We start from the raw sequence: 115,343 nt of genomic DNA, 5'->3' as shown, positions 1-115,343 counted from the left end.
GCGCCTGAAAGAAGCCACCAACCGCCCTTCGGTCGTGATCGCGCTGGACGGCGAGATCGGCAAGGGATCGGGCCGCTCTGTGCCGGGTATAGACCTTGGCGCGGCCATTCACCGTTTGGTGCGCGAAGGGCTGCTGATCGGCGGCGGTGGGCACAAGATGGCAGCCGGTCTGACCGTAGCCCGCGACGGGCTGGAAGCCGCGATGCAGCGCCTAGGCGATCTGCTGGCCCAACAGGGCGCTGGCGCCCAAGGGCCACGCAGTCTGCGGTTGGATGGCACGCTTATGCCCGGCGCGATTACCCCCGAACTGATTGCACAGCTTGACGCGGCCGGCCCTTTCGGGGCCAGCGCCCCTGCCCCACGCTTTGCCCTTGCTGATATGCGGATAGAGGATATCCGCCGCATGGGCGACACGCATCTGCGCTTTCGCTGCAACGGCGGCGATGGCAACCGCTTGGACGTGATCTGCTTCGGGGCCTTCGACAGCGATCTGGGACCGATGATTGCGGCCCATCAAGGGCGCAGATTGCATCTTGCCGGGCAGATCGAAATCAATTTCTGGGGCGGCCGCCAGACCCCGCAACTGCGATTGGACGACGCGGCGATACCGCATGACACGGCGTGAAAAAATTCCTGTCACAAACCATCATTTTTCACGCAATACCCTCTTGCGCAGCCCAAACGCTTTGACTAAACACCGCCTCACCACAGAGTGGCCCGTTCGTCTATCGGTTAGGACGCCAGGTTTTCAACCTGGAAAGAGGGGTTCGATTCCCCTACGGGCTGCCACTTTTTCCCATTAACAACGAAATATCAAACCCTTATGGGTGGTGTTTGTGTCGTCTTTGGGGATGACAGGAAAACCGTCGTGGTTCAGGCCGTTTTCATTGGATGGTTGGCGCTGGTTGACGATCTATCAGGCTAATCGTGCGCACCTTGCTTGGGCCCGATCTTGAACTATCGGATTACCCGCCATTTTTTGGGCGTGGTGGCCCTCCCTGACTTGTAAAGGCAAAACGCGCGCTGTCCTTCGGCTACTTGGCATCAGTGCCACAACGAGAAAACCCCGCCCCTAGTGGGACGGGGCGCTGCCGGTGTCATGTGTCATCCGTCAGTTTCTTGTCTTCGCGCATCTCGAACCACATAGCGTTCAGGACGGCGAACATAGCGGCCAAGGGCAGGCCCAGTATCCATGCGAAATACCACATTGTCGGTTCCTTTCAGTAAGCGTTCTTATTGGCGATCATCTCGTCTTCGTCGACCTTGCCCCACAGCACTTTATAGACCCATGCCGTGTACATCAGGATCAGCGGCATGAAGATGACCGTGCAGACCAGCATTATGAACAGCGTCAGGTGCGACGAGGACGCGTCCCAGACCGTCAGCGACGATTTCGGGTCGATGGATGACGGCATGATGAAGGGGAACATTGTCAGCCCGACCGAGGAAATGACCCCGGTAATCCCCAGTTTCGACCACAGAAGGGCCGACACCTCGCCGCCACGGGCCAGCCCACGCACGGCCAAGGCCATGCCAATGAACCCCATGACCGGTGCGATCATTGCCCATGGCCGCACGTTATAAGCATTCAGCCATGACCCTTCGCGCACCACTTCTGACATCAGCGGGTTCGAGGGACCATCGGTCACGACCTGCCCGACCATCTGAAAGCCGGTGATGCCAAAGGCCAGCCAAAGCCCGGCCAGCGCGTAGCCCGCAATCGCCACGACCCCGGCCCAAAAGCCGATGCGACGGGCGCGCGCCAAGATATCGGGGGATTCGACCTTCACGGCCAGCCAAGTTGCGCCATGCGCAACCAGCATGGACAGCGACACCACACCAGCCAGCAGCGCGAACGGGTGCAGAAGCTGAAAGAACGTCCCTTCATATAGCGAGAAAAGGTTCTCGGTCAGCCGGAAGGGCGCGCCCAGCAACACATTGCCCACGGCCACGCCGAACAGCAGCGCAGGCACCGCGCCGCCAATGAACAGCGCCCAGTCCCAACCGCTGCGCCACCGCGCCGAGGGCCGCTTGGAGCGATACTTGAACCCGACAGGTCGCAGGATCAGCGCGGCCAGAACCACGAACATCGCCAAGTAAAAGCCAGAGAAGCTGACCGCATAAAGCGGCGGCCATGCGGCGAAAATCGCGCCGCCACCCAGAATGAACCACACTTGGTTGCCTTCCCAGACCGGGCCGACGGTGTTGATGACCACGCGGCGCTCTGTGTCGGTTTTCGCCACAAAAGGCAGCAAAGCGCCCACGCCCATGTCGAACCCGTCGGTCAGCGCAAAGCCGATCAGCAGCACGCCCAGCAGCAGCCACCAGATCAGGCGCAGGGTTTCGTAGTCGATAAGTTGGTGAAGGATCATCTGAGTTACTCCGCAGGCGTGCCAAGGGGCACATTGCCGTCATGGGTGCGCAGCCGGTGGGCATGGCGCGCCATGGCGATTTCGGTTTCTTCTACGTCCTGCTCTGGCCCTTTGCGGATATATTTCAGCATCAGGGACATTTCGATCACCAGCAGGATCGTGTAGAACACCATGAAGCCGGCAAGCGTCAGCGCGACAGAGGTCATCGACAGGTTGCTGACCGACATGGCCGTGGGCAAAATGCCATCCACAGTCCAAGGCTGGCGGCCGAACTCGGCCACGAACCAGCCCATTTCAGCAGCGATCCACGGCGTTGGGATGGCAAACACTGCCCCCCAAAGCGCCCAGCGCGGATAGTCGCGGCGGCCGAAATTGCTGCGGATGAAGAAGAACAACATCACCCCGATGAACGCGAAACCAAGCGCGACCATGATGCGGAACGCCCAAAACAGCGGCCAGACAGTCGGCACGGTGTCATCCGCGGCTTGCAGGATTTGCGCTTCGGTCGCGTTGCGCGGATCGTCGATGTATTTCAGCAGCAAAAAGGCATAGCCAAGGTCCGCGCCATGCGTCTCGAACGTGTCGAGCACGGGTTGCGCGGTCGCGTCGCGGTCTTCGCGAATGGTCATCAGCGCGTCATAGGCAACAATGCCAGAGCGAATACGATCCTGCGCTTCAAGAACCAGATCGTTGATGCCCGGAATTTCCTTGGTCAGTGACCGCGTGGCGATCAGGCCCATCGCATAGGGAATTTCGATCGAATAATGGTTTTCGCGCGCTTCCTGATCGGGCAGGCCGACAAGGGTGAAGGACGCAGGCGCTTCATGGGTTTCCCACATGCCTTCCATCGCGGCCAGTTTCATGCGCTGGGTATGCGTGGCGCTGTAGCCGGATTCGTCGCCCAGCAGCACGACCGAAAACGCAGCGGCCAGACCGAAGCTGGAGGCCACGGCAATTGACCGGCGCGCCAGTTCAACATGACGGCCCTTCAGCAGGTACCACGCCGACACGCCCAGCACGAAGACAGATGCGGTCACATAGCCCGCGCTGACAGTATGCACGAATTTCGCCTGCGCGACCTCGTTGAACAGAACGGCGAAAAAGTCCGTCATTTCCATGCGCATGGTCATGGGGTTGAATTCGGCGCCCACGGGGTTTTGCATCCAGCCATTGGCGATCAAAATCCACAGCGCCGAGAAGTTCGAGCCGAGTGCCACCAGCCAGCCCACAACAAGGTGTTGCACCTTGCTGAGTTTATCCCAACCGAAGAACCACAGGCCCACGAAAGTCGCTTCCAGGAAAAACGCCATCAGCCCTTCAATGGCCAAGGGCGCGCCAAACACGTCGCCCACGTAATGGCTGTAATAGCTCCAGTTCATGCCGAACTGGAATTCCATGGTGATGCCGGTGGCAACGCCAAGGACAAAGTTGATCCCGAATAGCGTGCCCCAGAACTTGGTCATCTGCCGCCAGATCACGCGCCCGGTCATAACATAGACCGTTTCCATGATCGCAATCAGCAGCGACAGACCAAGCGTGAGCGGCACGAACAGGAAGTGATACATGGCCGTCATCGCAAATTGCAGGCGCGACAGCTCGACAATCCCGAATTCCATATCTTTTGCTCCACTAAATCAGGGGAATCCCCCCGGTCATGCGCAGAGCAATGCGTCTTTAACCATGCTGTGACATTGATCCATGTCAATAAGTCGTAATCTTGTTACCAGTTATCCCAGCGCAATGATGCGGTCTGCTGTCGCAGCCTCGCGCGGGTGGTGGCTGGCCAGAACGATCATGGCGTCCGGCAGATAGGCGCGCAGCCCGGCCAGAACCATCTTGGCGGTGGCATCGTCCAGACCTTCGGTCGGCTCGTCCAGCAACAGCAATGCAGGGCGGCGCAGCAGCGCGCGGGCCAGTGTCAAGCGCCTCGCCTCGCCTCCTGACAGCCCTTCACCCCTTGGGCCAAGCATCATACCCAAACCCCCGCGCCCCCGGATCAGGCGGCCAAGGGCAACCGCGTCCAGCACGGCCCACAGGTCTGCATCCGTTGCGCCGGGTTGTGCAAGACGCAGCGCATCGCCCACAGTGCCTGCCATCAGCGCGCTGCGCTGGGGCAGATAGGTGACGGCCTCGCGCAGCGGGTGTTCGCCCCATTCCGACACCGGCAGCGCACCAAGGCGGAGTGTTCCATCCAGAACCGGCACCAGCCCGGCAATCGCCTGCAACACCGTAGACTTGCCGCAACCGCTTGGCCCGGTCAGTGCAAGGGTATCGCCGGGACGGGCCGAAAAGGACAGCCGCCGGACAATGGCATGCGCCGTGCCCGGACGCGCGATCGTGACATCTTGGGCGATCAGCGCATCGGGGCTGGCCGATTGGCCTGACGCAACCACCGGCGAGAGCATGACGCCGCGGCGCACCCGGCGCGCGGCCTCTGTCATGCGGCCCAGATCAGCAATTGCCCGGCGCAAGGGCGCAACCGTTTCCGCCAGCCCCAGCATAGTGAAAAAGCCCAGCGCCGCGATGGCCGGCGCAATCACCCCGTGGGTGACAAAGAGCGCCCCGATCCATAGCGCACCGCCCGCCATTAGCGTGGCCAGCACCGCTTGCGCAGCACCGGCGCGGCGCTCGACCCGGTCAAGCGCGCAGCGCAGCGCCGCTTGGCGCGCTTCGGCGGCTTGTGCGAAATCGGCCTGCGCGCGCAAGCGGCCATAGGCGGTCAACGTGTCGCGGCTGCGGACCATGTCGATCATGCGCGCGCGCAGGGCCTGTGTCGCGGCCTCTGCCTGTCGCGACAGTGGCACGGCCCGGCGGCTGGCTGTGACCAGTATCAACACGCTACCGACCAGCCACCCTGTAAGGGAAAACAACGCCACCGGCAGGCCGACCAGCCACCATAGCAGCCCAAAGGCAAGCATATGCGTGGCAAGCGCAGCAACAAACGGCAGCACCAACCGCAAAGAAACACCATCCAGCGCGTCGATATCCGCCGTAAGCCGCGCCAAGGCCTGCGGCCCGCGCAAGTGACCAAGCTGCGTGAACGGGGCCGCAAGCACCCGGCGCAAGACGCGCAGCCGCAGGCTTTCGAGCGCGCGCAAGGTGGCGTCATGGCTCAGCATCCGCTCACCATAGCGCGCGGCTGTGCGCCCAAGCGCAAGGAAGCGGATCGCGGCAGAGGGGCGGAACACGTCGAACACGGCCCCCATACCGATCAGACCGGCAGCGGACGCAGCGGTGATGAACCAGCCCGACACCCCAAGCAATGCCGCCCCCATCGCAAGGACCGCAAAGCTAAGCACCGCACCGCGCAGAAGCGCTTTGCGTTGGTCTTGCAGAACAATCCGAAAGATGAACCAAAGCGCGCTCATACGGCCGCCCCCAGCGTAATGATACGGTCCATGCACCGGGCCAGCCGCATGTCATGCGTCGCCACGATCAGCGTGGCGCCGCGTGCGGATTCTGACAGCAAGGCTTGGGCGATCAGATCCGCGGTTGCCGCATCCAGATCGGCGGTTGGTTCGTCAGCCAAAATGACATCCGGTTGGGAAAAGACCGCGCGCGCCAGCAAGACGCGGCGCGCTTCACCGCCCGACAGCCCCGCGCCGGTTTCCCCAAGGCGCGTGTTCAACCCTTGTGGCAGCGCCGCCAAGACGGGCTCTAGGGCGGCCTCTTGCACAGCGCGCGGCATGTCACCGGCCTCTGGGCGGCCCATGTCGATATTGCGGCGCAGGCTGGCATTCAGAAAATGTGGGGTTTGCGGCATCCAGCCAAGGCGACTGCGCCACGCATCCGCGGTGGTATCGTCCAGCTTGTGCCCTGCGACCGTGACATCTGCGCCGGGCAGGTGCTGCAACCCGGCCAGCAGGCGCAATGCTGTGGTCTTGCCTGCGCCACTGGGGCCGACAAGGGCAACCGCTTCGCCGGGCCGAATATCAATCTGCGGCAAGCACCCACCACCGGGCAATGCCAGCGCGCCCATGTGCAGGCTTGCTGCGCCACGCAGCGGGTCTGCCACCTGCCCTGCCCCCAATCGCAGGTCCTGCGTGGCCTGCCGCCAGTGTTCCACCTCGTCTGCCACGGCATCGGCGGCGGCCTTGTCATGCCACGCGCTGGCAAGATCGCGCAGTGGTTGGAAGAATTCGGGCGCCAATAGAAGCAAGAAAATACCGGCAGCCGGTGAAAGCTGCGCCCCCCATGACCCGAAAGTCACAACATCCAGCAAGGAAAACCCGACGAATACCGCGACCAGCGCCACCCCAAGGGCAGAGAACAGCTCCAGCACGGTCGATGACATGAAGGCCACGGCAAGAACCGCCATGGTCCGGCGGCGCAGATCATCGGCCTTTGCGGCAAAGCCGGTCTGCACGGGTAATGTGGCCCCCAAGGCCCGGATATCGGGCAAGGCTGACAGACGTTCCACCAGCAAATCATTCATATCGCCGATTTCTGTCAATTGGCGCGCGCTGGCCTCTTTCGCGGCCCAGCCGACCAATGCCATGAAGACCGGGATGAGCGGTCCGGCAACCAAAAGCACCAGCCCAACCGCCCAAGCCTGCCAGAACGACAACAGCAAGATTACTGGTGGCACCAGCAGAACCCGCATCCGGGCAGGCTGATAGCGGGTGATATATGGGATCAGCAAGTCCAGCTTGGTGCTGACCAAAGCACCCACCGCCCCCGGCCCGCCGAAGGCGCCTGTGCGCGCGCGGGTGGTTTCGGTGTGGATAATCTCGGTGCGCAATCGGCTGACAAGGCCGCGTGCGGCTGTTTGCAACAGCCCGTCTGCCTGTGCCCCAATCCAGGCGCGCAGCAAGCCCAGCGCCACGAACCCGGCCAATGCAGCGAAAGGTGCGGATGCGTCAGGCTGCAACAGGCCCGACAGGAACCATGCCACGCAAGCCGCCTGCATAGGCCAGATCAGGGCGGAGGCGGCAGATAGCCAACTCGCTCGCAGGACAATTGGGCGAACGCTGTGTTCGAGCCGCCCCAATGCGGTTTCGGCTGCGGGTTTCGATTTGCGCATAATGGCCCTCTTGAAGTGGTATCAAACATTCCAGTTATGCCATTTTGCCCCAGAGGGATTTGACCCAGATCATATCGGTTGCGCCAAATTGCAGGCGCCTATCCGGCCAAACGATCACACCTGTCTGCCGCGCTTTGCACCATGCGCCACGGTGAAGGGCCGCGAATGAAATGTCCGCGCATTTCATTCGCGCCTCAGGCGATGGCACGCCGCAGGCTACAAACTCTTCAGTTCCCACCCAAACGCGGCAACGAGTACGAGCGCACAAGACTATGCCCCGTCTGATTTATTTAAGATCATGCATCTTAACAGAAATTTTGGCGGATGGGGTGTCCGTTCAACCTGAAATTTTCTTCATAAATATCATTTACCTTTGCAAAAAATCTATGCCCTAGTTGTGCAGCGTGATGTGCAGCAAATGGAGACCGCCGTGAATGCCCAGATGGAACTGATCGCCACCAACGACAAAGGCCCGCTTACCATGTCGTCGCGGGAAATCGCCAAGCTCTGCGAAAAGTGAACCGCCCCGGGTTTACCGGAGGTTTTTTTGTTCAAAATTTACGCGACTTTTTCAAGGTTGTTCATGCTTGCATAGAATTGCTCCTCTACTTCTTGGGGCGGTTTGTGGCCAATTGCGCTGTGCAACCTTTCGGTATTGTACCAGCTCACCCATTGCAGGGTTTCCCACTCGACCTGGCTCATTGATTTCCACGGGCCAAGAAAGTTGATCACCTCAGTCTTGAACAGGCCAATTGTGCTTTCGGCGAGAGCATTGTCATAGCTGTCACCGACGCTTCCAACCGAGGTATCGATGCCCGCGTCCGCCAACCTTTCGGTATACCGGATGGATAAATATTGGCTGCCCCGATCCGAGTGGTGGATAAGGCCATCGCTTTCCGCAGGACATCTTTGGCAGACCGCCTGGTTCAATGCATCGAGGACGAAGCTTGTTGTCATAGAGGTGGACACTCGCCAACCTACGATTTTGCGGGCGAAGACATCGATGATAAAAGCAACATAGACCATGCCCCGCCAAGTCGATACGTAGGTAAAGTCGGACACCCAGAGCTGATTGGGGAATGCCGCTTTGAACTGCCGGTTGACCTTGTCATCTGGGCACGGCTGGGCGGGGTCAGGGATCGTCGTCTTCTTCTTGCCGCGGGTAACCCCATGTAATCCTGAGATTTGCATCAAGCGCTCGACTGTGCAGCGGGCGATGTCTTGCTTGTCGCGGCGAAGCTGATGCCAAACCTTGCGTGCCCCGTAACGCCCTCTGCTTTTCTTGTGGACCTGCTTTATCTTAACCAAATCGTGGGCATCCTGCTTGGCCCGGTTGCAGGCCAAGTCAGGATTGCGGGCAATCGCGGCACGCGCATAGAAGGTAGATGGGGCAATCTGCAGTACACGGCAGATCGGCTCGACCCCGAACACCTCTCGGTGATCTGCGATGAAAGCGGTCATTTGCGAAATGGGCGGTCGAGCTCCGCCTGGGCAAAATATGCCGACGCCTTCTTCAAAATCTCATTTGCTTGGCGCAGTTCGCGGTTCTCTCGTTCGAGTTCCTTGATGCGTGCCTTCTCTTCGCTGCTGGGACCAGAGCGCTCACCAGCATCCCGGGCCGCCTGCACGTGCCACGCTCGTAAAGTGTCTGGCGAACAGCCAAGCTTTGGCGCAATCACACAATATGCCGCGTTATCGCTGCTGTAATCAGGCCGCTGATCGCGGAAAAGCCGAACCGCACGTTCGCGGAATTCGGCGGTGTATCTCGGGGTTTGCTTCTTCTTGTCCATGGGGGCCATCTTCTGAGAGTTTTACCCTCCGGTAAACCCGGGGCGGTTCACGCCCGAGATCAGGAACTTTCTAAAAGCCAAGGACATTCGCTACGCCAAATCCAAGCGCAGAAGGGCAAAGTGATGTTTCACCAGAAAACAACACAGGTGGCCAAGGGTAAATGGAAAGGCATCCTCATGGCCCTTGGGATGCCAGATCATTTCTTGAGTTGCAAACATGGCCCCTGCCCTTTGTGCGGTGGAACCAATCGGTTCCGTTGGGACAATCAGGATGGCCGTGGCACCTATATCTGTAATCAATGCGGGGCCGGTGATGGTATGACGCTCGCCTGCGCATTCACTGACAAGCCGTTTGCAGAAGTCGCTCCTCACATCGACCGCATCCTGGGAAATGTGAAACCCGATACCCAATCACAGCCTGATGTAACCCCTGAAAAAATCCAAAACGCGCTCAGAGCGCTTTACAAGCAAAGCCAGCCCGTAAGACAAGGTGACGTCGTTGATCGATATTTGGCAGCGCGCAATTTAGACGAACTCATCTACCCTAAAGCCCTGCGCTATGCCGAAAATCTGCGCGACGGCGAGGGTGGTGTTCACCCTTGCATGATCGCGCTAGTAGGACGCTATGGCGAACGGAAGTTTGACACGATTCATCGCACGTTTCTCAAACGGGATGGTTCTGGAAAGGCAGAGATTGAGTCACCCCGCAAGCTTATGCCCGGCACAGTGCCCGAGGGCGCCAGCGTCATGCTATCGGATTGGACCGAAAGTGGCCCGCTAGGCATCGCCGAGGGCATCGAAACCGCAATGGCCGCATCCGCGATCTTCGACATGCCCGTCTGGGCCGCGCTCAACAGTTCGATGATGAAGAAATGGCTACCACCTCCGGGCTGCGCAGAGATCGTGATCTATGGCGACAATGACACCAACTTCACGGGACAGGCCGCTGCGTATCAACTTGCAAACCGCTTGGCCGTGAAAGGCTACCCGGTCGGACCTATCCAGTTTCCAAGCCGCCCCGGTGATGATTGGGCAGACGAATACCTGCGCAATTCAATAAGCCGCTAGGCCACCAAACCGATGCAAAAACACCCGCCGAGATGGAACAGAGCAACTAATGTTGTGGAGCGCCCGATGAAAAAACTGACCAACCGACAGAAACGCTTCGTGCATGAATAGGTCGTGTCTCGGAGTTGGTGGAAATTCGAGGGCGGCGTAATCTCCGGGTGAACTGACACCCACCCAACCGGCGGCTGCAACCGCCAGGGAGATCACGCCATGAACCAGATTACCGACACTGCGAGCTTTGCGCTACTGGCCCATGAGGCCGGGTTTGACCCGATCGAGGATCGGTTGCGGGCGAACGTCCGTGCGACCATCGAAGCCGTGTTCGAGGAGGAGCTTGCCAGCTTCCTCGGCCGTCTTCGCTATGACCTGGGCGATGGAGGCACGAAAGGGTATCGCCACGGGCACCGAGAACGGCAACTCACCGGCACCTTCGGGACTGAGACGGTCATCGTGCCTCGCGCCCGCGTTGCAGATGAGACAGGCAAGGTAACGGAGTGGCGGTCGAAAGCGCTGCCCCGATACCAGCGGCTGACGAAGAAGGCCGAGGCCCTCATCGCAGCGGTCTATCTCGCAGGTACGAACACCCGGCGCGTCAAGCGAGCGCTGTTCGGGCTGTTCGAGGGTGCCGTCAGCAAGGACGTGGTCAGCCGTGCCTGGCGCAAGGTGAAGGTCGACTGGGACGCCTGGTCCGCGCGTAACTTGGCCGACGAGGATATCGTCCGGCTGATCCTCGATGGCACCGTGATCAAGACCCGGCTGGACCGGAAAGCCACGAACATCTCGGTGCTGGCCGCAATCGGGGTGCGCCGCGATGGTCAGAAGGTGCTGCTTTCCATCAGGAATATGGGCGGGGAGAGCAAGGCCGCATGGCGGCAGTTCCTCGATGACCTCGATGCACGGGGCTTGAAGCGGCCCGAATTCGTGATCGTCGACGGCGCCCCGGGACTGGAGGCCACCCTCGTGGCGCTGTGGGGCGAGGACCTGCCGATCCAGCGCTGCACGGTTCACAAGCATCGCAACCTCCTGGCCCATGCCCCGAAGCACCTCCACGACGAGTTGACCGAGGACTACCGCGACATGATCTATGCCGACACCGCGGCCGAGATTGAGACGCGCCGAAAGGCCTTCCTGCGCAAATGGCGGCTAAAGTGCCGTGCGGTCGCTGACAGTCTGGAGGAAGCCGGAGATCGGCTCTTCACCTTCACCCGCCTCGACCCGTCACAATGGAAATCGGCCCGGACCACCAACGCCATCGAGCGCCTGAACGGGGAATTCCGCCGCCGCATCAAGACCCAGACCGTGCTGCCCTGCGCAGAGACCGTGCCCATGCTGCTCTGGGCGCTGCTCGCCTCCGGCCAGATCCAGATGCGCAAGGTCGATGGCTGGGAAACCTTGTCTCAGCCCCTCGAACCCATGCCTCTTGACCTCGCCGCCTGAGAAACCGAAAGATCACATGCCCGGAGATGGCCGCCAGGAAATTTCCACAGCATTCGCGACACGACCCATGAATACTTACTCGACCTCAATGCGACACAGGCTGCCACCCGCGCAGGATACAGCAAACGTACGGCTCAAGCGCAATCGTCTCGCCTGTTATCAAATGTGATGATCAAAGCCGAAATCGCGCGCCTGCGCAGGGAAGCGGAGATCCGCACCAAGGTAGATTTGGATCGGATCCTCGAAGAATACGCGCGTTTTGCATTTGCTGGTTTGTCAAAGTTCATCCGCATCGATCAACAAGGTCAACCGATCCTCGACCTGTCGCGTTGCGGGCCTGAAGAACTCGACCTTCTTGCCGAGCTGCGAGTCGATGGCGATGGCCGAATTCGACGGATCAAAATTAAGCAGCTGGATAAGCTGAAAGCTCTTGAAGCGCTAGGGAAGCATCTCGGGCTTGGTGAAAATGCAGGAAACGCACCACCGCTGCTGCCCGCTCTGGCGGAACACCGCCCGGCACCCGCAGCACCAGATCGTCCCCGATCTCGATCGTGATGACGCCGCTGGTCCGGGGGGATTACCCTATCGCCGTGCTTTGATCCCGAACTTTTGTGCTTCTAAAACGGCTTGAACTTTCGAATTCACTCCCAGTTTTTGGAACAGAGCCCGACTATATGAATGGATCGTTGATAGCTGAAGACCCATTTCATGAGCACATTTTGCGTAACTGAGCCCTTGGGAAATGCGCTCAAGTAACTCGATCTCTCTCTTGGAGAGCTTTTCACTAGGATCATGTGTCGACTGCTTGATCCCAACAATGTCGTTTATGATGTCTCCGATAATTGCAGGGCTGATCGGGCTTCTACCGCCAAGTATGTGTTCAATATTGATGGCCAATTCTGCCGAAGTCGCATCCTTCGAAACATATCCATTTGCGCCTGCGCGCAACGCGCTGACCAAGGATTTTCTGGAGATATGTGTAGTTACCACTAGGATCGGCGTCATGGGAAAGTGCGCACGAATTTTTTCAATCACTACGCTTCCACTGGTGTCTGGTAAACCAAGGTCAACTAGCGCAACGTCAAGATCCCCCGAAAAGTTCGAGATGAAATGAGTCGCGTCATACCCGCGGCTAAACGTTTGAACTCTCCAGAGGCTTCTTATCTGATCAAGCGCGTTTTGAAGACATTGTTGGAACTCATATTCGTCTTCGACAATCAACGCGCAGCGTGGTTTTGGGTTTTCAACAGCCATCAGCTTGTAGACCCCTCTAGATATTCCTTCGTCGACACCTTCCAGATAGCGTGTCCACACGCGGGACAACAATCACGTAGCATTCAATTACGCAGAAATTTCCAGAGGATTTTAGATATATTGCAACCACTCTATTGCTACGCCAGAATGTCAACCGCGGAGTAAAATTGGGCTGTTGATTGTCACTGAGAACTGACCCGGTTTTGTCACCGAGGTTTGCCCCACCCAGCGGTTATGTTTTGTGTAAGCGCAATGCCGATCCCCTCCTGCCATATCTTGCTTGATTCAGCCATTCTGTGCGCATGCGCGTGACGGAGGGTGTGGATTTTGGAAATAGACGGCAAAATGGGCGTCCATTTGGACGGCTCGAAAGGCGTTGGAATTTCGCGGCAGGAAGTGATCGAGGGTCCAAGTGGTCGGCGGCGGCGCACGAAGGCGGAGCGGGCGCGGATCGCGGCGGAGAGCATGATGCCGGGTGTGATGGTAAACCCGGGGCGGTTCAGTCTCAAAAGACAGCGCACTCCACGAACGCCACTCAGCCCATGTAATATGGTAAGACAACACTTATGACCAATCCTCTGCAACTCCGCCAATTCGACCCCGAGTTCCTGGCCAATTTCCAGAAAGGGCTGGCCGATTTCTTGGGCCTCGACGGCACCGATGCCTTGCCCCCGATCTTCAAACTGCCCGTGGCCGTAGCGCTGACCGACGATGCGACCCAGCAACTCTGCCAACGCCACGGCATCGCAGTCCACGATGAGCGCGCCAAGCATGTGGCAGCAGCCATCGAGCGCTACAAGCGCCGGGTGCAGTACCATTACGCCATGCTCAAGGGCGAGGCAAAATACGACCTCGACATGCAACGCGCCGGTGAAATCACGGACCGCGAGCGCGACGACTGGCAGCGGCGCTTTGATCACCTCAAGCATCAGCAGAAGATCGGCAACCGCAAGGCGCAGATGACCGCCGTCCAGCGGCAGTTCTCGCGGGTGTGAGGCTCTGCGCACATAAGGCACATCAAACATGCGCATGATTGACGCGCACCACAACATGCGTTACGATTTAGTGATTTGGAGGCCCAACATGAATGCTCAGCCGAAAAAAGCGACCAATCTTACCCTCGACGCATCTCTGATCGAAGAGGCCCGCACGCTGGACGTGAACCTGTCCCGTGCGGCGGAAGAGGGGCTCCGAGTGGCTGTTCGCCAAGCGCGTGCAGACCGCTGGCGCGCCGAAAATGCAGAGGCTCTTGCCTCTTCGAATGCTTGGGTTGAACAGCACGGGCTGCCACTTGCGCGGTACCGAGCATTCTAATGGCGCAATACGACGTTTTCCAGAACCCGGACGGTTCTGGGTATCTCCTAGATGTTCAAAGCGATCTGCTTGGCGAGCTGTCAACCAGATTGGTCATCCCTCTGTTACCTGCGTCTCAAGCGCCAAAACCAGCGACACGCCTCAATCCAATTATGCGTATCGGTGACGAGCCGCATATCATGGTGACGCAATTCATGGCTGCCGTTCCCGAAAGGCTTCTGACGTCGCATGTAACAAGAGCGGCCGCGATGCGCGATGATATTACGGCAGCCATCGATATGCTCACTCATGGGTTTTAGCAAAAGGCGGCCCTACACGTTACCACATAACGCTTTCCGCAACCCCAGCTCAATTCAGCACCCGCCCCTGCCCGAGGTTCTCGCTGACATCACCGGCGTCCTGCACCCAGTCGGGGAAGGCCTTCAGCGGCCAATCGGCCTTGCGGTAGTGATCGGCGAGCCCATCGAGCACAGCGCGGGCGTTGCGGTGGGACATGTAAAACCGCGCCGTCACCCTAGAATCGTCGCTGAAACTCACCATCACGCCGCCGGGCCGTGGCCCAAGCTGGATCATTGTGCAGAGCCATCGTGCCTGTCCGGGAGCGTTCCGAACTTTGGGGGCTTGGGAAGATGCGCCGCCCCCTCTTTCGGCTGAGGCCTCAGCGCGTGCCAAGCGAAGTCGCTGCTGCGCCATGCCGTGCAGCGTCGCGGCCACTGCTGGCGGCGGCAGTTTGGGAGGAGATGCCGGCGATCGCTCTTGCCCATTCTCTGCCAAGAATCCTTCCTTCTCGACCAACCCTGCGGCCAGTTCGCGGTCCAAATCCTGCGCCAGGGCCGCCACCAGCTTGTTGGTCAAGCGTTGCGTGAGCCAGATACCTTCGATGCTGCCAGCCTTGTCAGTGGCGTCAATCCGCAGGCGGTCCTCCATCGCATCAAAGCGCAGCGTGAAGGTCTCGATCACAAACAAGCGGCGCGTTGCCTTGCGCGCCGCGACGGTCGTGCCACTTGTGGCAGGCTCATGTGCCATTGGCATGCCCCCGCTTCACATGCGTCACACCATGCAAAGCGTGAAACGGCCTGCCGATATTGTACGTGACGCCCAAAGCACTCACCCCTGCTCCAGATGCAGCGTGATCGATGTGCCGCTGCTGTCGCTTGCAATGTCAAGCTGCCAGCCCCGCTGTTCAGCCCTTGCGCGCATGTTGTTCAGGCCCCGTCCAGTAGACGCCTGCGCCAGATCGAAGCCTTTGCCGTCGTCACTCACCTCGATAATCGACCTGCCTTTCTCAACGCGAACGGCTGTCGAGATGACGCTGGCACCTGCGTGGCGCAGGGCATTTGAGACCGCCTCCTGTACGATACGTGCGGCTTGCAACATATCTCGGGGTGGCAGATGAATGTCACCCGCCGCCTCGATATCCCACTCCAAGGTAATGGGCAGAGATCGGGTCCGCGCGTCTAACCGCTCCGATAATGCCGACAACACACTCCACAGATTTTCTCCCTCGGCATCGAGACTGTCGATGAGAAGCCGCAAGTCAGCCAGACAATCATCGATGATTTCAACGGCCTGCTCGACAGGAACGGCGCCACGGCGCAGACGCAGCTTACCTATGGCCAATTGGTTGCCAAACCCGTCATGAATATCTTTCAAGAACGCTTCACGCTCTGCGGCACGAGCTTTCGCGCTCGCGATTTGTACAAGGTCCCGGTTTGCCCGACGCAAAGCCTGTTCGCTAACCTTCTGGCTGGTGATGTCCTGGATCACCCCCTCCCAGATCCATGTCCCGTCCTCCTTCTGCCTCGGGATGGATTCCGCGACGACCCAGCGGAGCTGCCCTTTGACAAGTAAGCGTGTTTCTTCCCTGAACGGCAGTCGGCGGACAAAGGCATGCGCATTTTTCTGGACAAAGTCATCGTAATCATCAGGGTGCACACAAGCGAAGGCCCGAAGGGGATCGGCGCGCACTTCTGCTTCCTCAAGCCCGGTAATCTCCAAGAACCTTCGGCTCATGAAGCCCAAATATGCCAGATCATCACCCGGCTTCAGAACCATCGTGTAGGTGCCGACCCGAATATTTTCGGTGATTTCATAGGCGGTGCGCTCAAGCGCGAGCTGCGTATCGTAAAGCTCACCGCGCAGCTCTCGGTTTTCCGCGGCCGAACGCCCACGCTCTTCCATCTCGGCGGTGACGTCAAAAATCACACCCGATAGCGCCGTGGGCACACCGGCTTCATCTCTCTCACTGATCCCGGCATGCACACGCAGCCAGACCCAGGAGCCGTCTTCGAGCTGACGACGATAAAGAAGCGTGTAATGATCCACCTCACCGCGCTCCAATGCCTGCACCTGCGCACGCACTTTGGAGGCATCGTCAGGATGCACCTTTGCGAGCCAATCATCGCTCGGCAGGTTGGTCTCGCCGTTATCATGTTTGGCAAACCGGGCCCACCGGCTGCCAAATTGTGACTGCCCACTGTGCATGTCGCGGCGCCAGGTATAGGCTTGGGCCGCGTCTAGAACGCTCTCAAAGCGATCCTGCGGCGCCTTTACGTCGGTCAGGTCCTGCAAAACACCCATCCAGATCCTCTTGAGATCGCCGCTTGGCGGCGGAGAAAGATCAAGCCGGACGGATTTGACCTCACGCGCGACCACCAGCCGCCCCTCCCAAGTCACAGGCTGCAGCTGGAACGCTGCGTTTCTGAGAAGATCGGCAAAAAACGCGCGGTCCTCTGGATGGACAACACTGGGAAACAGCCTCGACAACGCCGGCATGTTGTCTGAATGCGTCTGCAGAATATCCAGCAATGCCTGGCTGGCGTGCACAAAATCCATGCCGCCCAGCCTGTCTATACGACAGCTGAACATCCCAACCGGAACCTGAATGGGGGCGCTTTCACAAAACCTCATCTTTTCAGACTACCCTATTTTAGTCCCTCAGCGCCAATTCCTGCACACGCGCGATCGGCTGCCAGATATATTCAAGCACGGTCCGCTTGCCTGACAGCACATCGACAGTGGCGGTCATACCAGGGATGAAGGTGACGGCCTCACCTGTCTCCAAGATCAACTCGCCCTCGATGGCCACATCGACAAGGTAGTGGCTCATTCCACCGTTCTGTTCATCAACCACCGCGTCTGGACTGATCCGGATCACCCGCCCATCGACGGTGCCGTATTTGGCCGAGTCATAGGCAGACAGACGGATGCGCACCGCATCATCCACGCGAATACGCGAAATATCCTGCGGCGCGATTTTCGCCTCGATCACCAGCGCCTCGCCGGTCGGCACCAATTCGAGGATCACATCACCCGTGTTCACAAAGCCTCCCGGCGTCCGGAAGTTCAGCTGATTGACGATCCCTTCCATCGGCGCGCGGATCACAGTACGGCTGACACGTTGTTCCAGCCGAGGTAAAGATTCCGCCAATTCGCTTTGTTCGGCGACCACGGTGTTCAGCTCATCCATGGCGCGCAGGCGATAGTTGGCGCGCGCGTTTTCGATCTCGGTTTCCAGTTCCACCATGCCCGAGCGGGCTTGATCGATGCTGACAGCCGCCCGGTCACGTTCGCCGCGGGCCTGTTCCAACTGGCGCTGCAACTCCAAAAGCCGGGTTGCCGGCGCGATATTATCCCGCACCAGCGGCTCGACCACGGCAATCTCTTCTTCCAGAAAGCCCGCCGTGCGCTCTGCCGTGCCCACGGTGGTTTCTGCCGAGCGCAGATCTTGAATGCGCTGCTGAAGGCGCTGTTCCAGCACCGCCAATTGCCCGGCCAGTTCTGCACGACGGGCCGCGAACAGGCTCTGCTCGGTCAAGGCCACCATGGGCGAGCGGGCATTGAGTTCGGCGAGGACGATAAATTCCGTGCCATCAATCTCGGCCCTCAGGCGCAGCTCCTTGATGTCTAGGCCCGCAAGGCGTTGTGCGACACGGTTCAATTCGCTGCTTGCATCCACAGGATCGATCTCGAAAAGCACCTCACCTTCGGCTACTGTGCTGTTCTCGGACACGAAGCGGCGCAGGATCACGCCGCCCTCTGACGCTTGCACCATCTGGTTCTGGACGGACGAGACAATCCGCCCTTCCCCGCGTGTCACGTTATCCAACTCAGCCCAAGACGCCCAGATCAGAGCCAGCCCAAGAAGCGTGGCAATCGTGATCATGATCAACGAGCCGCCAAGCCCTTCCCGGCCCGCCATGTCGCGCGACAGGCGCTTGAAATCCACATCAGCCATGATCGTCCCCTTACCGAGCCTGTGCCCGGAGCTTGTCCGGGGTTGTGTCCGCCACAACCGTGCCCTGATCCATGACCAGCACCCGGTCAGCGAGTTCCAAGAGCGTATTGCGGTGGGTGACCATGATCAGCGTCCTGTCCCCGGCCCAGTCCTTCAGGCGCCCGATCACCGCCTTTTCGGTGGCCGTGTCCATTGAGCTGGTCGGCTCATCGAGGATCAGCAGGTTCGGGTTGTGCAGAAGCGCGCGCGCGAGGTTGATCGATTGGCGCTGCCCGCCCGACAGCCCCTCGCCGCGTTCTCTGAGCTCCAAATCATAGCCCTGCGGGTGGCTTGCCACGAAATCATCCACGCCCGAGACCTTGGCGATGTTCAGAATATGGGCGTCATCATATTCGTAAAAGCCCATCTGCAAGTTCTCCTTGACCGAGCCCGAGAAGAGCCAAGTCTCCTGCAGCATGACCCCGATGTTGCGGCGCACGTCGGATTTGTCGATCTGGCGCAGATCTACCCCGTCGATCAACACCGCGCCCTCGCTGGGCTCGATCAGCCCCGAGATCAGCCGCGACATAGTGGATTTGCCCGATCCCATCCGGCCCAGGATTGCCACCTTTTGGCCGGCCGGTATCTTGAGCGAGAGATTGTTCAAAATCGGGCTGTTGGCACCGGGGAAGGTGTAGCTCACACCCTTGAGCTCGACGTTTCCCGCCAAATGTGGGCGGCTGAGACGCGCGCGCACATCCTCAACCTCACCCTCGGCCGGGTTCATCACCGCCGAGAGCGAGCGATAGGCCTCACGCGCGCCATTGGCCCGCGACATGGCCGAGGCCAGTTGCGACAGCGGCGCCAGTGTCCGCCCACCAAGGATCACGGCTGCGATCATCGCCCCCATGGTGATGGTGCCATCCTGAATAAGAAACACACCGTAGAAGATCGTGGCGATCTGCGCGAGTTGCTGCACAGACGCCGCCGAGTTGATCGCGAAGTTCGACAACATCCGGCTTTTGAGGCCCAGATCGGATTGCGCGTCCGATGCCTCCTCAAACCGGCGGCGCATCAGGCGGCCCGAGCCCGTGGCTTGCACCGTCTCAAGCCCGTTGAGGGTTTCCACCAGCACCGATTGCTTGGACATGTTGCTTTGCATCGAGCCTTGGGTGATGCGGGCAAGGAAGGGTTGAATGCCAAGGCCTGCGGCCAAAACAAGCGGCACCGCGATCAGCGGCACCAAGGCCAGCGGCCCTGCAATCAGCGAGATCACCCAGATGAAAAAGAAGATAAAGGGCAGATCCACGATGGCGATCAAAGTGGCCGAGGTGAAAAACTCGCGCAGCGTGTCGAACTCGCGCACGATCGTGGCCATGGCCCCGGATTTTTGCCGCCGACTGTCGAGCTTCATCGACAGGATCTTATCGAAGATCAGCCTCGACATGCGCGCATCGGCCCGCTTGCCAGCCTTGTCGACAAATTGCGCGCGCAGCGTCTTGATGATGAAGTCAAAGCCAAGTGCGATCAGCACGCCGATGGTCAGCGCGATGAGCGACTCGATGGCCTCATTTGGCACCACGCGGTCATAAACGACCATGATGAAAAGCGAGGTCGAGAGGCCAAGGAAATTCGTCAGCGCGGCGGCAAGGATAACCTGTCCATAAAGCCCCCTGCCCTGCGCCAGCGAGCCCCAGAACCAGTCATTCTTGCCCTTGGGTTTGGAGGCCGAATGAACCTTGCGGGCTAAGATGAAGAAAGGTTGAAGATGCTCCGACAACTCTGCCGCCGGCAGCTCCTCCACGAGGGGCTCCTCCTCACCCTGAAAGTGTAGAACCTTGGCGATACCGTCTTCGGTGATCTCTGCAATCACCACTGCGGCGCCGTTTTGAGCAAAAGCGATGGCTGGGCAATGACCAGCCTCCAGCGTGCTCACAGGCATCTCACCATAATTTGCTTCAAAGCCCACATGACGCAGCGCCGATACAGCCGACGTGGGATCGAACGTCTCACTCGTCAGTTCTGGCAGATCCCGGACTGCGCCCGCAGAAAACGCGATGCCGCTCAGCGACAAGATATGCTGTACAGCAAGGATCAGCGGGGTCTCGGTGTCAATGCCGGGCTCTGCATCGGGGTTGGCCGCATCATCGGTCTTAACGTCCAGATCAGTGCCATCGTCTTCATGCCCCTGCTCCGCGGCCTCACCCGTGCCTGAGACCAGCACCTCCTGGTCTACATTCCGCTCGCGCGGGCGGGTCTCCGCGTGCACGTCTTCGCCAGCGGGCTGATCAGCGCTCTGCGGGTCCAATCTATCGTCTGCTCCGATGCGCCCTAATATGAGCACATCTTTCTTGTCATCTGCCGCCATAATCCGGGGCGTCCTTTCTTATTGATCTTGGCTGGCCAGAGTGCGCGCCTCACGCTCCTCTGCCGGCTGTTCTGTCGGCAGGCCGATCCGGCGGCCCAGCTCGCCCGTGCGCGCCGCAATGGTCAGCAAAAGCATCTGCCGCTCTGCCCGCATCGCGATCTGGCGATCCTGGGCGCGGTAATTCTCGACCTCCGCCTCGACCAGCTGGCGCAGGGTCGATTGGCCGGTGGTGATCTGGGACCGGGATGTTTCGGCCTCCGATGCACTCAGACGGATCTGTTCAGCCACCAGTGGCATTGAACGCTCGATCCCGGACAGTCGCGTCACGGCGGCTGCAAGCTCCGCTTCCAGTGCGGCCTGCTCTTGGCGCAGCTGGTCTTCCACAGCCGCCCGGCGTGCAATCGCCGCCTCCAGCTGGTGCACCCTACGTCGGCCATCAAAAAAGCTATAGTCAAAGCCCAACCCAAAATTGCCACTGGCCGGGTCTTCGGTGTCCATCGGCGTACGCAGACCCGTCTGCAGGCGGATACGCGGTCGGAACGCGGCTTCTGCCTCTTCAACCCCATGACGCGCGGCAATCAAACCCGCCGCACGCGCCTCAAGACTCGGGGCGTTTTGCCAAGCGTCCGCCTCAGCACGCGCCACCGCTGGCGTGACAATCTCGGCGGGTCGGCTCAACCGCCCCGGTGGTTGCCGGAAATGCTGACGAAAGCGCACCTGTGCATCCGCCAGATCGGCTTGCAGCCGGGTTTCCTCAAGCTGGACATCCACAATCTGACGGCGTGCACTATCCAATGCTGCACGATCGACAAACCCATCGGCCGCCATACGCTCCATCTGACCGACCATGCTCTCCATCTCCGACGTGCGGAAACGCAAAAGTTGGACGCGCTCGTCAAATTGCCAGACATCAATCCAGGCCCGCGCCACTTCCAAGGCCAGCGCATTGGCCTGTGACATCCGCTCGGCCCGCGCGCCAAGCGCCTCAGCTGTCGCGCGGTTGATCGCGGCCGTGCTTTCACCCCCATCATAGAGCAGCTGGCTGAGGCTGATCCCGCCAGACAAGCCGGTGACCTCATCCCCCTCCGAGTCAAACTCCTGAAGACCGCCCAGATTGGCATCTGCACTTAGCTGCGGCTTGCGCACGCTTTCGGCAACGCCCACCTGGCTTAATGCTTCGCGTTCTTGCGCAAAGGCCGCACGGTAGCCCGCATTTGTCTCAACTGCACGGGCCACGGCGGATGCAAACCCTTCTGAGAGTGCAACAGGCGCTCCCGCCTCAGCTGAGGCGACCGCAAGCTCGGCCGAGAGCGCCGCAGACATTTCTGTCACGGCCATCGGCGTGCCGGTGCAGCCCGCCAGCGTCAGCGCCAGCCCTGAAGCCGTCACAGCCAGTCGCCAGCGCTGTCCCAGTCGCGGGGAATGTTCTGTTTTGCACGCGAGAGCCGCGCGCGCTGTCATTGTCTCTGTCCTGCTCATAGCTCGGCGTCTCCCAAGTCTTCTGCAATCGCCGCCAAGATGTCGGCGGCCTGTTCTATTTTTTCCGGTTGGCGTGGGGCGGCGATCCCCGGCGCCACGATGGCCTTTGCCAGCGCCTTGAAGCGCTCCGCATGGTGCAAACTGTCGAGATGCGCATGAAGCCAACGCAGGCTACCGCTGCGATAGAGCTCCAACACCAGCGCCTCGTCCAGCGCTTCAAAAAGCCCCGCATCTATTGCGTAAAGTCCGGTTAGCGCGCGCTCGGGATGCGGCGTCTCGATCCCCGGCACCTCCCAGGGGGTGAGTACCTCGGCCGTCTCCAGCCGTTCCAGAACACGATGCGCGGCTCCAATACCGGTCTGTACCGTCTTCAAGAACGTCTGCGTCTGCTGAAGCCAGGGTGCCAGGTCGCCGTCCTTGTAAAACGGCTGCGCACCTTCGGCGGCAAGCGGTTCCAGCTGGTAACCCTCCCACAGAGCTAGCTCCCCTGCCCCGGTCAGTTTGAACGGATAGACCCTGAGCAGCGCCGGCACAAAGCTCGCGCGCCACTTGCCCTCGCGCGAGACAAAGACATTCACCCCCTCGATCGGGCCCATCACCGCGACCGCCTGCCAGCGATCCTCCGCCTTGCGAAACACCACCGGAAGCATCTGGGCCACGCGCGCAAACTCGGCCGTGGCCAGGGGCACAAGCGTCACATCGCCCGCAAAGCCAAATCCCGCCGCAGGACGCCATCCAAGATAAGAATGGGTTGTTGGCGAGATCACGGCCATAGCTCAAACGGCCTCCGCGATCTTTATTGCGATATACTCAAACCGGTTCTTCGCACGCTTTTTAAGGCTCAGGGTGACCAATCCTTTTTCATAAGCCTTACGTGCAGCCACGCGATGCGCTCCGGCACAATGCTCTCCAATGTGATAGATGATCCGCTCGCCCACGGCGCAATTCAGCAAGGCGTCATCAAAAGCCCCTCCGCGCTCACCCGATACATCGATGATGTCGCGTAGACCGGCTTTTTCCTTCGGACGTGCAAGACCATCCGACACAGCCGAAATCCGTCTGGCAGACGCGGTTTTGGCTTCTTCGCCCATTACGCTCCCCATCTCGCGCGCCCCGCGGTTAGGGTAATTGAGAGAGCTTGTAACTTGCCGCTCAAAGCTTTTTGAATCATGATCCGCTCCTCCATGATTGACTTGATCGGGTTTTTGAAAAGCAACGGGCGCCACCGTGGTTCCGGCGACGCCCGTTTATGTGCGTGCAGCACCCAGACGCCTGGTTGGTGCCCAGGGCTGCCGAAACAGCCCCGAACCATCGATCAAACCGGCTGAGAAGGTTGCAGGATCTCGAATTGCTCCGAAGTTGCGTCCCAAATCGCGAAGTTCTCTGCTGTGAATTCCCCATCACGGGTGTTTACGACCGCGAGGAGATTGAGCTCCAGCTCATCCACCGTAGCATCATCGCTCGACGCCTGCTGGTGTGCCCAGATGGCCGTGACGCTATCGTCGTCAGACGCCGTCACTGCGAAGAGGGTCGAGTTGATAACACCGCTGTCCGTCGTACCCCCAGAGGCCGCATTGAACTCAAAAACGGCTGCCAGCAAGCCTGCGACATCAGCTGCAGACTTGATCTCAGATGCATTGAGAGTGCTCTCTCCCGACCCAACAAGGCCGAATTCAGTTTCACTCAGATCGAACGCAATCTGTGTGTCACCAGCTTCCAGCAACTCCAGTGTGCCATCATTTCCCCAGGTGCTTAGCGCGAGTTCACCCTCAGCCGCGATGAAGTCGTTTGCGATCTGGAAGTTGTTCACCACATCCGGTTCTGCATTGCCACCTGCAACGGAAGTCACCGTTGCATCGTCACTGAACGGGGCGAACGGATCCTTGTCATCGGTGATTTCGAAGTCATCGCCGTTGTCAGCATCATCCGCCAACTCAGTAGCAGACTCTCCCGAAACACCGCCGTCAGCATCGTCATCACTCAGGCTGATTGCCGTCTCGCCATAGGCACGGGCTGTATCAGTAACCGTTGTGTTGTCGCTGAAGGTCAGATCAAGCGCCAGCTCCAGATAGTCGCCACTTGCGCCCGTGGTCGTGATGATGATCTCGCCGTCTTGAGTTATCTCGACCGTATCCACGAAGCTTGCGGACACCACGCCGTCGACCAATTCAGTCAGGTCTGTTTGCGTCCCGAATGTAATTGTCTCCGTTTCTGTGCCGTTACTGACGCTAACAGTACCAGCAGTTACTTCACTAGAACCAAGTATGCCGGATGGAAGGGCATAAACAAACCGTTCCGGCATGGTCGTGCTGCCCTCCAGATTGTCGGTATAAGTGCCGTCATCCGTAATCACACCCGCCGCGCCACCGAAGAGGTCGGCGTCACCTTCATTGGTGTCGGCGTCGTTCTCGCGCGGCGACCCGCTCTCGGCATCATAGCCGTCTTCGGGGTTGGTATAGGTCTGAGTTACACCCTCGCCATTAAAGTCTCCATTCCCATCAATCTCCCCTATCTGAGCGTCGTCACCGTAGAGGTCTTTATCGCCGGTATTGGTATTACCAACCGTATTGTCCTGCGGAGACGCATCAAGCGCATCATAGCCATCGGTCGGGTTGGTATAGGTTTGCTTCACGCCCAGGCCAGTCGGATCACCTTGGTCGTCCTCCCCTATCAAAGCGTCATCGCCGTAGAAATTCGCATCCCCGCCGGTTGACGAATACTGCAGGTCCGTAACGCTGTCATCGGGGTTCTCGTAATCCTGTTTGATCCCGAAACCACCGGTCAACGGGCTATCACCAGCATAGTCAGGTTCGTCATCAGGGTTGTCGCGCGTCACACCCACAGTTTTGGTTTCTTTACCCTCTGTAAGCGTGTCGTTGATGTCGATACGGCCGTCGAGGTCATCGATAGCACCGTCGTAATCTGACCCATCAACCGTAAAGTCGTAGTCATCAACATCGGTCACACCGGTCCCTTCACCGGACGTCCCATCAACGTTATCGGTGAAGGTCAAAACCCCTTCGTCGCGCCCAACCTGATCGGTTTGGATAGTCACATCGGTTGACGAATGAGTGCTTTCGCTCACATAAACGATCTCACCTGCATTCAGCGTTTCGACGAAGCCAACGGCGATCGCCTGATCCGCGCCGCCAGCGCCTGTGGGCGCTGTGACCGTCAAACCCAAGCGTCCGTCATCGACCGTTCCCAGAGTACCGGAGCCGTTACGAGCGGACTCCAGTTCTATGCGGTTTCCGGCCACGGCGACACTCATCAGATCAGTATCTGTACCCGATGTTGCATCACCGAGATTGTGCGATGCCTCGATTGCGTCGGCCAGCGCCGCAACAATAGCTTCCGAACGATCGCCGGAGACACTCGACAGATCGAAGTATGTGCCACTGTAACCGCTTGTGTCATCCGTGAACGCAGCATCACTCCACAGCTTCAGCTGCGTCTCGACACCATCTATGGTCAGGCTGATCACCGTCCCAGCAGGTACTGAGGAGGCCGAGTCGAGCGTGTTGGTGAATGCAACTTCAACCTGCTGAGCCGAACCCGCGGCGGCGTCTTCGGTTTCATAGGTATAGCCGCCCAGGTTCATCTCATCCGGCCCATCATTGGCACCCGTCAGGGTCAGCTCGTTGTCACCCGAGTCAGCGTTGAATTCAACTGAACCCACCACCGACGCAATTGCCTGTACTGGCGCCTGAATGACCGAGATCGACAGGTCTGACGCAGATACTTCCAGAGATGCGCTACTGCCGTCGGCAGAGGTCACAATTTCGAGGCCGGCATCGGTTAGCGCGGCGCTGGCATCAGACCCAAGGGCGTTGTTGATCGCCGCAATATAATCAGTGACCGTTCCCGGCGATGTCGTCGGATCTGGCGCGGTGTAGGAACCCGTGATCGGCGTGCCGTCAACCACAATGCTGAAATCATATTGCCCCTCTGCCAAGCTTGCGTCCGGATCGACCCCCTGGAATTCAGACAGAGTGATGGATGCGCCCGTGGCAGCTTCAAAAGCCACCTCATCTACCCCAAAGACCGGATCTTCAACTGCCTGACCAACGCGGAAGTTGAACGAAGACGCATCCTCAACCAAAACCGCGTTATCAAAGTCGATCTGGACCTGAGCGCCGGTCGCGACACTTGTCGCCACCAGTGCTCCGTCAGTCCCATCCCAGGCAAAGCTTACTCTACCCTCAAACGGTGAACCGGTCGCGTTCAGCGCCGTTACGACTGCGTCAATATCGCCCGAGAAACCGGACTGCGCTGTTGCCGTTATCGGCTGAAGCCCGTTTGCATCACCGATATCTAGGCCTAGTGTGATGGAGTAGCCTTCGAATGTCGGTATATGCGCGTTGCTGAACGCAATGGCCAGTTCGGCAGGCGTTGCAGCTTCAAAGGCAACTTCCGCCGTCCCCTGATCACTGGCCGCAGCGTTGGCGATGATCGTTTCGGCAAAGTCCGTCCCTTTCAGACCGAGCGTTAAATCGCCACCGAGGCTCGCGGTTGTGGAAATCGCGGAGATAACGACGTCCCCATCCACCAAAGCCGCCTGCACATGCTGGCTGAGTGTGGCATCACTGTTCAGATAATCCACGAAATCCTGAACCGTGCCGCCCTGCCCGGGCTTTTCTGCCAAGGCAGGCGTAAAGGCAATCGCAAGCTCGGTATCAGTGCCGCCCTCGGTTACCGTGAGCGTACCAGTGATCGTGTCAGATGCGAGCAGCGTATCAGCGGCCAACCCGTCTACGCCACCGTCGAAGATAAGACCCTGCGGACCTTCGGTAGTGATGTAGCTGCCGATGTCTGCGCTGACGTCAAAGGTAGAAATCGCAGAGGAACTGGAGGAGTTTTCAACAAAGGTATTGTCATCCTTAAGTTTTACCACGTGTGATGTGCCACCTGTATCCGCCGCCGATACAAGCAACAATTCTCCAGAAGTAACGCTGCTTCCAGCCGAAACTTTCACGCCTTCGGCAGTCTCCACAATCAGGCGGCCGTCTTCAAAGAGAATTTCACCAAGTTCACCAACTGCCGAGTTATTAAGAGTTTCATATTCTCCCAGCCAGGAATTAAGCATCGATATCACATCTTCCAGGCTAGACGCAGCCATCACAATGGTAGGCTCGGTGTCTTCAGTCGCCTCGAACAGATTATTATTATTATCAGATATCCGAAGTACCGTTTCCCCTGAACTTGACAAGGAAAACTGTGCCGAGATTCCGAGCGACGTGCCGTCTTTGTCAAAGGTAAGGCCAAGGGTGAAGACTACGGTTGCATCCGAAAGCTCAAGAACATCCTCGACGACCGTTGACAGCGCCGGGTCAATATCGATGCGCAATACATCGCCGTCAGCGGGTGTTGCGGTCAATTCATCAAATTGACCCAACTCCAAAGATGCGGAGTTCCCATCGGTGATTTCAAGCAGATTGCCGCTTATGACTTGAGGGATGGTGAATTCATGCAGCTGCAAATCGCGTGCGTCAGACGCCTCGATTGTAGCAACAACGAACTTTTCGGCCGCCGCATCAAAGGAAATTGTGCCCAGATCACCGGACGACTTACCACCGTCCGTGGTGTTATTCGCGTTCCCTGTCGTTCCGTTTTCCCACTCTGTCAGGCGCGCGTTGAGCTCTTGAGCCAACTCGGCGAAAGACACGGGCCGATCAACCTCATAATCGAGCCGGAAGTTGAATATAGAGGCTGTACCGTCGTTAGCCGAGAAATCAACATCCACGACCACAGTACTACCCGCTGCAACCATATTGGTGAGATCTACATCATCGCCAAGCGGGATCTCCGCAGACGCAAGGTTTGGAACACGATCTCCAGTGGCCGTCGGGTAGTCTAGGTAATTAAAGAAAGGGTGTGCTCCACCTACCGAGCCGAGGATGACGTCGTCGTTCGAGTCCAAACCATAGAAAGCAGTTCGATCAGATGCGACGCTATCCGAAAACTTGTATTCGACGAAACGGTCATTTGACGTCGAAATATTCGGCGCCTTGGGGGACAAACTTTTTGCGTCTTCAACCTCGATCCTAATAAATTTTTGATAGCCAAACCCAACTGGGCTCGAAATACTTACCAAGTTTTCAACACCAAGTGCCTGCTCAGTCGCATCAACCCAATCAGAAACAAACTCAACAGCACTTGTGTAATCCCATTCAGAACTGGGCAGCGCAGTCGGTGTTGTTATTCCTGAAAAGTCTACGGTTTCCACTGAACCATTTTTATAGACTGTGATCGTCTCTTGAACATTGGCTCCGCTTGGGTCCCCTTTTACAAAGAATTCATAGACAACATTGTTATTATCTGTGACGGAAAAGGCGACTTGAAAATCACCTATGCTGTCGAAACCGATATCGTCACCAGCCTGAATGCCGGTGGTGGTAGAAGCACCGTTTACAGCAGTCAAAGAGATGTCACTCATCGCAGCAGTCGTGAACGATTGCACAGAAAGCGTAACGCCCTGGCCTTCAGCCTCCGTTTCAAGTGTAAAGTTAGATGTTATGTAATCTCCGTTGGAGTCCGTCGCGACTCTAACACCATAAGGCGACAAAAGAGCGTCCAACTGCACCGGCCAATCTGGGTTGACTGTACCGTAATCAACATCACCAGTAAACATAAACGTTTCTTCGATGACAGTTGTCGTTCCGGTGTATGTATCCTCGACTTGAATTTTTATAAAGTAATTCAAACCAGCGGAAATGCTATTGCTCCACGTAAAGGAAGATGTATCGGTAAGGTTGAGAACCGCAGGATCGGCACTGGCCCCTTCAGACAGCGCCTGATCGGCAAGGCTTATTGCTACCGGTTCGCCTGCAACTTCTACAATAGTCCCATCTGCCTGATAGAAATTCGCCAGCGCAAAATCCTTCACCGTTATGCTGGCGTCACTCCCGCTCGCGGTTGACGTGACCACGATTTCGTTGCGCGCTGCATCATAGGTGATGGTGCCCAATGTCGGGTCCGACAGGCCATTGTTGAGCGCGTCAACCAGTTCCGCCACCGTGGCGCGGCCATCACCGCCAAAACCGGTCGCATCAGACCAGTTCAAAACAACAGTTGCATCATCGGTCCCGTCCGAAATCACGATCTCGGCCAGTACGGTGGACAGCGTGTTCGTGCCGTCATTCGCCAGAATGGTGCCGGCGGTGACGTCATCGGGCAGTGCTATGCGCACCTGCGCCGGCACATCGCCACCTGCTGCCGCAACGTCAATGGTGTCATATACACCATCACGCGCGTCAATCACCGCCTGCGCCAGGTTGCGCACGCTTTCCGCTTCGGTATTGCCGGCATCAGCATAGACCTTGGTGCCGTCGATATCGACCCAAAGCTGGGGCTGGTCTTCAACCTCGGCAATGGCAAGCGGAACAGCGCCATCGGTCAGTTGCAACGTGCTGATCTGAGCCTGCGCCTCAACACCCGTGAACACCTCGGTGATATCGATTTCGCCAAAGCCATCTTCGGCAGCTTTCGCCGTGAAGATCAGCGAGGCAGACACGCCGTCGGTTCCAATATCAGCCGGGAAGTCCAGCTCCACCGTGCCTTCAAGCTTGTCGCTGAGTGCCGTTGTCGCAGCGATCTTCTGTTCGACCGCTGCCTTCAGCGCATTGAGCGTCGCGACGGCATCACGCGCAACCATGGCCACCTCGACAGGCTCACCATTGATGGTCAGTCCGATCTTTCCGCCATCGTAATAGTGGTCGTTCAGCGCACTGAACATCGCACTGGCCTGCTGGGCTGTTGATTGTTCCGTGATGGTGGCCGCGCTGATCAAGAATTGTTCCTCGACCTTGTCAGCTGAGGTCAGTGTCAAGACCCCCGTGGAGGTATCCAGCGACGCAAGCTGAAGGACATCGCTCCAAGCTGTCTCATTCGCAATCTTGGAATTTATTTCGTCAACAAGGGCATTCAGCGTTGCGTCTGCATCGCCAGCGGACATCGTGAGTGTCACAGACAGATCAGAGCCTGTATCGTTGCTGTCGGAGGGCGTTGGATCAATGGTAAGGCTGACCTCCCCCCCGGTGTAGTAGTCGTTATTATCCGTGCTGAACTCTGCCGTCGCAATCTGCTCGCGGCCTTGGTAGTCAAGCGTGACATTCGACACTTTGAACACTTCGGGCGCGGCCACAGCGGATTCGAGTGTGATGGTCATCCCATCGCGAGAAACTGAACCGATCACGCCCTCCAAACCACCCGAGGCCATCTCGGCCTCGATCGCGTCCACCAGCGCCTGAGCGGTAGGTTCACGCGGATCGGCGGGGGGTATCACATCTGGCTCGTTCATTTTCTTTCCATCTTCCGTAAAGAAATATGAGCCAAGTGCGTCGGGTCCCTCCAAAACAAGTGTGCCATTAGTATAGGCCGCACTTGTTACAAACCAGTCAACCAGCTCAACGTCAGGCGCAAATACAACCTTCATTTGATCGTTGGTGGTAACTTCGGTTGAAACCACCTCTGCCAAACTCTCAATCCAGTCCGCCAGATCTTGGGTCGTAGCTGAATTTGTTGGGAGATCTTGCAAATCACTTACAGTATCGAAGTCCACCAAGACCTTCGCGTTATCTGTCAGATATTTTACAAAGTCTGTCTCATCATAAGAAATACCATCAATAGTCAACGAAATAACAAACGCTGACGTACTATTAAAACCAATCCCAGCGCTGGCATCTTCAAGCGGACTGGGCGTTCTACCCGCTTTGAACAACAGGGTTAACCCCTCAACCACCATCGGTGCTTCGATGTTCACGACAGTCCCATCATCGGCCTTTTCAATGGCGAGATAAACCTTGCCACCGTCATAATAGGCTTCCGCCCCGCGGCTTGTTGGGGAAAGATCGTAGCTCGCGCCATCCGCATAGGTCATGCTGTGGGTTGGGCTGTCCAGCAGGCTGATCGTCGAGATCTGTTTGATCCCCTCATAATCCAGCGTGACATCAGAGATTGCGAAGGTTTCCTCACCGGCTTCCTTAGCCGTCAAGGTGATTTCGCCGGTTGCGCTATCGAAAGTTGCAGATTCGATCAGGCCATCCAGACTACCGCTCGACGCCTGAGCGTTGATTTCATCGACGAGTGCCTGCCTCGTCATAGCAGCAAAATCCGTCTGTGGGGTGGCGGTGGGATAATAGTATGCAAAGAAATTGTTGTTAGCGCTGTCTTCTGCCTCAACAAAAATCTTAGCAACCCCCTCATCATACGCCTGAGAGGACAGCTGGATTTTTATCTTTCCGTCCGTCTCGTTAAAACTGGCGCTATCGATATATGGGTCTTGCGTAATACGTGACAAGAATTGATCTACGGTCTCATTGGCTTGCGTAACAAACAGAGAGCCAACTTCATTACTGGTCGAACCATCCGAATAGACCATACCATTAGACTTCAGAAGGATGAACGCAAAGAAGTTTCCAGTGGTTTCGAGTTGGGTTGGACTATCCGTGAACACATGACTGCTTGTCAGGCCTGTTGTGCCAACCTCGACGCTCAGCGTGGGGGACGCCACCATATCCACGGAAACCAGCGTATCAGCGTCACTCTCAAGATCAGTGATCGTAAGATGCGCCTTACCACCCTCGTAAAAGATCTCCGCCCCGCGGGTAATAGTATCACCATCGGTGTTGGCATCGTAGACGTTATCGGCATCCGCTTCGAGCTTGAACGTCGCCTTTTGCTGTACGCCCTGATAATCAAGCGTGACATCTGAAATTGCGAAGGTTTCCTTGCCCGCCTGGGCGGCTGTCAGTGTGATTTCGCCGGAGGCGCTGTCGTAAGACGCGCTTTCGATTAGGCCATGCAAGCTTCCTCCGCTCGCAGCCTCGGCATTGATCTCCTCGACCAAAGCTCGCGATGTCGCAACACTGGCATCCACAGAAGCGGTACTTCTGTCAAATGCAATCTGCCCACCACCAGTAAAGCTGAACGTCGGATTGCCGACTAAGTTCGTGGTGGATATCTCGATACCTGGAGCCGCCTCAATTCTAATCTTGCCAGCATCAGCGCCATCAGCCACGATCTCAGCTGACTTAATTCTTGGATCGCTTTCCAGTTCCGCAAGAATTTGCACAACGTTCTTTCCCGAAGTGAAGACCGAGACATTACCACCACCCACAAAGCTTACACTGAATGGACTGTTGCTGAAGGTGTCGGTGGCCAAAACTGCGCCAGTTGTTTTGCTGTAGTAAAATACGGTTGAGATACTCTCGCTCATATCCACAGAAACCAGCGTATCAGACCCACTTACAAGATCAGCGATTTTAAGATAAACCTTGCCGCCTTCAAAATACACATCAGCCGCGCGCGTCGGAGTATCCGCCGTGCCGACACCGTTTACATGAATATCAAAGCTGTATTCCGAATACTGTGTCGCTGTATCCAGAGAGAAAGTCGCTTCCTGCTTGGTGCCCGCATAATCCATCGACGCCGTCACGTTCAGCGGGTCAGGTTCCTCGGTGTTGGCGGTGATGATTAAGTCGGGAGACGTTACCGTGAACATATAGTCCAGACGATTCTGCCCTAGTCCAGTTAATGCGTCCCCCGAATATGCTATGGAGTCGCCTGTCGCAACAACCTCAATGGCCTGTGAATCAGCGTTATAGCTTGCCGTGAAACTAAGCTCCGGACGGCCGTGGCCAAGGCTCCAGGACGTTGGATCCGTGAACTCATTCAAAGCTGCAACAAAATCCCCTACTGAGGCGAATTTGAAGTAATCTGTCCCATCAACGCGAACCAATTCTGGCCGGATCGAAGTAGCGAGACCGTTAACAAATGTTTCAGTTAAAGACCATGAAAAGAGGCCTGGTTGCGAAGTTGTATCGAGAGTCCCATCGCCATTGCTTTGATAAGCACTACCGCTTATTTTAAATTCCTGGAATGGAACAAATTTTACGAAGAACTCTTCGGTCGCATCAACGCCTGTCAAATCAAAGCTGACAGTATCTGTTGATTGAACAACAGAAACGACGGTCTCCTTCTCATCAGACGTCACCACCTTAACGCTTTCGACGATTGGAAGTTGAGCATCCTCCCCAAGAGTCACTGTTGCATTTGCAACATCTAGGACAGAATTACCACCAACCTGGAAATCGAATTGGTCAACTTCGATTGATATACTGGACCCAGCCTCATCAGCCTCGATGATGAGCGTCTGAAGACCTGTGTCAAAAGACATCGTCGCTTTGCCATCGAACTTCGTATTGAAACTATCAATCAGCGAGGCAAGGGTGACCCCATTCTCAAGCTGAGGATCACCATCCCCGTCAGTACCAATATTGGGGACTACGCTCGGATCCGAATAGTTCTCACCTGTCCAATTGGCTGTGATATCAGCACCAGGTGTTATACCGGTAGCACCATCGGTAACCAACTTGTAACTGCCAGATGAATCTGAACGGATAATCATACCCGTCACGCTTCCATCGGTCCAAACGCCTTGGAAGTGGTTGAAACTATTGGGATAAATTCCTGACACGTTGCTGGTGTCTGAGACATTATCTAGGTCAACCATGTCATTTTGAAGTGGAAAATCTTTAAAATACTCACCGTACCCCACTGTTCCGTTGAAACGCAATTCATCAAAACTCTGCGAGTTTATAGCTCTAACTGTGCCCGTTACTGTTTTGTCAATCAGCGGTGATCCTGAATCAGAAATCCATGCCGATCCATTCCAAGAAATGTTGGTAACATGGGTAAAATCAAAGGTGATTGGCCCAGTAAGGGTCGATTGGTTTGGCTCCCACAGCTCACCGTCAACCAGAATTTTCAACTTCGTCGAAGAACCGTCAAATGCTGTGGTTTCTGACAAAGTCCCACCAAGTGCCGCAGTATCAACACCAATGGAGGAAGTCGCCGAAATCGGCAGCTGTGCTGCCTGAACTGCCATTTGCAAATTTGTAACCGATGCCACTGCATCCCCAGCCACCATGTCGGCTTCAATGGTTTCACCAGCAACCACTACACTCAAGGTACCGCCTGCATAGTAATCAGCATCATCAGCGCTGAACGAAACCGTCGTTTCCTGCTGGGTCCCGTTCTGATCGAGTGTCGCTGCGTCGACAGTGAAATTTGCATTTGTCTCGCCACCAACATCCGCGCCCACAAGTGTGATCGATGAGCCACTCACCTGTACCAAGGACAACAAGCCGTCAGTGACTGTTCCGCCCGCGCCATATGTGGTTTCGATTACATCCTTCAGAGCGTCCAGAGACGCTGCAACATCAACGCTTCCATCCGAGTCATACTGAACCTGCGCAACGAGCGGGGTGTCACCATTGATCTGAACGCTCATTTCGCGCACAAATTCGGTCGTATTGGTTCCGTTCGTGGCCGTCGGCCAATCCGATGAATTCGGGAAGGTGATGGAGACCTGTTTGGCAAGGCCAGGGTTGACGATTGCTGGATTGGTGCCGTCGCCGGCTTCCACATTCAACGTCCCCGTTCCAACGAGACGGATTGTACCCGAAGCCGGATCGACCGAGCCACCTTCGATAGGCGCACTCTGCGCCGTCAGTTCGTCAACAAGCCCTTGAAGGGCATCCTGAACGCTATCGCCCGGGTAGGCCGTGACGGTGTAAGAATAGGCGGTGCCGTTGATCGTAAGGCTGAGCACCGTGCCTTCGCGGTAATCCTGTTCATCATCTGAGAAGGTGACAGAAACAACCGGAATGCTTTGGCCTTCATAAATGGACTGATAGATAACCGTATCGCTCGAGCCATCTTTCCAGGTCAGGTTGATCGTATCACTACCAAGACCACCGATGATGTGTGTATCGACATCCGCGCTGTCGATAGTGTCGTTGCCTTCATCACCATCCACACGGATCGTTTGCTCCTGCCCGGCAAAGGCGAACATTTGGATATGGTTGTCCAACTCGTTACCTTGGATCTCGTCCGGCGCGACAACCGCATTGATTTGAGCCTGCAGATCCTCAATCAGTGCATAAAGCCCCGAAGCTGCGACCGCATTGCCTTGCCCATCAACCGAAGCAGGTGAACCAACCTCATTTTCGAGCGCATCCAGTTCAGGATTGCCACCCGCATTGAGCGACGAAATCGCCGCCTTCAGACCAGCAATCGAGTTTTGGGTCGGCTCATTGCTCGTATTCCCAGGAGCGTCCGTGTCATCAAGGATCAGAGCAAGGCTCGTATATTCACCGCTGCTCGCAAAACCCTGAATCTGTGCCTCAAACGACGAGATCGCGCCGGACACATAAGTTTTAACCGCCTGAGACGTCGTTGTTTCAAGAGCCGTGAGACGGGTCACAAAATCCGTGGCATCCGCCCCCGACCCTGCCAATTCATCAAGGCCAGCAAGCGCTTGAAGCTTGCTCACTGCGTCGCTCAGATCCTTGATCGATGCAAAATCATCGTTGCCAATGATCAAATTGCCCGTTGAACCGTCGCGTGCGTAGCCAGACAGGCTATCTTCAAGCGCTTCAACCGCGCTATCAATCGAAGTTTCGATCAGCGCATAAAGGCCCGTGGCTGTTCCGTTGTTGTCCTCAGCCTTGAGCCCGACCTCGTCCTCAAGCGCATCGAGGTCAGGATTGCCACCCGCATTGATCGATGCAATCGCCGCCTTCAGACCAGCAATCGAGTTCAGAGACGGCTCGCCATCTTGGGTCGAGGCGCTGTCATCCAGAATCGCCGCCAGGCTCGTATAATCAGTGCTGCTCGCAAAACCCTGTATCTGCTCCTTCAGCGTCGTGATCGCGCCGGACACATAAGTTTCAACCGCCTGAGACGTCGTTGTTTCAAGAGCCGTGAGACGGGTCACAAAATCAACAGCATTCGCCCCCGAACCCAATTCATCAAGGCCCGCGAGATCTTGCAGCTTGTTCACTGCTTCGCTCAGATCCTTGATTGTCGCAAAATCATCGCTAGCAATGATCAAATCGCCCGACGTCGCATCACGCGTATAGCCTGACAGGCTAACCTCAAGCGCTTCAATCGCGCTATCAATCGAAGTCTCAATCAGTGCATAAAGCCCCGAAGCTGCGACCGCATTGCCTTGCCCATCAACCGAAGCAGGTGAACCAACCTCATTTTCGAGCGCATCCAGTTCAGGATTTCCACCCGCATTGAGCGACGAAATCGCCGCCTTCAGACCAGCAATCGAGTTTTGGGTCGGCTCATTGCTCGTATTCCCAGGAGCGTCCGTGTCATCAAGGATCAGAGCAAGGCTCGTATATTCACCGCTGCTCGCAAAACCCTGAATCTGTGCCTCAAACGACGAGATCGCGCCGGACACATAAGTTTCAACCGCCTGAGACGTCGTTGTTTCAAGAGCCGTGAGACGGGTCACAAAATCCGTGGCATCCGCCCCCGACCCTGCCAATTCATCAAGGCCAGCAAGCGCTTGAAGCTTGCTCACTGCGTCGCTCAGATCCTTGATCGATGCAAAATCATCGTTGCCAATGATCAAATTGCCCGTTGAACCGTCGCGTGCGTAGCCAGACAGGCTATCTTCAAGCGCTTCAACCGCGCTATCAATCGAAGTTTCGATCAGCGCATAAAGGCCCGTGGCTGTTCCGTTGTTGTCCTCAGCCTTGAGCCCGACCTCGTCCTCAAGCGCATCGAGGTCAGGATTGCCACCCGCATTGATCGATGCAATCGCCGCCTTCAGACCAGCAATCGAGTTCAGAGACGGCTCGCCATCTTGGGTCGAGGCGCTGTCATCCAGAATCGCCGCCAGGCTCGTATAATCAGTGCTGCTCGCAAAACCCTGTATCTGCTCCTTCAGCGTCGTGATCGCGCCGGACACATAAGTTTCAACCGCCTGAGACGTCGTTGTTTCAAGAGCCGTGAGACGGGTCACAAAATTCGTGGCATTCGCGCCCGACACTGCCAATTCATCAAGGCCAGCGAGATCTTGCAGCTTGTTCACTGCTTCGCTCAGATCCTTGATTGTCGCAAAATCATCGTTGCCAATGATCAAATTGCCCGTTGAACCGTCGCGTGCGTAGCCAGACAGGCTATCTTCAAGCGCCTCAATCGCGCTATCAATCGAAGTCTCAATCAGTGCATAAAGCCCCGAAGCTGCGACCGCATTGCCTTGCCCATCAACCGAAGCAGGTGAACCAACCTCATTTTCGAGCGCATCCAGTTCAGGATTGCCACCCGCATTGAGCGACGAAATCGCCGCCTTCAGACCCGCTATCGAGTTTTGGGTCGGCTCATTGCTCGTATTCCCAGGAGCGTCCGTGTCATCAAGGATCAGAGCAAGGCTCGTATATTCACCGCTGCTCGCAAAACCCTGAATCTGTGCCTCAAACGACGAGATCGCGCCGGACACATAAGTTTCAACCGCCTGAGACGTCGTTGTTTCAAGAGCCGTGAGACGGGTCACAAAATCAACAGCATTCGCCCCCGAACCCAATTCATCAAGGCCCGCGAGATCTTGCAGCTTGTTCACTGCTTCGCTCAGATCCTTGATTGTCGCAAAATCATCGCTAGCAATGATCAAATCGCCCGACGTCGCATCACGCGTATAGCCTGACAGGCTAACCTCAAGCGCTTCAATCGCGCTATCAATCGAAGTCTCAATCAGTGCATAAAGCCCCGAAGCTGCGACCGCATTGCCTTGCCCATCAACCGAAGCAGGTGAACCAACCTCATTTTCGAGCGCATCCAGTTCAGGATTTCCACCCGCATTGAGCGACGAAATCGCCGCCTTCAGACCAGCAATCGAGTTTTGGGTCGGCTCATTGCTCGTATTCCCAGGAGCGTCCGTGTCATCAAGGATCAGAGCAAGGCTCGTATATTCACCGCTGCTCGCAAAACCCTGGATCCGCTGTTCGAAGAGCGCGATAGCCTGATCGACAAACCGGCTGACGGTCAGCTCGATGTCTTGCGGCGACACTTCGATAGATTGGGTAGCTCCAGATTCCTGCAAGATGAACGACTTCGGACCGGTAGCAGGATCTTGCAACTGCACTTGACCAAGCAGATGCGAAACCGCCAAATAACCTTCCAGCAGATCACCGTCAGTCGGCCCCATACTTACGACAAGGTCTCCCACGCCGGCAAAGGAGGTCTCAGCCTCCAAGGCTTTAACGAACTGGTCATAGGTGATGATCAGAGTGGAGTTGATCTCAACGGTTTTACCGATACGGGCGAGGGTCGCACCTGTCAGATCGACCGTGCCGTCGCTAACGATGATGTCACCAAAGTTCAAATCGATCGTACCAGTTATCGCGACCTTCTGCTCAACACCCGCGCGCTCGTCGCCGTCCATGTCAAAGATGAGGTTGCCGGTGATATCGATGTCGAGCGCGAAAGATCCATGATCTGTCGTAGTGGAGGAAGCTGTACCCACAAGCGCCCACACATTCCCTGTCCCAGCAACCTGTATCTGCGCAAGGTCTTCGATGGTGACAACGAGTGTGACTCCACCGGCAAGATCAATCGTGGTGAGCCCGGTAACATCCACAGGCGCGCTTTCCTCGACATATTCCAGGAGCTTGCCTGCAACATCCTCAGGATCAGCGGTAACCGAGGTGATTTCTGCATCATCTCGATCAAAAAACGCAAATGCACCGCTAACTGTCGTTGCGCCGGAAACAACGGGCGTTACGCCAAAACTGTTAGAATTTTCGTCACTCTCGTCACCATCACCTGAACCATCGCCGTTGCCGACGCTTCCGCCCGAACCACCACCACAAGCCGCCAGCGCCGCCGCCATGAACCCGAAGGTGCCGACGCGTTTAGCAGCCTGAGCGTTCTTGCTGTTCCAAGCCTCGATCAGCTTTTTGAGCGCTTCATCTTTCCGAGCAGGGTTGGAGCGATCTGCTGCGATCTTTGCGGTGAACTCGATATCTTTTGCCATGGTCTACGTCCTTCTTTACGCCGCTGCGCAGCGGCGCTGCTCGGTCATTATGGTGGTTGCGGATGCGGCACCTTGTGGGCTGCGCTTGTGTGGAGTGGCCGCCAATACGACCAAAGCGGAGCGCGCCATGGGCGCCTCTGCGGAAAACTTTTCGGAATGTGACAGTGACGAGATCGTGCGACTTCGTCGCTTTTCAGGCCTGTTGGCCACTTCTGCCAGTGATGCTGAAAATGATGCAGGGCGGAAACAGCATGCAGACACGCCTGTCAGGGACGCTGACAGTGACACCGCGCCACTCGCGCGCGCGAAAAACCAGTCGCAAGCGCCCAAAATGAAGCTTCTGTCATGAAACATGACAGTGACGTTCACTTCGCTCGCTCTCTTTTCTCGTTTTTTATCAATGCTTTGCCGCATTTTTTCCTGCTCTCTTACCGTCACTTTCAGCCTCATCCCCACCCGAAAAGTAGAAAATGACCAAAACTCAAACATTCTCGGCACTACTTAACTGGAACGACAGGTGCATAGAATAACCAAGTTCTATGGTCCAAAGATAACGACTACCTTATTTATTGGGTTTGTCTGGGCTTTGCCGATGTAACCGCACAGTGGCTCTGATGATGTGACCGCCACCCGACGGCGTCTTTGTGCCAAGGTGGGTCTGCGATGATCCACAAAGGAGGACGGTCATGTCGGAGATTATCACGGTCGGGCTCGATCTGGCGAAGAATGTGTTTCAGGCGCATGGCGCTGACGTCTCGGGGCGAGCAGTTCTGCGCAAGAAGCTGAGACGGGATCAGGTGCTGGAGTTTTTTGGACAGCTCCCGGCCTGCGTTGTGGCGATGGAAGCCTCCGGCGGCGCTCATTTTTGGGGGCGTGAGATTGGCAAGCTGGGCCATGACGTTCGGCTAATCCCACCCGCCTACGTCAAGCCTTTCGTGAAGCGGCAGAAGAATGATGCGGCCGATGCCGAAGCGATTTGCGAGGCGGCGTTGCGGCCGACGATGCGCTTTGTTCCGGTGAAGAGCGAACAGACCCAGGGCGCGGCCATGGTGTTTCGCGTGCGCGAGCTTCTGATCCGGCAGAGGACGCAGGCCATAAATTCGCTTCGCGGTCATCTGGCCGAGTTCGGGGAGATTGTGCCGCAGGGGGCAGCGAATGCATCGAAGCTGATTGCACTCGTCAAAGATCCGGAATGCACTCTACCGGCTGATGCCCTCCCTACCCTGAAGGTTCTGGCCTCGACGCTGACGCAGTTGGAGGAAGAGATCACCAAGCTTGATGCCGAGATCGCCCGTCGCGCCAAGGAGAACGACGTGGCGCGGCGACTGATGACGGTGCCCGGCATCGGCCCGCTGATCGCGACGGCCATAGCGACCCTTGCGCCGCCGCCCGAGACTTTCCGTAAGGCTCGAGACTTTGCGGCATGGCTCGGGCTCACGCCCCGGCAGCATTCGACCGGTGGCAAGCAGCGGCTCGGAGCAACGACGAAGATGGGCGAGCGTTCCCTTCGTCGCCTACTGATCATCGGCGCCAACAGTGTCATCATCAAACGTTGGACCTGTCGCGGTTTGGTGCCGCTCCTTTGATAGCGTAATGTGCAGCAAAGGAGATGACTCATGGGCACAGGAAGAACGGACGAATTTCGTAAAGATGCGGTGCGAATTGCACTGACAAGCGGGCTTTCGCGACAGCAAGTTGCGGATGATTTGGGCGTTGGCAAATCGACGCTGAACAAGTGGGTGACGGCGCATCGAGATACGGACGTGGTCTCGTCTGAGGATCGCGAGCTTGCTAATGAGAACGAACGGCTTCGGCGCGAGAACCGCATCCTCAAGGAGGAGAGGGATATATTAAAAAAAGGTCGTCATTGATTGCGCCATTGGTTCGAGCAACAATGGCGACCAGTTCTTCGCGAGCCAAAAGCCGTGAGGTTCAGGTTCGTTGAAGAACAGCGCGGGGCTTTCCCGGTCGATCGGCTGTGTCGGGTGATGAATGTCAGCCCCCGCGGATTGCGGGCGTTCCGCAGCCGTCCGGCCAGCCGCAGGCAGCGCATGGATATGGTGGTTCTGGCGCATATCAAGGAGCAGTCGCGCCTGAGCCTGGGCAGCTATGGCCGCCCACGAATGACCGAAGAACTGAAGGAGGTCGGTGTCGATGTCGGGCACCGGCGCGTCGGTCGCGTTCGACAGGAAAACGATCCCCCGGATCGTTTTCAGAACCTGTCTCACTGCGCGAAAACGGGATTACCGTTGAAAGAACGCGCAAGTTCAAGGGTAAGGAGGATCAGGAAACGATCCAGTGGATCGTTTCCCCGACGTCCAGACAGCGATCATACGTTCAACATCGCCCCGAACCTGCTGGATCGCGACTTCAAAGCAGATCAGCCGAACCAGAACCGTAGGTCCGCGCAGCGAAATGGGCTGGCGACATCAGCTACATCTGGACCCGTGAGGGTTGGCTGTATCTGGCGGTGATCCTCGATCTGCATTCCCGGCGTGTCATTGGTTGGGCAGTCAGCAATCGCATGAAGCGTGACCTGGCGATCCGGGCCCTGAAAATGGCCATCGCCTTCCGAGCGCCACCCAAAGGCTGCATTCATCACACAGACAGGGGCAGCCAATACTGTTCGCGTTCGCCATTGGGCTCGAACCAATGGCGCCTTCAATGGCTCACTACCAGAAGATCCTGCGCGAACACGGGTTCAAGGTGTCGATGAGTGGGAAAGGGAATTGCTACGACAACGCCGCAGTCGAAACCTTCTTCAAGACCATCAAGGCCGAACTGATCTGGCGGCGCACTTGGGAAACGCGTCGACAGGCCGAAACCGCCATCTTTCAATACATCAACGGCTTCTATAACCCTCGACGCCGACATTCAGCATTGGGCTGGAAAAGCCCGGTCGCTTTTGAACGGAAGGTGGCTTAAACGAGAACCTGGAGCGGCACAAATACGCGACAGGTCCACCCTTAGATACCATCAATTGATGCCGCTTTCAGCACTCGTCGTCGCCCAACAAAACAACAGAGATCTTTGTTGTGTTTTAGCGGCCTTAAAATTTAACGTAGGCACAAGGTTATCGGAGTAAACTGGTCACGCAACATTTCAAGCGTAGCTCCCTGGCCATAGCGCTCTCGAGACAACCTATGGCCAAGGCAATCTCGTCTTATTCTATCATCAATACCCGCCGACAGCATTCGGTCCTCCCATGAATGCCTTAGCGAATACATGCTGTGATCTGGACTTTCCAAGAGGCCATGAGCGCGCAGGTATTTGTTCACCGTAGCCGAAAGTGCCGCGCTATCCCGGTAGCGGGGAAACCCGTCAGGGAATTGCTTGAACGCCTCAAGGCTGACGCCGAGAAGCGGGATCTTCCGGCGCGCATATTGGCTCTTGAGCTGACGGCCAACAGGCTCGATGCTGATGTGAGGCACGGCATGGTCCAGCCTGATCTGGGCCGCCGTAAGCGAAGCGCCTTCGCTGGGCCGGTAGCCCGTATTCACCATGCCTAAAAGGATCGCACGGGCCTCTGCGTTCAGCCCGTCGAGCGCGCCGGGCGCCAATAGCTTGTCCTTGATCCAATCCACCGAGAAGGCCGGGCGGGTTTTCTTCTCGCATTCCTTGATCGACAGATCGGATAGCGGAAGATCAAGCCCCAGCCGCTTCATCTTGTTCACGGTGCGCAGCACATTGGCGATGTGAATGATGTCCTTGTTCGCGCTATTTGCGGTCAGCCCTTCATTCCTTATGCGATCCATCCACCATTCGCGGAAATCCAGCATGTCATCGGCAGTGAGGTTCTGGATCTCGACATCGCCAATCACGTCGATCAGGTTCTTGATCGCCTTGATCCTTGGGTTGCGCCAGCGCCGGATCTGGTCTTCGCTTTTCCCAACGGTGCGATCATCGGCCAGCTTCCAGAATTCTTTGAGAGATTCCGATAGCGTCAACTTGGGCTTGGGCACCGCGCCCAGAAGCGCGTCGGCCTCCCGGTCGTCTATCGTGCCATCCTTGCGCACCACGGCGCGCACGCGGGCATAGAATTCATCATCTGGCAGCTTCAACACCTTGCTGGATGGCAGGTAACGGTAGCCCCTGATCCCCGCCAGATGCTTTGCCGCGACGAGGCGCTGTTCGTGATCCTCGGTGTCGCCGTTTAGCTTGGCTTCCCATGCTTCCAGCATTTCTTCCCAGACTGCGCCGGCCTTGCGCTTGGCCACGTCTTCAAGGTCGGTATGCAGGCTGATCCAGACGTATTCGCGCGGCTCGATGTCAGCGAACCGGCGCGGGACGCGCTTTCGGAAGTGAAGGGTGCCATTGCGATTCACGAATTTCATGGCCGGATTGTGCCCCGAAAAGCGCGGCCGCCGCAAGAGGCTAAATGTGCAGCATTTTGGGTCGAATTGTGCAGCAAGGATCGCCCGCGTCGCCCGATCGGATCTGTTTTAGCCTTATTTTATTGGTGTTTGGTCTAAAAATCTGGCGGATGGGGTGGGATTCGAACCCACGGTAGGCTTTCACCTACGCTGGTTTTCAAGACCAGAGCCTTAAACCACTCGGCCACCCATCCGTTCGCGCGGTGCTAGCGCGACTATGCGGGCGGTGCAAGATCTGTTGCGCGGGTTTTGGCTGGACAATTGGTTTCTGCGCGGTCATCTGTGCACATGTGAAGCATACCCCAGAGGAAACCGCCCATGCCGACCGCGCCAACCCTTGGAAACTGGATCGGGCTTTATGCCCTTGGTCTTATCTGGGGGGCCTCTTTTCTGGGCGTGGCGCTGGCGCTTGATGGCTTTGGTCCGGTCAGCATTGCTGCCGGGCGGATCGCGTTGGGGGCGCTGACGCTGGGCGCGGTGGCGCTGATCGCGCGCATCCCGCTGCCGCGTGATCCGGTCATCTGGGCCTTTACCGCCGCCATGGCCGTGCTGTCGAACGCCCTGCCCTTTTTCCTGCTCAGCTGGTCGCAACAACATGTCTCGTCAGGCTTTGCGGGCATCACAATGGCCGCGATCCCGCTATTCGTGATCGGGCTGGCGCATGTCTTTGTGCCGGGCGAGCGGCTGACCCGCGCCAAGGCTGCGGGCTTTGCCATCGGGCTTTTGGGCGTGGCCGAGCTGATTGGGCCGGGGGTGCTGCGCACCACCGGCTCTGCACTGGAAAGCGTGGCGAAGCTGGGCTGTCTGGCAGCGTCCCTCAGCTATGCTGTGGGCGCGATCGTGACGCGGCGTTGCCCCTCGGTGCACCCGGTGGCATTTGGGGTCATGGCGCTTGGCATTGCAAGCTGTGTCATGGTCCCGCTGGCTTTGGTCACCGAAGGGGTGCCGACCGCACCGTCCCAACAGGCCATGGGCGCACTCATATACCTAGGCCTGCTGCCCACCGGGTTGGCAACGCTTATTCTGGTGGGTATCATCCGCAGCGCAGGCCCAAGTTTCTTGTCGCAGGTCAATTATCATGTGCCGGTCTGGTCGGTCATCCTTGGCGTGGTCGTGCTGTCCGAGGAACTGCCGGGCCGATTTATACTTGCGCTGGCCATCATCATCGGCGGGCTGATGTATAGCCGCCGCAAACCGGTTCAGCCTGTGCCCGCCGCATGATACCTTGCTGCTATGTGCGGACGTTTTGCCCTGACCTTGCCCGATGACGCGGTCGCGCGCCTGTTCGACGCGCGGCTATCCAATGACAGCGCCACCGCACACGGCCAGAATATTTGCCCGACGCAGCCGGTCCTGACCATCCTTAGCAGCAAGGGCCAGCGCCATGCCGGGCCAATGCGCTGGGGCTTTCTGCCGCATTGGTACAAATCCGAAACCGATGGGCCGCTGTTGATAAATGCGCGCGCCGAGACGATTGCCACGAAACCCGCCTTCGCACAGGCGGTGCGGGCGCGGCGGTGCATCATCCCGGCAAGCGGGTTTTATGAATGGACCAAAGACGCCGATGGCGCGCGGCTGCCGTGGTATATCCGCCCGGAGCAGGGCGATCTGCTGGCCTTTGCAGGCGTCTGGCAGGTCTGGGTTCAGGGCGATACGCGCCACGCCACCTGCGCCATCGTGACCTGTGCCGCCAATGCCGCGCTGGCCCATATCCATCACCGAATGCCGGTGATCCTTGCGGCGCAAGACTGGCCGAAATGGCTGGGCGAAGATGGGCCGGGCGCGGCCCCGCTGATGCAGCCCGCCCCCGAGGACAGCTTGCGGTTTCACCGGGTTGGGGTTGCCATCAATTCCAACCGGGCCAGCGGTGATACGCTTATTGACCCGCTGGAGGGGTGAATCTTCTCTGGCCTTGGCGACCGTTTTCCACCTATCCTTGCGCAAACGCACCTGCACTGGAGATATGCCATGCGCGCCCTGTTCCTGACCCTACCCGCCGCCCTTGCCCTGACCGCCTGCATAGAATCCGATATGGATCTTACCGTCTTGGGCGAGGATGAGGCCCGCGTCACCGGCTATATTCAGATGCAGCGCCAGATGTTCGAAATGGCAGGGCAAGACCCATCGTTCTGCGATGAAGAGGGCGGCACCTTCACCCTGACCGACACCCATGCGCGCTGTGACATCGACAAAACCGGCACATTCGCGGAAATCATGGATGATGGCGGCGCGGATGCCCCGCAAGACATGCAGGCCGAGCTTGTCCATCTGGACAGCAACCGCGTGCGTGCGCTGATGCCTTTTGCGGCCATGTCCGGCCAGATGGATGATATGGCATCGGACCCGCAGGCCATGGCCATGGCGCAGCAGATGATGGCGGGGCTGTCGGTCAGCTTTTCCGTGACCGGGGCCAATATTGAAAGCACCACTGGCACGCTGTCGGAAGATGGCAAGACCGCGACCGTCACGCTGACACTGGACGATCTGCTTGCCCCGGAAACGCCGCTTCAAGACTTTGAGACCATCGTCACCTATTAAGCGGCCCGCGCCCCGGCTGCTGGCCGGGGCGTGCCCTTACACCCCGGCCGTGCGCAGATATCCCACAAGGGCTTGGGTTGACCCGTCCTTGCCCGACGCGTCGGCACCTTCCAGCACCGGGCCAAGCGCGGTCGCCAATTCCTTGCCCAGTTCGACCCCCCATTGGTCGAACGAATTGATGCCCAGAATCACCCCTTCCACGAACACCCGGTGTTCATAGAGCGCCACAATCTGACCCAGCGTGAAGGGCGTCAGCTTGGGGTATAGCAACATGGTCGAGGGGCGGTTGCCCGGAAACACCCGGTGGCGGGCCTGTCGGTCCAGTTCGGCCCCTGTCAGCCCCTTGGCAGCCATGATCGCGCGCGCTTCGTCAAGCGAACGGCCTTTCATCAACGCCTCTGCCTGTGCCAAGCAATTCGCGGCCAACAAGCGGTGCTGATGCGCCAAATCAGGTTCATGCCCTTGGGCGGCCAGCAGAAATTCACAGGGCACGACCCGCGTGCCTTGGTGGATCAACTGGTAAAAGGCGTGCTGGCCATTGGTGCCCGGCTCCCCCCAGACCACGGGGCCGGACTGGCGGCCAAGGTCTTCGCCATCCATGCCCACGCGCTTGCCGTTGCTCTCCATCTCCAACTGTTGCAGATAGGCGGGCAGCCGCGACAGGCGTTGGTCATAGGGCAGCACCGCGCGGGTGGCATGGCCGCATAGCTGGTTGTGCCAGATGCCCACCAGCGCGAGCATGACCGGCATGTTCTGCGCAAAGGGCGCTTCCACGAAATGCGCGTCCATCGCGCGCGCGCCGGCCAGAAAACGCTCGAACCGGACCGCACCAATCGCGATCATCAGGCCCAGCCCGATCGGCCCCCACATGGAATACCGCCCACCGACCCAATCGGCAAAGCCGAACACGCGTTCAGGGGCGATACCGAAAGCGGCGGTCTTGTCGGCGGCGGTGGACACGGCGGCGAATTGGGCCGCAGGATCGGCCACTTTCTGGGCCATCCACTTGCGCGCGGTTTCGGCATTGGTCATCGTCTCGATGGTGGTGAAGGTCTTGGAGGCCACGATCACCAAGGTCGTGGCCGGGTCCAGCCGCTCCAGCGTGTCGCCGATATGCGCGCCATCCACATTGGACACATAGTGCAGCCGCGGCCCGTCATGGAACGGCTCTAGCGCCAGTGTCGCCATGGCCGGGCCAAGGTCGGACCCGCCAATCCCGATATTGACCACATCGGTAATCCGCCCGCCCTGCCCCGTAAATGCGCCAGAGCGCACGGCTTCGGCAAAGGCATAGGCGCGGGCGCGGGTCTCGCGCAGCGCGGGCATGACATCGACACCGTCCAGCTCGATCACGGCGGCATCATCGGCGCGCTGCGCGATATGCAGCACGGCGCGGCCCTCGGTCTCGTTGATCTTCTCGCCCGCGAACATCGCGTCGCGCTTGGCAGCCACGCCCTGCGCCTGTGCCAGCGCGATCAGCATGTCGCGGCATGTGGCGTCAATATTGGTCTTGGAATAATCCAGCAGCATCTCGCCCGCTCGAATGCTGAAATCGGCTGCGCGGTTCGCGTCCTCGGCGAACAGCTCCAGCATATGCCGTGTGTCGGTGGCGCGCTGGTGCTTGGCCAAATCGTTCCATGTGCTCATTGTCTTTGTCCCTCGATTCGCGTCATCTTGCCCCGAATACTCAAAAAAGAAGGGGGCAATGCCCCCTCTTTCCTAGCTTATCACTCTGCCCAATGCACCTGCGCATGATCCAACAGTGCCGCAATCGGGGCCTGATCGGGCGGCAGTTTGCGCGCGCGCTCTAGGGCCGCGCGCTTCTCCGGGCCGGTTATCAGCACATGCACCCGCAAAGCCGCTTGCAGCACCGGCAGGGTCAGGGTGATGCGCGGCTCGCCCGCCGCATCCGCGCGCAGCGCCATCAGTGACGGCGCATCAGCGGCCATGGCTTGCGCCAGCTTGTCGGCGCCGGGAAACAGGCTTGCCGTGTGCATATCCGCACCCATCCCCAGCAGCAGCACCGAAATGGGCAAATGCGGCTGAATACCGTCTGACAGCGCGTCCAGCGCATCTTCGGGGCGAGGCGCACGGGCATAAAGCGGCACGAGCTTTGCGTCAGCCGCGCGGCCCGTCAGCAGGCGTTTGCGCAGCAGCGCGGTGTTCGACCGCGGATTGTCCTCTGGCACCCAGCGTTCGTCATTCAGCATGACCGACACGCGCGACCAGTCCAGATCGGCCCCCGACAGCGTGTCGAACACAGGTCCGGGCGTGGTTCCGCCGGGCACGGACAGCGTGGCACGGTCCGCCGCGCGCAGGGTTTCGCCCAGTTCTGAAGCGATGCGCTGCGCCACGCGCAGCATCATCATGTCGCGGTCGGGGTATTCGTGAAATTCCATTACCTGATCTCCCGCCAGCGGCGTCCGTCGCGATGCATCAGCATCATCGACCCTTCCGGCCCGGCCGATCCCGGCTCGTAGGGTTCGGGCACATCGCCGCGCTCTTCAATCATATCTATCACCGGATCGACCCAACCCCAGGCCGCTTCCACCTCGTCCCCGCGCATGAACAGCGTCTGGTTGCCACGGATCACATCCATGATAAGGCGCTCATAGGCGTCGGGAATGTCCAGATCGTCGCCCAGCGCTTCGGCAAAGCTCATATCAAGGGCGACATCTTTCAGCCGCATCCCGCCCGGACCCGGTTCCTTGATCATAACGCGCAAATCCATGCCTTCGTCGGGTTGCAGACGGATGACCAGCATATTCGCGCGCCACTGGTTGGATTCGCCGAAAATGGAATGCGGCGGTTCCTTGAAGGTCACGGCAATTTCGGATGCGCGGGCGCGCAGGCGCTTGCCCGTGCGCAGATAAAAGGGCGTGCCCTTCCAGCGCCAATTCGACACATGCAGCTTCATCGCTACGAAGCTTTCGGTGCGGCTGTCGGGATTGCCGGCTTCGGTCAGGTAGTCGTCACCACCTTTCCCCCGATATTGCCCGCGCACGATTTCGCTGGGCGCCACCGGGTCCAGCGCGCGAATGACCTTAAGCTTCTCGTCGCGCATGGCGTCGGGTTCAAAGCAATTCGGCGGCTCCATCGCGATCAGGCACAAAAGCTGCATCATGTGGTTTTGCACCATGTCGCGGATCGCGCCAGAGGTGTCATAATATTCGCCGCGCCCGCCCACGCCCACGGTTTCTGCCACCGTGATCTGCACATGGTCGATATATTGCGCCTTCCACAAGGGTTCGAACAGGATATTGGCAAAACGCACCGCCATCAGGTTCTGCACGGTTTCCTTGCCCAGATAATGGTCGATCCGGTAAATCTGGTCTTCCTGAAAATAGCTGGCAAGCGACGCGTTCAGCGCGCGCGCGGTTTCCAGATCCTTGCCAAAAGGCTTTTCAACCACGATCCGGCTGTCACGATCGGCAATCCCTCGCTCTTTCAGGCGTTTGGCGATATCGCCGAACAAGGCCGGTGCGACCGAGAAATAGAACGCCCGCACTTTGCCAGCCCGCATCAGCGCGGCCAATTCGGGCCAGCCGGTATCGCCGCGTGCATCTATGGTGACATAGGCCAGCATATCCAGAAAACTGGCCACAATATCTGGCAGCACTTCCTCCGCCGGCAAGAATTCTTCGAGCGTGCTGCGCACAAGGTCGCGAAAACTGTCCGCATCCAACTCGCTGCGCGCCGCACCCACAATGGTGCACCCTTCGGGAATTTGCCCTTCTTTCCAGCGCCGATAGAGGCCCGGCAGGATTTTGCGCCGGGCCAGATCACCCGTCGCCCCGAAAATGACCAGGTCGAAACACTCAACCGGAATGACGCGTGCGACCATCTCACAACCTCCGCGATGTTAGCGCTAGCAACGCTTTACCCGTTCAGGGCAGGGCCTGTCCAGTGCCAGCATCGGCGTGCAAAGGGTTATGCGTCAAGCTCGGTGTCCCAATACAGGTAGTCCAGCCAGCTTTCATGCAGGTGGTTCGGCGGAAACCTGCGCCCCAGATTGCGCAAATGTTCCGCATCTGGCTGGCGCGGGGATTGGCGCAGCTTCATCCCGCATTCGCGCAAGGTCTTGGACCCTTTGCGCAGATTGCACGGCGCACAAGCCGCAACAACGTTTTCCCAGCTTGTCACGCCCCCCAGCTTGCGCGGCAATACATGGTCAAAGGTCAGGTCATGGCGCGAGCCGCAATACTGGCACGCGAACTCATCGCGCAAAAACAAGTTGAACCGGGTAAAGGCCACGCGCTTGCGCGGCTTGACATATTCGCGCAGCACCACCACCGAGGGCACCTGAATCTCCATCCGCTGGCTGCGCACGACCTCGTCATAATGCGCCAAAATATCGACCCGGTCCAGAAACACGGCCTTGATGGCATCTTGCCACGGCCAAAGCGACAACGGGTAATACGACAAAGGCCGGTAATCCGCGTTCAAGACAAGCGCCGGAAACTGCTTCAACGCCACCGGCTCGCGCACAAAATCAGTCCTGAAATCACCATCCATGGTGCCACCCTTCCTCTGGCGGCCCCCAAGGGCTTGGCGCGCCCCCGTGGGGCAAGTGTCATGGTGCCGGGGCACCATGGCGTGAGAACACTATATCTAGGGCAAACAATCTGACAAGCGATTAGCGCGCACCAGATGTCGCAGTTTCCCGGTTAGCCCAGAAAAACGACAACCCCATGACAGGACAGATGAAGGACAGGATTTCCCCTTACCTGCGTTTGCGGATGGTCTCTCCGGGGTCAAGGATGGGGTCCAGTTCGATGCGTTGCGATCCGATCAGCCCATCGGTCGGCTTGCCCGCAACAATTTGCGCCGCGCGCAGCCCGATCTCGCGGCGGTTGGCATCTGTCGTGGCCAGTTTCAGGCGCAGACCGTCCAGCAGTTCCAGCCCGTTGAACCCGGCCAAACCCAAGCGGCCGGGCACGTCCAGCCCCTGATCCAGACAGTAAAGCAGCCCCCCTGCCCCGATCATATCATTGGAATAATACAGAAAATCCAGATCTGGGCTACGCTGTAACATGGCTTGGGTCATCTCGCGCCCCTTGGCCAATGACGAGCCGCCGGCGTAATCCTCTGTATCGGCCAGCGACAGACCCGCCTCCGCCAAGGCCTCGGTAAACCCTTCCAGACGTTTGCGCGCGCGGAAATCATCGGGCACCTTGGTGCCCAGAAACCCGATTCGCCGATACCCGGCCTGCAAGATGGCCTGCGCCATTTCACGCCCGGCACGGCGATGCGAAATGCCCACAACGGAATCAATCGCCTCGCCGTCGATATCCATGATCTCGACAATCGGGATGCCCGCATTGGCCAGCATGGCGCGCGCCGCATCGGTATGTTCCAACCCCGCCACGATCACGCCCGAAGGCCGCCATGACAGCATCTCATAGATCACGTTCTCCTCGCGGTCCGCCAGATAATCCGTCGCGCCGAACACCGGTTGCAACCCGGTGTCTTCCAGCCCCGCCGAAATGCCGCGCAGAACTTCGGGAAACACCATATTGGCCAGCGACGGGATGATAACGCCCACAAGATTCACCCGCTGCGACGCCAGCGCCCCTGCGATCTTGTTGGGCACATAGCCCAGCGCCTTGGCCGCGGCCAAAACCTTGTCGCGCGTGGCGGGCGAAACATCGTCACGGTTGCGCAAGACGCGGCTGACGGTCATTTCACTGACGCCACTGGCCTCGGACACATCGCGCAGAGTCAGGGGGCGGGCGGTTTGAGGGGGCAGATATGGGGGCAAGCGCGTGTTCCTATACAGATCGACCGATACATATGTTAGCGGCCCTCATCCCGCGCGCCAAGACACCACTTGCACCTATGCGCCCGGCTTGGCACAAGCATTCGCGCGGCCCCGTGGCTCAACTGGATAGAGCAGCCCCCTCCTAAGGGGCAGGTTGCAGGTTCGAATCCTGCCGGGGTCACCAAAAAGCCCAATAAAATATGGCTTTTTGTCAGCGGCTTGCAAAGGCGGCTGCAGAAACGCCCGTTTGATTTCCCGGGAAATCGGGCGCTGCAGACAGGATTTCTGTACAAAACCTGTACAAGTTGAGGCCGGTTTAGAGCCTCGCGGGGCGCGGCTATGAGCTGGCGTGTTGCGAACGAATGCGCCGAACGCCGCTTCGGCAGCGCCGCGCGCAAGCAGATCATCATGTTCCTGGCCGACAAGGCGAGCGATGATGGCTCGGGCATCTGGTGCTCCAAAGGCACGATCCAACGGCACACCGAGCTGGGCGAAAGCACCGTGAAGCGAACGATCAGCGATTTCCTGAAAGAGGGCATCCTGATCGAGACCGGACGCCGCCCCTGCAAGAACGGTTTCACCGTGATCTATCGCATCGTTCTGGCCCGCGTGATGACGCTGGATTCCTCCGCAGAACCCGATGACGGGACGGGGGTCACATTGGACCCCGTCCAGCCTGAACCCCGTACCCCGTCCACAGTGGACGGGGTACGGGGTCCACGGTGGACCCCAAACCACCCTAAAACCATCCATAAACCACCTACGCGCAAGCGCGCGGAGGCGGCGGTTGAGGATGAAAGGTTCGAGAAGATCTGGGCTGCCTATCCGAAGGACCGGCAGCGCGGGAAGGCTGCGTGCCTGGCTCAGATCGCGGAGGCCGTGAGGGAAGGGATCGATCCCGACGACCTGCTGCACGCCGTGCAGGCCTACGCCACCGAGAGCGCAGGGTTCACCCGGTCAAAGGTCTGTTTCTCAGACAACTGGTTCGCTGACCGCCGATGGCGGCGATTCCTGGAGGCGATGACCGAGGAACGGCAGGCGCAGACTGCCCTCGCAGCCGACCACCACGCACGGCTCGCCGCATGGGTCCGCGACCGCAATCCGATGTGCAAACACATCACCGCCCCCCAAGTGACGGCGCTGTTGGCGTCAGGGCTGGTCAGCGACGGCCAGCTGCGTGCAGCGGGACTGGCGGCATGAGGGGCACGTTCTGCGTGAGACGCATCACGCATCGCGTCCCGTGCTCCGCGCTTTCTGGACTGCGCATCGCGTCGCGCGTTCCCTGCGCCGCGCCTTCTGCATCGCGCCCTTTGCGCCGCGTCAGGTGTACCCTGCTGCGCGCAACGCGTTTCCCGCTTTGTGCAGCCCTCGCCCCAGCCCGCTCAGCAAAACCACTGAAACGGACTCCAAGCACCTGACCCGCCTCCGCTGACGCTGGGAGACGGGGAGCTTGGAGGAAGTTGGCAAGAAATAGGAACGTAAACTTCACATGCGCCACCATCGCAAACTGACCGACGACGAACGCCACCAGATCATCGAGGCCCGCGCTGGCGGCACGCCCGTAAAGGCGCTTGCCCGCCAATACGGAGTCTCGCGCCGGACGATCTACAACACGTTGAACAAGGCCCAACGCGCGCGCCAAGGCCGCACCCAAACGATCAGCTTACGCGTCAGTAGACGCGAACTGGCTGACCTCCACGCCGCTCTGGAGAGGCGCGGCATCACCGATCACCCCGCCGCTCTGCGCCGTCTGATGGGGGCCGCTGACATCCTGCTGCGCCCGGCCGATCCGGTCGTGCTCAATCACCTGCAAGCCTGGGGCGCGCAGGTCGCCACCGAGGGCGCTGCAGTCAACCATATCGCCCGCAAGCTGAATGAGGCCAAACTGCGCGGCCGCCCGATCCCGTTTACCGACGATGACATGACCACGATCCGCACCTTCGCCGGGGGGCTGGTCGAATTCGCCGAGGAGTTTCGCATATTGTGGGAAGAGCAGCTTGCAGCGATGACGCGCGAGGTCGACAAGGCGCTGGAGGGGTTAGCCAGAAAGGCACCGGGGCCCTAAAACAGGTCCCGCATCTGCGCCGCCCGCTGCATCGCATCGCTTGCGATCGGCTCGCTGACCGCCGCCGGGACCTGATCGCCCACCGCCAGAAGCGTCCGCTCCAGCGCGGGGCCCAGCCGATCTGTCATGTCCTGCAACAGCTCCAGGGCGCGGCCCTTGGGCAGACCCGCCGCGCGGCCCTCGGCCTCGAAGTGGCGGGGCACGATCTCGTCGATGCCGTAATGGCCGTCGATCGACATGGCGAGGCGGTAGCGCTTGCGCTGCAAGCGTCCGGCGCGGACGACCGGGGCGACGCTCAGGATGTCATAGAGGGGCGCGAGCGTGAACCGCGCCCGACGCCCCAGACGCAGGCTGAAGTTCTTGGCATGCCCGTCCGAGGCCCCGATCAGGAAGAAGAAGATCTGCGCCCGGAAGAACGTCTCCCGGTCTTCGATGGGCGTGTCGGATTCCCGCAAAAGCTCCATGATCTGCGCAATGCCGGGGCCGCCCAGCCGCTGGTATTTCATGGCAGAAGGATAGCCCAGCGACTGGCAGATATCCTCTTGCGGCAGGCGTTTCAGGGTGTCGCCGTGCCAGACGCGGTCGAACCGCTCGACGGACAGAACGACCTGCCCGGGCAATGTGAGCTTTTCGACATGCGCGACGGGCAGGCCGATTTCGCGCGCCAAGGTCATGCAGAACAGCTCGTTCTCGACGCTGTCGCTCAGGTCGATCTGCTCAGGGCCGGGAATGATGCCCATGGGCGTCTTGAAGATATGGCTGGTCGGCGTGATGCCGCGCGGCTTGGCCCATTGGCCATTAATACGCAAATAAGCCGTCTTTTCCTGCGCGCCTGCGATGGAAATCCGGAAATCCTCGTCTTCACTCAAGGCGAGCGGCGCGGCGGCGAGATTCTTCAGGTCGGCGACCATCTCTTCTTCCGAAATTATGCGATACTGCATGTCCTGTTCGGATGGGGCCTCGTCCACCGGCAGAAATTGCAGCGCACCGACACAGTCGCGCCCCAGCACAGACAACAGAGAGAACACATCCTTGCCCTGCGCCCCGACGCGCGCGGCGATGTTCTCGCGCAGCTCGCCTTCGGCATCGGGTAAGAGGTTGTCGAAGGCGGCAATAACCGGATCGCCCTGCCATTTGAGCTTGGTAAGCGGCAGGGCGCTGGCAACCGGAAAAGCGGCCTCGGACGCCAGCCAGTCAGGATCGTAGGAGAAGGCGATGGCACCATCCGTTGCGCGGGTCAGCGTTCCCACCCTCGCCCTTTCGTACCAGACTGCTGTCTTGCTTTGGCGTGTGCGGCGACCAGCACGAGCGATCCTTGCCATTTTAGTCCTGCCGCTGGCCAGCTATACGATCCGTCGCGGACAGTTCCGCGCCCAAGGCCTCCAAGAGGCGCAGGTAGACATCGAGGCTGACGGATACGACACCGTTCTCTATATCCGATATGGTGGACTGCGCCGTCCCTGTAATCTCGCCTAGTTGCTTCTGGCTGATCTGGCGGTCAGACCGGCGGGCACGCAGAACGGCCCCAGCTTGGCGCAGGCTTCGAATGGGGTATGCGAGAGTATCGGTCATATTTATTGATAGCTTACCGGCGATACTTTGTAAATATTGCCTTTGGGCTATATATTCACAATATCGTAGAGAAGCTATCAAGCTGGCTATCGGCTAGCCCCACTTGCTGCACACGATAGATCTGCCAGGCATCTCACTCCCATGGAAAGCACGGAGCTTTCTCGGACAATACCGAAAGGGCTGCGCAAACAACCGACATTCCAAGATATGGCGGAACGGCATCACCTATCCACTTCGCGAGAGCTTTCCTTGGCGGACCTTCCCCATTGTCGGTGAACCCATAGCCATCCGGAAAGCACTGAATGCGGGCAGCTTCGTGCGGCGTGATAAGACGACGCCTGGTCGGATGAATGAAACGGCCCTGACCAGGCGTCCCAATTCCCGTAGTGATCGTAGGCGCAGGTTTGACCGGGTGCATCCGTCCGTAGACCGAGGTATAGGTGGTTCCGTCTTTATGGCAGTCTGGGCGCTCACTATTCGGCAGATCGTATAGCTCTTCATCAAACAAATAATCTATACGTCGGGCATTCTCGGCCCCCTGGACAGGAGGGGCTTCGAAAACACTGTTTCCAACTTTGTCTGCAAGGTCTCCGATAGCCCATAGGACATCTTTCGGCGGCTGCCTATCCATCAGTAAGTCTGTTTTCTTCCCAGAACTACCGTTCAAAGTTCGCTCAAGGATTTCTTGATCGCCATCGAGAACGGCAACCATGAAGTAACGGGCTCGCGTTTGCCAGCCCCCCAGTTCATCCATTCTGACGACTCTATCAGCGACCGCATAACCCTCGGAACGGAGAAGACGCCGTGCCAAATCCACTACATCACTATGCGAGCGAAGAACTCCCGGCACATTCTCAATGACTACAACCTGAGCGCCCAACGCGACTGCAATTGCGGCGGTTGCCACGAAAAGATCATTCCGAGGATCATCCCGCCGCGTATGATTGTTGAGGTTCGAGTGGCCCTGGCATGGGGGGCCGGCAATAAGGAGGTCGGTCGTTCCGACTTCCGCAGCTAGAGCGTTGTGCAAGAGCTCCGGAGGATAGTCGAAAACGGGGTCTGCATCCACACGATCAACCGAGTAGTCGACGATGGTCGCGAGTGAGTCCGAGATCTTCGCCCGCACGGGCAGCGAGCGAGCATATACATCCATCGCAGGAGCATCCGCATCTGCGATAGCCTGGAATACTGCCCGCCGTCCGAAGCAAGAAGCCGCTAGTGCGGCGCCTAACCCAAAGCCACCAGAACCACAAAATAAGTCAACGACTTGCAATGGCACCTTTGAAGGATCGTCCCAACGATGGGAGCCCTTTAAGAATCCTTGCCACCACTCCGAACGAGCCTCGTCGGCTCCGGAAGTGCGGCAGTCAGGTGCCACGTTCACATTCATTCCACCACTTTCGCGACGACTTCTAGGTCAGCCTTTGACCCAAGCCTTTCTAGCCGACGTTCTTGCCCACACCCGCTCGACGAAGGCTTTACTTTGGTCTTGATCGAGTACCTCAACGGACACGTTGGCACAAGCCTTGGCAAGGTCTTTTGCCAGCTGCCGGATCTCTGGAATGGTCAGCTTGGGTTTGTTCCGATCAGGCACTGGAAACTGAAAATCGAGAAAAGCACGCAACAAAGGACGATGCTGTGCATACAGGACTCTTAGAAGATGGCTCCGCCAAAACTCGACTGAACCGGCTCGCGCATACTCGTAACTCTCTGCAACCGTTTCGGAAACCTCGACCAATCTTCCCATTTCGGCCCTGATCCAAAGTCTGAAGAACAGCACCTCTTTTGCGTTCTGCCCCACGAAGTTATTTCTGCCGGGTAGATAGTTTCTAGCCTCCTGCTGAGCCTCGTTATCCGGATCAGGGTTATCCTGATCATTACTCTTGAACGGATATCGCGCCTCGATCAATTCGCGGCCGACTGAACAGGCAATCCAGTACCAGAATTCCGGATCGCGTAGCGCTTCATGATCCGGAAGTGCCTCGTGCACGAGCACCGTACCTTTGGCCTCAAAAGCCTTTTCTCCTTCATCCGTTAACAAGGTTTGCAGTCGATGAACAACAGAGGCAATTTCGTTGTCCCAATCGAAATCATCACCAAGCGGTCTGAACTCGAGCTTAGGTAGCTCAATAGGCGCGACGCGGGCCCCAGCTTCTCCACATGCGTCCTGCCACTTCTTGAACCAGGATTTCGCGGCGTCTTCGCGTACAATGGGGTATGGCATCAGACTTTCTCCAAATCCCTGACAAGGCCACGGCTATCATGAACGGTCGCACGTAACCTTGTGGGGTCGTCGATCAATTTTTTGAGTTCTCGCAACGACAACGCCCTGCTTGAACTCAGGTTCTTGGCGATGTTCTCCAATGGGCTTCCAGAAACGATTTCAGTTGCTTCAGCAATGCCGTTGTCGGGCGACGAGAGAACGGCGCACACGATTTCGGCATACAGCAGTGCCGTCACAGCCGGGTGAGTCTTGCCGCTTGTGAACTTCCCATGAAGCTTCTCGCTTATATAGGCGGTCGCACATGCGCTTCCCTCCTCGTAGACGACATTCAAATCGTCGACATCCACCCAAACCATCGTCCCGGCAGGTAGAGCGCGTTCCTTGATCATCGTCTCCGTCAGGATTTCTATTCTGAAGGCAGCCTGACGGCGATCAAGGCCAATCGTAAACGTACCCCGCGAGACCCAGCTGCCGATTTGCTCAGGCCAGCCAGCGCCAAGATCCAGCTCATCACGAAGGCAAATAGATACGCCCAGTTCGAACAGGCCCGTGAGTTTGGCGTCGCCTAGCAATCGCTCTGGGATCTCGATAGTCTCGGGCGCTTCATCGCCAAGTGGGTAACGCTCGACCAGCTCTCTTCGGAGCATCTGTGGTGTCCGAAGCGTAATCACCAAATCGAAAGCTGATCGGCGCGCGCCGAAAACAACATCCAGACGGCTTTCCGAGAGCTTGGGATACAGTCTTGGCGATATCTCGGCCATCTGCATCTCATCAATGATCAATCGTCGGGTTGGTACCGGCGTATCTCCAACCTTGAGTACAAGCTCCATTTCGTCCAAAAGTGTTTCGGCTGCTTCTGCGCCGAAATAGGGCCTCAGAGTGCGGGGCTGCGATCTTACCCACGCGTTCATGGCTGCACCTCCCTGTCGAGGGGCGTGACCTTCGGAACGAACTCCACGGTCCAGTCGGATTCGTAGACTGCACTTTCAACCGTAAGTTCGACCTTCTCGCCCGGCGAAAGCGAAAGGCTCCATTCCCCGTCGCCCGTAAGGCTTGCCGCTGCACCATCGAATGTCGCGGTGACGGCGACCGGATCAATGTGATGACCGCCCTCGTCGACCGAACTGAGCCGGAAGGACAAGGCGACCGGCAAGTCACCTTCGTGGTCCTCCTTCAATTGCAGAAGGACCTTGCCGACCATTTTCAATCCTCCGGATGCTTGGACGATGCTGACATCCGGCCGCAACGAGACCGGTGTTTCGCCTTTACCTCCACCTATAGGTTCGCGCTTGCCGGTGGGACCGAACAATTTCGCCAACTCGCGCTCAAGCTGCAGGAATTTATTGCCACTCGACTTTTCCGGAGGGCGGGCAGTCTTCTGGAACATCCGCAATTCATGCCAGATCCTGCTATGGATCGCCTGCACGATCTCTCGCTCGTTCTTGGCCGGGTCCAACCGGTCCGCATTGACATCCCACCGATCATGTTCGGGCGGCTCCGATCGGCGCAGGATATCGTCGATCCCGTCATCGGCCAAGAAAACACCAACAACGGGCGGGTTACTGACTTGCCGCTTGCCGTAGTACTGCACGACCATTCCGGGAGAACGTACCAAGGCGATCCTATCGCGCAGGTCTTCCCGATCAGACTGCTCGTCAACCTCTTCCGGGGAGGTCATCACAAATAAACCGAGTTGACCGATTGATCTCTCTTCAATCCTATTAAATACCTTTCTTCGAGATTTTCCGGTTTGTTCTGGCGACTTTCCTAGGGCTACGTCCAATGCGTCGATAAACGGGCGCAACTCTGGGTCCATAAGTGGCCTGGCATGTAACCGCTGACCAGTTTCATCGACGAGTGTCACACGGAAATTGTCACGGCGGATCTTTGGCCACCAAGATCGCTCCACACCACGCCTGATGTTTTCCATAGATAGCGGGCAGTCTACGATCGCGATCGTTGTGCCCATGTCGTCCGCATCGCGGACCAGATCCAGTTCGTCAGCTAGACGATCCGCTTCAAGCCCGGTGAAAGCATCGTAGCGGATCGCATGAGCGAGCTCGACCGGTTGGCCATAGAAGCCGCGTCCGCTGGTTCGTTTGCCGTTAAACTCATGCGCCTGATGGTATGAGCAACCCATCAATAGGGACAGAGGCTCGCCCTGAGGGTCCAGCGTCCGGGAATAAACGAAAACGACAGCGATACGCGACGAAGCGCTGTAGACGGCCTTGCCGAAACCATATGAACCGCCCGAGGCGCCGCCCTCGGCGATCTTCTGGCTGCCGCCGATCTCCATCAGCAGCTTTCGCATCTTCGAACTGGGCGATGTGGGGTCTCCGGACAAGCCTGTCGTTCCGGAATCGACGACCTGCAGAACACGAAGCTTTTCGGGCCTCTCGGCCAAGGCGTTCGCCTGGTGGAGGCCGAGTACGCCAACGCGTTTGGCAAGTGCACTCAACCCTGCAGCGTTCCAGAAGCGATCAAGATCGGCCTCCTCATAGACCTTTATCTGCAAAGAGACCTGCGCGGTTTCACCCGGACGTGCTGCATCGACGCTGTTTTGCAGCGCCTCGCGCGCCAGTCGCCCCGCGGCGTCAAGTCCGCTTCCGTTGAAAATCGATTTGAAAACTTCGCCGCCCGCTCCTCCGTTGACCGGCTCGTCTTCATAATGCCAATTTGATTCCTGCACGCGCCGGTACCCTTCCTACTGCTTTGTTCTTAAATTCATTTAGCAATCAGAGCTTGAAGCTTCCGCCGACTCTGCTCCGGGGGGTAGTGAAGCGCTGCTCCACTTCATTGACGGAGTCTCGCAGCGCCTTGAGGACCTTGCGAACCTCACCTTCGTCCCATTCATACAGCGACCGGTTTGAGAGGTTGCCGATGCGCGCGATCGCTTCGATAGCTTTGTTGGTTCGGCTTTCGGCCAATTGCCGAAACTTGTCGTGCTTGGGTTCATCCATAATCGGCTCTCCTTGGAACGACTGCCGGGCAATCTGGCGCGGCAGGACGGTTGACAGGTAGCCGACCAAGACAAAAATCGCAACAGTATTCGACGAATATTGTTGCGAATGTAGTAATATCTACTTCTCTGATGCGGCAAAATAACTGAATACTGTCCACATTTCAGCACAAAAAATGGTATTGAGGAGCACCGATCTGGATCTCGCGTCGCTTCAAACGTTGGCCTTATACGGAAAAGTATGGCAGAGGAAAGTATGGCAGACACAGTGACAAACCAAGTCAGATCACGGATCATGTCCCGTGTTCGCAACAAGGACACGAAAGCCGAAGTGGCGCTACGTAAAGCGCTTCATGCGATGGGCTTCCGGTACCGGCTGAACCGGCGTGGGCTGCCTGGGACCCCTGACTTGGTTTTTCCCCGGCTCGGTGCAATCCTGTTCGTGCATGGGTGCTTCTGGCACCGGCACTCGGGCTGCCGCCGAGCGACGACACCTTCCAGCAATGTTGAATTCTGGGCAGAGAAGTTCACGCGCAACGTCACGCGCGATGCCCGGAACATCGCTGACTTGCGGGCGCTCGGTTGGCGCGTAGGGGTGGTTTGGGAGTGCGAGGTTCTAGGCGACTCACCTGATCGGCTCCTTCCGCGCATCGCGACTTTCTTGCGCGGTGACGACCAGGAATTGCAGTCGGCCAAAGCACATGATCCGGTAGCGGGCCGACGATAGTCTTCGGCTGTCTCCTTTACGAACACTATTCACGGCCAAAACTAGCGAGTGGAGCAAATAGAACTGTGCATGTGAAGCGCTCAGGATTTGCGCGCCTTAATCGCATTGCACCCGCCCCTTCATCTGCCAGCGTTGACAACCTCCGCAGCACACCTGGTCAAATCCCTGATTTCTGTCGAAGATGCGAGACCAGATAACATGGAGCACCATATTGACCGACTACTACAACCACCACGCCATCACCTTCATCGCAGCTACGCGCGATGTCGACATGTCGGACGCGCAGGGTCGGTTTCTGGCGGCAGTCCCATCACTACCAGACGGGCCGGCACGCATCCTAGATGCAGGATCGGGGTCAGGCCGTGATGCGCTGACTTACCGGATCTTGGGCTTTGACGTCTCGGCCTTCGATGCCTCGCCGGTCATGGTTGCTGCCACGCAGGCGCATGCGGCTGTGCCGACCCGGTTGAGGCGGTTCGAGGAATTCGTCTGGGAGCATCCGTTTGAGGGCATATGGGCCTGTGCGTCCCTGCTGCATGTGTCCGAGGTCGACCTGCCCAAGGCCATCGACCGACTTGCCGCCCATCTGGTGCCGGGCGGCGCACTTTACCTGTCCTTCAAGCGCGGCACCGGCGAGCGGGTGAAGGACGGACGCCGGTTTACCGACATGACGCCTGAAAGTCTGTCAGCAATCCTGGACGGATGCGGCGCGTTCAACGAACCTGACCTCTGGGAAAGCCGCGATTGTCGCCCGGATCGGACGTCGGAGGTGTGGGTAAATGCAGTGGTGAATAAGACGTGACCGGCGGATCGAGTGTTCCTGCTGAGGGGTCAAGCAACCCTGCCTGCTCTGTATGCGATGCCGCCGCCAGCGCCATCGTAGAATGTGACGCCCATGTTATCCTGATCCGCCACGGCGCAGGCCTTGCTCTCACGCCCCGCCGTCATGTGGCCCGCTGGGGGGAGCTTTCCGCCGGAGAGCAAGCGGCCCTTGCCGCTAGGATCGGACCCGCGCAAGCCCTCCTCGAGACCGAGGGGACGAACGCGCTGGTGACGCTGGTCGAGACTGGCGGCCATGTCCACCTGCGCCTTGATCCGCCATTGGCGGCACCCGGTCCCTTGCCGGGCATGCCCCATGATCGCCCGCTGATCTCGGGCGGTGAAGATGCGCTGCACGCCCATCTGCGCCCCCTGATCGACCGGGCGCGCGCCGTCGATCTGTCGGTATCCTTCCTGATGACCTCCGGCGTGCGGCTGGTCCTGCCGCATCTGCGCGATCTGCTGGACCGTGGCGGCGAGCTGCGGCTCTTGACCGGCGACTATCTGGGCGTGACGGAACCGGCGGCGCTGCGGCTGATTTCCGACCTTGAGGGCGCGCGCAGGCTGCATGTGTTCCAGGCCGCACAGATCCCGTTTCACCCCAAGGCCTGGATGTTCACATTTGCGGGCGACGGCGGGGCGCTGATCGTCGGGTCGTCGAACTTGTCCCGGTCGGCGCTGACAGACGGCATCGAATGGAACCTGCGTCATGTCGATCCGGTCGATCCTGCCCCGCTTCTGGCCGCCCGCGAGGCCTTCGAGGCGCTGCTCGCCCGGCCCGAGGTCACAGAGCTGACGCCCGCCTGGATCGACGCTTACGAGGCACGTCGCATCGCACCCCTGCCCACGGCCAGCGGCGCACCGATAGAAGCCCCGGAAACCGCCCCCACCCCGCACGAGGTTCAGGCCGAGGCGCTGGCAGCCCTGCGCGCGACCCGGGCGAAGGGTTATGGTGCTGGGCTGGTGGTTTTGGCCACGGGCCTTGGCAAGACATTCCTCGCGGCTTTCGACAGCGCGGATGCGGCCCGCATCCTGTTCGTCGCGCATCGCGAGGAAATCCTGACCCAAGCCATGGCCGCCTTCCGCGCTGTCCGGCCTCGCGCCCGGCTTGGGCGCTACTCAGGTGAGGAAAAGGACGCCGAGGCTGACATCGTCTTCGCCTCTGTCCAGACTCTCGCGCGAAATGCGCATCTGACCCGGTTCGATCCGCGGGCCTTTGATTACATCGTCGTCGACGAATTCCACCACGCCGCCGCCGCCACCTATCGGCGGATCATCGACCATTTCCAGCCCGGCTTCCTGCTGGGTCTGACCGCCACGCCCGACCGCAGCGATGGTGGTGATCTGCTGGGCCTTTGCGAAGAAAACCTCGTCTACGAATGCGATCTCTGGTCCGGGATCGACCGGGGGCTGCTGGCCCCCTTCCACTATTTCGGCGTGCCCGATCCGGTCGAGTATTCCCAGATCCCCTGGCGCAGCGGGCGGTTCGACGAGGCCGCGCTGACCGAAGCCGTCGCAACCCAGGCCCGCGCCGAAAACGCGCTCGAGCAGCTTGCCAAGCGCGGCGGTAAAAAGACCATCGGCTTCTGCGTGTCCCGCCGCCATGCCGATTTCATGGCCGATTTCGCGCAAGCGCGCGGCCTGCGCGCCGTCGCGGTCCATTCGGGCGACACCTCCGCCCCTCGGGCCAGCGCGCTGAAGGCGCTAGAGGATGGCGACCTCGACATCGTCTTCGCCGTCGACATGTTCAACGAAGGTGTCGATGTGCCGTCGATCGACACCGTGCTGATGCTGCGCCCGACCGAGAGCCCGGTGATCTGGCTGCAGCAACTGGGCCGTGGATTGCGCCGCTCGGCAGAAAAAACGCATCTGGCCGTCATCGACTATATCGGCAACCACCGGATTTTCCTGACCAAGTTCCGCACGCTTCTCAAGCTGGGCGCAGGTGACGGCGCGCTGCGGTTGGCGCTGGAGCAGCTGACCGACAAGCTGATCCAGTTCCCTGTGGGCTGCGAGGTGACCTATGACCTGCAGGCGCTCGACATACTGCGGTCCCTGATCCGCCAGCCGCGCGACGGCGAGGAACTGGCCGCCTTCTACCGCGATTTCCGCGAGCGCCACGGCACAAGGCCCACCGCGTCGGAGGTGCAGCACGCGGGCTTCAACCCCGGCCGCACGGGGCATGCGGGCTGGCTGGGGTTCGTGGCCGACATGGGTGATCTTTCGGAGGCGCAGCGCAGCGCCTGGACTGCGCATCGCGCGCTTCTGGACGAGATCGAGACGACGCGCATGACCCGCAGCTACAAGATGCTGGTCTTGCGCGCGATGATCGAAGCAGGAGCCTTCCCAGGCCGGATCGCGCTGACCGATCTGGTGGAGCGCGTTGCCCGTCTCGCCCGGCGCAACCCGCAGATAAAGATGGACCTGAGCGTCGACCCTGACGATGCGCCCCGTCTGCGCACGCTTCTGATGCAGCAACCGCTCAAGATCCTGGCCGAGACGGACTGGTTCCAGTTGGGGCCGGGCACGTTCGAGACCACGTTTGCCGAGGGCGAGACCGCGGCCCTCACCGCGCTCGCCTCGGAACTCGTGGACTGGCGGCTCCTGCGATATCTCCAGGCGCGGGATGTGACCTATGACATGCCCGAGGGCACCGGTCTGGCGGAAGCCGCCGAAGGTGCTGCCCCCGCTCCAATAGCCCCAGCCAAGGGTCTTACCCTCTGGCACGAATACCAGCGCGACCAGATCGCGCCGCATTTCGGGGCAGTGTTCAACACGGGGTCTTGGAACGCCGGTATCGTGGTCCTAAAGGGCGTGCGGGCGATGATCCTTCTGGTAACGATGGACAAAGGTAGCATGTCAGTCGGCAGCCACTACGCCGACCAATTCGCGAGTCCCACGCGCTTTGTCTGGCAAACCCAGACCAGCACACGCCGCGACGACATGCGCGGTCGCATCATCTCGGGCGCAGAACCTGGCTGGACGGTTCACCTGTTCCTTCGAAAATCGAAACTGCGCGATGGGCGCGCAGCCCCGTTCCGCTATGCTGGACCGGTGCAATTCGTGGGCTGGGAGGGGGATGCGCCGATAACGGTGCAGTGGGATATTGTTGAGCCAGTGCCGCAACAATTGCGGGAACTGTATGGAGTGACAGAATGATGGCGGGCAGTCACTACGGGCGGGAAGCTGCCGTTCGCTATGGCACTAACTAATGACCGCTATGGGAACGTTGGTTCACGCTGCGCTGTTGGCATAGGTGGGTTGCGCAGAACTATGCCGACCGGAAAACTGGGCGACAGCTTGCTTTACCCAATCACGCCAGAGCTGCAACGTTACGGACCCGTAAAGGCTGATTGGGCAAAGAAATTTTCAATGCTCCACAATCAGTTTTGTGACTGTATTCCCGATTTCCTCACGGATGGGGGCGGCTTCGATTATCTCTTTCTCATGCCTGGCAACATTCAGTTGCTAGGCGGAAAATGGATCAACGAAAGGACAAGAAAATGGCAAGCCCACGCCCTACGAACGGCCCGTCAACAACCGGAAATAAATCTGGTTCTGGCCGGGGAAACAACCCGCCTAAGGGGAAATAAGCAGCCTGTAGCCAGCCGTGCGCAGTATCCCCAAAGGCTGCTGCAAAAGGCTCGGTCACGATAACAATTGAAAGAAATGATTGGGATGGTGGTTGCACCGCCATCCCGTTATCGAGGTGCAAAGTGTATTATTCAAAAGATAAAGAGTTGAATCAGGTGATTGCAGAGGAAGTGAAGTCAGGGGCGCGGTTTGTCTCGGGAAAGAAGCATGCCAAGCTTTTCTTGGCCGGTGGTGGATTGTTGGTATTCTCCCGAACGCCGAGTGATCGACGGGCGTTTCGGAACGTGAAGGCTGAACTATCCAGGATACATCGCCAACAGGCCAAGGTGTGACCGTGTCCGACACTCAGCGGATTGCTCAACTTCCGACTTCACACTCAGCACTCCTCTACGCTGTATCATTGTTTTGCGCGCCCGAATGGCAACACTCAGAACGCCGCCGCTACGCACTCTCGGAGATGCGTTTGGAGAGAGGGGCTGACCGAACGATTGAGTTAATTGACCTGCTTAGGCAGTCGTTGAGACAGGACCAAGCGTCAACTCTTTGGGGAGATGTAGTCGAACAGCTCCTAAGGCTTGGGAATTCCCTGGATGCGCTCGAACTCCACACGCGGACATACTCGGCAACTCCGCAGCAGACGCTTTGCGTGCTTCTAGCGTTCGACGTTATGCCTGCGCTTGGTAGAACCTGGGGGTTTTGGTGCCAGGATGAGGCGCTTTTGCCTCAGATGCCCGAAGACGACCTTTGGTTTTTGCCGCATCAAGATCCTGCGAACCCAGATCGTTTGATTTTGCCAGTCGAGAAAGTGCTCTCATGGTGGTTAGAGAAATTTGACGGCCCATTAGATCGGCTTTGGGGGGAATACGACGACGAAAGACGACGTACGCTCGACAACTGGAAGTCTGGCCGAACAACGCCAGCGCTTTCCAAGATCATGGAGTGGTTCAGTGACGATTATCAGTTTTCACACAAGAGTTCAGACGAAGCTCATCTTTCTACAACGCAGCTTCGCTCGTTGTTGCTTTGGGCACGCGCGATTGAGCAAGCCTACAAGGATCTCGTTGGTTACTTGACGCCAGGTTGCTCACCGAACGACACTGATCCGATACGCAACAAGGCTTTGCAATTGATCGAGCTCTTTAGGTGGAGCCACGAGGCCACTTTGGCCAGCCACGACACTTCGGTAGAACGAGAGAGAACGAAATTCTCTGCCGCCTTCCCTAGGTGGGCAAAGTCCAGCGTTTTCTCGGCCATTGCAGCCAACGAAAACGGTGACTTGCCTGCACCCGAAACCATTGGTCAGTTTTTATCACTAATGTTGATGTCTATGCCGGATGACAACGTTTTGCCTGACCTATTTGAAAACTTGCAGGCCAGGTCACCCAAAATGTGGATGCCCAACCAGGAACGACTTGGAGAGCGAGAAGCAGTTCAAGCAACCATTGAAAACGTGCTCGTGACGTGGGGTGGCGATGATCCCGCGCGTCAGTTCTATGTCGCCTCTGGTCTGGAAAAGCTTCGAAAATTGCCCCGCATTGACGAGTTCGAAGCAGATCTCACCTACTTATGCGCCCTCGACGCACTGTCGTCGGGCAACTTTTACGAAGCGTGTCAGCATGCCGAAAAGGCTCTCGAACTCTGTTTGACGCGGTCCATCGGGCCACTGAAGCTGGATATCGCAAAGCTCAACTTCTCACTGGCTGTTGCTCAGGACGCATTCAAGCGTGCCAGTGCAGAACGAAGTTTTCGAATTCTTTGCAAATCAGTCCAGCCTCGAGATGCAGCTCGCTGGAAACTCGGCGAAGGCCCGATCGATTATTCGATGCGGTTGGCTGCCGCTGATCACGCGGCTTGGTTCTGGGACAACATTGTTCGCCCGTATGAAGGGGTGGAAATCGAAGCGCCGCTGCAAGAAAATTCCGAGATCATTCGCGCGTACGCAGGTTTGCTTTGGTCGGTCGCTTCAGAGGATGAGGTACGCGGGTTCATCAAGCAGTTTCGCCGCAAGTTGAAGCACAAGTTGCGAGATGTGCGTGGCGACACGTTCTTTACTATATCATCAAAGATGGTGGCGGACATCGCGCCGCGGATGAGGCAAATGCCGACATATCCCGGGATTCCCAAAGAACCCTACGAACTTGCCAATTTGATGGCCGCAACGCATTTAAAGCTGGCCAGCTTGTTGCCCAGGGACGTTCTGGAGGCGCGTGACTACCTAAAACAGACTGTGCTGATGTTGGCCGCCGATCGAAACGATGTCGACATGGTAAAGGCACTCGTTGATCGCCTCGTGCATGATCGCATGCGTGACGGAATCAATGCTCAGGATGCGCTTGGCCGTACTGCATTGCATTCAGCAGCCAAAGTTGGAGCCGATCGATGTTTTGAAATTCTTCTTGCCGCGGGCGCGAATCCGACGCTTCAGACTTACACCGGAAAGACACCTGCCCTTTTTGCCGCAGAATTTGGGCGGACCACGATCTTCGAGATGAGACTGAAATGCACGGCGTATGAAATTGGCAGAGATGAGTTAAAAAGAGCATACGAACTGGCGCAGGAATCTGCAGAGAACTTCAAAGCAAAGCGCAAGGATTATGCCATTCAGGGGTATAAGATTGCCGGACGGATAGGTTTTCAAAGGATTGCAGCGTTGGCGTTGGATGCGCTGGGAGAATAGCCGTAAGCATCTCGTTTGCTGACAGGACCTTATAGGGGCAGTTTAAGAAACATTTCCCGCGAACTGCAGCGGGCTGTACTTCGAGCTTAAAACCGACTTCAGCCGCGACAATCGCTGATGTCCGCAAAGGGCCGTCTCTGGCCATTGCATGATCTTGTCAATGTCAGACGGGCCAAAGCGCTTGGGCATCTTTAGTTGGCTTCTTGAAGTCGTTCAGGTTTCGTTTGGCGCTATCGCCAACACACGCCTCGTAGACGCTTTCTCTTTTGTTGGCACCCCAGCTCGCAGCGCGCGCTGCGAAGTGACTCGACTCACTATGCCTTTCCCAAGTGACGACCTTAACCTTCTTGCCGTCAGATAGCGTTTTGAGCTGTCGCTCGAAGGTCAAAAGCGTGTCTGACCGGCGCCCGTGTGCGTCAAGGTAGTGATAGTGATATCCCCAGTGTCCGTGGTTTTCCCTCTTAAGAAGTTCCTTGAGGCTAGGGATGGTCAGGAAGAGGGCGACAACGTTTTCGGGTAGATCGGGAGCCACGACGACACGTAGAATTGGCTCAAGGTTTCCCCGCAGGAAGGGTATGAGCGGCCCGCGAATTTCTTCTGCTCCCAATGACCAGCGATCATCATAAACAATTGCGAAGTTCTTTTGCCATGTCCGCAAATCAAGATCTTCTTGCCTCATGGCGCTTTGCAAGTTGCCGACAAGGTCGTCGATTTCGCGAAGCAGTCCACTAAACTCTACTTCGAGGTTTTCTCGGGTAGAAACCTCGCGTCCAGCGTAACTGAGTTCTCGCAGTCTTTCGCGCTTCGAGACGATACCGCTAATGCAGCCCTTGACTTTGTCTCGTCCGACAAAGCCCACCAGTAGATGTTCCTGCTCAGGATTGAAGTTAATCTGGCTCAAATATCATAGCCCAAGTCTGGTTAGGGGATGTGTCTACCACAACTGTATAACCTCTATTCGCTTCATGCCCGATGCGGCCAGCATATTTTTTGACGGAAAAGCGCAGGCAAGCCACGGAGGCTCTATCGGCGGCTTGGCGAGCGCTAACAACTTCAACCGCCTGAAAATGCTGCGCCATGAACGAATGGCCGGTCTGGTGAGGCTGCGCCGCAGCAAAGGCATCTGGGATGAACGTCAGGATAGGGCCGGTCGCGCCAAAGACAAAACACAAATCCAGTTTCCTTGCTCGAGCTATTCCGCAGCAAAAAGCGTGGGCACGCCGGACACATCCACTTCCCGAGAGGCATGCCAAGCGTCATAGGCACCCTGCATCCTGATCCAGAACAGCGGTTCGTTCCCGAACAGCTTTGCCAGGCGCACGGCGACCTCTGGGCTGACCGGTTTGCGCTCCGCCACGACATCATGCAGATGCTGGCGCGAGATGCCCAGCAGCCGCGCGATCTCTGTCTTGGATTTGCCCGTCTCGGGGATCACGTCCTCTCGGAGCAATTCGCCCGGATGCGTCGGGCAGCGGTCGGGGTTGCGGCTCATGCTCGCCTCCTAGTGGTATTGCTCGAAATCCAGCACATAGGCGTCGCCATCTCTGAACTCGAACGTGATGCACCATGGCCCGTTCACATGGACCGTATAGCGCGTGGGGTTGTGACCTCGCAGCGCGTGAAAGTCGAAACCGGGAAGGTTCATGTCCTCGGGCGCGGTGGCGGCATCCAGGGCATCGAGCCGCCGCAGGATACGCTTGTGAAACCGCGCGTCGATCTTGGACTTCCCCGTTTCCCAGAGGGCCTTCAGTTGCTTGTTCGTGAACGTCTTTATCATTTCTTTATGTAGTCTATCTGCTTACATATGTCAATAGATCGCTTACAGTGAGATTGCAGGCGTGAACGCACTTCCGTACCCACCGAAAAGCGAATCGTCATGTGGTCAATGGAGGTGATTTGCTGCTCGGTCTTCCAGAAAGGTCTCAAAGGTGCAACTCTCGAGGATCGATGCGCTGGACGTGAGCGGGCGCCTTAGTATCGCGTCCAGGACCGCCGCAGCCCCGGCAATCATCACTGCAGGAGCGAACCAAGCCATTGAACTGACACCGAGACTGGCCGGCCAGAACAGGTACTGCAGCACTGGGACAGACAGGAAGGGGAGCGCCGCAAGAAGTAGTCCGCGCAGAGGCTTCATCTTGCGCTCGAAAGTTTCTGCCAGCGCTGCATGGTTGGCATGAAGATCGCGCTCCCATGCCAAGTACTCGTCTTCCAGCTGGCCGCGCAGAAAGTGGCCGCATCGGCAGTATTCGCGGGAGAGGTACTCGATCTTCCCACATGATGCGCAACAGATCGCATTCATGTTCTTGGCGTTGGGCCGGACCTCGCTCTGCCGCGCAGGCTCCCCCGCCTCTGACTGCGCCTCGCCAGTTGGGACCAGTCCCTCCCGCTCGAGGAAATCGTCTACTCTATGGGAAACTGACACCTTACGGGGTTTCAGAACGTGGACATCTGCAGGAAAGGTCGTGTCGCGAATGCTGTGGAAATTTCCTGGCGGCCATCTCCGGGCATGTGATCTTTCGGTTTCTCAGGCGGCGAGGTCAAGAGGCATGGGTTCGAGGGGCTGAGACAAGGTTTCCCAGCCATCGACCTTGCGCATCTGGATCTGGCCGGAGGCGAGCAGCGCCCAGAGCAGCATGGGCACGGTCTCTGCGCAGGGCAGCACGGTCTGGGTCTTGATGCGGCGGCGGAATTCCCCGTTCAGGCGCTCGATGGCGTTGGTGGTCCGGGCCGATTTCCATTGTGACGGGTCGAGGCGGGTGAAGGTGAAGAGCCGATCTCCGGCTTCCTCCAGACTGTCAGCGACCGCACGGCACTTTAGCCGCCATTTGCGCAGGAAGGCCTTTCGGCGCGTCTCAATCTCGGCCGCGGTGTCGGCATAGATCATGTCGCGGTAGTCCTCGGTCAACTCGTCGTGGAGGTGCTTCGGGGCATGGGCCAGGAGGTTGCGATGCTTGTGAACCGTGCAGCGCTGGATCGGCAGGTCCTCGCCCCACAGCGCCACGAGGGCGGCCTCCAGTCCCGGGGCGCCGTCGACGATCACGAATTCGGGCCGCTTCAAGCCCCGTGCATCGAGGTCATCGAGGAACTGCCGCCATGCGGCCTTGCTCTCCCCGCCCATATTCCTGATGGAAAGCAGCACCTTCTGACCATCGCGGCGCACCCCGATTGCGGCCAGCACCGAGATGTTCGTGGCTTTCCGGTCCAGCCGGGTCTTGATCACGGTGCCATCGAGGATCAGCCGGACGATATCCTCGTCGGCCAAGTTACGCGCGGACCAGGCGTCCCAGTCGACCTTCACCTTGCGCCAGGCACGGCTGACCACGTCCTTGCTGACGGCACCCTCGAACAGCCCGAACAGCGCTCGCTTGACGCGCCGGGTGTTCGTACCTGCGAGATAGACCGCTGCGATGAGGGCCTCGGCCTTCTTCGTCAGCCGCTGGTATCGGGGCAGCGCTTTCGACCGCCACTCCGTTACCTTGCCTGTCTCATCTGCAACGCGGGCGCGAGGCACGATGACCGTCTCAGTCCCGAAGGTGCCGGTGAGTTGCCGTTCTCGGTGCCCGTGGCGATACCCTTTCGTGACTCCATCGCCCCGGTCATAGCGAAGACGGCCGAGGAAGCTGGCAAGCTCCTCCTCGAACACGGCTTCGATGGTCGCACGGACGTTCGCCCGCAACCGATCCTCGATCGGGTCAAACCCGGCCTCATGGGCCAGTAGCGCAAAGCTCGCAGTGTCGGTAATCTGGTTCATGGCGTGATCTCCCTGGCGGTTGCAGCCGCCGGTTGGGTGGGTGTCAGTTCACCCGGAGATTACGCCGCCCTCGAATTTCCACCAACTCCGAGACACGACCGCAGGAAATGAAAAAGTACTGTCAGACACTAGGCAACCAGCCCCAGAACGCTGTCGATACGCCTTGTGTCTGGCGCATGGTCTGCGCCGCCCAAGGCATCGGTGTTGAGAAATTCGGAGAAGAGGAAGTCGATGGCATCCCACTTCTTTTCAGGCGTTACGCTCAGGCCGCGCTCCGAAATGCGGTGTTCAACCGCCAGTCCGATCTTGCGGTAGGCTTGGGTGATCTCGTCGTGTCGCCGACTTTTCCCGTGCTCGGTGTCACCCTCCAGAATCCATAGCGGATCGACGTCGAACTCCTGAAAGACCCGCAACAGCAGCGTGCCGGTGATGTCTCGCTCACCGCGTTCATAGTACTGATAAGCGCTGCGGCTGATGTCTAGCCGCTGTGCCATCGCCTCCTGGGAGAGGTTCGCCATGCTGCGCACCGCCGCAAGACGACTCCCTAAGCCTGTGACGGTCATTATCAACCCTCTTACTGGTTGCATTGACCACAATCTTGGTTATATGTGCCTACAAGAACCATAAATCGTGGCGATGCGCTCGTTTTGTCCGAATCCAGCGTACTTTTGTTTCGTTCTGAATGCAAAACGGAATTCTTCGCATCGATTTGTGAGCAGATCGCAGACGAGGTGACGCATGACCAAACTTCTAGAGACACCCAAGGAACTGGCGGACCGCGTTGGCATCCCGGTGACCAACATCCGCTACTTGATCCGTGAAGATATGCTGGATCACATCTTCACCGCCCCCGGCAAACGCAATCCGAAGATCCCGAGCGGGGCATGGGAGAAGTATGTCTCGCAGTTCACCGTCACAGCAGAACGCAAGGCCGCCCGTGGCGGCCGGAAGGGGTGAGGCGATGATGAACACCGAACACGCAGAGCAGTCCCAGATCCTCACCATCGGCAAGACGCCTGCTCAGTGGGTCGAGATCATGGCCACGCACGGGATCGAGATTTCCGAGCGGACCCTGCGCGAGAAGGCCAACGACACTGGCGCGTTCTTCCGGCTGGGGCGGACCATGCTGATCACGCCCGCCCAAATTGACACCATCTTCGAGGAAGGACAGGCATGCCGCTCGAAATCTACAAGCGTGGCTCCGTCTTCTGGGTCAAGGGCTGGGTCGAATACAATGGCCGACCGATCGCCGGTCCATACCGCCAAAGCACGCGAGCGACTACTGAAGCTGGCGCGCGGGACTGGATAAACGACGAGACGCAGCTGCAGATCCGCAGGCACCTTGTCGGAGAAGAGCATAGCCTGCGGTTCGCCGATGCGGTCAATTTCTACCCGGCAACCGCCAAGGACGCGCGGCAACTTCTGCCGATCCTCGACCAGATCGGGGATATGCCGCTGGGAGCAATCACAGGCGCACTGCTGAAAAGCCTTGGTCGCAAGCTGAAGCCCAATGCCTGCACCGATACCTGGTGGCGTGAGATCGTGACCCCGGCGCGGGCGGTCATCAACCATGCGCATGAGCACAAGGGGACGCCGCATCTGACGGTCAAGCGCTACGACAAGTTCGAGCGGATCGCGCAGGACGAGCGCCGTGGCAAAACGAGCCGGGTCGAACGCACCCCGGCGACACGCGACTGGATCGAGGCGTTTTGCGCTGAGGCTGATCCTTACAACGCGGCCTTGGCCCGTTTCATGTTTGAGACAGCAGCCCGGATCGACCAAGCGATATCGATCGAGCCGAGCGATCTGAGACCGGCTTCATGCCAAGTGAAGATCAAGGCACAGAAGGGTCACCCCGAAGGGTGGATCACCGTCTCGCCGCAGATGATGGCCGAGCTGGTCGCGTTGAAGGCCAAGCGGCCAAAGAACCTCAAGACTGGGCAAGTGCTGTCGCCGCGCGTTTTCGGATACGGAAGCTCGACCGGCTACAACAATCGCTGGAAAACGATCTGCAAGCGCGCGGGCATCCCTTACCTGTCCGCCCACCGCGCCGGGCGGCACGGGTTCTACACCGAACTGGTGGTGCGGCAGGGGGTCGATCCCGTCACGGCGGCCAAGGCGGGGCGGTGGTCAGACGCCACATTACCGATGCGAATTTACGCCCATGCAGAGACGGACGAGGCTGCAGTCAGGGCGCGGTTTCGTACAAGCCATGTACAGACGACCCCGGTTAAGAAGCGTAAGCACAGAAAAACAAAGAAGGATCAGGAAAATGAATGAATCCCTCCTAAGGGGCAGGTTGCAGGTTCGAATCCTGCCGGGGTCACCAAAAAAATCAAGGCAGCGACGGTCTTGCTAGACATCCGCCACGCGCCCCGCAAGAGTGACAGCTCGTAAGAAAAGAACGGCATTGTCTTGGCCATGCGTCGCTTTGGCCAAGCGCGAACGATGGTCAATCTTCGACAAGCGTGATGTCGTCGCCCGCTTTACCGGTTCCTGGTTTCGCGGGGTCGCCTACACCTACGTTGCGGCGCGCGCGAGGGCGGAAGGCTCTCCGCCCGGCCAAACACTGTTTAATTGAGAAACATTGCAGGAAAGAACTGGGTTAGATATCGCATTGACAGAGTGCTATGGTCAAAACGGACCGCCGCTTTCGTGTCAATCGCACAGGCTTTCCCGTTTCTGCATCGCGAAAACGGATAGACATAGGGCCGTTGCCCACGCTCTTTGGGTTTTGTGCGCCCTCTTTCCCGTTCAAAGAAGGGTAGATCACCTGCATTTTTAATGATTGATACTGCGGCATCAGACCCAACTGCGCGACCAGATCGCGGGCCGCACTCGGAAAGGGCCGACATGACGCGCTGGCACATGTTTCTTATGACCGCTCTGGCGATGGTGGCATTCGCGGCCAATTCGGTGCTGAACCGACTTGCCTTGGCCGATGGCACGATTGACGCGCTGGCCTATAGCGGCCTGCGGCTGGCAGCCGGGGCAATTGCCTTATGGGCAATCCTTGCCTTGCGCGGCGCCGCGCGGCCGGGTGCAGGGTTGGGTGGCACTTGGAGCGGCGCAGCCGCCTTGGCTGCTTACGCAATCGGCTTTTCGCTGGCGTATGTGCAGCTTGACGCAGGCTTGGGCGCGCTGGTGCTGTTTACATCGGTCCAGATCGGGATTCTGCTCTGGGCGCGCGTGAAGGGCGAGCGCCCCGGCAGGCTTGAAATGGCAGGCTTCGCGCTGGCACTGCTTGCGCTTGCGCTGCTGTTGCGGCCCGCGACCGACGCGCCTGCCCCCGCGTCTGTGGCGCTGATGGTGCTGGCCGGGCTGGCATGGGCGGCGTATACCCTGATCGGGCGCGGATCGTCGCAGCCCTTGCGCGACACGGCGGGCAATTTCATGCGCTGCGCCCCGCTCGGCGTGGTGCTGGCCGCGCCAGCCGTTTGGGCGAACGCGATCTCGCCCCTTGGCTGGGCCTATGCGATTGCCTCGGGGGCGCTGGCATCCGGGATTGGCTATGCAATATGGTATGCAGTGCTGCCCGCCCTGACGCGCAGCACTGCCGCTTATGTGCAGCTTTCGGTTCCCGCAATCGCGGCAATTGGCGGTGCGCTATTCATCGCAGAGCCCTTGACGATAAGAATGGCAATATGCGCGGCGGGCATTCTGGGGGGCGTCGCTTTGGCGCTGCGCGGAGCAGAGGCACGACGACGCCAATCTGCATAGCGCAAAAACAATGACCCACGGTTAAGGTTTCGGTCAAAAGCCGTCTGCCCCCTAACCCAGGAACGCCCCCGGTCGCCCCGCCCGTTACATAACTGTCATGTATTCGTCGTATAAGCGTTGCAGAATCGGACTATCCGCTAACTCAGATCGGGTGTCCGATCCAAAGCAAACGCTAAGGAGCAATCATGTCCAAGCTGACTTTCACCACCTCCGCAATCGCTATTCTGGCCCTTTCGGCCGGTGCCGCTGTTGCACGTGACAACGTGCAGATCGCCGGTTCCTCGACCGTGCTGCCCTATGCCACCATCGTCGCCGAAGCCTTCGGTGAAAACTTCGACTTCCCGACCCCCGTCGTCGAAGGTGGCGGTTCGGGCGCAGGCCGCAAGAAGATGTGCGAAGGCGTTGGCACCAACACCATCGACATCGCCAACTCGTCCTCGCGTATCAAGCAGTCGGACATCGACAACTGCGCCGCCGCGGGCGTGACCGAGATCATGGAAGTCCGCTTTGGCTATGACGGCATCGTGTTTGCCTCGGACGTCAATGGCCCGGCCTTCGAGCTGACCCCGGCTGACGTGCATGCCGCACTGGCTGCCAAGGTCGTCAAGGACGGTGCTCTGGTCGACAACACCGCCGTGAACTGGGCTGATGTGAACCCGGCTCTGCCCGCGCAGGAAATCCTGGCTTTCGTGCCCGGGACCAAGCACGGCACCCGTGAAGTCTTCGACGAGAAGGTGCTGATCGCGGGCTGCGAAGAGAACGGCACGATGGCAGCACATGAAGCTGCCGGCGCCGAAGATGCTGAAAAGTCCTGCATGGCGCTGCGCACCGACGGTCGCTCGATCGACATCGACGGCGACTATACCGAAACACTGGCCCGCGTTGATGCCAACAAGAACGGCATCGGCATCTTCGGTCTGTCGTTCTATCAGAACAACACCGACAAGCTGCGCGTCGCCACAATGAACGGCGTCGTCCCGACCACCGAATCGATCGCCATGGCTGAATACCCTGTGTCGCGTCCGCTGTTCTTCTACGTGAAGACCGCGCACCTGGACGTGATCCCCGGCCTGCAGGAATACATCGACTTCTTCGTCTCCGACGACATGGCAGGCCCGGACGGCCCGCTCGCGGCCTATGGCCTCGTGTCCGACCCGGAACTGGCCGCGACCCAGGCGATGGTTGCTGCCCGCACGCCGATGGGTCCCCTCGAGTAAGCCGACGCTTCCGGGGGAGAGCGCGACAGCGCGCTCTCCCTCCCACTGACTTGCCCAAGGGCACCACCTGAAAGCGGATTTCCCATGAGCGTCGGCCTTCTTTCCTTGATCATACTGGTTCTTTCCGTAATCGGTTTCTTCATGGCCCGAGCGCGGGCAATGCAAAGCGCCGGCGGGAACTCCCGACTTCTGCATTCCCTTCCATCCTATTACGGTCAGGCGGCGCTGCTTTTCACGGCTGTCCCGGCATTTCTGCTGATGGTGATCTGGCTGCTTATCCAGGGCCCCATGACCGAGGCGCGCATCATCAGCCAGCTGGGTCCGGAAGTCGCCGCCGATGCGAATGCGGCGAAGCTGACGATGAGCGACGTGCGCCGGATCGCTGACGGTCTAGACGCGATGCAGGACCGTTTCGACATATCGAACGATGAACTGGTGACGATGCGCGCCGACCTCAGCGACATCCGCGGGCGTCTGGCCGAGGTGGGCGTCGCGCTCGGCAGCGAGACCAAGCCCGAAGTCTTCGAGGCGGCCAAGGCCTATCGCATCGCGCAGCAGCGCAGCGCGGTCGCCATGAGCGTCGTCGTCATCCTGACCGCCCTGGCCGGTCTCGCGCTTGCGGTGCAGCGGACGAACCGCGACTTCCGGGCGCGCAACGTCACCGAGACCTTCATGCTGTGGCTGTTCATCGGCGCCGCGACGATCGCGATCCTCACCACGGTGGGCATCGTGCTGTCGCTGCTGTCGGAATCGATCCGCTTCTTCAGCGTGTATCCGATCACGGATTTCTATTTCGGCACGGTCTGGAACCCGCAGTTCCGCGGCGGCTCCGACCTCGGCCTGCTGCCGCTGCTCTGGGGCACGCTCTACATCAGCTTCGTCTCGATGCTGGTCTCCGTGCCGCTGGGTCTGTTCACCGCGATCTACACCGCCGAATATGCGCCCAAGAAGGTGCGCAACGTGGTCAAGCCGCTGATCGAGGTGATCGCGGGCATTCCGACCGTGGTCTTCGGCCTCTTCGCGCTGGTGACGGTCGGCCCGTTCCTGCGCGACTTCATCGCCGTGCCGACCGGGCTGGGCAATTCCGGCTCCTCCGTGATGACCGCCGGTCTCGTGATCGGCATCCTGAACACGCCGTTCATCTCGTCGCTGGCGGATGACATCATCAACGCGGTGCCAAATTCGATGCGCGAAGGCTCCTACGGCCTCGGCGCGACGAAGTCCGAGACGATCCGCCAGGTCGTGCTGCCCGCGGCCCTGCCGGGGATCGTGGGCGCCGTGCTGCTGGCCGCAAGCCGCGCCATCGGCGAGACGATGATCGTGGTCATGGGGGCCGGGGCCGCGGCCAAGCTGGGGCTCAACCCGTTCGAGGCGATGACGACCATCACCGTGAAGATCGTCAGCCAGCTGACGGGCGACCTCGCCTTCGACTCGCCCGAGACGCTCGTGGCCTTCGCCCTCGGCATCACGCTCTTCGTGCTGACGCTCGGGCTCAACATCTTCGCTCTGTGGTTCGTCCGCAAGTATCGGGAGCAGTACGACTAATGACCGACATTTCGCAATCCCCGGCCTCCGGCGCCGAGCCGATGCGCACGACCACCTCGCTGCTGACGGAAAGCGATCGCACCCGTCGCCGCAACGCCGCCGAAAAGCGGTTCCGCATCTACGGCATGATCGCGATCGCCATCGCGCTGAGCATCCTGGCGATCATGCTGTTCACGATCATCCGCGACGGCTCCTCGGCCTTCGTGCAGGCCAAGCTGACCTTCCCGGTCACGATCGATGAAAGCGTCGTGGACAAGACGGGGAACCGCGATCCCGCCGAGATGGCGCGGGTCACGACCATCGGCTACGGTCGCGTCCTGGCCACGTCGCTGGTGGAGTATATGGACGAGCGGAACATCGCGGTCGAAGGCATCTCCGACAAGGAGATCGGCGACATGATCTCCAAGGACGCTCCCGGGCGCCTGCGGAGCATGGTTCTCGAGGACCCCTCGCTGGTCGGTCAGACCATCACCTTCGAGGCCTTCGCGGCCGGTCGCATCGACGGCTACCTGAAGGGCCGGGTCGACCGCGAGATCGCCGCGCGCGATTCGAACGTCTCGGTGACGCAGCTTGACCTGGCCGACCAGATGATCGAGGCCGGCATCCTGAGCAGCAGCTTCAACTGGAGCTTCATCACGGCGCCCGATGCCTCCGACCTGCGCCCCGAATCCTCGGGCCTGGGCGTGGCCCTGCTGGGCAGCCTCTACATGATGTTCCTGGTGCTGGTCTTCACGCTGCCCCTGGGGGTCGCGGCGTCGATCTACCTCGAGGAATTTGCGCCCAAGAACTGGTTCACCGATCTGGTCGAGGTGAACATCTCGAACCTGGCGGCGGTGCCCTCCATCGTCTACGGGATCCTCGGCCTTGCGGTCTTCATCAACTTCGGCGGGCTGCCGTCTTCGGCGCCGCTGGTGGGGGCGCTGGTGCTGACGCTGATGACCCTGCCGACGATCATCATCGCGACCCGCTCCGCCATCCGCGCCGTGCCGCCGTCGATCCGGGACGCGGCACTCGGGGTGGGGGCATCCAAGATGCAGACCGTGTTCCACCACGTCCTGCCGCTGGCCGCGCCGGGCATCCTGACCGGGACGATCCTCGGCCTCGCCTCGGCGCTTGGCGAAACCGGGCCGCTGCTGCTGATCGGCATGGTCGCCTTCGTGACCAACTACCCGGCCAGCCCGGTCGAGGGTGGTTTCCTCGACCCGGCGACGGCCCTGCCGGTGCAGGTCTATTCCTGGGCGTCGCGGTCGGACCCGGCCTTCATCGAACGGTCCTCCGGTGCCATCATCGTTCTGCTGATCTTCCTGGTCTGCATGAACATTGCCGCCATTCTCCTGCGCCGCCGCTTCGAGCGCCGGTGGTAAGAAAGGACCCCGACATGTACGATGCCCCCCATACGAGACGAGAGGCCGACGTGACCGACATCAAGATCTCTGCCCGCAAGGTGCAAGTTTATTACGGCGCGACCCATGCCATCAAGGACGTGGATGTCGACATCGAGGACAAGACGGTCACCGCCTTCATCGGCCCGTCGGGCTGCGGCAAGTCGACCTTCCTGCGCTGCATCAACCGGATGAATGACACGATTGATATCTGCCGTGTCGAGGGTGATATCCTGATCGACGGCGAGGACATCTACGACAAGCGGATCGACCCCGTGCAGCTGCGCGCCAAGGTCGGCATGGTGTTCCAAAAGCCGAACCCCTTCCCCAAGTCGATCTACGACAACGTCGCCTACGGCCCCAAGATCCACGGCATGGCCAAGAACAAGGCCGATCTCGACGAGATCGTCGAGAAGGCCCTGCGCCGCGGCGCGATCTGGGACGAGGTCAAGGACCGGCTGCAATCGCCCGGGACCGGCCTGTCCGGCGGCCAGCAGCAGCGCCTGTGCATCGCCCGCGCCGTCGCCACCGAACCCGAGGTGCTGCTGATGGACGAGCCGTGCTCCGCGCTCGACCCCATCGCCACCGCCCAGGTCGAGGAGCTGATCGACGAGCTGCGCCAGAGCTATTCGGTGGTGATCGTCACGCACTCCATGCAGCAGGCCGCGCGGGTCAGCCAGAAAACCGCATTCTTCCACTTGGGCGATTTGGTGGAATATGGCGAAACCGAGCAAATCTTCACCAACCCCAAAGATGAGCGCACCGAACGCTATGTAACCGGTCGTATCGGCTAGGTCACAAGGCCATGTCCGACAAACACATCGTGTCCGGCTTCGACAGGGACTTGGCGTCTATCGAAGCGTCGGTTGCCCAGCTTGGGTCCATGGCGCGCGATGCGCTGCATGACGCGGTTCAAGCCTGCATCTTGCGCGACACGCAGATCGCCGCGCGGGTGCAGGCCGGGGACAAGGCGCTGGACCAGCTGGAAACCCAAACCCGCATGGCCACGATCAAGCTGCTGGCACTGCGCGCGCCCAGTGCGGTTGATCTGCGCTTTGTCCTTGCGGTGCTGGAAATCTGCGCACATCTGGAACGCTGCGGCGATTATGCCAAAAACATCGCCAAGCGCAGCCTTGCGCTTGGTCCGCATGGACAGCTTATCGGCACCGACCGCGCGTTGTTACGCATGTCGGATGCCGTGACCCAAATGTTGGCGGATGCGCTGGCGGCTTTTCTGGACCGCGACACTGACAAGGCCCGCGCGGTGATAGAGGCCGATCTCGACACCGACCAGCGCTATAATTCGCTGTTCCGGGGGCTTCTGACCTACATGATGGAAGACCCGCGCAACATCACAGCCGGGATGCATCTGCATTTCGTCGCCAAGAACCTTGAACGCATCGGGGACCGCGCCACCGGGATCGCCGAACAGGTGGTGTATCATGTAACGGGCGAAATTCCGGACCAGGAGCGCCCCCGAGAAGACCCTTATACAAGCCCCGATGGGCGCATGAACGGTCAGAACTGACCGCGTCACGCCAGCCGTGGGTGACTTACCCCTCTCTCAGCGCGGCCCGGAACAAGCGACCGATCAGTGTTTGGTCATCCAGCAGGGTTTGACGCGGCACTTCATGTATGCGCCGTCCGAATGCCCCGTGATACAGGGCAGTTGTATAAGTTTTCGAAGTGACAATATCTTCCAGCGCGATGTCTTCGGCAAACCGGTCTTTTTCCATCCATGACACGGGCATGATATCGGCCTCTGCGATTTCTGACACAAATTCAGGTCTTGTGTCGACGATAGGTGTCAGAATATCCGAACCGAGGGCGCACCAACTCAGAACCCCGCCCTGTTCCAGGCGTGCCTCCAGCCGCGCGCAATAGGCGTTTATGACCTTGCCATCCGCAGCCGACGCCAGAAAACCGTTGGGAATGGTGTTCTCTCCGGTAGATCGGATACGCGTGCAGGTGAAATCATGTCCGCGCGTCCGATCCAACAGGTCCGATAGCGGACGCAAAACGATCGTGTCGGAATCGAGGTATACACCGCCATATTTCTGCAAAAGCCGGGCCCGCAGCACATCTACCTTATGCGACACAGAGACGAATTCGCGCCCCAGATGGCGGACCGTGATCTCGTCCAGATCATCTTCCAGATCGTCAAGATAATCGTGTATCGTGTCCTCGTTCAAAACATGAAGCTGCACCCCGTCCGCGTGCCGCCTCATGGTCTGATGACACAATTCAATATAGTCAGGTGTCGCACGCGACGTGGGTTTATTCTGCCAATAAACCCAAACATGCTGCATATTCATGCCCCCTTCACACGCGACCGAACACAAACAATCACGGGCAAGACGTAGCGCCCATGGCCGCGATCAGGGCGCACGCCGAAGAATAGCAACGCAATACCAGGGGCACAAGCTGCGCCCCCTCCTCGCGCTCTCGGTCAAAAGCCGCGACCAAATCTGGCCCGGCTGGCAGCGCGCGAACATCGTCCAACCGCTGAAAAGGGTCCCGAGGATGACCGCCCCAAAGGCGACGTGACCGCCCACACACAGAATGGCGACGGCCCCCCGCCCCAGCGCTGACCGCGCCGGAGCATGGCGGCATCGGCCCTACCCGGCCGACGCGCCCATGACATGCCCGAGTTCTGCGCCCGACAGAACCATATGGCGCGCACGGCCCACGATCAGCGGATCGGGCTTGCGCGCGATCTCGGGGTCTTTATCGGGGTAATCCAGCGTAGACAGAACATGCTTCATGCATTCCAGACGCGCGCGTTTCTTGTCTTTGGATTTTATCACTGTCCAAGGCGCGTCCGCTGTGTCGGTATAGAAGAACATCGCTTCCTTGGCCTGCGTATATTCGTCCCATTTCCCAAGGCTCGCCTTGTCGATGGGGGACAATTTCCAGCGTTTCAGAGGGTCCGTTTCTCGCGAAGCGAAGCGGCGGCGCTGCTCTTCCGGGGTGACAGAAAACCAGAACTTGAAAAGGCGAATGCCGGATCGCACCAGCATCCGTTCAAATTCCGGCGCTTGGCGCATGAATTCAAGGTAATCCGTCGGCGTGCAGAACCCCATCACGCGCTCTACGCCCGCGCGGTTATACCAAGACCGGTCGTAAAACACCATTTCACCGCTCGTCGGCAGATGTTCGACATAACGCTGGAAATACCACTGGCCCAACTCTGCCTCTGACGGTTTGTTCAAGGCGACCACGCGGGCAAACCGCGGGTTCAGATGCTCGTTGAAACGTTTGATCGTGCCGCCCTTCCCGGCCGCATCGCGCCCCTCGAACAGGAACACGAACCGCTCGCCGGTCTCGATTGCCCATTTCTGCACTTTCAGAAGCTCTGCCTGAAGCCGGGCTTTTTCGGCCTCGTACGGGGCGCGGGCCATCTTGTAGCGATACGGGTAGCGGTCGGATTCGAAGAACTTGCGAATTTCGTCTTGCGTCAACGAATCGGGATCCGGCATCCAGGCATATTTGGCAGGCGCGGGTTTCAGACGTGCGGGTTCTGCCAATTCTGGCGCAGGCTGTGCCGCCGCAGCTACATCGGTCTGCTCTGGCGCAATCACGTCAGAAAGCGGGGCGGTCACAGCGTCGGAATCTTTCATAGGCACAATCCTGTCTAATTTTGAATGCCTTATCCTATCCCGCCGCAGTAAACCTGTCTTTGATATACCTCAATCCACGCTTGCGTCGCACCGCTTGCCGCCCGATAGTCGCGGCATGACAAAAACGCTTCTTTCCATCGGGCATGGCTACAGCGCACAGGCGCTGGCGGACCTGCTGCTGCCTTTGGGCTGGCATATCATCGGGACCACACGCAGCGCAGAACGTGCGGCACAACTGGACCGCGCCGGCATAGAGCCACTGATCTGGCCCGGCACCCCTTTGCCACTGTCACGCGCCACGCATCTGTTATGCTCTGTCGCGCCGGGGCCAGAGGGCGACCCGGTGCTGGCCGACCACGCGCCGGACATCGCACAGGCCACGCATCTGGATTGGGTCGGATACCTCTCGACCACGGGCGTTTATGGCGACCATGGCGGCGCTTGGGTGGACGAGGACACGCCCCTTACCCCCAGCACCGCGCGCGGGCGCGCCCGGGTCGCGGCAGAAGTCGCGTGGCAGAATGCCAGCCCTACCCGTCTGCATATCCTGCGGCTGGCGGGCATCTACGGCCCCGGCCGTGGCCCCTTCGCCAAGTTGCGCGCGGGCACGGCGCAACGCATCATCAAACCCGGACAGGTGTTTTCGCGCATTCACCGCGACGATATCGGCGCGGCGCTGCTGGCTGCAATCCAGTCGGACAAGGGCTCTGCCGTCTATAATCTATGCGATGACAACCCTGCCCCGCCGCAAGACGTGATCGCCTATGCTGCCGAGCTTCTGGGCATGGCACCACCCCCTGAAATTGCCTTCGAAACCGCCGATCTGTCGCCCATGGCGCGCAGCTTTTATTCCGAAAGCAAGCGCGTGCGGAATGACCGCATCAAGGCTGATCTGGGCTGGCAGCCGCTTTACCCCGACTACCGCAGCGGATTGCGCGCGGTGCTGCGCGCCGAAGGGTAATTGCATCTGTCGCCGCGCGGCGCTAACCCGTTGCCATGCCCCGCTATGCCCTGAAAATCGAATATGATGGCCGCCCGTTCTGCGGCTGGCAGCGCCAACGCGATCTGCCCTCGGTGCAAGGCGCGGTCGAGGCGGCGCTGGCCCGGCTGGACGCGGATGTGCCCAGTATTGCCGCCGCGGGCCGGACCGATACCGGGGTTCACGCGACCGGACAGGTCGCCCATTGCGACATGACCCGCGACTGGGACGCGTTCCGCTTGGGCGAGGCGCTGAACCACCATCTAAAACCCCTGCCGGTCGCCATTTTGGCCTGCGCGGCTGTGGATGAGGATTTTCACGCACGGTTTTCGGCGTTGGAGCGGCGCTACACCTTTCGCCTGCTGTCACGCCGCGCCCCGCCTGCGCTGGATACCGGCTTTGTCTGGCATATCCGCCACCCGCTGGATGTGCAGGCCATGCGCGACGGCGCCGCGCACCTGATCGGCCTGCATGATTTCACCACCTTCCGCGCCAGCCAATGTCAGGCACAGTCGCCCGTCAAGACGCTGGACGCGTTGCAGATAGAGGCTTTCGACATACCCGGCGGGGTCGAATACCGCTTCCATCTGCGCGCGCGGTCCTTCTTGCACAACCAAGTGCGCAGCATTGTGGGCACACTGGAACGCGTGGGCGCAGGCGCTTGGACGCCGGATGACGTGAAAACCGCGCTGGAAGCGCGCGACCGCGCCGCCTGCGGCCCGGTCAGCCCACCCGATGGGCTATGCCTGACCGGGGTCAGCTACCCAAGCGATCCATTCGCGTAGCGGCTGATGGTGCTTGGGGGCTGCCCGCCCCGCCGCCACCGGGCTTTCGCCCAATGGCACCCGCCCTGAGGAGACTATGCAGGGATGAAGGATCAGTCGATCTCTTCGACCACGACAAGCTCACGGGTTGCGGCATCTTTGGCGAAGCTCAGCGCCTCTTGATAGGCGGGCGAATTATAGCAATCGACCGCCGCTTCGACCGATGGAAAGCGCGCAACCACGTTGCGCGGGTGTCCCTGCCCTTCAAGCTGCACAGCGCGGCCTGCGCGCGCCAAGAACACGCCGCCATGATCGGCAATCGCCTTGGTCGCGCGGCTGGCATATTGGCCGTAAGCATCGGCATCCGTGACGGTAACATGGGCAATCCAAAGCGCGCTCATGCCATGACCCCGGCGATGTGATTGGCGGCGGCTTTCAGCGCGGCCTCTGCCCCGGCAATATCGGCCCCGCCCCCCTGCGCCATGTCGGGGCGGCCACCGCCGCCTTTGCCGCCCAGTTCGGTGACCGCCGCGCGCACCAGATCAACCGCCGAAATCCGTTCGGTCAGATCGCCGGTCACGCCTGCTGCCACGGCGGGCTTGCCGCCGGTATCGGCCACCAGCACCACGGCGCCGCTGCCCAGCTTGTCCTTCATCGCGTCGATCAACGCGGGCAAGTCTTTGCCGCTAACCCCTTCCATAACGCGGGCGATCAGCTTAATTCCACCCACCTCTTGCGGGGCGTCCTCGGCGGACCCACCGCCCATCGCGATCTGACGCTTAAGTTGCGCCACCTCGTTTTGCAGCGCGCGGCGTTCGTCCATCAAAGCGCGCACACGGGCGGGCACATCGGCCGCGGGCGTTTTCAGCGCCAGAGCCACATCGGCCAAACGGTGATCTTGCGCGCGCAGGTAGTCGAGCGCGGCCTGACCGCTCAGCGCCTCGACCCGGCGCACGCCAGCGGAACTGGCGCTGTCGCCCAGCACCACGAATGCGCCAATATCGCCAGTGCGCGCGACATGCGTGCCACCGCACAGCTCCAGCGAATAGGTGTTGCCCTCGGTGCCCTTGCCGGACCCGGCGAGCGTGCCCATGGACACCACGCGCACCTCGTCGCCATACTTCTCGCCGAACAAGGCCTGAGCGCCCAAGGCGCGGGCATCGTCCGGCGTCATGATGCGGGTATCGACCGCGCCGTTCTGGCGGATGAAGGCGTTCACCTCGGCCTCGACTTGCGCGATCTGGTCAAGGCCAAGTGCGGCACCATGGCTGAAATCGAAGCGCAGACGGTCGGGCGCATTCAGCGAGCCTCGCTGCGCGACATGTTCGCCAAGCGCGCGGCGCAGGGCTTCATGCAGCAGATGCGTGGCCGAATGGTTCGCGCGGATGGCGCTGCGGCGGGCATGGTCCACCTCTAGCTTGGCGGGCTGGCCCTTGGCGATATGCCCCTCCGTCACCTCTGCGATATGGATGTGCAACCCCGCCGCCTTGCGCGTATCGGTCACTTTTGCCGCGCCGGTCGCCGTGCGGATAAAGCCGGTATCGCCCACCTGACCGCCCGATTCGGCGTAGAATGGCGTCTGGTTGGTGATGATCTGGATCTGGCCTTCGGCGCGGTCCGTTTCTGTCCCCTCCGTGACCAGTGCCAGCACCTGCCCCTCGGCGGTTTCGGTTTTATAGCCAAGGAATTCGCTCGCGCCGACCTTGTCGGCAATATCGAACCAGATCGACGCATCCGCCGCTTCGCCCGACCCGGCCCATGCGGCGCGCGCGCGGGCTTTTTGTTCGGCCATGGCGGCGTCAAACCCATCAACATCGACCTTGCGGCCCCGCTCGCGCAGCGCGTCTTGGGTCAGGTCCAACGGGAAGCCGAACGTGTCATACAGCTTAAAGGCCGTCGCGCCGGGAAGATCGGCATCGTCAGAGAGGTCCGTCAACTCTGCATCAAGCAGCTTCAGGCCACGGTCCAGCGTCTGCCGAAAGCGCGTTTCCTCGGCCCGGAGCGTTTCGGTAATCAGCGCCTGCGCCTCGCGCAGTTCCCCAAAATGCCCACCCATTTGCGTCACCAGCGCGGGCACCAGCCGGTGCATGACCGGGTCTTGCGCGCCCAGCATATGCGCATGGCGCATGGCCCGGCGCATGATGCGGCGCAGAACATAGCCGCGACCATCATTCGACGGCAACACACCATCGGCGATCAGGAAGGAGGTGGCGCGCAGATGGTCGGCAATCACGCGGTGATGGGTCTTGCCGGGGCCGTCAGGATCAGAGTTGGTAGCATGGGCCGATGCTTCGATAAGCGCGCGCATCAGGTCGGTGTCGTAATTGTCGTGCTTGCCTTGCAGAAGGGCGCCGATCCGTTCCAGCCCCATGCCGGTGTCGATGGACTGGTTGGGCAATTCGGTCAGCGAGCCGTCGTCATGCTGTTCATTCTGCATGAAGACAAGGTTCCAGATCTCGATAAAGCGGTCGCCATCTTCTTCGGACGATCCCGGAGGGCCACCCCAAATCTCGGGGCCATGGTCGAAGAAAATCTCTGTGCAGGGGCCACAGGGCCCGGTCGGCCCCATGCGCCAGAAATTGTCATCGGTCGGAATGCGTATGATGCGGTCATCGGACAGGCCCGCGACCTTTTTCCAGATATCTGCCGCTTCGTCGTCAGTGTGGTAGACTGTAACGAGCAGGCGGTCCTTGGGGATGTCGAAATCCTTGGTCAGCAATTCCCACGCGAAGGGGATCGCTTCGGATTTGAAGTAATCCCCGAAGCTGAAATTGCCCAGCATTTCGAAAAACGTGTGATGACGCGCGGTATAGCCGACATTGTCCAGATCGTTATGCTTGCCACCCGCGCGCACGCATTTTTGCGAGGTCGTGGCGCGGTTATAGTCGCGGTGCTCCAGCCCGGTAAACAGGTTCTTGAACTGCACCATGCCCGAATTGGTGAACATCAGCGTCGGGTCATTGCGCGGAACAAGGGGCGAACTTTCCACCACTTGGTGCCCATTGCGAGCGAAATAGCTGAGAAAGGTCGAGCGGATGTCGTTTAGGCTGGGCATGTCACACTCCGGGCGCTTGCGCGTGCTGTCTTGATGGCACGGTTTAGCCCTCGGCGCGGGGGCTGTCCACACCCCGCGCCGAAATCCCGGAACGCGCGCGGCGTCAGTCTTCGGTCAGGTCGGCATCCCCTTCGGACATATGAAAGTCCAGACCATGCGCGGCGCGGATTTTATCTTCGATTTCCAGCGCGCGATGCGGGTTTTCGCGCAAGAAGCTCTTGGCGTTTTCGCGCCCCTGCCCGATGCGCTCATCGCCGTAGGAATACCACGCGCCCGATTTCTCGACCACGCCAGCCTTCACACCCAGATCAAGCAATTCGCCGGTTTTCGAGATACCTTCGCCATACATGATGTCGAATTCAACCTGCTTGAAGGGCGGCGCGACCTTGTTTTTCACGACCTTGACGCGGGTTTGGTTGCCAACAACCTCGTCCCGGTCCTTGATAGAGCCGATGCGCCGAATATCCAGACGCACCGAGGAATAAAATTTCAGCGCGTTGCCGCCCGTGGTCGTTTCGGGGCTGCCGAACATCACGCCAATTTTCATGCGAATCTGGTTGATGAAGACCACCATGCAGTTGGAGCGGCTTATGGAACCGGTCAGCTTGCGCATGGCCTGCGACATAAGCCGGGCGTGGACCCCCACGGAACTGTCGCCCATATCGCCTTCCAGCTCTGATTTGGGCGTCAGTGCCGCGACAGAGTCGACCACGACCAAGGATACCGCGCCAGAGCGCACCAGCGTATCGACAATCTCTAGCGCCTGTTCGCCGGTATCTGGCTGCGAGATCAGCAACTCGTCAAGGTCAACGCCCAGTTTGCGGGCATATTGCGGGTCCAGCGCGTGTTCCGCATCAACAAAGGCGCAGACGCCGCCTTTCTTCTGCTCTTCGGCCACGACATGCAGCGTCAGCGTGGTCTTGCCCGAGGATTCCGGGCCGTAAATTTCGATGATGCGGCCTTTCGGCAGGCCGCCGATGCCCAATGCAATATCCAGCCCGAGCGAGCCGGTCGAGGTCGCCTCGACATCCTTGAGGGGGTTATCCCCCCCCAACTTCATGATCGAGCCCTTGCCGAACTGGCGCTCGATCTGTGCCAGCGCCGAATCAAGCGCTTTTTGTTTTTCCGCCGCCTTTTTGTCGGTCATGTTCAGCAGGTCCGCTACAGCCATTGTTTCGCCCCTTATTTCACAGCGCGCCGGTTGCGGCAATCGCCGGTTTGTTCCCCGCTTGTTCTAAACCAACATCCAGCACAAAGCGAGAACTTTCTGATTGATATCGAAGCTCAGCTTGCCACGGATTGGTTAACAATCCCTTCCCGGCGCAGGGTTGCACCAAGTGCAGAGCGGACATTCCAGATCAAGCGTAGCAAGGGCAGCCTCTCTGACCTATTTGATTAATATGGGAGGCGTAACCTTTGGAAAGGATACCCACATGGCAAGCGTGACCACCGATATTTTCAGCAAGGCCCCAAGCGCAACCTTGGGCGGCAGTCTGGTGCACGGGTTGGAAAAGCTGGCGCAGTTGTCGCCCACCTACCGGCGGCTGCAAGCCCTGTCCGACACAACCGATGCCGAGCTGGCCGCCCGCGGCACCACCCGTCAGGATGCAGTGCGCGACATTTTCGGCACCCGCTTCTACGCCTGATACAAAAGCGCAAATGCACCGGGTCGCAGCCCGGCGCGGGCGATCTGGCTGGCCAGCCGAATCGCGATAGCGGCATCTTGCGGCGCGGCCAGGTAAACCGCGCCCTGTGCTATGCTGCTGGGCAGCGGGGTGCGCAGGGCAACATCCCCCAAGCCTGCCAGTATTTGGCGATATTCCAGATCATCCATCGCGGGCGCAGGGCGCAACATGCTATGGGCTCGGTCCATGTCGGCCCGGCCCGCCAGAACGACCTGACCAGTCACAGCCCCACACGGGCCAAGAACGCAGGCCATGCGCGTGGCCAGCGGCGCGCGCCACGCGCCGCCCAGATAGTGGCACATCCATAATTCGGGGTCTGTCGCAACCATGGCTTTGCCTATGCCGCTTGCACGGGCTTGCCAAGGGGGCGGGTTTCGCTCATCACCCTGCGCATGACGGACCAGTTGCAAATCCTGTGTATCGGCGCGGCCCTTTGGGACATCATCGGGCGCACCCCTGCCCCCATGCGGGTCGGCTCTGACGTGGCGGGGCGGATCACGCGTATTCCCGGCGGCGTGGCGTTGAACATCGCCATGGCGCTGGTGCGGGCCGGTGCCCGGCCAGAGGTGCTGGCCGCGGTTGGCCAAGACCCGGCAGGCGACGCGCTGGTGGCCGAAATGGCTGCGCGCGGCGTTGGCGTGGACCATCTGTATCGCGCGCCAGACCTGCCCACCGACACCTATATGGCGATGGAGGGCGCCGGCGGGCTAATTGCCGCCATTGCCGATGTGCATTCGCTGGAAATGGCGGGGGCCAAGGTGCTTGCGCCCCTGCGCGACGGGCGACTGGCCAGCGACGCGGTCCCATGGCGCGGCATGATCGCGCTAGATGGCAACCTGACAGTGGCGCTACTGGCCGAGATCGGCAGCGCCCCGGCCTTTGCGCGGGCGGATTTGCGGGTGGCACCGGCCTCTCCGGGCAAGGGGGAACGGCTGTTGCCGCTGCTCAAACGGCCCGGAACGGTGTTTTACGTCAACCTTGAAGAGGCCGGTCTGCTCTGCGGCACCGCATTTGAAGGGTCAGTGGCGGCGGCACGCGGTCTGCTGGGGCGCGGCGCGCAGCGTGTGCTGGTCACAGATGGCGCGCGCGACACAACAGATGCCAGCGCCGAAGGGCTGGTCACGCTGGCCCCGCCGCAAGTGCAGGCCGCCCGCGTAACAGGCGCGGGCGACACTTTCATGGCTGCACATATGGCCGCCGAAGCGGGCGGCATGGACCGCGCGGCAGCCTTGCGCCACGCCCTGACCGTGGCGGCGCGCTATGTGGCCGGTGGCCCGGAACATTAAGGAAATACAGATGCTTGAAATGCGATATTCATCCGAAGTGGCCCGCGCGCGTGGCGATGGGGCAGCGATTGTTGCGCTGGAATCCACCATTATCACCCATGGCATGCCCTACCCTGACAATCTGGCCATGGCCCGGCAGGTGGAAGATGACATCCGCAGCAACGGGGCCGTGCCCGCGACCATCGCGGTGCTGGGCGGCGTAATCCATGTTGGGTTGGAACCGGCAGAGCTGGAACGCTTGGCGCAAACACAGGGCGCGCTGAAACTGTCGCGCGCCGATCTGGCGGCGGCGCTGGCCATGGGCGCGACCGGGGCGACCACGGTTGCCGCCACCATGATCTGTGCCGCGCGCGCGGGCATCGGGGTATTTGCCACGGGTGGCATTGGCGGCGTGCATCGCGGCGCGGAAACCAGTTTCGACATTTCGGCCGATTTGCAGGAATTGGCGCAAACCGCTGTCACAGTGGTTGCCGCCGGGGCCAAGGCCATTCTGGACCTGCCGAAAACGCTGGAAGTGCTGGAAACGCTGGGCGTGCCGGTCATTGCCTATGGGCAAGACGGCTTTCCCGCCTTTTGGTCGCGCGACAGCGGCCTGCCCGCGCCCCTGCGGATGGATGACGCGGGCCAGATTGCCCATGCGCATCTGCTGCGCGGGGCTTTGGGCCTGCCCGGCGGGCAACTGGTCGCCAACCCGATCCCCGAATCTGACGAGATCCCGCGCAAGGTTATCAACGGCTGGATCGAACAGGCGCTGGAGGATTGCGCAGGTGTCGCCGCAAAAGAGGTCACACCGCGCCTGCTGGCGCGGATATTCGAGTTGAGCGGCGGCGCGTCCTTGACCGCCAATATCGCGCTGGTGCGCAATAACGCGAAGCTGGGCGCTGAAATTGCGCGCGCGCTTGTATCGCAACCTCGCGCCCCCCATATCGGCGGCTGACACAAGGCGGAACGGATCATGTCGGCAGATCAACAGAAACGCGGAGTGCTTGGCTCTATCCGCTCGAATTTCCTCGCCGGTCTGGCGGTCATCGCACCCGGCGTGCTGACGGTCTGGCTGGTCTGGAACGTTGTGACATGGATCGACGGAATCGTGATGCCGTTGATCCCGCGGCGCTTTCACCCCGACGTGTTGACCGGCTGGGACGTGCCCGGCTTGGGGGTTGTGATCTTCTTGGTCTTCACCGTCGTGATGGGCTATTTCACCAAGGGCTTCATCGGGCGCACGCTGGTCATCTGGAGTGAGCGCATCGTCGAAGCGATGCCGGTCGTGCGCTCTATCTACAACGCGGTGAAGCAGATCGCGGACACGGTTCTTGCGCGCACCGCACCAACCTTCGACCGCGCCTGTCTGATCGAATACCCCCGCAAGGGGATGTGGGCCACCGCGTTCATCTCCACCACCACGCGCGGCGAAATCGGTGACCGGCTGTCGGATGGCGAGGAGCTGATCTCGGTCTTCATGCCGACCACGCCGAACCCGACATCGGGCTTCCTGCTGTTCGTGCATCGCCGCGAGGTGATCGAATTGGACATGACGATCGAAGATGCCGCGAAGCTGATCATCTCGGCAGGGTTGGTCTATCCGGATTCGCGCAAGGGGACGGTCGTCGCCTCGCCCGGATTGCTGGGCCCAGAGCAAACACCGCGCGCATAGGCCCCACCAGCGCATTTCTGATCGTGGCGCTGGGGATTATTCCGGGTTCCCCTGCCCGCACAGGCCGCCACAGCGCCTGTCGCAGGCTCTGCCCGCGCCTCGCAAAGATGGATGGCGCAATGTCGCATTCAGCGCGTTTCAAACGGATCAAGTTTTGATGGACCGAATGTTGAATCTACCCGCCAACACACCGATGAGCGCGACAGGCGGTTGATCGCGGGCGGCGCGTTCAGGAATGGCAACAAAGCATTCCCAGCGATACGCGGCTAATGGAACTGTGCAATACCTTCACAGGCGCAAGGGGCGACAGCCCCTAGCTGCGGGCGCATAGCCATGCGCGGGATGGTGATATGCGCCGTTTCAAGGTCTTTGACCTAGCGCGCGACAGCCCGTCCCTGTTTCCGCAAGCTGTGATGCAGCCCTTGGATTTCCACCGCAGCGACCAAGCCCGCGCCGACGGGTCTTTTCACCGTCATATACCCATGATAAGCGGCCCCCGCAGGCGGAAAATCCTTTTCCGCACCCAGATATATCCGGAGTGACATCATGGCCCTAGAGCGCACCTTCTCGATCATCAAACCCGACGCCACCGCCCGCAACCTGACCGGCAAGATCAATGCCAAATTCGAAGAAGCTGGCCTGCGCATTGTCGCACAAAAGCGCATTCACATGACCAAGGCGCAAGCGGGCGAGTTCTACAAGGTCCATGCCGAACGCCCCTTTTATGACGAATTGTGCGACTTCATGGCCTCTGGCCCGGTCGTGGTGCAGGTTCTGGAAGGCGAAGGCGCCATTGCCAAGAACCGCGAAGTGATGGGGGCAACCAACCCCGCAGATGCCGCCCCCGGCACCATCCGCGCCGAATTCGCGCAGTCGGTCGGTGAAAACTCTGTCCACGGGTCGGACGCGCCGGAAACCGCAGCCGAGGAGATCGCCTATTTCTTCGCCGGTATCGAACTGGTCGGCTAAGCCGGTTTGCAATCGCCTTCGGGCCTGTTTTGGAAAGGCCCCGCCGTTGTGCGGGGCCTTTTGCGTGGGACGAAGGGGGCTTTCGGCCCCGCGCGCCTGCCCGACAGGCCGGCTTACCCCCGAGGATATTTGGGCAAGGTTGACTGGGGGCGTCGTTCTTCATTTACGATTGCTGCGGTTCCTGCCAAATTATGCCCATGTTTCAGAACGTAGAGTTGCCCGTCTGGGCCCTGACCCTGATCGTGGGCTTTGCCGCGGTGACCTTCGCGTCGCATTTCCTGTTTCCGTCGGTGCGCTGGTTTTTCCGCAAGCGGGCCGAGCGCGCCGTGGCGGAACTGAACAAGCGCCTGAAACGCCCGATCGAACCGTTCAAGCTGATGAAGCGGCAGGATCAGGTGATCCGGCTGGTCTATGATCCGCAGGTCATGGAAGCGGTGCGCCAACACGCCCGCGACGAGGGGATCCCCCCCAACGTTGCCTTCGAGAAAGCACGGTCCTACGCGCGCGAAATTGTGCCGGGTTTTTCCACCGCGACCTATTTCGGCTTTGCCATACGCTTGGCCCGGCGGCTGGGCGAAGGGTTTTACGATGTCGTCGTGCAACCAGAGAACCAGACCGGGCTGGATGACGTGGCCCCGGAAGACGCCATTGTCTTTGTTATGAACCACCGCTCGAACATGGATTATGTTCTGGTCACATGGTTGGCCGCGCAGCATACGGCGCTAAGCTATGCGGTCGGGGAATGGGCGCGGATCTGGCCGTTGAAGGGCTTTATCCGCGCGATGGGCGCTTATTTCATACGGCGGCGCTATGCCAACCCGCTGTATCGGGCCGTGCTGGCGCGCTATGTCCAGATGTCGGTGCAGCAGGGCAGCACACAGGCAATTTTCCCCGAGGGCGGGCTAAGCTTGGACGGGCGCGTCGGTCAGGGGCGCGTGGGCCTGCTAACCTATATCCTGCGCGGCTGGGATGCCCATGGCACCCGCGATGTGATCTTCGTGCCCGTCGCGCTGAGTTACGACCGGGTTCTGGAAGACCGCTTGCTGCTGGCCGCGCAGGCTTCGGGCAACCGCCGCTTTCGCGGGCGGCCCAGCGTGGCGCTGGCCTTTGTCGGGCGCGTGCTGTGGCAAAAACTGCGCGGGCGCTTCCGGGGCTTTGGTCAGGCGGCTGTCAATTACGGCGCTCCGGTATCGTTGCGCGGATACATGCAAGCCAATCCCGATGCCAATGCCGATGCCTTGGTGCAGCTTTTAATGGCCCGCATTCAGGCCGCAATGCCGGTGCTTGCGGTTCCGCTGGCCGCCGCCGCGCTGCACAGGCTGGGCGGGCGCGGCGCGTGGTCGCAGCTACAGGCCGCATCGCAAGAGTTGCTTGACCCCGCCAAGGCCGACAGCCTGCCCCCCGCCGCGCAAGAGGCGTTGTTGCGCAAGGGCTTGGATCATCTGGCACTGCGCGGCATGATCCGCACTGAAAACAGCGTTTTCAGCATTGCGCCGGGTGAAGAGGTTGCGATTGCGTATTACGCGGCCTCGGTCCTGCAAGGACGCGGCGATACGGCCGAAAGCACCGTCACAGCAAAGACATAAAATTACAAAATAAGAATATTCAGGGTTGCAATGTTGCGTGACCCATTTTATCCATGCTGCAAGCGCCGCATAAGTTCTGCGTCGCAGCACCATGACCGGGGATAGCCCCCGCCAACTGAATTTGGAGGCCGCAATGGCGCTGGATAACCAGACGGGCATCGCCCAATACGACGCACCCGAAAAAGACCTCTACGAAATCGGGGAAATGCCGCCCATGGGCTATGTGCCCAAGCAAATGTATGCATGGACCATCCGTCGCGAACGCCATGGCGAACCCGAGCAGGCCTTCAAGGTCGAAGTGGTCGACACATGGGAAATCGACAGCCACGAAGTGCTGGTTCTGGTCATGGCCGCCGGTGTGAACTACAATGGCGTTTGGGCGGGTTTGGGCCAGCCCATCAGCCCGTTCGACGGCCACAAGCAGCCCTACCACATTGCCGGGTCCGACGCGTCGGGCATTGTCTGGAAGGTGGGCGACAAGGTCACGCGCTGGAAGGTTGGCGACGAGGTCGTGATCCATTGCAACCAAGACGATGGTGATGACGAGCACTGCAATGGCGGCGACCCGATGTATTCGCCCAGCCAGCGCATCTGGGGCTATGAAACGCATGACGGGTCGTTCAGCCAATTCACCCGTGTCCAGGCGCAACAGCTTATGCCACGCCCCAAGCACCTAAGCTGGGAAGAAGCGGCCTGCTACACGCTGACGCTGGCCACTGCCTACCGCATGCTGTTCGGCCATGCCCCGCATGACCTGAAACCGGGACAGAACGTGCTGGTCTGGGGCGCGTCGGGCGGTTTGGGGTCTTATGCGATCCAGCTGGCCAACACGGCGGGCGCGAATGCAATCGGCGTTATCAGCGACGAATCCAAGCGCCAATTCGTGATGGATCAGGGCGCGAAAGGCGTGATTAACCGCAAGGAATTCAACTGCTGGGGCCAATTGCCCAAGGTGGGCACCGATGAATACGCGGAATGGTTCAAGGAAGCGCGCAAGTTCGGCAAGGCGATCTGGGACATTACCGGCAAGGGCGTGAATGTCGACATGGTGTTCGAGCATCCGGGCGAAGCGACCTTCCCGGTCTCAACCCTCGTGTGCAAGAAGGGCGGCATGGTGGTGATCTGCGCGGGCACAAGCGGCTTCAACTGCACCTTTGACGTGCGCTACATGTGGATGCACCAGAAGCGCTTGCAGGGCTCGCATTTCGCGCATCTGAAACAGGCTTCGGCCGCGAACCAGTTGATGATCGAGCGCCGTCTGGACCCCTGCATGTCGGAAGTGTTCGAGTGGAAGGACATCCCGGCCGCACATACGAAAATGCTGCGCAACGAACATCTGCCCGGCAACATGGCCGTATTGGTGCAATCGCCCCGCACCGGCCTGCGCACGCTGGAAGAGGTGCTGGACGCCGGCCCGACCAAGTAAACCGGCCCCGACAGCGTGCGCATGACCGCGACCGGCCCTGTGTCGGTCGCGGTTTTTGATGGGCTTGCCTTGCAAATGCTGCATAGCGGCATTTCTGGTTTGTTTATTGTGCGCGCGCAGCATCGGCGTATCTGTCGGTCCAAGACATGTAGTTTAAGGACACGACAATGACCTATGCCTCCGAAACCACCGCCCCGCGCCAAACCGGCCTTCTGGCCCGTCTGCAAGGCTTTCGCGACACGCTGCAAACCGTGATGCAGCAACGCGCCGTTTATGCCCGCACGGTGCAGGAATTGCAGGCGCTCAGCAATCGCGAACTGGCCGATCTGGGCATTCACCGCAGCGAGATTCCGCGCATTGCCGCAGAAGCCGCGTTCAAAGGCTAAGCAACGCCCACCCGTCTAGCGGCGCAGCCCTGCATAGGTGATGCGCCGCAAGACCCATTCGAACGGCCCCAGCGCAAAGCGCCGGTGCCAAAGTGCCAAGGCGGCAATCAGCCCAAACGTGACCAAGACCGCGATCAAGGTTGCCGTTCCGCGGTCAACCGCGTTCCACAATCCCGCGCCATAGGCGGAAAAGAGCGTGGACAGGATGATCGACTGCCCCAGATAAATGCTCAGGCTGGACCCGCCCGCTTTCAATATCCGCGACATGACCGGCCCCGGCGGGCGCGCCAGCGCCGCGATCAGGCCCAGATAACCCAAGGTCGCGATGGGCGCGGCAAAGACGGTCAGCGCCGCGCCGTAACTTGCCGGGCCCCATTGCCATAGCGCGGCACCCGTAATGCTTAGCGCCGCGCCCGGCCACAGGCACACGCGCCGCGCCCGCGCCCAGAGCGGATGGTCCGCGCGGTCAATCATGCCCGAGCGCACCGCCGCCAGCCCAAGGCAGAACCACCCCAGCGCCGAAATACCCTGCACGATCAGAAATACGAAAAGGGTGAACAGAAATCCGACGCTGCGAAAGAGAACCGCATCCCAGAACCCGCCCGCGCCAAGCGCCTTTTCTTCTATGGCGAAGAATTCTGGTGGGGTATCGGATGGGCCAAGCAGCAAGGGCAGCGCGATCATGGGTTGCAGCACCAACAGCACCGCGCCCAAGCGCACAAGCCGCCGCACCGGCCAGTCGCGCAGCAGATACAGGACAGAGCCTGTCACCGCATAGATCACCAATATATCGCCCGGAAAGAACAAGCAGCCATGCAGCAGCCCCAAACCCAGCAAGCCCGCCATCCGGTTGCGGTAAAGCTTGCCAAAGGGCAGCCCCCGGCGCGCGGCGGATCGCATCAGCAAGCCCAGCCCCACCCCGAACATGAAGGAAAACAGCCCGTAGGTTTTCAGCAGCGCCAGCCCGTTGACCAGCCATAGCGTGACGGCATCGGCCGGGCTGCGGGCCACCGGGTCAGCAAACCCTTGCAGCGCGGAAAACGCAATGAACTGCACATTGACAATCACAATGCCAAACAGCGCAACCAGCCGCAGGTAATCGGGCATCAGGGCGCGTTGGGGCTTTGCGACCTGTTCTGTCATCCCCTACCCCTTGCGCCGTGACTTGCGCGCCAGCTTGGTGGCCTTGCGCTTGGCTTTCACGGCCTTGCGCTTGGGCCCACCGCGCGACGGACCACCGCGCGCCACTGGCAAGCTCTCTCCCTCGACCTCTAGCAGTTCCAGCATCAGCCCGCCGGTCATCGGCTCGGCCTCTGCCAGTTTCACCAGCACGCGCTGGCCAATCTGGATCGTGGCGCCCGTGCGTTCGCCCGTCAGGCTTTGCGCCTCTGGGTCGTGGCGGAAGTATTCGGCGCCAATACTGCGAATGGGCACCAGCCCATCCGCGCCGGTCTCGTCCAATTTCACGAACACACCAAACCGCGCCACGCCGGAAATGCGGCCCGCAAATTCCGCGCCCACGCGCTCGGCCAGATAGGCGGCCAGGTAGCGGTCATTGGTGTCGCGCTCGGCGGTCATGGAGCGGCGCTCGGCCTCGGAAATCGCCTTGGCGGTCTCCTCCAGATGCTCGACATCCCAAGCCGATAGCCCATCATCCCCCCAGCCATGCGCCGCGATCAGCGCGCGATGCACGATCAGGTCGGCATAGCGCCGGATGGGAGAGGTGAAATGCGCGTATTCGCGCAAGGCCAGCCCGAAATGCCCGAAATTCTGCGGCGCGTAATAGGCCTGCGTCATGGACCGCAACGTGGCCATGTTAATCATCTCGTCAAACTCGGTGCCTTCGGCCTGCGCCAGCAAGCGGTTCAGATGGCGCGTGTGCAGCACCTGCCCCTTGGCCAGCACCAGACCCGTCTCGCGCGCGACTTGGCGCAAGCCTTCCAGCTTGTCGGGGCTCGGTTCTTCATGCACGCGGTATAACAGCGGGCGGCCCTTTTCGCGCAGGGTTTCGGCGGCGGCGACATTGGCCAGCACCATGCATTCCTCGACCAGCCTATGCGCGTCGAAGCGTTCCTTGAAAGCGACGGAACTGACCCGCCCCTCATCCGACAGCACGATCTGCCGTTCCGGCAGGTCAATGTCGAGCGGCTGGCGGCGCGCGCGCGCGCGGCTCAGCGCGCGGTAGCAGGCGAAGAGATCCGCCAAGCTGTCGGCCAGCGGTTCCGTCTGCGCGTCCAGCCGTCCCTCATCGGCGGCTTGGGCCTGTTCATAGGTCAAGCTTGCGGCAGAGCGCATCATCGCGCGGTGAAAGCGGTGCCCGGTCTTGTTGCCCTCGGCGTCAATCTGCATTTCCAGCGCAAGGCAAGGGCGGTCCACGCCTTCGTGCAAAGAGCACAGATCGCCCGACAGCGTGTCGGGCAGCATGGGCACCACCCGGTCAGGGAAATAGGTGGAATTGCCGCGTTTGCGCGCCTCGCGGTCCAGTTCCGATCCGGGGCGGACATAGGCCGCGACATCGGCAATGGCCACCCATAGGGTAAAGCCGTCGCCACGGCGCTCTGCATAAAGCGCGTCGTCATGGTCGCGCGCATCCCAAGGGTCGATGGTCATGAGTGCCATCTCGCGCAGGTCCAGACGTTTGCCCAAGGGCAAGGGTTGCGCGCTGTCGGCTTCGGCCACCACCGCATCGTCAAACGCATCGCGAATGCCATGTTGGTGAATGGCGATCAGCGACACCGCCTTGGGCGCGGTCGGGTCGCCCAGGCGTTCGACCACATGCGCGCGCGGCGGGCCGAACCGGGCGCGGCCCATCGGTTCGGCCAGAACCAATTCACCATCCTGCGCGCCGTTCACATCATGCGGGGCAACCATCCAGTCGCGGTCGGCACCCTTGTCAATGGGCATGACGCGCCCACCCTCGGTCCCTTTGCGAAACAGGCCCAGAATACGCTGCGGGTTCGCGCCGATCTTGCGGATGACCTTGGCCTGATAGTCGTAATCCGGGCCACGCATCGCCTCGCATTTGGCCAGCACGCGGTCGCCCGCGCCTAAATCCTTGGGGGCAAGCAAGATCACGCGCGGCGCCGCCCCCTGCCCGCGCCATTCAATAGGCCGGGCGAACAGGTCACCATCTGCGTCGGGGCCAAGCACTTCCAGCACCGTGACCGGCGGCAAAGCCCCGCCCACAGCGCGGCGCCGCGGGGCGATCCCTTCGCCCTCCAACTCGCGCAGCATGGCTTTCAGGTCGATCTTGGCCGCGCCTTTTATGCCAAAGGCGCGCGCAATCTCGCGCCCCGTGGCCTCGGGGTTCGCGGTCATCCACTCGCGCAGTTCGGATAATGAGGGCAGTTGCTTCACCATCACGCGCCCCCTGCTGCCCAGAGCGCGAGGCAGGGGCGCAGCCCCTGCCGGGGGTGGGCGGGTGGGCGATCTGGGCAGCAGGGGGCATGTTTCATGCGCTGCGCTCTAGCATGCTGCGCGCGCCGCGTCACGCCCATAGCTGTCACGCCAATAGATCAAGCACCATATCCCGATGCGCGATCCCCGCTTCCATGTAGTCTGGTCCTGTGGCTACAAATCCAAGCCCCGCGTAGAACCCCAGCGCGTGCAGTTGCGCGCCAAGCTTTGCCCGGCGAATATCCACGCGCGCGCGCAATACCTCAACCACCGCGCACATCAGGGCTTGCCCGATTCCCTTGCCCCTTTGCTCGCGCAGCACGCATACCCGGCCGATTTTGGCCGTGTCGCCCGCAATCAGAATTCGCGCGCAGCCCACCGGCGTGCCATCCAGACGCGCCAACAGATGCAACGCGCCGTCGTCCATTCCATCAACTTCCAATGCTTCATCGACATTCTGCTCGTCAATGAACACCACCCGCCGCAACGCGTGGCAAGCCGCCAGATCGTCGGTCAAACCTATGGTCAGCATCCGCCGAAATAATCCTGCAAAACGCGTGAATAAACGTGCTTAAGCTGTTCTATATGTTCGATTTCTGCGAATTCATCGACCTGGTGCATGGATTGGCCCACAAGCCCGAATTCCACCACCGGGCAATGGTTTTTCACAAACCGCGCATCCGAGGTGCCGCCCGAAGTGGACAGTTTGGGCGTGATGCCGCATTCCGTTTGCACCGCGCGCGCGACAAGGTCGGACAGCGGCCCCGGCGGCGTCAGGAATGCCTCGCCCGACACGCTGACCGCCACATCCAGCGTCACGCCTGTGCCCGCGCAGACCTCGGCGGCCTGCGCGCACAACCACTCGGACAGGCTGGCCCCCGAATGCAGGTCGTTGAAGCGAATATTCAGCCCCGCCCGCGCCGTGGCCGGGATGACATTGGTCGCGTCATTGCCTACATCGACCGTGGTCAGCGCCAATGTGGACGGGTCGAAATGGTCGGTGCCTTGGTCCAGTTCATGCCGCGCCAAACGGTCCAGCAGGCGCACCAGCACCGGCAGCGGGTTCGCCGCGCGGTGCGGATAGGCCGAATGCCCTTGCCGCCCGCGCGCGGTGATGGTGGCATTCATCGATCCGCGCCGCCCGATTTTCATCATCTCGCCCATGCGCTCGGGGCAGGTCGGCTCGCCCACAAGGCAAACCGACATCGCTTCCCCCTGCGCATCCATCCAATCCAGAAGGGCTACGGTGCCATCTTGCGCGGGGCCTTCCTCGTCGCCCGTGATGGCCAAGATGATCGCGCCATCGGGCGGGGTGGCTTGCACGAAATCCACTGCGGCGGCCACAAAAGCCGCCACGCCAGATTTCATGTCGCAGGCCCCACGCCCCCACAGCCGCCCATCGGCCAATTCGCCGCCGAACGGGTCGCGCGACCAGTCGGCGCGCGTGCCAATCGGCACCACATCGGTATGGCCGTTAAAGCCAAAGCTGCGCGTGTGCCCCTTCGCGCCCCAGCGCGCGAACAGGTTGGCGGTCCCGTTCCGGTCCACCCGCGTGCAGGCAAAGCCCGCTTCCGTCAACATCCGTTCCAGAAGCGCCAAAGCGCCACCCTCTTCAGGCGTCACAGAGGGGCAGCGCACCAAATCCGCGGTCAATTGAACCGGGTCAATCATCTTCATCGGCCTCGTCGGTAAACCATGTCTTTTGCGCCACGATCACGGCATTCTCGGCCAAGGCCCGCGCCATGAGTTCTTGTTCTTCCGGCGGGATCTGGTCGCCTGCCGCCTGACGCTCGGCCAATGTGCCGTAGCTTGTCACATCCAGCGGTTTGACATCTGCCTGTTTCAGGACCGCGACCGCATCGCGCACGGCGCTGGCTTCATCCACGCCCGGCGCATATAAAAGCAGGCCCGCGCCGGTGGCCCCTTTGGGCAGATCGTCGCTGACGCCCAGTTCCACCAGCAGGGTATAGACCTGCTCGGGCGGCTTTGCGGTAGGCTGGTTGGGCTTGGTCATATCCGGCTCCGGATGCTGGGGCGTTGTCGCGCGCTCTGTCACAGCTTTAGCCTGCCGCTTGCACCGCGGCAACCAGCACCGCATATCGACCGAACTTACCTAGCGTCACCACCAGCGCGAAGCGCCAGAAGGGTTCGCGCAAGATACCCGCCGCCAGCGTCAGCGGGTCACCGATAATCGGGGCCCATGCGAAAAACAGGCTCCACCAGCCGTAGCGGGCATACCAGCCTTGCGCGCGGGCAATCTGCGCGGGCCGAAAGGGAAACTGCGGATGATCGGCAAACCGCATCAAAAACCGCCCCATCGCCCAGTTCACGCAAGACCCCAGCACATTGCCAATGGTCGCCACCGCCAGAAGCAGCCAAACCGGGTGGGTTCCCGCCACGACAAGCGCGCCCAGCACGATTTCCGACTGCGCGGGCAGCAGCGTGGCGGCGATAAACGCTGCAAGGAACAGGGCCAACAAATCCATGCGCTCTCATGCCGTGGCGGCAGCGCGCTGTCAGCCCCCAAACGGCTGGCCCTGCGCGCGGGCTTTCGCTACAAGGGCGCAGCAGACGCAGAAAGGCCCCGATATGGTGCATAGCATCGCAGATATTGCCCGCGCATTGGGCTTGCAGGCCGAAGGTGCGCTGGACCTGATCGTGACCCGCGTGGCCGAACCCGCCGCCGCGACGCCCGAGGCCTTGGCATTGGCCATGGACCCGAAATATGCCGAAGGTCTGAGCAACGGACAGGCCCGCGCTGCCATCCTTTGGCCGGGTGCTGATTGGCGCGCGTTCGGGCTGGAAGCCGCGATTTTCGCGCCGCGCCCCCGTTGGGCCATGGCCGGCGTCTCGCAGGTCATGGACCCGGGCTATGAGTTCGGCGTGGGCGTGCACCCCATGGCCTATATCGACCCAACGGCGCAGGTGGCCGAGGGCGCGCGCATTGGCCCCTTCGCAACGGTGGGCGCGCACAGCCAGATCGGGCCGGGCGCGCGGATCGGGGCCAATGCCAGCATTGCAGAGGACGTGGTGATCGGCGCGGATCTGACCTTACATGCGGGCGCGCGCATCGCCGCGCGCTGCGTGATCGGCGAGCGCTTTATCGGCCAGCCGAATTCGGTCGTGGGCGGCTGCGGGTTCAGCTTTGTCACGCCAGAACCATCGGCGGCCGAAGACGTGCGCGCAACGCTGTCGGGCACGCGCGAGATACGCCAGCAGAAATGGCAGCGCATCAACTCGTTGGGCGCGGTGCGCATCGGCGATGACGTGGAACTGGGCGCAAACAGTTCCATCGACCGGGGCACGGTGCGCGATACGGTCATCGGGTCGGGCAGCAAGATCGATTCGCTTTGCCAGATCGGCCATAACGTGCAGATGGGCGAGGATTGCATGATGTGCGGCATGGCCGGGATCGCGGGTTCGGCGCGGATTGGCAACCGGGTGCTTCTGGCCGGGAAATCGGCGGTGAATGACAACATATTTGTGGGCGATGATGTGATCGTCGGCGGGGCCGCGCGGGTCTTTACCAATGTCCCTTCGGGCCGCGCAATCCTTGGCGACCCGGCCACCAAGATCGAAACCCAGCTGGAGATTCGCAAGGCCCTGCGCCGCTTGCCCCGGCTGGCCGCGACCGTTGCCGAATTGCAAAAGGCAATTCGCGGGCAAAAGGACAGCTAAATTGCCCTTGTCGCGCCACAGTGCCGGGTTAATTGCGGGCATGGCAGGCAGGAGCGGCGACTATGGACGGAGCAGTTATGAATGAGCAGGTTTTCACCCCGGATGCAGAGCATCAGCGCGCCTTTCGCGATGCTTTGGGGCGGTTTGCCACCGGCGTGACCGTTGTCACCACCCAAACGGCGGACGGGCCGGTCGGCATTACCGCCAACAGCTTCGCCGCCTTGTCGTTGGACCCGGCCTTGGTCATGTGGGCGCCGGGCCGCTTCTCGCGCCGGTTCGAGGTTTTCGAACAAGCCGCGCATTTTGCGATTCATGTCATGGCCGAAGATCAGCTAGAGCTTGCGCGCCATTTCGCCCGCGACGGGTTCGATTTCAGCCTGCCCGGTATTGCGCCCGGTCTGGGCGAGGCACCGCTTCTACAGGGCTGCCTTGCCCGCTTTGAATGCACCCGCCACGCGGTTTATCCCGGCGGCGATCACGCCATTGTCGTGGGCGAAGTGCAGCGCGTGGCCACCCGTGCGGGTGCGGGGCTAAGCTTTTTTGGCGGGTCTTACGGGGCGATCGGATAGGCGTGGCGCCTATCTGCGCGCCGCAGCGGCCCGGATCAACTGCGCATCAGCCGAAACAGTGCTGACGCGCCCCACCCGAAGAATGCCGCCACGAACAGCGACAGCAACCCATAAATTGCGGGCTGGTCATAGGCGAGGGAATAAAGCCAGCGTTCCAGAACCGCTTTGCGAACCTCTATGAAGGTTTCGTGTTCATCGACCACCGCGCCATCGCGTAGCAGGAAAATCCGCGCCACATAGCTGCCTTCGACGATATTCTTGGGCAGGGTTATGCGGGTGGTGAACAGCGTGTCACGCTCCAGCGCGACCGCTGTTTGCCCTTCCTGATACAGCCCTTCATCCGTTCGAATGCGGATCAATGCCTCGGTGAATGCGGCAGGGTCTGTCACATCGCCCCCGCTACGCGCTTCGAAAATCGCCAACCGGGTCGAGATGCGATAATCCAGATCAGCTTCGGGCGACAGGATGTCGGTCAAGGGCGCGGTGCTGGCCACGGCATAAAAGCTGGGGGCGGCCCGCACATTCTGGCTTTCGGTGTTCACCCAGATGCCTGCGCGGCGCGCCTTGCGCCAGATCGTCGCTTCCTGTGGCGGGCCTTCGACCGTCACGACCACATCCAGCGGGCCATCTGGAATGGTCCCGTCGCGCCGCACCGCGCCGAAAATCAAAATGTCAGAGCCGACGAAATTGACCGTCAGCGCAACGCTGTTTTGCGACAGGCCGGCCACGACCTCTTCCTGCGCCTGCGCGGGGGTCAGGCACAGCAGCCATACGACAAGGGCAAGAACCCGGCCCATCATGCGCCCCCTGCGACAGAGATTGAATAGAGCTCCGCAGGCGGCCAGAGCAGATCGAACGCGATCTTGCCGCACACCGCCAGCACCAGCAGCGCCAGCAGAATGCGCAACTGCTCGGCTTTCAGCTTCAGCCCCACGCGGGTGCCGATCTGCGCACCGACCACCCCGCCGATAATCAGGAACACCGCCAACATTACATCGACCGTCTGGTTGGTTATGGCGTGCATCATGGTGGTGAAGGCCGCAACGAAAGTTACCTGAAACAACGATGTGCCGATCACGACCTTGGTGGGCATGCCCAGCAGGTAGATCATGGCAGGCACAAGGATAAAGCCGCCCCCCACCCCCATGATCGCGGCCAGAATACCCACGCCGACCCCCACCAGAAGCGGCGGAAACACAGAAATATACAGGCCAGAGGCGCGGAATTTCATCTTCCACGGCAGGTTATGCACCCATGTATGCGTGTGCCGTTTTCGGCGCGGGGCCGTGCCCGAACGCGTGCGCAGCAGCGCGCGCAGGCTTTCATTGAACATCATCGCGCCGATGATGCCCAGAAAGATGACATAGGACAGCTGCACGATCAGGTCGATCTGGCCCAGGCGGCTCATCAGGTTGAAAAACCAAATGCCGATGACCGACCCGATCAGACCGCCGATCAGCAGCACCCAGCCCATCGGCAGGTCCACCGTCTTGCGCTTCAGATGCGCCAGCACGCCGGAAATGGAACTGGCCACGACCTGATTGACTCCGGTCGCCACTGCCACGGCGGGCGGCACCCCGATGAAGAACAACAGTGGCGTAATCAGGAACCCGCCGCCCACGCCGAACATGCCCGACAGAACGCCCACGCCCCCGCCAACCCCCAGCAACGTGAAAGCGTTGACAGAGGTTTCGGCGATGGGCAGGTAAATTTGCATGTCGGTTCCGGCGCGTTGCGCGACTAGTGCTCTTTCACATAAGGGCTACCGCCCGCCCGTGGCGGAATGGCGCGCCCTACGAACCCGGCCAGAATGACCACGGTGAGAATATAGGGCAAGGCCTGCATCACCTGAATGGGAAGCGCAAGGCCTAATATCTCGATGGACTGGAAACGGTTTGCCACGGCTTCCAACAGGCCAAAAAGCAACACCGCGCCCATCGCGTGCCAAGGCCGCCATTTGGCAAAGATCATCGCCGCCAGCGCGATATAGCCGCGCCCCGCGCTCATATCCTTGACAAAACCAGCGGACAGGCCCGTGGACAGATACGCCCCCGCCAACCCGCAGAGCACGCCGCAGATGGCCACTGCGCCAAAGCGCAGGCCAATGACCGACACGCCCGCCGTGTCCACCGCCGCCGGGTTTTCGCCCACCGCGCGCAGGCGCAAGCCGAACCGGGTGCGGAACAGCAAAAACCACGTCGCGGGCACGCACAGAAACGCCAAGTAGACCAACAGCGCATGGCCCGACAGAATGCCGTAGATCGGGCCGAGCAACGGCACATCGGCCAGCGCATTGGCGAAGGGCAGATCAACCTGCGCCATGCGGGCATCGCCCGTTAGCGAGGGCGTGCGCCCGCCTTGCTGAAACCAGTTCTGCGCGATGACCACGGTCAGCCCCGCCGCAAGGAAATTGATCGCCACGCCGGAAATAAGCTGGTTGCCCCGGAAGGTGATCGACGCCACGCCATGTATCAGCGACATGCAGACCGACACGGCAATCCCGGCCAGAACCCCCAGCCAGACATTGCCTGACACGAAGGCAATCGCAGCGGCCAGAAACGCGGATGCAAGGATCTTGCCTTCCAGCCCAATATCGAAAATGCCCGCGCGTTCCGAGATCAACCCGGCAAGACAGGCGAACAACAACGGCGTGGCCAGCCGCAGCGTGCTATCCAGCACCTGCGCAAGAGTTGCCAGATCCATCAGCCCGCCCTCCGTGCTGCAAAGAGTTTCGCAATCGGAATGCGCACCATATTGTCCAGCGCGCCGGTGAACAGGATGACCAGCGCCTGAATGACCACGATCAATTCGCGCGGAATACCTGTCCACAATGCCAGTTCCGCGCCGCCCTGATACAAGAACCCGAACAGAATTGCCGCCAGAAACACGCCGAACGGGTGGTTGCGCCCCATCAGCGCCACGGCAATGCCGATAAAGCCTGCGCCTTCGACCGCGTTCAGCACCAGCCGTTCCTGTTCGCCCATCACGTTGTTGACCGCCATCATCCCGGCCAAGCCGCCGGAAATAAGCATCACGATGACGGTGATGCGCGCGGGGCTGATACCAGCATAATGCGCGGCAGGTTCCGATTCGCCAAAGGCGCGAATCTGGTAGCCCAACCGCGTGCGCCACAGCATCCACCACACGGCAAAGCACAAGGCAACCGCGATCAGAAGCGAGATGTTCACGGGCGGAACCTTGGAAAAGGGAATACCGAATAGCCCAAGAATTTCATGTAGTTTCGGCAAGCTGACCGCATCTGGAAAGCGTGGCGAGGACGGGTCTTGCGACCCTTGCGGGCGCAGGAAATTGACCAGCATGTAATTCAGGAAGGACGCGGCGATGAAGTTGAACATGATCGTGGTAATCACGATATGGCTGCCGCGCCTTGCTTGCAGATAGCCCGGAATAAAGGCCCAGAGCGCACCGAACAGCGCGGCCCCCATGGTCGCGCCAAGTAGTGCCAGTGTCCAATGCGGCCAAGGGATATACAGGCACACCAGCGCCACGCCCAAGCCTCCAAGGGCCGCCTGCCCTTCGCCGCCAATATTGAACAGCCGCGCCTGAAACGCGACGGCCACGGCCAGCCCGGTGAACATGAAATTGGTGGCATAAAACAGCGTATAGCCCCAGCCATAGCTGGACCCGAAAGCGCCATTGACCATCAGTTTCACAGCCTCCCACGGGCTTTCCCCAATGGCCCAGATCAGTATGGCCGAAATGACAAAGGCCAGCAGAACAGACACCAACGGCACCAGCGTGACATCGGCCCAATGCGGAATGCGTTTGATGCTCATGCCTGCTCCATCCCGGCCATCAACAGGCCCAACTCGCGCGCATCGGTGGCATCGGCCATGCGTTCCCCCATGACCCGCCCGTCGAACATGACCAATATGCGGTCCGACAGCGACAGGATTTCATCCAACTCGACCGAGACCAGCAGCACCGCCGAGCCGGCGTCGCGCAGTTCTATCAAGCGTTGATGGATGAATTCGATCGCACCAATATCGACCCCGCGCGTGGGCTGGCCGACCAGCAGCAAATCCGGGCCGTATTCGATTTCGCGCGCCAGCACGATCTTTTGCTGGTTGCCGCCTGAAAACCCTTCGGCGGGCAGGTGCGGATTGGGCGGGCGCACATCAAACCGTTCCATCTTGGCGGCGGTGTCGGCAATGATCGTTGCGCCATCCATCCGCCACGGGCTGGGATTGTAGCGCGGATCGTTATGGTAACCAAGTGCGGTGTTTTCCCACGCGTGAAACGGCAGCACCAGCCCGCGCCGGTGGCGATCCTCTGGGACATGGGCAATGCGCCGCGCGCGCCGCGCCTGCCCGTTGCACTCTGGCCCGGACAGCGGCAGCGGTTGGCCGCGCAACCATGCCTGCCCTTCGGCCGGGCGCAGACCGGCCAGCACTTCCAACAGTTCCGACTGGCCATTCCCGGCCACGCCGGCAATGCCAAGAATTTCGCCCGCGCGGAGGGAAAACCCGATCTTGCGCAACCGTTCCACGCCTTGGCTGTCGACCAGCCGCAACCCATCCACGCGCAACACTTCGTCGCCGGGCTGCGCCTTGGTTTTTTCCACGCGCAGCAACACCTTGCGGCCCACCATCAATTCCGCCAATTCGGTCGGGCTGGTGTCGGCGGTCTTGCGGGTGGCGACCATTTCGCCGCGCCGCATGACGCTGACATCGTCGGTCACATCCATGATCTCGCGCAGCTTGTGGGTAATCAGGATGATGGTTTTGCCCTGCTCTTTCAGCCCGCGCAGGATGCGGAACAAATGATCAGCCTCGGATGGCGTCAGAACGCCCGTCGGCTCGTCCAGAATCAGAATATCGGCTTCGCGATACAGCGCCTTCAGAATCTCGACCCGCTGCTGGTGGCCCACCGACAGATCTTCGATCAATGTCTCGGGGTTCACCTCTAGCTCGAAATCAGAGGCAAGCTGTTTCAGCACGCCGCGCGCGCGCCGCCGCGATGTGCGCAAAAGCGCGCTGTCCTCGGCGCCAAGGATCACGTTCTCCAGAACCGTGAAATTCTCGACCAGCTTGAAATGCTGGAACACCATGCCGATGCCCGCGCGGATCGCGGCAAGGCTGTCGGGAATCTCTGTCTTGCGCCCGTTGATATACACCTCGCCCGCATCGGCCTTGTAAAAGCCGTAGAGGATGGACATCAGCGTCGATTTGCCTGCGCCGTTCTCGCCCACAATGCCGTGGATCGTGCCACGCTGCACGGTGATGGAAATGTCCTTGTTGGCCTGCACCGGCCCGAACGCCTTGGAAATCCCCCGCAATTCGATTGCGGGGGGCACGGGCGCGGCAGAATCCTGCCGCGCCGATTGGTCTGTGATTGTGCTCATGCCCGTGGCTCAGAACGCCGGGCAGGTGCTGTCGGCGCGGTAGTCATGCACCACGGTTTCGCCCGCGATGATGGCCTCGCGGGCAGCTTCGACCGCTTCTTGCATCTCGGCAGAGATCAGATCGGCATTATGCTCGTCCAGCGCATAGCCGACGCCCCCGGCGGCAAGGTCCATGGTCACAATGCCGGTTTCCAGCCCGGCACCTTCGGAAAACGCGTCATAGACCGCCTGATCCACTAGTTTGAGCATAGAGGTCAGGACCGAGCCCGGATGCAGGTAGTTCTGGTTGCTATCAACGCCGATGGAATAGACACCCGCATCTTCGGCCGCTTGCAGCACGCCAAGCCCGGTGCCCCCTGCGGCGGCAAACACCACATCGGACCCTTGGCTGACCTGACCGCGTGCAATTTCACCGCCGCGCACCGGATCGTTCCAAGCCTCTGGGGTGTTGCCGGTGTAATTGACGATCACCTCTATATCCGGGTTCACGGCCTTCGCCCCTTGGGCATAACCACAGGCAAAGGCGGTAATCAGCGGAATTTCCATGCCGCCGACAAAGCTGATCGTGTTCGATTCAGACGCCATCGCGGCCAGCATGCCGACAAGATAGCTGCCTTCATGTTCAGCAAAGATGACCGAACGCACATTGGGCAGATCCGCCACAGCATCGATCAGCACGAAAGAAGTGTCGGGATAGTCGGGTGCGACCTCTTCCAGCGTCGGCGCGTTCTGGAAGCCCATCACCACGATCGGGTTCGCGCCGGATTCGGCCATGCGGCGGGCGAATTGCACGCGCTGCGCGGCAGATTGCATTTCAATGTCGCGGTAATCGCCGCCGGTTTCCGCCTTCCAGCGCTCTGCCCCGTTATAGGCCGCCTCGTTGAAGGATTTGTCGAACTTGCCGCCAAGGTCGAAAATCAGCGCGGGGCCTTCGGCCATTGCCATGCCGGTGCCCAGCGCAAGCACGGACACGGAAAGGGTCAGGGTCTTGAGGGATGTCATGCAAAGCACTCCTGTTGGGATGCGCGGCTGCTGCGCGCTTGGGTCATGGGGAACACTCGCGGAGCTGCCGCGATTGCGGTCGATTAACGCCCTAAGCATGGGAAGGGTCAACAGGAAAATCCGGCAGGCGCATGGGTTGGCCGCGAAGTGACCAAAGGTCAGGCCGGTCCGTATTCAAGTGTCAGCGCATCGACCGGCGGGGCGCCGGGGCGCGCGTAGTAACCTTTGCGCAGACCCGTCTCGCGAAACCCCGCGCGGGCATAAAGCGCGCGGGCGGGCGCATTGTCAGCCGCAACTTCCAAGAATATGCGCCCAACCCCGCGCGATTTGGCTTGCGCAAGCGCCTGCGCCAGAAGTGCGGCCCCCATGCCCCGCCCTTGGGCCTGTGGCGCGACGGCAAAGGTCAGCACCTCGGCCTCGTCCAGCACGATGCGCAGCAGGATGAACCCTTCGGGCCGCGCAACCAGCAGCGCGGCGGGGTCCGACATGTATCCGGCGAGATCGGCGCGCGACCATGGGTCATGCGGAAAGGCCGCCTTGTGAATCGCGGCCAACGCGTCGGGTGTCACGACAGCATCACCGGGCCGGGATCGTTCGAGGGCGCGGCATCGGGCGCACGCAGATAGAGCGGTGCGGGCCGGGGCTGCGATGTGCCAAGGCGGCTGGCGGCAATCTGGGCAATGGCAACCGCCAACGGCACCCCAGAGGACAGCACGGGCACGCCCGCCTGATCCGCCGCCAATGCCGCACCCGTGCCAACCACGGGGGTGTCTGCGGCAAAGCCAATGTCAGATAGGTCCAGAAGCAGCGGCTCTGCGGGCTTGTCTCCGAATGCCTGCGCGTAAACCATGCCGCGGCGCGCATCCTCGACCACATGAATTGGGCGCGGCAGGCCATGGGCGCGGGCCTCGAACACGCTTACGCCAATCGCTGGCACGCCCAAGCCCAAGGCCACGCCGCGCGCGGCCGCAACCGATATCCGGATGCCGGTGAAATTGCCCGGACCAATGCCCACGCCAATCGCGGCCAGATCGGACCACGCAGCGCCGCCTTGCGCCAAAAGCTCTTGCAGCAGCGGCATAAGCCGTTCGGCTTGGCCGCGCGCCATCTCTTCCTGCGCTTGCGCCAGAACCCGGGCGCCCGACACCAAAGCGGCCGCGCAATGCGCGGCCGATGTGTCGAAACCAAGAACCAAAGCGTCAGACGGCAACAGGGCGCACCTCTGTCACCTCTGGAATGTAATGGCGCAGCAGGTTTTCAATGCCCATTTTCAGCGTCAGGGTCGAAGATGGGCAACCCGCGCATGCGCCTTTCATGTGCAGATAGACCACGCCACGTTCAAACCCGTGAAAGGTAATGTCGCCGCCGTCTTGCGCCACGGCTGGGCGCACGCGAGTATCCAGCAATTCCTTGATCTGGCCCACGATCTCACTATCCGGCCCGTCATGCGCCATGTGACCCGATTGCGCGGCCCCTTCGATCGCGGGCGCGCCGGACTGGAAATGCTCCATGATCGCGCCAAGGATTTCGGGCTTCAGATGCTGCCAATCCAGATCCTCGGCCTTGGTGACGGTGATGAAATCAAGACCAAGAAACACGCCCGTCACACCTTGCACCGCGAAGAGGCGCTTGGCCAGCGGCGACGCGCCTGCCGTGTCTGCGGATGGGAAATCTGCCGTGCCCACTTCCATCACGTCCTGACCGGGGATGAATTTCAGCGTGGCCGGGTTCGGGGTGCTTTCGGTCTGGATGAACATGGGCGAAACTCCTTGTGGTATACGGCATATGCGCCCTCCCCCCAAGCCTGTCAAGGTCGCTGCCCCCCTCGCGACCTTGACAGCGCCCATCCCCCCGCGCAGCTTGGGGCAACGCTAGGAAAGGGTTCCCATGCATTTCGCTTCCGACAACACATCTGGCGTGCCCGACGCCATTCTGGACGCCCTGCGCGACGCCAACCAAGGCTTTGCCATGGGTTACGGGGCCGACCGCTACATGGACGCGCTGCGCGACCGCATCCGCGCCCTGTTCGAAGCGCCGCAAGCAGAGGTGTTCCTTGTCGCCACCGGGTCCGCCGCCAATGCGCTGGCCTGCGCCAGCTTTTGCCCGCCATGGGGCGCGATCTATTGCCACCGGTTGGCGCATATAGAAGTGGACGAATGCGGCGCGCCGGAATTCTATACCGGCGGGGCAAAGCTGACCCATGTGGCGGGCGATACCGGCAAGATCGACCCAGAGGCCTTGGCACAGGTCTTGGCACAGGCCTGCAAAGGCGTGGTGCATCATGTGCAGCCGGGTATGGTCAGCCTGACCAACCTGACCGAATGCGGCACGCGCTATTCGGTGTCCGAAATCACGGCGCTGGCGCAAGTGGCCCATGCCCATGGCCTGCCGCTGCATCTGGACGGCGCGCGCTTTGCCAATGCGCTGGTGGCCGAGGGCTGCACAGCTGCCGACATGACATGGCGCGCGGGGGTTGATGTGCTGTGCCTTGGCGGCACCAAGAACGGGCTGATGGGGGTGGAAGCGGTGGTGTTTTTTGACCCCGCGAAAGCGTGGGAATTCCAGTTGCGGCGCAAGCGCGGCGGGCATCTGCCGTCGAAACACCGGTATCTGTCCGCGCAGATCCTAGCTTGGCTGGAAAATGACCTGTGGCTGGACCTTGCGCGCCATGCCAATGCCATGGCCGGACGGCTAGAGGCCGGGTTGGCCGGGCACGCGCAGATCGCCTATCCGCGTGGCGGCAACATGCTGTTTGCCACATGGCCGCGCGCTGGCCATGACCGGCTGCAAGCGGCTGGCGCGGAATACTACCTCTGGCCCGACCATGCCACATGGGACGACCCCGGCCCGATTGGCGCGCGGCTGGTCACAAGCTGGTCGACCACCACAGAAGATGTGGACCGCTTTCTGACCACTCTGGCCAGAGAAAACGCGCTGGCATCCGACCCGGCGCTTGGCTAGAGACAGCAGCATGACACAGATCACCCTCCCCCGCCCCGATGATTGGCATCTGCACCTGCGCGACGGTGCCATGCTGGAAGGTATCGCGCCCGAGAGCGCGCGCCATTTCGCCCGTGCAATCATCATGCCCAACCTTGTGCCGCCGGTTGTCACGGGCGCGCAGGCCGCCGCCTATCGTGACCGTATCCTACGCGCGACGGGCGACGGTTTCACACCGCTGATGACGCTGTACCTGACCGAAGACACCGACCCGGCAGATGTGGTCGCGGCCCATCGGGATGGAATCATCACCTCGGTCAAACTTTACCCGGCAGGGGCCACGACCAATTCGGCCAGCGGCGTGCGCAATTTCGACCGCGTGCGCCCGGTTTTGGACGCGATGGCAGAGGCTGGCGTGCCGCTGTGCTGCCATGGCGAGGTGACGGATCACGACATCGACATTTTCGACCGGGAAGCCGTGTTCATCGACCGCGTGCTGGACCCCATTCGTCGCGCCACGCCGGGCCTGCGGGTGGTGATGGAGCATATCACCACCGCCGACGCGGTCGCCTATGTGCAAAGTCAGCCCGACAACTTGGGCGCGACGATCACGACGCATCATCTGGTCATCAACCGCAATCACATCTTGGTTGGGGGGATCAAGCCGCATTACTACTGCCTGCCCGTGGCCAAGCGCGAAAGCCACCGTTTGGCGCTGGTGCAGGCCGCAACCTCTGGCGATGCGCGGTTTTTCCTTGGCACAGACAGCGCACCGCATACAGATTGCGCCAAGGAAAACGCCTGCGGTTGCGCGGGGTGTTTTACGGCGACCAATACCATGTCGATCTTGGCCCATGTGTTTGAAAGCGCGGATGCACTGGACAAGCTTGAAGGCTTTGTCAGCCGC

The 115,343-nt window shown here is 60.1% G+C and carries 95 protein-coding genes, 3 tRNA genes, 2 pseudogenes and 1 other annotated feature (2 of these 101 only partly in view); of the genes and pseudogenes, 43 read left to right on the top strand and 57 right to left on the bottom strand.

The genetic code is table 11. From position 1 onward, the window contains the following. On the top strand, positions 1-625 hold the 3' end of the coding sequence (gene recJ, locus AWT76_RS06515) for a single-stranded-DNA-specific exonuclease RecJ (RefSeq protein WP_072245629.1). The gene continues 1,139 nt to the left of window position 1, outside the view; the window shows 625 of its 1,764 coding nt (coding positions 1,140-1,764); its start codon lies off the left edge, out of view; the stop codon is at positions 623-625. Positions 626-714: 89 nt separating this feature from the next. Next, a tRNA-Glu gene (locus AWT76_RS06510) sits at positions 715-789 on the top strand. A 308-nt stretch (positions 790-1,097) separates the two neighbouring features. Here AWT76_RS06510 and cydX read toward each other — a convergent pair. The 6 genes from cydX to AWT76_RS06480 all read right to left on the bottom strand — a co-directional run bounded on the left by cydX (position 1,098) and on the right by AWT76_RS06480 (position 9,185). Beyond that, positions 1,098-1,208, bottom strand: coding sequence for a cytochrome bd-I oxidase subunit CydX (gene cydX / locus AWT76_RS06505; protein WP_072245628.1), 111 nt, complete (start codon positions 1,206-1,208; stop codon positions 1,098-1,100). 12 nt (positions 1,209-1,220) lie between these two features. Next, the gene (gene cydB, locus AWT76_RS06500; RefSeq protein WP_072245627.1) at positions 1,221-2,372 is read right to left on the bottom strand and encodes a cytochrome d ubiquinol oxidase subunit II; all 1,152 of its coding nucleotides are present in this window, start codon (positions 2,370-2,372) and stop codon (positions 1,221-1,223) included. Between the two features lie 5 nt (positions 2,373-2,377). Further along, entirely contained in the window at positions 2,378-3,988 is a 1,611-nt protein-coding gene (locus AWT76_RS06495; RefSeq protein WP_072245626.1) for a cytochrome ubiquinol oxidase subunit I, read from the bottom strand. 111 nt (positions 3,989-4,099) lie between these two features. Further along, the gene (locus AWT76_RS06490; RefSeq protein WP_072245625.1) at positions 4,100-5,740 is read right to left on the bottom strand and encodes an amino acid ABC transporter ATP-binding/permease protein; all 1,641 of its coding nucleotides are present in this window, start codon (positions 5,738-5,740) and stop codon (positions 4,100-4,102) included. Beyond that, positions 5,737-7,395: an ABC transporter ATP-binding protein/permease gene (locus tag AWT76_RS06485; protein ID WP_082700131.1), complete on the bottom strand. Its 1,659-nt coding sequence runs from the start codon at positions 7,393-7,395 to the stop codon at positions 5,737-5,739. The genes AWT76_RS06490 and AWT76_RS06485 overlap by 4 nt, the downstream gene beginning before the upstream one ends. 558 nt (positions 7,396-7,953) lie before the next feature. Beyond that, a protein-coding gene (locus AWT76_RS06480) for an IS3 family transposase (RefSeq protein ID WP_141655899.1) occupies positions 7,954-9,185 on the bottom strand; the annotation gives its coding sequence in 2 pieces (ribosomal slippage) (positions 7,954-8,891 and positions 8,891-9,185; 1,233 coding nt in all). Next, positions 8,782-8,898: a sequence feature (AL1L pseudoknot), on the bottom strand. (Overlaps the previous gene by 117 nt.) Positions 9,186-9,308: 123 nt before the next feature. Between AWT76_RS06480 and AWT76_RS06470 the strand changes: the two genes are divergently transcribed. The 3 genes from AWT76_RS06470 to AWT76_RS16915 all read left to right on the top strand — a co-directional run bounded on the left by AWT76_RS06470 (position 9,309) and on the right by AWT76_RS16915 (position 12,245). Beyond that, entirely contained in the window at positions 9,309-10,253 is a 945-nt protein-coding gene (locus AWT76_RS06470; protein WP_072245622.1) for a DUF7146 domain-containing protein, read from the top strand. Positions 10,254-10,463: 210 nt separating this feature from the next. Further along, positions 10,464-11,690, top strand: a complete 1,227-nt coding sequence (locus tag AWT76_RS06465; RefSeq protein WP_072245621.1) for an IS256 family transposase — start codon at positions 10,464-10,466, stop codon at positions 11,688-11,690. Positions 11,691-11,741: 51 nt separating this feature from the next. Continuing rightward, the gene (locus AWT76_RS16915; RefSeq protein WP_082700130.1) at positions 11,742-12,245 is read left to right on the top strand and encodes a terminase small subunit; all 504 of its coding nucleotides are present in this window, start codon (positions 11,742-11,744) and stop codon (positions 12,243-12,245) included. A gap of 27 nt (positions 12,246-12,272) precedes the next feature. On the opposite strand, the gene AWT76_RS06455 is transcribed toward AWT76_RS16915, so the two are convergent. Continuing rightward, a complete protein-coding gene (locus tag AWT76_RS06455) occupies positions 12,273-12,944 on the bottom strand; it encodes a response regulator transcription factor (RefSeq protein WP_072245619.1) in 672 nt (223 codons plus the stop codon). A 566-nt stretch (positions 12,945-13,510) separates the two neighbouring features. Here AWT76_RS06455 and AWT76_RS06445 point away from each other — a divergent pair. Genes AWT76_RS06445 through AWT76_RS06435 form a run of 3 tightly spaced genes read left to right on the top strand, consistent with a single transcriptional unit; the run spans position 13,511 to position 14,557 of the window. After that, a complete protein-coding gene (locus AWT76_RS06445; RefSeq protein ID WP_072245618.1) occupies positions 13,511-13,939 on the top strand; it encodes a ProQ/FINO family protein in 429 nt (142 codons plus the stop codon). A gap of 28 nt (positions 13,940-13,967) precedes the next feature. After that, positions 13,968-14,258 (top strand): type II toxin-antitoxin system CcdA family antitoxin, encoded by a 291-nt coding sequence (locus AWT76_RS06440; protein ID WP_245638784.1) that lies wholly within the window; start codon positions 13,968-13,970, stop codon positions 14,256-14,258. Beyond that, positions 14,258-14,557 carry a CcdB family protein gene (locus tag AWT76_RS06435; RefSeq protein ID WP_072245617.1) on the top strand — a complete coding sequence of 100 codons (300 nt, stop codon included), beginning with the start codon at positions 14,258-14,260 and terminating at the stop codon, positions 14,555-14,557. Before AWT76_RS06440 ends, AWT76_RS06435 begins: the two co-directional genes overlap by 1 nt. Before the next feature lie 49 nt (positions 14,558-14,606). Here the strand turns inward: AWT76_RS06435 and AWT76_RS06430 are convergent, their stop codons facing one another. The 9 genes from AWT76_RS06430 to AWT76_RS16690 form a co-directional block, all read right to left on the bottom strand. After that, complete coding sequence (locus AWT76_RS06430) at positions 14,607-15,284, bottom strand: hypothetical protein (protein WP_072245616.1); 678 nt, start codon at positions 15,282-15,284, stop codon at positions 14,607-14,609. Positions 15,285-15,365: 81 nt separating this feature from the next. Next, the gene (locus AWT76_RS06425; protein WP_072245615.1) at positions 15,366-17,093 is read right to left on the bottom strand and encodes a PAS domain-containing sensor histidine kinase; all 1,728 of its coding nucleotides are present in this window, start codon (positions 17,091-17,093) and stop codon (positions 15,366-15,368) included. A 94-nt stretch (positions 17,094-17,187) separates the two neighbouring features. Further along, a complete protein-coding gene (locus AWT76_RS06420; protein WP_072245614.1) occupies positions 17,188-18,495 on the bottom strand; it encodes an HlyD family type I secretion periplasmic adaptor subunit in 1,308 nt (435 codons plus the stop codon). Positions 18,496-18,505: 10 nt separating this feature from the next. After that, positions 18,506-20,743 (bottom strand): type I secretion system permease/ATPase, encoded by a 2,238-nt coding sequence (locus AWT76_RS06415; RefSeq protein ID WP_245638783.1) that lies wholly within the window; start codon positions 20,741-20,743, stop codon positions 18,506-18,508. 117 nt (positions 20,744-20,860) lie between these two features. Beyond that, a complete protein-coding gene (locus AWT76_RS06410; RefSeq protein ID WP_176699353.1) occupies positions 20,861-22,231 on the bottom strand; it encodes a TolC family protein in 1,371 nt (456 codons plus the stop codon). A gap of 86 nt (positions 22,232-22,317) precedes the next feature. Then, entirely contained in the window at positions 22,318-23,094 is a 777-nt protein-coding gene (locus AWT76_RS06405) for a SapC family protein (RefSeq protein ID WP_072245612.1), read from the bottom strand. 3 nt (positions 23,095-23,097) lie between these two features. Continuing rightward, the gene (locus tag AWT76_RS06400) at positions 23,098-23,412 is read right to left on the bottom strand and encodes a hypothetical protein (protein WP_072245611.1); all 315 of its coding nucleotides are present in this window, start codon (positions 23,410-23,412) and stop codon (positions 23,098-23,100) included. 224 nt (positions 23,413-23,636) lie between these two features. Continuing rightward, positions 23,637-39,152: a beta strand repeat-containing protein gene (locus AWT76_RS06395; protein WP_072245610.1), complete on the bottom strand. Its 15,516-nt coding sequence runs from the start codon at positions 39,150-39,152 to the stop codon at positions 23,637-23,639. A gap of 15 nt (positions 39,153-39,167) precedes the next feature. Then, the gene (locus AWT76_RS16690) at positions 39,168-39,641 is read right to left on the bottom strand and encodes a hypothetical protein (protein ID WP_141655898.1); all 474 of its coding nucleotides are present in this window, start codon (positions 39,639-39,641) and stop codon (positions 39,168-39,170) included. A 197-nt stretch (positions 39,642-39,838) separates the two neighbouring features. Here AWT76_RS16690 and AWT76_RS06385 point away from each other — a divergent pair. Both AWT76_RS06385 and AWT76_RS16685 read left to right on the top strand, forming a co-directional pair. Next, positions 39,839-40,705, top strand: a pseudogene (locus AWT76_RS06385) (IS110 family RNA-guided transposase); the annotation flags it as partial. Positions 40,706-40,768: 63 nt separating this feature from the next. Then, positions 40,769-42,077 (top strand): annotated as a pseudogene (locus AWT76_RS16685) (IS3 family transposase). 131 nt (positions 42,078-42,208) lie between these two features. On the opposite strand, the gene AWT76_RS06370 reads toward AWT76_RS16685, so the two are convergent. Continuing rightward, entirely contained in the window at positions 42,209-43,486 is a 1,278-nt protein-coding gene (locus AWT76_RS06370; RefSeq protein WP_072245606.1) for a tyrosine-type recombinase/integrase, read from the bottom strand. Between the two features lie 143 nt (positions 43,487-43,629). Then, positions 43,630-43,719 (bottom strand) — tRNA-Ser (locus tag AWT76_RS06365). Positions 43,720-43,843: 124 nt separating this feature from the next. On the opposite strand from AWT76_RS06365, the gene AWT76_RS06360 reads away from it, so the two are divergent. The 3 genes from AWT76_RS06360 (at position 43,844) to AWT76_RS06350 (ending at position 46,063) form a co-directional block, all read left to right on the top strand. Then, on the top strand, positions 43,844-44,746 hold the full coding sequence (locus AWT76_RS06360; protein ID WP_072245605.1) for a DMT family transporter: 903 nt from the start codon (positions 43,844-43,846) through the stop codon (positions 44,744-44,746). A 12-nt stretch (positions 44,747-44,758) separates the two neighbouring features. After that, positions 44,759-45,424 (top strand): SOS response-associated peptidase, encoded by a 666-nt coding sequence (locus AWT76_RS06355; protein WP_072245604.1) that lies wholly within the window; start codon positions 44,759-44,761, stop codon positions 45,422-45,424. Positions 45,425-45,493: 69 nt separating this feature from the next. Then, on the top strand, positions 45,494-46,063 hold the full coding sequence (locus tag AWT76_RS06350; RefSeq protein ID WP_072245603.1) for a hypothetical protein: 570 nt from the start codon (positions 45,494-45,496) through the stop codon (positions 46,061-46,063). Positions 46,064-46,099: 36 nt separating this feature from the next. Here AWT76_RS06350 and pgi read toward each other — a convergent pair whose 3' ends face one another. From pgi to AWT76_RS06325, 5 genes are all read right to left on the bottom strand, one after another. Continuing rightward, entirely contained in the window at positions 46,100-47,710 is a 1,611-nt protein-coding gene (gene pgi / locus AWT76_RS06345) for a glucose-6-phosphate isomerase (protein WP_072245602.1), read from the bottom strand. An 80-nt stretch (positions 47,711-47,790) separates the two neighbouring features. Continuing rightward, the gene (gene pgl, locus AWT76_RS06340) at positions 47,791-48,462 is read right to left on the bottom strand and encodes a 6-phosphogluconolactonase (RefSeq protein ID WP_072245601.1); all 672 of its coding nucleotides are present in this window, start codon (positions 48,460-48,462) and stop codon (positions 47,791-47,793) included. Then, positions 48,462-49,907, bottom strand: coding sequence for a glucose-6-phosphate dehydrogenase (zwf, locus tag AWT76_RS06335; RefSeq protein WP_072245600.1), 1,446 nt, complete (start codon positions 49,905-49,907; stop codon positions 48,462-48,464). Before zwf ends, pgl begins: the two co-directional genes overlap by 1 nt. An 86-nt stretch (positions 49,908-49,993) precedes the next feature. After that, complete coding sequence (locus AWT76_RS06330) at positions 49,994-50,578, bottom strand: HNH endonuclease (RefSeq protein WP_072245599.1); 585 nt, start codon at positions 50,576-50,578, stop codon at positions 49,994-49,996. 208 nt (positions 50,579-50,786) lie between these two features. Next, complete coding sequence (locus AWT76_RS06325) at positions 50,787-51,824, bottom strand: LacI family DNA-binding transcriptional regulator (protein ID WP_245638782.1); 1,038 nt, start codon at positions 51,822-51,824, stop codon at positions 50,787-50,789. A 107-nt stretch (positions 51,825-51,931) separates the two neighbouring features. On the opposite strand from AWT76_RS06325, the gene AWT76_RS06320 reads away from it, so the two are divergent. The 3 genes from AWT76_RS06320 (at position 51,932) to AWT76_RS06310 (ending at position 53,889) form a co-directional block, all read left to right on the top strand. Beyond that, positions 51,932-52,008: transfer RNA gene (locus AWT76_RS06320), tRNA-Arg, on the top strand. Between the two features lie 155 nt (positions 52,009-52,163). Further along, positions 52,164-53,024, top strand: a complete 861-nt coding sequence (locus AWT76_RS06315; protein WP_072245597.1) for a hypothetical protein — start codon at positions 52,164-52,166, stop codon at positions 53,022-53,024. Positions 53,025-53,313: 289 nt separating this feature from the next. After that, on the top strand, positions 53,314-53,889 hold the full coding sequence (locus AWT76_RS06310) for a helix-turn-helix domain-containing protein (RefSeq protein WP_072245596.1): 576 nt from the start codon (positions 53,314-53,316) through the stop codon (positions 53,887-53,889). Here AWT76_RS06310 and AWT76_RS06305 read toward each other — a convergent pair. The 7 genes from AWT76_RS06305 to AWT76_RS06275 all read right to left on the bottom strand — a co-directional run bounded on the left by AWT76_RS06305 (position 53,886) and on the right by AWT76_RS06275 (position 60,645). Then, entirely contained in the window at positions 53,886-55,211 is a 1,326-nt protein-coding gene (locus AWT76_RS06305; RefSeq protein ID WP_072245595.1) for a type II toxin-antitoxin system HipA family toxin, read from the bottom strand. The genes AWT76_RS06310 and AWT76_RS06305 overlap by 4 nt on opposite strands. Before the next feature lies 1 nt (position 55,212). Next, the gene (locus AWT76_RS06300) at positions 55,213-55,461 is read right to left on the bottom strand and encodes a helix-turn-helix domain-containing protein (protein ID WP_072245594.1); all 249 of its coding nucleotides are present in this window, start codon (positions 55,459-55,461) and stop codon (positions 55,213-55,215) included. Between the two features lie 133 nt (positions 55,462-55,594). After that, positions 55,595-56,851, bottom strand: coding sequence for a DNA cytosine methyltransferase (locus AWT76_RS06295; protein ID WP_072245593.1), 1,257 nt, complete (start codon positions 56,849-56,851; stop codon positions 55,595-55,597). A 27-nt stretch (positions 56,852-56,878) separates the two neighbouring features. Then, positions 56,879-57,685 (bottom strand): DUF6339 family protein, encoded by an 807-nt coding sequence (locus tag AWT76_RS06290; RefSeq protein WP_072245592.1) that lies wholly within the window; start codon positions 57,683-57,685, stop codon positions 56,879-56,881. After that, positions 57,685-58,596, bottom strand: coding sequence for a hypothetical protein (locus AWT76_RS06285; protein WP_072245591.1), 912 nt, complete (start codon positions 58,594-58,596; stop codon positions 57,685-57,687). Before AWT76_RS06285 ends, AWT76_RS06290 begins: the two co-directional genes overlap by 1 nt. Further along, positions 58,593-60,374, bottom strand: coding sequence for a hypothetical protein (locus AWT76_RS06280; protein ID WP_072245590.1), 1,782 nt, complete (start codon positions 60,372-60,374; stop codon positions 58,593-58,595). Before AWT76_RS06280 ends, AWT76_RS06285 begins: the two co-directional genes overlap by 4 nt. A gap of 46 nt (positions 60,375-60,420) precedes the next feature. Further along, complete coding sequence (locus AWT76_RS06275; protein WP_072247530.1) at positions 60,421-60,645, bottom strand: hypothetical protein; 225 nt, start codon at positions 60,643-60,645, stop codon at positions 60,421-60,423. Positions 60,646-60,885: 240 nt separating this feature from the next. Here AWT76_RS06275 and AWT76_RS06270 point away from each other — a divergent pair, with 240 nt between their 5' ends. From AWT76_RS06270 to AWT76_RS06245, 5 genes are all read left to right on the top strand, one after another. Further along, positions 60,886-61,371: a very short patch repair endonuclease gene (locus AWT76_RS06270; RefSeq protein WP_342667161.1), complete on the top strand. Its 486-nt coding sequence runs from the start codon at positions 60,886-60,888 to the stop codon at positions 61,369-61,371. A gap of 211 nt (positions 61,372-61,582) precedes the next feature. Then, positions 61,583-62,173, top strand: coding sequence for a class I SAM-dependent methyltransferase (locus AWT76_RS06265; RefSeq protein WP_176699352.1), 591 nt, complete (start codon positions 61,583-61,585; stop codon positions 62,171-62,173). After that, positions 62,170-65,349 carry a DUF3427 domain-containing protein gene (locus tag AWT76_RS06255; RefSeq protein ID WP_141655897.1) on the top strand — a complete coding sequence of 1,060 codons (3,180 nt, stop codon included), beginning with the start codon at positions 62,170-62,172 and terminating at the stop codon, positions 65,347-65,349. The genes AWT76_RS06265 and AWT76_RS06255 overlap by 4 nt, the downstream gene beginning before the upstream one ends. 114 nt (positions 65,350-65,463) lie before the next feature. Further along, the gene (locus AWT76_RS16910; protein ID WP_176699351.1) at positions 65,464-65,847 is read left to right on the top strand and encodes a hypothetical protein; all 384 of its coding nucleotides are present in this window, start codon (positions 65,464-65,466) and stop codon (positions 65,845-65,847) included. Positions 65,848-66,511: 664 nt separating this feature from the next. Then, complete coding sequence (locus AWT76_RS06245) at positions 66,512-68,461, top strand: ankyrin repeat domain-containing protein (protein ID WP_176699350.1); 1,950 nt, start codon at positions 66,512-66,514, stop codon at positions 68,459-68,461. 163 nt (positions 68,462-68,624) lie between these two features. Here the strand turns inward: AWT76_RS06245 and AWT76_RS06240 are convergent, their stop codons facing one another. The 6 genes from AWT76_RS06240 to AWT76_RS06210 form a co-directional block, all read right to left on the bottom strand. Then, a complete protein-coding gene (locus AWT76_RS06240; protein ID WP_141655895.1) occupies positions 68,625-69,362 on the bottom strand; it encodes a hypothetical protein in 738 nt (245 codons plus the stop codon). 291 nt (positions 69,363-69,653) lie between these two features. Next, positions 69,654-69,953, bottom strand: coding sequence for a HigA family addiction module antitoxin (locus AWT76_RS06230; protein WP_072245582.1), 300 nt, complete (start codon positions 69,951-69,953; stop codon positions 69,654-69,656). A 9-nt stretch (positions 69,954-69,962) separates the two neighbouring features. Then, entirely contained in the window at positions 69,963-70,238 is a 276-nt protein-coding gene (locus AWT76_RS06225; protein ID WP_072245581.1) for a type II toxin-antitoxin system RelE/ParE family toxin, read from the bottom strand. Positions 70,239-70,343: 105 nt separating this feature from the next. Next, complete coding sequence (locus AWT76_RS06220) at positions 70,344-70,760, bottom strand: hypothetical protein (protein ID WP_176699349.1); 417 nt, start codon at positions 70,758-70,760, stop codon at positions 70,344-70,346. Between the two features lie 225 nt (positions 70,761-70,985). Continuing rightward, the gene (locus tag AWT76_RS06215; protein WP_072245038.1) at positions 70,986-72,212 is read right to left on the bottom strand and encodes an IS256 family transposase; all 1,227 of its coding nucleotides are present in this window, start codon (positions 72,210-72,212) and stop codon (positions 70,986-70,988) included. A 128-nt stretch (positions 72,213-72,340) separates the two neighbouring features. Further along, a complete protein-coding gene (locus tag AWT76_RS06210) occupies positions 72,341-72,775 on the bottom strand; it encodes a helix-turn-helix domain-containing protein (RefSeq protein WP_072245579.1) in 435 nt (144 codons plus the stop codon). Positions 72,776-72,950: 175 nt separating this feature from the next. Between AWT76_RS06210 and AWT76_RS06205 the strand changes: the two genes are divergently transcribed. The 8 genes from AWT76_RS06205 (at position 72,951) to phoU (ending at position 81,604) form a co-directional block, all read left to right on the top strand. Next, the gene (locus AWT76_RS06205) at positions 72,951-73,169 is read left to right on the top strand and encodes a hypothetical protein (RefSeq protein WP_072245578.1); all 219 of its coding nucleotides are present in this window, start codon (positions 72,951-72,953) and stop codon (positions 73,167-73,169) included. A 216-nt stretch (positions 73,170-73,385) separates the two neighbouring features. After that, positions 73,386-74,492, top strand: a complete 1,107-nt coding sequence (locus tag AWT76_RS06200; RefSeq protein WP_072245577.1) for a tyrosine-type recombinase/integrase — start codon at positions 73,386-73,388, stop codon at positions 74,490-74,492. A gap of 573 nt (positions 74,493-75,065) precedes the next feature. After that, the gene (locus tag AWT76_RS06195) at positions 75,066-75,932 is read left to right on the top strand and encodes a DMT family transporter (protein ID WP_072245576.1); all 867 of its coding nucleotides are present in this window, start codon (positions 75,066-75,068) and stop codon (positions 75,930-75,932) included. A gap of 185 nt (positions 75,933-76,117) precedes the next feature. Continuing rightward, positions 76,118-77,149 (top strand): substrate-binding domain-containing protein, encoded by a 1,032-nt coding sequence (locus AWT76_RS06190; protein WP_072245575.1) that lies wholly within the window; start codon positions 76,118-76,120, stop codon positions 77,147-77,149. Positions 77,150-77,233: 84 nt separating this feature from the next. Beyond that, positions 77,234-78,694, top strand: a complete 1,461-nt coding sequence (gene pstC, locus AWT76_RS06185) for a phosphate ABC transporter permease subunit PstC (RefSeq protein WP_072245574.1) — start codon at positions 77,234-77,236, stop codon at positions 78,692-78,694. After that, positions 78,694-80,058 carry a phosphate ABC transporter permease PstA gene (gene pstA, locus AWT76_RS06180; protein ID WP_072245573.1) on the top strand — a complete coding sequence of 455 codons (1,365 nt, stop codon included), beginning with the start codon at positions 78,694-78,696 and terminating at the stop codon, positions 80,056-80,058. The genes pstC and pstA overlap by 1 nt, the downstream gene beginning before the upstream one ends. Before the next feature lie 14 nt (positions 80,059-80,072). Further along, entirely contained in the window at positions 80,073-80,870 is a 798-nt protein-coding gene (gene pstB / locus AWT76_RS06175) for a phosphate ABC transporter ATP-binding protein PstB (RefSeq protein ID WP_072245572.1), read from the top strand. Positions 80,871-80,881: 11 nt separating this feature from the next. Next, positions 80,882-81,604, top strand: coding sequence for a phosphate signaling complex protein PhoU (gene phoU / locus AWT76_RS06170; protein WP_072245571.1), 723 nt, complete (start codon positions 80,882-80,884; stop codon positions 81,602-81,604). Positions 81,605-81,629: 25 nt separating this feature from the next. Here phoU and AWT76_RS06165 read toward each other — a convergent pair whose 3' ends face one another. Together AWT76_RS06165 and ppk2 are read right to left on the bottom strand one after the other, a co-directional pair. After that, the gene (locus tag AWT76_RS06165; protein WP_176699348.1) at positions 81,630-82,385 is read right to left on the bottom strand and encodes a capsular polysaccharide synthesis protein; all 756 of its coding nucleotides are present in this window, start codon (positions 82,383-82,385) and stop codon (positions 81,630-81,632) included. A 309-nt stretch (positions 82,386-82,694) separates the two neighbouring features. Beyond that, a complete protein-coding gene (gene ppk2, locus AWT76_RS06160; protein WP_245638838.1) occupies positions 82,695-83,555 on the bottom strand; it encodes a polyphosphate kinase 2 in 861 nt (286 codons plus the stop codon). Between the two features lie 256 nt (positions 83,556-83,811). Here ppk2 and AWT76_RS06155 point away from each other — a divergent pair, with 256 nt between their 5' ends. Beyond that, complete coding sequence (locus AWT76_RS06155; protein WP_072245569.1) at positions 83,812-84,657, top strand: SDR family oxidoreductase; 846 nt, start codon at positions 83,812-83,814, stop codon at positions 84,655-84,657. 35 nt (positions 84,658-84,692) lie between these two features. Next, positions 84,693-85,460, top strand: a complete 768-nt coding sequence (truA, locus tag AWT76_RS06150; RefSeq protein WP_072245568.1) for a tRNA pseudouridine(38-40) synthase TruA — start codon at positions 84,693-84,695, stop codon at positions 85,458-85,460. A 92-nt stretch (positions 85,461-85,552) separates the two neighbouring features. Here the strand turns inward: truA and AWT76_RS06145 are convergent, their stop codons facing one another. From AWT76_RS06145 to recA, 3 genes are all read right to left on the bottom strand, one after another. Further along, positions 85,553-85,840 (bottom strand): DUF1330 domain-containing protein, encoded by a 288-nt coding sequence (locus AWT76_RS06145; protein WP_072245567.1) that lies wholly within the window; start codon positions 85,838-85,840, stop codon positions 85,553-85,555. Beyond that, positions 85,837-88,494: an alanine--tRNA ligase gene (alaS, locus tag AWT76_RS06140; protein ID WP_072245566.1), complete on the bottom strand. Its 2,658-nt coding sequence runs from the start codon at positions 88,492-88,494 to the stop codon at positions 85,837-85,839. The genes AWT76_RS06145 and alaS overlap by 4 nt, the downstream gene beginning before the upstream one ends. A gap of 103 nt (positions 88,495-88,597) precedes the next feature. Then, entirely contained in the window at positions 88,598-89,665 is a 1,068-nt protein-coding gene (recA, locus tag AWT76_RS06135; RefSeq protein WP_072245565.1) for a recombinase RecA, read from the bottom strand. A 262-nt stretch (positions 89,666-89,927) separates the two neighbouring features. Between recA and AWT76_RS06130 the strand changes: the two genes are divergently transcribed. Beyond that, complete coding sequence (locus AWT76_RS06130; protein WP_072245564.1) at positions 89,928-90,140, top strand: hypothetical protein; 213 nt, start codon at positions 89,928-89,930, stop codon at positions 90,138-90,140. On the opposite strand, the gene AWT76_RS06125 is transcribed toward AWT76_RS06130, so the two are convergent. Next, complete coding sequence (locus tag AWT76_RS06125) at positions 90,131-90,508, bottom strand: hypothetical protein (RefSeq protein ID WP_072245563.1); 378 nt, start codon at positions 90,506-90,508, stop codon at positions 90,131-90,133. The genes AWT76_RS06130 and AWT76_RS06125 overlap by 10 nt on opposite strands. A 63-nt stretch (positions 90,509-90,571) precedes the next feature. Between AWT76_RS06125 and AWT76_RS06120 the strand changes: the two genes are divergently transcribed. The 7 genes from AWT76_RS06120 (at position 90,572) to AWT76_RS16905 (ending at position 97,486) form a co-directional block, all read left to right on the top strand. Continuing rightward, entirely contained in the window at positions 90,572-91,465 is an 894-nt protein-coding gene (locus tag AWT76_RS06120; RefSeq protein ID WP_072245562.1) for a PfkB family carbohydrate kinase, read from the top strand. 10 nt (positions 91,466-91,475) lie between these two features. After that, positions 91,476-92,402 carry a pseudouridine-5'-phosphate glycosidase gene (locus tag AWT76_RS06115; RefSeq protein ID WP_072245561.1) on the top strand — a complete coding sequence of 309 codons (927 nt, stop codon included), beginning with the start codon at positions 91,476-91,478 and terminating at the stop codon, positions 92,400-92,402. Positions 92,403-92,420: 18 nt separating this feature from the next. Next, the gene (locus AWT76_RS06110; protein ID WP_072245560.1) at positions 92,421-93,119 is read left to right on the top strand and encodes a DUF502 domain-containing protein; all 699 of its coding nucleotides are present in this window, start codon (positions 92,421-92,423) and stop codon (positions 93,117-93,119) included. Between the two features lie 546 nt (positions 93,120-93,665). Continuing rightward, a complete protein-coding gene (gene ndk, locus AWT76_RS06100; RefSeq protein ID WP_072245558.1) occupies positions 93,666-94,088 on the top strand; it encodes a nucleoside-diphosphate kinase in 423 nt (140 codons plus the stop codon). Positions 94,089-94,285: 197 nt separating this feature from the next. Further along, the gene (locus tag AWT76_RS06095) at positions 94,286-95,674 is read left to right on the top strand and encodes a 1-acyl-sn-glycerol-3-phosphate acyltransferase (protein WP_072245557.1); all 1,389 of its coding nucleotides are present in this window, start codon (positions 94,286-94,288) and stop codon (positions 95,672-95,674) included. A gap of 133 nt (positions 95,675-95,807) precedes the next feature. Next, entirely contained in the window at positions 95,808-97,100 is a 1,293-nt protein-coding gene (gene ccrA, locus AWT76_RS06090) for a crotonyl-CoA carboxylase/reductase (protein WP_072247525.1), read from the top strand. A 167-nt stretch (positions 97,101-97,267) separates the two neighbouring features. Next, positions 97,268-97,486 carry a DUF1127 domain-containing protein gene (locus AWT76_RS16905; protein ID WP_072245556.1) on the top strand — a complete coding sequence of 73 codons (219 nt, stop codon included), beginning with the start codon at positions 97,268-97,270 and terminating at the stop codon, positions 97,484-97,486. Between the two features lie 15 nt (positions 97,487-97,501). On the opposite strand, the gene AWT76_RS06080 is transcribed toward AWT76_RS16905, so the two are convergent. From AWT76_RS06080 to AWT76_RS06055, 6 genes are all read right to left on the bottom strand, one after another. Then, complete coding sequence (locus AWT76_RS06080; RefSeq protein ID WP_072245555.1) at positions 97,502-98,629, bottom strand: DUF418 domain-containing protein; 1,128 nt, start codon at positions 98,627-98,629, stop codon at positions 97,502-97,504. Positions 98,630-98,632: 3 nt separating this feature from the next. Beyond that, positions 98,633-100,843: a ribonuclease R gene (gene rnr, locus AWT76_RS06075; protein WP_072247524.1), complete on the bottom strand. Its 2,211-nt coding sequence runs from the start codon at positions 100,841-100,843 to the stop codon at positions 98,633-98,635. A gap of 145 nt (positions 100,844-100,988) precedes the next feature. Continuing rightward, positions 100,989-101,414 carry a GNAT family N-acetyltransferase gene (locus AWT76_RS06070; RefSeq protein ID WP_082700123.1) on the bottom strand — a complete coding sequence of 142 codons (426 nt, stop codon included), beginning with the start codon at positions 101,412-101,414 and terminating at the stop codon, positions 100,989-100,991. Beyond that, positions 101,408-102,559 (bottom strand): succinyl-diaminopimelate desuccinylase, encoded by a 1,152-nt coding sequence (gene dapE / locus AWT76_RS06065; RefSeq protein WP_072245554.1) that lies wholly within the window; start codon positions 102,557-102,559, stop codon positions 101,408-101,410. Before dapE ends, AWT76_RS06070 begins: the two co-directional genes overlap by 7 nt. Continuing rightward, positions 102,546-102,896 (bottom strand): hypothetical protein, encoded by a 351-nt coding sequence (locus AWT76_RS06060; protein WP_072245553.1) that lies wholly within the window; start codon positions 102,894-102,896, stop codon positions 102,546-102,548. The genes dapE and AWT76_RS06060 overlap by 14 nt, the downstream gene beginning before the upstream one ends. Positions 102,897-102,942: 46 nt before the next feature. Next, positions 102,943-103,368: a YqaA family protein gene (locus tag AWT76_RS06055; RefSeq protein ID WP_072245552.1), complete on the bottom strand. Its 426-nt coding sequence runs from the start codon at positions 103,366-103,368 to the stop codon at positions 102,943-102,945. 103 nt (positions 103,369-103,471) lie between these two features. Here AWT76_RS06055 and AWT76_RS06050 point away from each other — a divergent pair, with 103 nt between their 5' ends. Then, entirely contained in the window at positions 103,472-104,560 is a 1,089-nt protein-coding gene (locus AWT76_RS06050) for a UDP-3-O-(3-hydroxymyristoyl)glucosamine N-acyltransferase (RefSeq protein WP_072245551.1), read from the top strand. Positions 104,561-104,622: 62 nt separating this feature from the next. Further along, positions 104,623-105,129, top strand: coding sequence for a flavin reductase family protein (locus AWT76_RS06045; RefSeq protein ID WP_245638780.1), 507 nt, complete (start codon positions 104,623-104,625; stop codon positions 105,127-105,129). A 35-nt stretch (positions 105,130-105,164) separates the two neighbouring features. Here AWT76_RS06045 and AWT76_RS06040 read toward each other — a convergent pair whose 3' ends face one another. The 9 genes from AWT76_RS06040 to AWT76_RS06000 form a co-directional block, all read right to left on the bottom strand. Continuing rightward, positions 105,165-105,926, bottom strand: a complete 762-nt coding sequence (locus tag AWT76_RS06040) for a TIGR02186 family protein (RefSeq protein ID WP_072245549.1) — start codon at positions 105,924-105,926, stop codon at positions 105,165-105,167. Further along, positions 105,926-106,846, bottom strand: coding sequence for a sulfite exporter TauE/SafE family protein (locus AWT76_RS06035; RefSeq protein WP_072245548.1), 921 nt, complete (start codon positions 106,844-106,846; stop codon positions 105,926-105,928). Before AWT76_RS06035 ends, AWT76_RS06040 begins: the two co-directional genes overlap by 1 nt. A gap of 23 nt (positions 106,847-106,869) precedes the next feature. After that, entirely contained in the window at positions 106,870-107,832 is a 963-nt protein-coding gene (locus tag AWT76_RS06030; protein WP_072245547.1) for an ABC transporter permease, read from the bottom strand. Then, the gene (locus tag AWT76_RS06025; protein ID WP_072247520.1) at positions 107,832-108,920 is read right to left on the bottom strand and encodes an ABC transporter permease; all 1,089 of its coding nucleotides are present in this window, start codon (positions 108,918-108,920) and stop codon (positions 107,832-107,834) included. Before AWT76_RS06025 ends, AWT76_RS06030 begins: the two co-directional genes overlap by 1 nt. A 2-nt stretch (positions 108,921-108,922) precedes the next feature. Beyond that, positions 108,923-110,494, bottom strand: a complete 1,572-nt coding sequence (locus AWT76_RS06020; RefSeq protein WP_072245546.1) for an ABC transporter ATP-binding protein — start codon at positions 110,492-110,494, stop codon at positions 108,923-108,925. Positions 110,495-110,503: 9 nt separating this feature from the next. Continuing rightward, entirely contained in the window at positions 110,504-111,496 is a 993-nt protein-coding gene (locus AWT76_RS06015) for a BMP family lipoprotein (protein ID WP_072245545.1), read from the bottom strand. Between the two features lie 158 nt (positions 111,497-111,654). Then, a complete protein-coding gene (gene rimI, locus AWT76_RS06010; RefSeq protein ID WP_072245544.1) occupies positions 111,655-112,065 on the bottom strand; it encodes a ribosomal protein S18-alanine N-acetyltransferase in 411 nt (136 codons plus the stop codon). After that, positions 112,062-112,706: a tRNA (adenosine(37)-N6)-threonylcarbamoyltransferase complex dimerization subunit type 1 TsaB gene (tsaB, locus tag AWT76_RS06005; RefSeq protein WP_072245543.1), complete on the bottom strand. Its 645-nt coding sequence runs from the start codon at positions 112,704-112,706 to the stop codon at positions 112,062-112,064. The genes rimI and tsaB overlap by 4 nt, the downstream gene beginning before the upstream one ends. Further along, positions 112,696-113,253, bottom strand: a complete 558-nt coding sequence (locus AWT76_RS06000) for a NifU family protein (RefSeq protein WP_072245542.1) — start codon at positions 113,251-113,253, stop codon at positions 112,696-112,698. The genes tsaB and AWT76_RS06000 overlap by 11 nt, the downstream gene beginning before the upstream one ends. A 130-nt stretch (positions 113,254-113,383) precedes the next feature. Here AWT76_RS06000 and AWT76_RS05995 point away from each other — a divergent pair, with 130 nt between their 5' ends. Then, positions 113,384-114,457 (top strand): threonine aldolase family protein, encoded by a 1,074-nt coding sequence (locus AWT76_RS05995; RefSeq protein WP_072245541.1) that lies wholly within the window; start codon positions 113,384-113,386, stop codon positions 114,455-114,457. Positions 114,458-114,467: 10 nt separating this feature from the next. Continuing rightward, positions 114,468-115,343, top strand: the 5' portion of a protein-coding gene (gene pyrC, locus AWT76_RS05990) for a dihydroorotase (RefSeq protein WP_072245540.1). It continues 156 nt past the right edge of the window; 876 of the gene's 1,032 nt are visible here — the first part of the coding sequence; it begins with the start codon at positions 114,468-114,470; its stop codon lies off the right edge, out of view.

The organism is Roseibaca calidilacus, from assembly GCF_001517585.1.
In the GTDB taxonomy this organism is placed as follows: Bacteria; Pseudomonadota; Alphaproteobacteria; order Rhodobacterales; family Rhodobacteraceae; genus Roseinatronobacter; species Roseinatronobacter calidilacus.
This window is presented reverse-complemented; position numbering and strand designations above follow the sequence as displayed.

What these genes read in the sequence shown, in the direction of transcription:
- AWT76_RS06080 (WP_072245555.1), bottom strand. Translation starts at nt 98,629, where the DNA reads ATGACAGAACAGGTCGCAAAGCCCCAACGCGCCCTGATGCCCGATTAC.
- truA (WP_072245568.1), top strand. Translation starts at nt 84,693, where the DNA reads ATGCCCCGCTATGCCCTGAAAATCGAATATGATGGCCGCCCGTTCTGC.
- pgl (WP_072245601.1), bottom strand. Translation starts at nt 48,462, where the DNA reads ATGGAATTTCACGAATACCCCGACCGCGACATGATGATGCTGCGCGTG.
- AWT76_RS06400 (WP_072245611.1), bottom strand. Translation starts at nt 23,412, where the DNA reads ATGGGCGAAGAAGCCAAAACCGCGTCTGCCAGACGGATTTCGGCTGTG.
- AWT76_RS06430 (WP_072245616.1), bottom strand. Translation starts at nt 15,284, where the DNA reads ATGGCACATGAGCCTGCCACAAGTGGCACGACCGTCGCGGCGCGCAAG.
- AWT76_RS06045 (WP_245638780.1), top strand. Translation starts at nt 104,623, where the DNA reads ATGGACGGAGCAGTTATGAATGAGCAGGTTTTCACCCCGGATGCAGAG.
- dapE (WP_072245554.1), bottom strand. Translation starts at nt 102,559, where the DNA reads ATGAAGATGATTGACCCGGTTCAATTGACCGCGGATTTGGTGCGCTGC.
- AWT76_RS06130 (WP_072245564.1), top strand. Translation starts at nt 89,928, where the DNA reads ATGGCAAGCGTGACCACCGATATTTTCAGCAAGGCCCCAAGCGCAACC.
- AWT76_RS06015 (WP_072245545.1), bottom strand. Translation starts at nt 111,496, where the DNA reads ATGACATCCCTCAAGACCCTGACCCTTTCCGTGTCCGTGCTTGCGCTG.
- AWT76_RS06290 (WP_072245592.1), bottom strand. Translation starts at nt 57,685, where the DNA reads ATGCCATACCCCATTGTACGCGAAGACGCCGCGAAATCCTGGTTCAAG.
- AWT76_RS06155 (WP_072245569.1), top strand. Translation starts at nt 83,812, where the DNA reads ATGACAAAAACGCTTCTTTCCATCGGGCATGGCTACAGCGCACAGGCG.
- AWT76_RS16905 (WP_072245556.1), top strand. Translation starts at nt 97,268, where the DNA reads ATGACCTATGCCTCCGAAACCACCGCCCCGCGCCAAACCGGCCTTCTG.
- AWT76_RS06300 (WP_072245594.1), bottom strand. Translation starts at nt 55,461, where the DNA reads ATGACCGATACTCTCGCATACCCCATTCGAAGCCTGCGCCAAGCTGGG.
- AWT76_RS06055 (WP_072245552.1), bottom strand. Translation starts at nt 103,368, where the DNA reads ATGGATTTGTTGGCCCTGTTCCTTGCAGCGTTTATCGCCGCCACGCTG.
- AWT76_RS06455 (WP_072245619.1), bottom strand. Translation starts at nt 12,944, where the DNA reads ATGGCTGTTGAAAACCCAAAACCACGCTGCGCGTTGATTGTCGAAGAC.
- AWT76_RS06395 (WP_072245610.1), bottom strand. Translation starts at nt 39,152, where the DNA reads ATGGCAAAAGATATCGAGTTCACCGCAAAGATCGCAGCAGATCGCTCC.
- AWT76_RS06405 (WP_072245612.1), bottom strand. Translation starts at nt 23,094, where the DNA reads ATGGCCGTGATCTCGCCAACAACCCATTCTTATCTTGGATGGCGTCCT.
- AWT76_RS06305 (WP_072245595.1), bottom strand. Translation starts at nt 55,211, where the DNA reads ATGGCAAGGATCGCTCGTGCTGGTCGCCGCACACGCCAAAGCAAGACA.
- alaS (WP_072245566.1), bottom strand. Translation starts at nt 88,494, where the DNA reads ATGCCCAGCCTAAACGACATCCGCTCGACCTTTCTCAGCTATTTCGCT.
- AWT76_RS06220 (WP_176699349.1), bottom strand. Translation starts at nt 70,760, where the DNA reads ATGAATGCGATCTGTTGCGCATCATGTGGGAAGATCGAGTACCTCTCC.
- AWT76_RS06310 (WP_072245596.1), top strand. Translation starts at nt 53,314, where the DNA reads ATGCGCCACCATCGCAAACTGACCGACGACGAACGCCACCAGATCATC.
- AWT76_RS06145 (WP_072245567.1), bottom strand. Translation starts at nt 85,840, where the DNA reads ATGAGCGCGCTTTGGATTGCCCATGTTACCGTCACGGATGCCGATGCT.
- AWT76_RS06215 (WP_072245038.1), bottom strand. Translation starts at nt 72,212, where the DNA reads ATGAACCAGATTACCGACACTGCGAGCTTTGCGCTACTGGCCCATGAG.
- cydB (WP_072245627.1), bottom strand. Translation starts at nt 2,372, where the DNA reads ATGATCCTTCACCAACTTATCGACTACGAAACCCTGCGCCTGATCTGG.
- AWT76_RS06495 (WP_072245626.1), bottom strand. Translation starts at nt 3,988, where the DNA reads ATGGAATTCGGGATTGTCGAGCTGTCGCGCCTGCAATTTGCGATGACG.
- AWT76_RS06245 (WP_176699350.1), top strand. Translation starts at nt 66,512, where the DNA reads ATGCCCGAAGACGACCTTTGGTTTTTGCCGCATCAAGATCCTGCGAAC.
- AWT76_RS05995 (WP_072245541.1), top strand. Translation starts at nt 113,384, where the DNA reads ATGCATTTCGCTTCCGACAACACATCTGGCGTGCCCGACGCCATTCTG.
- AWT76_RS06210 (WP_072245579.1), bottom strand. Translation starts at nt 72,775, where the DNA reads ATGACCGTCACAGGCTTAGGGAGTCGTCTTGCGGCGGTGCGCAGCATG.
- AWT76_RS06125 (WP_072245563.1), bottom strand. Translation starts at nt 90,508, where the DNA reads ATGGTTGCGACAGACCCCGAATTATGGATGTGCCACTATCTGGGCGGC.
- AWT76_RS06440 (WP_245638784.1), top strand. Translation starts at nt 13,968, where the DNA reads ATGCGCATGATTGACGCGCACCACAACATGCGTTACGATTTAGTGATT.
- AWT76_RS06370 (WP_072245606.1), bottom strand. Translation starts at nt 43,486, where the DNA reads ATGAAATTCGTGAATCGCAATGGCACCCTTCACTTCCGAAAGCGCGTC.
- AWT76_RS06285 (WP_072245591.1), bottom strand. Translation starts at nt 58,596, where the DNA reads ATGAACGCGTGGGTAAGATCGCAGCCCCGCACTCTGAGGCCCTATTTC.
- AWT76_RS06190 (WP_072245575.1), top strand. Translation starts at nt 76,118, where the DNA reads ATGTCCAAGCTGACTTTCACCACCTCCGCAATCGCTATTCTGGCCCTT.
- ccrA (WP_072247525.1), top strand. Translation starts at nt 95,808, where the DNA reads ATGGCGCTGGATAACCAGACGGGCATCGCCCAATACGACGCACCCGAA.
- AWT76_RS06420 (WP_072245614.1), bottom strand. Translation starts at nt 18,495, where the DNA reads ATGGCTGATGTGGATTTCAAGCGCCTGTCGCGCGACATGGCGGGCCGG.
- AWT76_RS06020 (WP_072245546.1), bottom strand. Translation starts at nt 110,494, where the DNA reads ATGAGCACAATCACAGACCAATCGGCGCGGCAGGATTCTGCCGCGCCC.
- AWT76_RS06225 (WP_072245581.1), bottom strand. Translation starts at nt 70,238, where the DNA reads ATGATAAAGACGTTCACGAACAAGCAACTGAAGGCCCTCTGGGAAACG.
- phoU (WP_072245571.1), top strand. Translation starts at nt 80,882, where the DNA reads ATGTCCGACAAACACATCGTGTCCGGCTTCGACAGGGACTTGGCGTCT.
- ppk2 (WP_245638838.1), bottom strand. Translation starts at nt 83,555, where the DNA reads ATGCCGGATCCCGATTCGTTGACGCAAGACGAAATTCGCAAGTTCTTC.
- AWT76_RS06070 (WP_082700123.1), bottom strand. Translation starts at nt 101,414, where the DNA reads ATGCTGACCATAGGTTTGACCGACGATCTGGCGGCTTGCCACGCGTTG.
- AWT76_RS06425 (WP_072245615.1), bottom strand. Translation starts at nt 17,093, where the DNA reads ATGGATTTTGTGCACGCCAGCCAGGCATTGCTGGATATTCTGCAGACG.
- AWT76_RS06195 (WP_072245576.1), top strand. Translation starts at nt 75,066, where the DNA reads ATGACGCGCTGGCACATGTTTCTTATGACCGCTCTGGCGATGGTGGCA.
- AWT76_RS06200 (WP_072245577.1), top strand. Translation starts at nt 73,386, where the DNA reads ATGCCGCTCGAAATCTACAAGCGTGGCTCCGTCTTCTGGGTCAAGGGC.
- AWT76_RS06465 (WP_072245621.1), top strand. Translation starts at nt 10,464, where the DNA reads ATGAACCAGATTACCGACACTGCGAGCTTTGCGCTACTGGCCCATGAG.
- AWT76_RS06270 (WP_342667161.1), top strand. Translation starts at nt 60,886, where the DNA reads ATGGCAGAGGAAAGTATGGCAGACACAGTGACAAACCAAGTCAGATCA.
- AWT76_RS06330 (WP_072245599.1), bottom strand. Translation starts at nt 50,578, where the DNA reads ATGGATGGTGATTTCAGGACTGATTTTGTGCGCGAGCCGGTGGCGTTG.
- AWT76_RS06315 (WP_072245597.1), top strand. Translation starts at nt 52,164, where the DNA reads ATGAGCTGGCGTGTTGCGAACGAATGCGCCGAACGCCGCTTCGGCAGC.
- cydX (WP_072245628.1), bottom strand. Translation starts at nt 1,208, where the DNA reads ATGTGGTATTTCGCATGGATACTGGGCCTGCCCTTGGCCGCTATGTTC.
- AWT76_RS06040 (WP_072245549.1), bottom strand. Translation starts at nt 105,926, where the DNA reads ATGGGCCGGGTTCTTGCCCTTGTCGTATGGCTGCTGTGCCTGACCCCC.
- AWT76_RS06000 (WP_072245542.1), bottom strand. Translation starts at nt 113,253, where the DNA reads ATGTTCATCCAGACCGAAAGCACCCCGAACCCGGCCACGCTGAAATTC.
- AWT76_RS06485 (WP_082700131.1), bottom strand. Translation starts at nt 7,395, where the DNA reads ATGCGCAAATCGAAACCCGCAGCCGAAACCGCATTGGGGCGGCTCGAA.
- AWT76_RS06095 (WP_072245557.1), top strand. Translation starts at nt 94,286, where the DNA reads ATGTTTCAGAACGTAGAGTTGCCCGTCTGGGCCCTGACCCTGATCGTG.
- pgi (WP_072245602.1), bottom strand. Translation starts at nt 47,710, where the DNA reads ATGAGCACATGGAACGATTTGGCCAAGCACCAGCGCGCCACCGACACA.
- AWT76_RS06360 (WP_072245605.1), top strand. Translation starts at nt 43,844, where the DNA reads ATGCCGACCGCGCCAACCCTTGGAAACTGGATCGGGCTTTATGCCCTT.
- AWT76_RS06350 (WP_072245603.1), top strand. Translation starts at nt 45,494, where the DNA reads ATGCGCGCCCTGTTCCTGACCCTACCCGCCGCCCTTGCCCTGACCGCC.
- AWT76_RS06035 (WP_072245548.1), bottom strand. Translation starts at nt 106,846, where the DNA reads ATGCAAATTTACCTGCCCATCGCCGAAACCTCTGTCAACGCTTTCACG.
- ndk (WP_072245558.1), top strand. Translation starts at nt 93,666, where the DNA reads ATGGCCCTAGAGCGCACCTTCTCGATCATCAAACCCGACGCCACCGCC.
- AWT76_RS06355 (WP_072245604.1), top strand. Translation starts at nt 44,759, where the DNA reads ATGTGCGGACGTTTTGCCCTGACCTTGCCCGATGACGCGGTCGCGCGC.
- AWT76_RS06050 (WP_072245551.1), top strand. Translation starts at nt 103,472, where the DNA reads ATGGTGCATAGCATCGCAGATATTGCCCGCGCATTGGGCTTGCAGGCC.
- pstC (WP_072245574.1), top strand. Translation starts at nt 77,234, where the DNA reads ATGAGCGTCGGCCTTCTTTCCTTGATCATACTGGTTCTTTCCGTAATC.
- AWT76_RS06110 (WP_072245560.1), top strand. Translation starts at nt 92,421, where the DNA reads ATGTCGGCAGATCAACAGAAACGCGGAGTGCTTGGCTCTATCCGCTCG.
- recA (WP_072245565.1), bottom strand. Translation starts at nt 89,665, where the DNA reads ATGGCTGTAGCGGACCTGCTGAACATGACCGACAAAAAGGCGGCGGAA.
- AWT76_RS06295 (WP_072245593.1), bottom strand. Translation starts at nt 56,851, where the DNA reads ATGAATGTGAACGTGGCACCTGACTGCCGCACTTCCGGAGCCGACGAG.
- pstA (WP_072245573.1), top strand. Translation starts at nt 78,694, where the DNA reads ATGACCGACATTTCGCAATCCCCGGCCTCCGGCGCCGAGCCGATGCGC.
- AWT76_RS06275 (WP_072247530.1), bottom strand. Translation starts at nt 60,645, where the DNA reads ATGGATGAACCCAAGCACGACAAGTTTCGGCAATTGGCCGAAAGCCGA.
- AWT76_RS06230 (WP_072245582.1), bottom strand. Translation starts at nt 69,953, where the DNA reads ATGAGCCGCAACCCCGACCGCTGCCCGACGCATCCGGGCGAATTGCTC.
- AWT76_RS06205 (WP_072245578.1), top strand. Translation starts at nt 72,951, where the DNA reads ATGACCAAACTTCTAGAGACACCCAAGGAACTGGCGGACCGCGTTGGC.
- AWT76_RS06030 (WP_072245547.1), bottom strand. Translation starts at nt 107,832, where the DNA reads ATGGATCTGGCAACTCTTGCGCAGGTGCTGGATAGCACGCTGCGGCTG.
- AWT76_RS06165 (WP_176699348.1), bottom strand. Translation starts at nt 82,385, where the DNA reads ATGCAGCATGTTTGGGTTTATTGGCAGAATAAACCCACGTCGCGTGCG.
- zwf (WP_072245600.1), bottom strand. Translation starts at nt 49,907, where the DNA reads ATGGTCGCACGCGTCATTCCGGTTGAGTGTTTCGACCTGGTCATTTTC.
- AWT76_RS16690 (WP_141655898.1), bottom strand. Translation starts at nt 39,641, where the DNA reads ATGTTTGAGTTTTGGTCATTTTCTACTTTTCGGGTGGGGATGAGGCTG.
- AWT76_RS06120 (WP_072245562.1), top strand. Translation starts at nt 90,572, where the DNA reads ATGACGGACCAGTTGCAAATCCTGTGTATCGGCGCGGCCCTTTGGGAC.
- AWT76_RS06445 (WP_072245618.1), top strand. Translation starts at nt 13,511, where the DNA reads ATGACCAATCCTCTGCAACTCCGCCAATTCGACCCCGAGTTCCTGGCC.
- pstB (WP_072245572.1), top strand. Translation starts at nt 80,073, where the DNA reads ATGTACGATGCCCCCCATACGAGACGAGAGGCCGACGTGACCGACATC.
- AWT76_RS06060 (WP_072245553.1), bottom strand. Translation starts at nt 102,896, where the DNA reads ATGACCAAGCCCAACCAGCCTACCGCAAAGCCGCCCGAGCAGGTCTAT.
- AWT76_RS06490 (WP_072245625.1), bottom strand. Translation starts at nt 5,740, where the DNA reads ATGAGCGCGCTTTGGTTCATCTTTCGGATTGTTCTGCAAGACCAACGC.
- AWT76_RS16910 (WP_176699351.1), top strand. Translation starts at nt 65,464, where the DNA reads ATGCCGACCGGAAAACTGGGCGACAGCTTGCTTTACCCAATCACGCCA.
- AWT76_RS06435 (WP_072245617.1), top strand. Translation starts at nt 14,258, where the DNA reads ATGGCGCAATACGACGTTTTCCAGAACCCGGACGGTTCTGGGTATCTC.
- AWT76_RS06470 (WP_072245622.1), top strand. Translation starts at nt 9,309, where the DNA reads ATGTTTCACCAGAAAACAACACAGGTGGCCAAGGGTAAATGGAAAGGC.
- AWT76_RS06115 (WP_072245561.1), top strand. Translation starts at nt 91,476, where the DNA reads ATGCTTGAAATGCGATATTCATCCGAAGTGGCCCGCGCGCGTGGCGAT.